This window comes from Porphyromonas sp. COT-290 OH3588 (assembly GCF_000769075.1).
GTDB lineage: Bacteria > Bacteroidota > Bacteroidia > Bacteroidales > Porphyromonadaceae > Porphyromonas.
Genome location: NZ_JRFC01000014.1, coordinates 1 through 115,343, shown reverse-complemented (window position 1 = coordinate 115,343; position 115,343 = coordinate 1). Strand labels below are relative to the sequence as shown.

78 protein-coding genes, 3 tRNA genes and 1 rRNA gene (1 of these 82 running past the window's edge) are annotated in these 115,343 nt (G+C 50.2%); 39 read left to right on the top strand and 43 right to left on the bottom strand.

Translation table 11 applies throughout. The annotated features are described in order from the left end of the window. The 9 genes from HQ48_RS02285 to HQ48_RS02245 form a co-directional block, all read left to right on the top strand. On the top strand, positions 1-77 hold the 3' portion of the coding sequence (locus HQ48_RS02285) for a hypothetical protein (RefSeq protein WP_044231504.1). The gene continues 208 nt to the left of window position 1, outside the view; only the last 77 of its 285 coding nucleotides appear in the window; its start codon lies off the left edge, out of view; the stop codon is at positions 75-77. Further along, positions 55-609, top strand: coding sequence for a gamma carbonic anhydrase family protein (locus HQ48_RS02280; RefSeq protein WP_044231503.1), 555 nt, complete (start codon positions 55-57; stop codon positions 607-609). Before HQ48_RS02285 ends, HQ48_RS02280 begins: the two co-directional genes overlap by 23 nt. Positions 610-750: 141 nt before the next feature. Further along, positions 751-1,755, top strand: coding sequence for a type I glyceraldehyde-3-phosphate dehydrogenase (gap, locus tag HQ48_RS02275; RefSeq protein ID WP_044231502.1), 1,005 nt, complete (start codon positions 751-753; stop codon positions 1,753-1,755). Between the two features lie 266 nt (positions 1,756-2,021). Then, complete coding sequence (gene murD / locus HQ48_RS02270) at positions 2,022-3,398, top strand: UDP-N-acetylmuramoyl-L-alanine--D-glutamate ligase (protein WP_044231501.1); 1,377 nt, start codon at positions 2,022-2,024, stop codon at positions 3,396-3,398. Beyond that, a complete protein-coding gene (locus tag HQ48_RS02265) occupies positions 3,389-4,654 on the top strand; it encodes an FtsW/RodA/SpoVE family cell cycle protein (protein WP_044231500.1) in 1,266 nt (421 codons plus the stop codon). Before murD ends, HQ48_RS02265 begins: the two co-directional genes overlap by 10 nt. A 7-nt stretch (positions 4,655-4,661) precedes the next feature. After that, positions 4,662-5,774: an undecaprenyldiphospho-muramoylpentapeptide beta-N-acetylglucosaminyltransferase gene (gene murG, locus HQ48_RS02260; RefSeq protein WP_044231499.1), complete on the top strand. Its 1,113-nt coding sequence runs from the start codon at positions 4,662-4,664 to the stop codon at positions 5,772-5,774. Positions 5,775-5,909: 135 nt separating this feature from the next. Continuing rightward, positions 5,910-5,987 (top strand) — tRNA-Val (locus HQ48_RS02255). Between the two features lie 168 nt (positions 5,988-6,155). After that, complete coding sequence (locus tag HQ48_RS02250) at positions 6,156-6,539, top strand: VOC family protein (protein WP_044231498.1); 384 nt, start codon at positions 6,156-6,158, stop codon at positions 6,537-6,539. A gap of 19 nt (positions 6,540-6,558) precedes the next feature. Next, positions 6,559-8,619 (top strand): S9 family peptidase, encoded by a 2,061-nt coding sequence (locus HQ48_RS02245; RefSeq protein WP_081969688.1) that lies wholly within the window; start codon positions 6,559-6,561, stop codon positions 8,617-8,619. A 78-nt stretch (positions 8,620-8,697) separates the two neighbouring features. Here the strand turns inward: HQ48_RS02245 and purL are convergent, their stop codons facing one another. The 13 genes from purL to HQ48_RS02180 all read right to left on the bottom strand — a co-directional run bounded on the left by purL (position 8,698) and on the right by HQ48_RS02180 (position 28,727). Further along, the gene (gene purL / locus HQ48_RS02240) at positions 8,698-12,402 is read right to left on the bottom strand and encodes a phosphoribosylformylglycinamidine synthase (protein ID WP_044231497.1); all 3,705 of its coding nucleotides are present in this window, start codon (positions 12,400-12,402) and stop codon (positions 8,698-8,700) included. A 152-nt stretch (positions 12,403-12,554) separates the two neighbouring features. Then, positions 12,555-13,577, bottom strand: a complete 1,023-nt coding sequence (locus HQ48_RS02235; RefSeq protein ID WP_044231496.1) for a M23 family metallopeptidase — start codon at positions 13,575-13,577, stop codon at positions 12,555-12,557. An 886-nt stretch (positions 13,578-14,463) separates the two neighbouring features. Next, entirely contained in the window at positions 14,464-17,217 is a 2,754-nt protein-coding gene (locus HQ48_RS02230) for a leucine-rich repeat protein (RefSeq protein ID WP_044231495.1), read from the bottom strand. 1,040 nt (positions 17,218-18,257) lie between these two features. Then, positions 18,258-18,974 (bottom strand): phosphatase PAP2 family protein, encoded by a 717-nt coding sequence (locus HQ48_RS02225; protein WP_044231493.1) that lies wholly within the window; start codon positions 18,972-18,974, stop codon positions 18,258-18,260. After that, the gene (locus HQ48_RS02220; protein ID WP_044231492.1) at positions 18,971-19,741 is read right to left on the bottom strand and encodes a tetratricopeptide repeat protein; all 771 of its coding nucleotides are present in this window, start codon (positions 19,739-19,741) and stop codon (positions 18,971-18,973) included. The genes HQ48_RS02225 and HQ48_RS02220 overlap by 4 nt, the downstream gene beginning before the upstream one ends. 31 nt (positions 19,742-19,772) lie before the next feature. Further along, positions 19,773-21,545, bottom strand: a complete 1,773-nt coding sequence (locus HQ48_RS02215; protein WP_044231490.1) for a BatD family protein — start codon at positions 21,543-21,545, stop codon at positions 19,773-19,775. Continuing rightward, complete coding sequence (locus HQ48_RS02210; RefSeq protein ID WP_044231488.1) at positions 21,539-22,321, bottom strand: tetratricopeptide repeat protein; 783 nt, start codon at positions 22,319-22,321, stop codon at positions 21,539-21,541. The genes HQ48_RS02215 and HQ48_RS02210 overlap by 7 nt, the downstream gene beginning before the upstream one ends. Beyond that, positions 22,314-23,345, bottom strand: a complete 1,032-nt coding sequence (locus tag HQ48_RS02205; RefSeq protein ID WP_044231487.1) for a VWA domain-containing protein — start codon at positions 23,343-23,345, stop codon at positions 22,314-22,316. The genes HQ48_RS02210 and HQ48_RS02205 overlap by 8 nt, the downstream gene beginning before the upstream one ends. After that, positions 23,345-24,334, bottom strand: coding sequence for a VWA domain-containing protein (locus HQ48_RS02200; protein ID WP_044231486.1), 990 nt, complete (start codon positions 24,332-24,334; stop codon positions 23,345-23,347). Before HQ48_RS02200 ends, HQ48_RS02205 begins: the two co-directional genes overlap by 1 nt. After that, positions 24,331-25,335 (bottom strand): hypothetical protein, encoded by a 1,005-nt coding sequence (locus tag HQ48_RS02195; RefSeq protein ID WP_044231484.1) that lies wholly within the window; start codon positions 25,333-25,335, stop codon positions 24,331-24,333. Before HQ48_RS02195 ends, HQ48_RS02200 begins: the two co-directional genes overlap by 4 nt. A gap of 22 nt (positions 25,336-25,357) precedes the next feature. Then, positions 25,358-26,248, bottom strand: a complete 891-nt coding sequence (locus HQ48_RS02190; protein WP_044186918.1) for a DUF58 domain-containing protein — start codon at positions 26,246-26,248, stop codon at positions 25,358-25,360. A gap of 19 nt (positions 26,249-26,267) precedes the next feature. Beyond that, complete coding sequence (locus HQ48_RS02185; protein WP_044231483.1) at positions 26,268-27,260, bottom strand: MoxR family ATPase; 993 nt, start codon at positions 27,258-27,260, stop codon at positions 26,268-26,270. Positions 27,261-27,299: 39 nt separating this feature from the next. After that, entirely contained in the window at positions 27,300-28,727 is a 1,428-nt protein-coding gene (locus HQ48_RS02180) for a LysM peptidoglycan-binding domain-containing protein (protein WP_044231482.1), read from the bottom strand. Positions 28,728-29,964: 1,237 nt separating this feature from the next. Between HQ48_RS02180 and HQ48_RS02175 the strand changes: the two genes are divergently transcribed. From HQ48_RS02175 to HQ48_RS02160, 4 genes are all read left to right on the top strand, one after another. Beyond that, a complete protein-coding gene (locus HQ48_RS02175; protein WP_044186910.1) occupies positions 29,965-30,348 on the top strand; it encodes a DUF1573 domain-containing protein in 384 nt (127 codons plus the stop codon). Positions 30,349-30,411: 63 nt separating this feature from the next. Next, positions 30,412-30,485, top strand: a tRNA-Arg gene (locus HQ48_RS02170). A gap of 92 nt (positions 30,486-30,577) precedes the next feature. Beyond that, a complete protein-coding gene (locus tag HQ48_RS02165; RefSeq protein WP_044231481.1) occupies positions 30,578-32,461 on the top strand; it encodes an ABC-F family ATP-binding cassette domain-containing protein in 1,884 nt (627 codons plus the stop codon). Positions 32,462-32,495: 34 nt separating this feature from the next. Next, complete coding sequence (locus HQ48_RS02160; RefSeq protein WP_044231480.1) at positions 32,496-34,784, top strand: BamA/TamA family outer membrane protein; 2,289 nt, start codon at positions 32,496-32,498, stop codon at positions 34,782-34,784. Between the two features lie 104 nt (positions 34,785-34,888). Here HQ48_RS02160 and HQ48_RS02155 read toward each other — a convergent pair whose 3' ends face one another. Genes HQ48_RS02155 through HQ48_RS02145 form a run of 3 tightly spaced genes read right to left on the bottom strand, consistent with a single transcriptional unit; the run spans position 34,889 to position 40,108 of the window. Then, entirely contained in the window at positions 34,889-35,815 is a 927-nt protein-coding gene (locus tag HQ48_RS02155) for a PorV/PorQ family protein (RefSeq protein ID WP_044231479.1), read from the bottom strand. Between the two features lie 15 nt (positions 35,816-35,830). After that, a complete protein-coding gene (locus tag HQ48_RS02150) occupies positions 35,831-38,578 on the bottom strand; it encodes a S8 family serine peptidase (RefSeq protein ID WP_044231478.1) in 2,748 nt (915 codons plus the stop codon). Positions 38,579-38,623: 45 nt separating this feature from the next. After that, the gene (locus HQ48_RS02145; protein WP_044231477.1) at positions 38,624-40,108 is read right to left on the bottom strand and encodes a BACON domain-containing protein; all 1,485 of its coding nucleotides are present in this window, start codon (positions 40,106-40,108) and stop codon (positions 38,624-38,626) included. A gap of 288 nt (positions 40,109-40,396) precedes the next feature. On the opposite strand from HQ48_RS02145, the gene HQ48_RS02140 reads away from it, so the two are divergent. The 3 genes from HQ48_RS02140 to HQ48_RS02130 all read left to right on the top strand — a co-directional run bounded on the left by HQ48_RS02140 (position 40,397) and on the right by HQ48_RS02130 (position 43,492). Next, entirely contained in the window at positions 40,397-40,642 is a 246-nt protein-coding gene (locus HQ48_RS02140; protein ID WP_044186898.1) for a DUF4492 domain-containing protein, read from the top strand. Positions 40,643-40,708: 66 nt separating this feature from the next. Then, entirely contained in the window at positions 40,709-42,289 is a 1,581-nt protein-coding gene (locus HQ48_RS02135) for a cytochrome ubiquinol oxidase subunit I (protein WP_044186896.1), read from the top strand. Positions 42,290-42,319: 30 nt separating this feature from the next. Continuing rightward, positions 42,320-43,492, top strand: coding sequence for a cytochrome d ubiquinol oxidase subunit II (locus HQ48_RS02130; RefSeq protein ID WP_044231476.1), 1,173 nt, complete (start codon positions 42,320-42,322; stop codon positions 43,490-43,492). A 99-nt stretch (positions 43,493-43,591) separates the two neighbouring features. Here HQ48_RS02130 and HQ48_RS02125 read toward each other — a convergent pair whose 3' ends face one another. Together HQ48_RS02125 and HQ48_RS02120 are read right to left on the bottom strand one after the other, a co-directional pair. Continuing rightward, on the bottom strand, positions 43,592-45,166 hold the full coding sequence (locus HQ48_RS02125) for a PAS domain-containing protein (RefSeq protein ID WP_044231949.1): 1,575 nt from the start codon (positions 45,164-45,166) through the stop codon (positions 43,592-43,594). Positions 45,167-45,184: 18 nt separating this feature from the next. Beyond that, positions 45,185-45,469, bottom strand: coding sequence for a cupin domain-containing protein (locus tag HQ48_RS02120; protein WP_044186892.1), 285 nt, complete (start codon positions 45,467-45,469; stop codon positions 45,185-45,187). 810 nt (positions 45,470-46,279) lie between these two features. On the opposite strand from HQ48_RS02120, the gene tpx reads away from it, so the two are divergent. From tpx to HQ48_RS02105, 3 genes are all read left to right on the top strand, one after another. Continuing rightward, entirely contained in the window at positions 46,280-46,786 is a 507-nt protein-coding gene (gene tpx, locus HQ48_RS02115) for a thiol peroxidase (protein WP_044231475.1), read from the top strand. A 133-nt stretch (positions 46,787-46,919) separates the two neighbouring features. Then, positions 46,920-47,543, top strand: coding sequence for a hypothetical protein (locus HQ48_RS02110; RefSeq protein WP_052408933.1), 624 nt, complete (start codon positions 46,920-46,922; stop codon positions 47,541-47,543). Positions 47,544-47,790: 247 nt separating this feature from the next. Further along, a complete protein-coding gene (locus HQ48_RS02105; RefSeq protein WP_044231473.1) occupies positions 47,791-48,354 on the top strand; it encodes a hypothetical protein in 564 nt (187 codons plus the stop codon). An 87-nt stretch (positions 48,355-48,441) separates the two neighbouring features. Here HQ48_RS02105 and HQ48_RS02100 read toward each other — a convergent pair whose 3' ends face one another. From HQ48_RS02100 to HQ48_RS02055, 10 genes are all read right to left on the bottom strand, one after another. Further along, on the bottom strand, positions 48,442-50,901 hold the full coding sequence (locus HQ48_RS02100; RefSeq protein WP_044231472.1) for a TonB-dependent receptor: 2,460 nt from the start codon (positions 50,899-50,901) through the stop codon (positions 48,442-48,444). 27 nt (positions 50,902-50,928) lie between these two features. After that, positions 50,929-53,313: a BamA/TamA family outer membrane protein gene (locus HQ48_RS02095; protein ID WP_052408932.1), complete on the bottom strand. Its 2,385-nt coding sequence runs from the start codon at positions 53,311-53,313 to the stop codon at positions 50,929-50,931. 2 nt (positions 53,314-53,315) lie between these two features. Further along, a complete protein-coding gene (locus HQ48_RS02090; RefSeq protein ID WP_044231471.1) occupies positions 53,316-58,127 on the bottom strand; it encodes a translocation/assembly module TamB domain-containing protein in 4,812 nt (1,603 codons plus the stop codon). Between the two features lie 126 nt (positions 58,128-58,253). After that, the gene (locus HQ48_RS02085) at positions 58,254-59,729 is read right to left on the bottom strand and encodes a hypothetical protein (RefSeq protein WP_152568291.1); all 1,476 of its coding nucleotides are present in this window, start codon (positions 59,727-59,729) and stop codon (positions 58,254-58,256) included. Positions 59,730-59,873: 144 nt separating this feature from the next. After that, positions 59,874-62,147, bottom strand: a complete 2,274-nt coding sequence (locus HQ48_RS02080; RefSeq protein ID WP_044231469.1) for a family 20 glycosylhydrolase — start codon at positions 62,145-62,147, stop codon at positions 59,874-59,876. 48 nt (positions 62,148-62,195) lie between these two features. Beyond that, positions 62,196-62,717, bottom strand: coding sequence for a T9SS type A sorting domain-containing protein (locus HQ48_RS02075; RefSeq protein ID WP_044231468.1), 522 nt, complete (start codon positions 62,715-62,717; stop codon positions 62,196-62,198). Positions 62,718-62,948: 231 nt separating this feature from the next. Then, complete coding sequence (gene pfkA, locus HQ48_RS02070) at positions 62,949-63,926, bottom strand: 6-phosphofructokinase (protein WP_044231467.1); 978 nt, start codon at positions 63,924-63,926, stop codon at positions 62,949-62,951. Positions 63,927-64,005: 79 nt separating this feature from the next. Beyond that, on the bottom strand, positions 64,006-65,412 hold the full coding sequence (asnS, locus tag HQ48_RS02065) for an asparagine--tRNA ligase (protein WP_200879861.1): 1,407 nt from the start codon (positions 65,410-65,412) through the stop codon (positions 64,006-64,008). 46 nt (positions 65,413-65,458) lie between these two features. Continuing rightward, a complete protein-coding gene (locus HQ48_RS09135) occupies positions 65,459-66,736 on the bottom strand; it encodes a pseudouridine synthase (RefSeq protein WP_044231465.1) in 1,278 nt (425 codons plus the stop codon). 243 nt (positions 66,737-66,979) lie between these two features. After that, positions 66,980-67,050, bottom strand: a tRNA-Gln gene (locus HQ48_RS02055). A gap of 736 nt (positions 67,051-67,786) precedes the next feature. Between HQ48_RS02055 and HQ48_RS08965 the strand changes: the two genes are divergently transcribed. The 11 genes from HQ48_RS08965 to HQ48_RS02000 all read left to right on the top strand — a co-directional run bounded on the left by HQ48_RS08965 (position 67,787) and on the right by HQ48_RS02000 (position 83,521). Beyond that, positions 67,787-68,176 (top strand): hypothetical protein, encoded by a 390-nt coding sequence (locus tag HQ48_RS08965; protein WP_152568290.1) that lies wholly within the window; start codon positions 67,787-67,789, stop codon positions 68,174-68,176. 241 nt (positions 68,177-68,417) lie between these two features. Beyond that, positions 68,418-72,167: an efflux RND transporter permease subunit gene (locus tag HQ48_RS02045; protein WP_044231464.1), complete on the top strand. Its 3,750-nt coding sequence runs from the start codon at positions 68,418-68,420 to the stop codon at positions 72,165-72,167. Next, positions 72,157-73,632 (top strand): TolC family protein, encoded by a 1,476-nt coding sequence (locus tag HQ48_RS02040; RefSeq protein WP_081969687.1) that lies wholly within the window; start codon positions 72,157-72,159, stop codon positions 73,630-73,632. The genes HQ48_RS02045 and HQ48_RS02040 overlap by 11 nt, the downstream gene beginning before the upstream one ends. A 15-nt stretch (positions 73,633-73,647) precedes the next feature. After that, the gene (locus tag HQ48_RS02035; protein WP_044231463.1) at positions 73,648-75,177 is read left to right on the top strand and encodes an efflux RND transporter periplasmic adaptor subunit; all 1,530 of its coding nucleotides are present in this window, start codon (positions 73,648-73,650) and stop codon (positions 75,175-75,177) included. Positions 75,178-75,454: 277 nt separating this feature from the next. After that, the gene (locus tag HQ48_RS02030; RefSeq protein WP_152568289.1) at positions 75,455-76,837 is read left to right on the top strand and encodes a DUF6242 domain-containing protein; all 1,383 of its coding nucleotides are present in this window, start codon (positions 75,455-75,457) and stop codon (positions 76,835-76,837) included. Positions 76,838-76,850: 13 nt separating this feature from the next. Then, the gene (locus HQ48_RS02025) at positions 76,851-77,558 is read left to right on the top strand and encodes a DUF6089 family protein (protein WP_044231461.1); all 708 of its coding nucleotides are present in this window, start codon (positions 76,851-76,853) and stop codon (positions 77,556-77,558) included. Positions 77,559-77,690: 132 nt separating this feature from the next. Continuing rightward, positions 77,691-78,455: a polyprenyl diphosphate synthase gene (uppS, locus tag HQ48_RS02020; RefSeq protein WP_044231460.1), complete on the top strand. Its 765-nt coding sequence runs from the start codon at positions 77,691-77,693 to the stop codon at positions 78,453-78,455. A gap of 39 nt (positions 78,456-78,494) precedes the next feature. Then, on the top strand, positions 78,495-81,224 hold the full coding sequence (locus HQ48_RS02015) for an outer membrane protein assembly factor (RefSeq protein WP_044231459.1): 2,730 nt from the start codon (positions 78,495-78,497) through the stop codon (positions 81,222-81,224). 84 nt (positions 81,225-81,308) lie between these two features. Beyond that, on the top strand, positions 81,309-81,824 hold the full coding sequence (locus HQ48_RS02010) for an OmpH family outer membrane protein (protein WP_044231458.1): 516 nt from the start codon (positions 81,309-81,311) through the stop codon (positions 81,822-81,824). Positions 81,825-81,889: 65 nt separating this feature from the next. Continuing rightward, positions 81,890-82,417 (top strand): OmpH family outer membrane protein, encoded by a 528-nt coding sequence (locus HQ48_RS02005; RefSeq protein ID WP_044231457.1) that lies wholly within the window; start codon positions 81,890-81,892, stop codon positions 82,415-82,417. Positions 82,418-82,507: 90 nt separating this feature from the next. After that, positions 82,508-83,521, top strand: coding sequence for a DUF4476 domain-containing protein (locus tag HQ48_RS02000; RefSeq protein WP_044231456.1), 1,014 nt, complete (start codon positions 82,508-82,510; stop codon positions 83,519-83,521). A gap of 76 nt (positions 83,522-83,597) precedes the next feature. Here the strand turns inward: HQ48_RS02000 and HQ48_RS01995 are convergent, their stop codons facing one another. From HQ48_RS01995 to HQ48_RS01980, 4 genes are all read right to left on the bottom strand, one after another. After that, a complete protein-coding gene (locus HQ48_RS01995; protein WP_044231455.1) occupies positions 83,598-84,323 on the bottom strand; it encodes a nitroreductase family protein in 726 nt (241 codons plus the stop codon). Positions 84,324-84,426: 103 nt separating this feature from the next. Then, positions 84,427-85,788 carry a histidine--tRNA ligase gene (gene hisS, locus HQ48_RS01990; RefSeq protein WP_044231454.1) on the bottom strand — a complete coding sequence of 454 codons (1,362 nt, stop codon included), beginning with the start codon at positions 85,786-85,788 and terminating at the stop codon, positions 84,427-84,429. Between the two features lie 89 nt (positions 85,789-85,877). Beyond that, complete coding sequence (locus HQ48_RS01985; protein WP_044188014.1) at positions 85,878-86,372, bottom strand: dihydrofolate reductase; 495 nt, start codon at positions 86,370-86,372, stop codon at positions 85,878-85,880. A gap of 56 nt (positions 86,373-86,428) precedes the next feature. Then, positions 86,429-87,223 (bottom strand): thymidylate synthase, encoded by a 795-nt coding sequence (locus HQ48_RS01980; protein ID WP_044188012.1) that lies wholly within the window; start codon positions 87,221-87,223, stop codon positions 86,429-86,431. Positions 87,224-88,113: 890 nt separating this feature from the next. Between HQ48_RS01980 and HQ48_RS01975 the strand changes: the two genes are divergently transcribed. The 3 genes from HQ48_RS01975 (at position 88,114) to HQ48_RS01965 (ending at position 95,376) form a co-directional block, all read left to right on the top strand. Next, complete coding sequence (locus tag HQ48_RS01975) at positions 88,114-91,368, top strand: fibronectin type III domain-containing protein (protein ID WP_152568288.1); 3,255 nt, start codon at positions 88,114-88,116, stop codon at positions 91,366-91,368. Positions 91,369-91,433: 65 nt separating this feature from the next. Continuing rightward, entirely contained in the window at positions 91,434-93,365 is a 1,932-nt protein-coding gene (locus HQ48_RS01970) for an Omp28-related outer membrane protein (RefSeq protein ID WP_044231452.1), read from the top strand. 199 nt (positions 93,366-93,564) lie between these two features. Beyond that, entirely contained in the window at positions 93,565-95,376 is a 1,812-nt protein-coding gene (locus HQ48_RS01965) for a M6 family metalloprotease domain-containing protein (protein WP_044231451.1), read from the top strand. Between the two features lie 91 nt (positions 95,377-95,467). Here HQ48_RS01965 and HQ48_RS01960 read toward each other — a convergent pair whose 3' ends face one another. The 5 genes from HQ48_RS01960 to HQ48_RS01940 are packed head-to-tail and all read right to left on the bottom strand — an operon-like array spanning position 95,468 to position 101,441. Further along, positions 95,468-96,613, bottom strand: a complete 1,146-nt coding sequence (locus tag HQ48_RS01960) for a glycosyltransferase (protein ID WP_044231450.1) — start codon at positions 96,611-96,613, stop codon at positions 95,468-95,470. After that, positions 96,610-97,752 (bottom strand): EpsG family protein, encoded by a 1,143-nt coding sequence (locus HQ48_RS01955; protein ID WP_044231449.1) that lies wholly within the window; start codon positions 97,750-97,752, stop codon positions 96,610-96,612. The genes HQ48_RS01960 and HQ48_RS01955 overlap by 4 nt, the downstream gene beginning before the upstream one ends. Positions 97,753-97,784: 32 nt before the next feature. Then, a complete protein-coding gene (locus HQ48_RS01950) occupies positions 97,785-98,531 on the bottom strand; it encodes a lysophospholipid acyltransferase family protein (protein WP_044231448.1) in 747 nt (248 codons plus the stop codon). A gap of 13 nt (positions 98,532-98,544) precedes the next feature. After that, positions 98,545-100,872, bottom strand: coding sequence for a hypothetical protein (locus HQ48_RS01945; protein WP_152568287.1), 2,328 nt, complete (start codon positions 100,870-100,872; stop codon positions 98,545-98,547). Next, positions 100,860-101,441: a non-canonical purine NTP diphosphatase gene (locus HQ48_RS01940; protein WP_044231446.1), complete on the bottom strand. Its 582-nt coding sequence runs from the start codon at positions 101,439-101,441 to the stop codon at positions 100,860-100,862. Before HQ48_RS01940 ends, HQ48_RS01945 begins: the two co-directional genes overlap by 13 nt. 101 nt (positions 101,442-101,542) lie before the next feature. On the opposite strand from HQ48_RS01940, the gene HQ48_RS01935 reads away from it, so the two are divergent. Genes HQ48_RS01935 through HQ48_RS01925 form a run of 3 tightly spaced genes read left to right on the top strand, consistent with a single transcriptional unit; the run spans position 101,543 to position 103,488 of the window. Continuing rightward, positions 101,543-101,911, top strand: a complete 369-nt coding sequence (locus HQ48_RS01935) for an MmcQ/YjbR family DNA-binding protein (RefSeq protein ID WP_044231445.1) — start codon at positions 101,543-101,545, stop codon at positions 101,909-101,911. Positions 101,912-101,942: 31 nt separating this feature from the next. Beyond that, positions 101,943-102,701 carry a biotin--[acetyl-CoA-carboxylase] ligase gene (locus HQ48_RS01930; RefSeq protein WP_044231444.1) on the top strand — a complete coding sequence of 253 codons (759 nt, stop codon included), beginning with the start codon at positions 101,943-101,945 and terminating at the stop codon, positions 102,699-102,701. Beyond that, positions 102,691-103,488, top strand: a complete 798-nt coding sequence (locus HQ48_RS01925) for an RNA methyltransferase (RefSeq protein WP_044231442.1) — start codon at positions 102,691-102,693, stop codon at positions 103,486-103,488. The genes HQ48_RS01930 and HQ48_RS01925 overlap by 11 nt, the downstream gene beginning before the upstream one ends. A 202-nt stretch (positions 103,489-103,690) precedes the next feature. On the opposite strand, the gene HQ48_RS01920 is transcribed toward HQ48_RS01925, so the two are convergent. The 6 genes from HQ48_RS01920 to htpG all read right to left on the bottom strand — a co-directional run bounded on the left by HQ48_RS01920 (position 103,691) and on the right by htpG (position 110,022). After that, positions 103,691-104,488 (bottom strand): UDP-2,3-diacylglucosamine diphosphatase, encoded by a 798-nt coding sequence (locus HQ48_RS01920; protein WP_044187988.1) that lies wholly within the window; start codon positions 104,486-104,488, stop codon positions 103,691-103,693. A gap of 4 nt (positions 104,489-104,492) precedes the next feature. After that, positions 104,493-104,810, bottom strand: coding sequence for a metal-sulfur cluster assembly factor (locus HQ48_RS01915; protein WP_044187985.1), 318 nt, complete (start codon positions 104,808-104,810; stop codon positions 104,493-104,495). A gap of 66 nt (positions 104,811-104,876) precedes the next feature. After that, the gene (menA, locus tag HQ48_RS01910) at positions 104,877-105,761 is read right to left on the bottom strand and encodes a 1,4-dihydroxy-2-naphthoate octaprenyltransferase (protein ID WP_044231441.1); all 885 of its coding nucleotides are present in this window, start codon (positions 105,759-105,761) and stop codon (positions 104,877-104,879) included. A 3-nt stretch (positions 105,762-105,764) separates the two neighbouring features. Continuing rightward, entirely contained in the window at positions 105,765-107,111 is a 1,347-nt protein-coding gene (locus HQ48_RS01905) for an aspartate kinase (protein WP_044231439.1), read from the bottom strand. 52 nt (positions 107,112-107,163) lie between these two features. Beyond that, positions 107,164-107,808 carry a cell division ATP-binding protein FtsE gene (locus HQ48_RS01900; RefSeq protein ID WP_235300184.1) on the bottom strand — a complete coding sequence of 215 codons (645 nt, stop codon included), beginning with the start codon at positions 107,806-107,808 and terminating at the stop codon, positions 107,164-107,166. A gap of 156 nt (positions 107,809-107,964) precedes the next feature. After that, positions 107,965-110,022 (bottom strand): molecular chaperone HtpG, encoded by a 2,058-nt coding sequence (gene htpG, locus HQ48_RS01895; RefSeq protein ID WP_044231437.1) that lies wholly within the window; start codon positions 110,020-110,022, stop codon positions 107,965-107,967. Positions 110,023-110,993: 971 nt separating this feature from the next. Between htpG and HQ48_RS01890 the strand changes: the two genes are divergently transcribed. From HQ48_RS01890 to HQ48_RS01880, 3 genes are all read left to right on the top strand, one after another. Then, complete coding sequence (locus HQ48_RS01890; protein ID WP_081969686.1) at positions 110,994-111,533, top strand: PH domain-containing protein; 540 nt, start codon at positions 110,994-110,996, stop codon at positions 111,531-111,533. Next, positions 111,523-113,142 carry a PH domain-containing protein gene (locus HQ48_RS01885; protein WP_044231435.1) on the top strand — a complete coding sequence of 540 codons (1,620 nt, stop codon included), beginning with the start codon at positions 111,523-111,525 and terminating at the stop codon, positions 113,140-113,142. The genes HQ48_RS01890 and HQ48_RS01885 overlap by 11 nt, the downstream gene beginning before the upstream one ends. 624 nt (positions 113,143-113,766) lie before the next feature. After that, a 16S ribosomal RNA gene (locus HQ48_RS01880) occupies positions 113,767-115,295 on the top strand. Positions 115,296-115,343 lie beyond the last annotated feature (48 nt).

Sequence of the window (115,343 nt, the reverse complement as noted above, 5' to 3'; positions counted from 1 at the left end):
GCATGCGTAGGATTAAGAGGGGCAAAGAAACGAGAAAACAATTGGAACAATACGATGGCTTATATACAGAGCGTTAAAGGTATTAGCCCCGTGATAGGGGAGAAGTGCTTCCTTGCTGTCAATGCGACGGTAGTGGGAGATGTCGTGATGGGCGACGGATGCAGTGTTTGGTTCAATACGGTACTGCGAGGGGATGTAAACTCAATCCGCATTGGCAACAACGTCAATATACAGGACGGCTCTGTGCTACATACGCTGTATCAGAAGTCTACCATAGAGATTGGTGACAATGTGTCGGTAGGGCACAACGTGACCCTACACGGCTGTAAGATTCGAGATCTAGCGCTTATAGGTATGGGGTCGATCGTGATGGACGATGCCGTAGTTGGCGAGGGTGCTATCGTGGCTGCTGGGAGTGTGGTACTGGCTAAGACCGAGATCGGTCCATACGAGCTATGGGCGGGTGTACCAGCCAAGTTTGTTAAGAAGGTTGAGCCAGAGCAGAGTCGCAATCTCAATGAGCGTATCGCTAATAACTATCAGATGTATGCCTCATGGTTTGGGCCGCAAGGGGAAGATATTAGCACGGAGTTTGAGAAAAAGGATTGATATAGTTTGAGGCTATATAAACTAAAATTCTTAAATTTGTGGCGGTTTGGGTGGCGGTTCACTTTCATATAAGTTCTGCAACCTAACCTTAAAAGGTTAAGAGATTAATAATTTTCATCAAATAAAAATCTAACAAAGACAATGATTAAAGTTGGTATCAATGGCTTTGGTCGTATCGGACGCTTCGTGTTCCGTGCGGCTATGAAGCGCAACGACATCGAAATCGTAGGTATTAACGACCTTCAGGATGCAGAATACTTGGCTTATATGCTCAAGTACGACACTATGCACGGTCGCTTCGATGGTACTGTAGAGGTTAAGGACGGTCACCTAGTAGTAAACGGTAAGACAATCCGTGTAACTGCAGAGAAGAATCCAGCTGACCTTAAGTGGGGTGAGATCGGTGCAGAGTACGTGGTAGAGTCTACAGGTCTTTTCCTAGAGAAGGCTAAGGCTCAGGGCCATATCGACGCTGGTGCTAAGTATGTAGTAATGTCTGCTCCTAGCAAGGACGACACGCCTATGTTCGTTTGCGGTGTAAATACCGACAAGTATGTTAAGGGTACTCAGTTCGTATCTAACGCATCTTGTACAACCAACTGTCTTGCTCCTATTGCTAAGGTGCTCAACGATAAGTGGGGTATCAAGGACGGTCTGATGACGACTGTACACGCTACGACTGCAACTCAGAAGACTGTAGACGGTCCTAGCGCTAAGGACTGGCGTGGTGGCCGTGCTGCTGCTGGCAACATCATTCCTTCTTCTACTGGTGCTGCTAAGGCTGTAGGTAAGGTAATTCCTGAGCTTAATGGTAAGCTAACTGGTATGGCTTTCCGTGTGCCAACTCTAGACGTATCTGTAGTTGATCTAACTGTGAACCTAGCTAAGCCCGCTACATACGCAGAGATCTGTGCTGCTATGAAGGAAGCTAGCGAAGGCGAACTCAAGGGCATCCTTGGCTACACAGAAGATGCAGTAGTATCTAGCGACTTCATCGGTGACGCTCGCACTTCTGTATTTGATGCAGAGGCTGGTATCGCTCTAACTGATACTTTCGTGAAGGTTGTATCTTGGTACGACAACGAAATCGGCTACTCAAACAAGGTTCTTGACCTAGTAGCCCACATGGCTAAGGTAAACGCTTAGTCTTAGGCTGATACATAACGAAGAAGAGTTCTCGGGCGGTTTGCCGCTCGAGAACTCTTCTTTTTAATAGTTTGGTCTGTACACTTCTCAACGCATCAGAGAGATTGTGCCTCTTGGATATCACTAGGCCTCCAGTGAGGAGAGATGCGCACCGCGACATCTTATGTCGATATCCCTAATAGATGCATTGCAAGGTGGATAAAAATTGCTAATATTGTGGGTTAAAATCACAGACTATAAAGCAAATCTCATCAACATAAGTAAATATGGACGCTTGCAACTATGATATCGTAGTCCTTGGGGCTGGAGAGAGTGGTGTAGGAGCAGCACTTCTGTGTAAGAGTCGAGGGATCTCTGTTTTTGTTTCGGACTACGGACAGATCTCCGATAAGTATAGGAAGGAGCTTGAGGAGCATAGTATCCCCTATGAAGAAAGACAGCATACTCGGGAGGTGATCTTGCAGGCTCGAGAGGTCATCAAGTCGCCGGGTATCCCACACACAGCGCCTATTATCAAGGCGATATGCGAGGCAAATATCCCCGTTGTTTCGGAGATTGAGTTCGCAGGGCGGTACACCAAGGGACGGACAATCGGGATCACAGGGAGTAATGGCAAGACCACGACTACTATGTGGCTGTATCATATCCTAGAAACCGCTGGCTATAGTGTTGGCTTGGCTGGCAATGTTGGTTTTAGCCTAGCACGCCAAGTGTGTACAGACGAGCAACCCGACTACTTCGTTATTGAACTTAGTAGCTTCCAACTCGATGATATGTACGACTTCCATGTCCATGTTGCCTTGCTGATGAACATCACCCCGGATCATTTAGACCGCTATAATAATAGTATGGAGCAGTATGCTCTAGCCAAGATGCGCATTCTCCAGAATCAGACATCGCAAGACGCTTTCATCTATTGGGGCGAGGACGAGTTCATCACTCAGTATGTGTTGGCCAATCAGCCTATGCCCATGCAGCTATTGCCTTTTGTTACTTACGAGCAGGCAGGGGCAGCAGCAGATAAGTCCGACGATCATCTGATGCGTGTTCACTTCTCTGGCCGGAGCTTTGAGTACCCGATCTCTTCTCTTGCTCTTCAAGGTCCGCATAACCTGCAGAATGCTATGGCAGCTTCTTGTGCTGCACTCTTCTTAGGCGTCCCAGAGGAAGCCTTGCGAACAGCTCTACATGACTTTGTCAATGTGCCACATCGACTAGAGAAGGTGGCGGTGGTAGAGGGCGTGCGCTACATCAACGACTCCAAGGCTACGAATATCAACTCGACTTACTACGCCTTGCGTACGATGACTACACCCTATGTGCTGATCCTCGGGGGGACGGACAAGGGTAATAACTACGAGGAAATAGCAGACCTCGTGCTCTCTGGTGCTCGTGCTCTAGTTTTCTTAACGACAGATTCGGCTAAGTTGCATCAGACCTTCGACGGGCGGATTGATCTCATTGCTGATGCTCACAGTATGGAGGAGGCGATTAAAATAAGTCATTCGTTCGCTCAAGAAGGGGATACGGTACTGCTTTCGCCAGCTTGTGCTAGCTTTGATCTATTCAACAATTACGAACATCGAGGTGACTGCTTCCGAGAGCAGGTTCTAACTCTAAAAAGGGAATTGGAATGCAAGTAGATCAGACCTATACGGCTTCACAGCCCAATCGTGCTGACTGGTTCAAGAGGATCTTTGAGGGGAGCTGGCAACTGTGGGTTGTCTACGTTATCTTCTTAATTATCTCAGCACTCTCTGTTTCTAGTGCTCTAAGCTCGGAGATATATAAGTCCTCCACTTCGGGTTTCGGTTTCGCTCCTATCTTTAAGCATCTCATCTTTCTTTTAGCTGCGTTTGGGCTTACGGTATTGACTTCTCAGCTCCCACCAGCATGGTTCCGCAACAAAGCCTTGCTATACAGTGCTATCGTTATTGCTATGATTCTTGCCTTGCCTTTCTTTGGTAAAGAAATCAATGGGGCTGTGCGTTGGATTGATGTTCTTGGCTTCAGCCTACAACCTTCCGAGTTTTTTAAGCTGTGCCTCATCTTATGGGGGGCTATTACCTATACTTTGTCTAACGAGAGTCCCGAGCGAGCGAATCTCTACTTCGGAGTTTACTGGGTGGTGTCTGGGCTTTTTATAGGCCTTTTTATGCTGGAGAACCTCTCTACGGGTGTTCTTTTCGGGGTATTCGTAGCGATATACTCCATTATTCTCAAAGCTCCTTGGCGACTGCTTTTCAAGTTTGGTGTGCCAATCTTAGTATTGGGTGCAGCTTTTGTGGCTACCCTCATTTGGGTATCTCCTCAGCAACTAGGCAAGATACACGAGAGAGCCATAACATGGCAGAATCGTTTGCACAAGATTGCGAAAGATGATGATGCCTCCAAGTTTATTCTCAACGATGCAGATCGACAGAGCCAAATGGGGCAAATAGCTTTAGCCAATAGCCGTCTGCTCCCACATGGCCCCGGCAGTAGTAAGGTTAGAGATAGCCTTCCGATGGCTTACTCCGATTTTATCTATGCGATTATTGTCGAGGAATATGGGATATTCGGCCTTATTCTCGTCCCTTTGCTCTACATCTTTTGGTTCTATTGGGCCGGCCACTTGGCTATGAGGGAGAAGAACAGGCATCGGCGTGCCCTTCTGCTGGGTATCGGGCTGATGTTCCCTTTACAGGCCTTAGTCAATATCGCTGTGGTGGCAGGGATATTTATGACGGGGCAGACCTTGCCACTCATTAGCTACGGAGGTTCTTCTCTTATGGTGTGTAGCATCGCTATGGGCATGATGCTCAGCATCTCTCGTGTCCAAAATGAGGTGGCTTCCCTCGAGAGTGAGGTGGCTTTGCTGGAGGGTGGAGCACGTGATTTGGGATTAGACTCTAAATAGAAATACTATGTCAATAGGAACAATCAAGAGAGTGATTATCAGTGGTGGTGGTACGGGTGGGCATATCTTCCCAGCTTTATCGATTGCTGACACTTTGCGCAAGCGTTATCCCAATGTCGAAATCCTCTTCATCGGAGCAGAGGGACGTATGGAGATGACGAGAGTGCCAGCTGCAGGGTATTCAATCAAAGGCTTGCCTGTGGAGGGACTCAAGCGTAAGCAAATCTGGAAAAATTTTGGCGTCCTGAAGAATTTCTTTGTCAGCCTAGTGATGGCACGAGATATAATTCGTCAGTTCCAGCCCGATGTCGTGGTTGGAGTTGGAGGCTATGCAAGTGCTCCAACGCTCAAGGCGGCGCAATCGCTTGGGGTGCCAACGCTCATACAGGAGCAGAATTCGTATGCAGGCCTCACTAATAAGTTCCTGTCAAGAAGGGCCGACCGCATCTGTGTGGCTTATCCCGCTATGGAACGTTTCTTCCCAAAAGACAAGATTGTCCTCACGGGCAATCCCATTCGCCCGCAGATTGAGTTCCCTCAGCACTTCGATCGAGCGGAGGCACTTAGGTATTTTGGCTTATCAGAGGGGGCTGAGCGTATCGTTTTGGTTGTTGGCGGTAGTTTGGGCGCACTCACGATCAATGAGAGTATCGGTCTACAGCTTGAGCAGTGGCGACTTGCAGGGATTACACTCATCTGGCAGACAGGTACAAGCTATCAGGATAAAGCTCGTGAGCTAGTTGCTGGCTACGATGCTCCTATCTATACGAATGCTTTCATCGATCGTATGGATCTTGCCTATGGCCTTGCCGATGTCGTCATCTCAAGGGCTGGTGCAGGCTCTATCTCGGAGATTTGTCTGCTTGGTAAACCAAGTGTATTGGTGCCTTCGCCCAATGTGGCGGAGGATCATCAGACGAAGAATGCTCTAGCTCTCTCTAGCAGAGGTGCAGCAATCTTGATTGCCGATAGGGATGCACGCAGAGAGCTGACGCCTCGGACCATTGAGCTGGTTAAGGACGAGACCATGTGTGCTTCACTGCATGGCGAAGCCCTTAAACTAGCGCAGGGTAGAGCCGCTGAGAAGATCGTAGATGAGCTCGAGAAGCTAATTAGATAAGCCCAAGGTGTTCAGCCTATTCCGACAGAATGTAGTTTCGTCGCTCAATAAATTTCTCGGAAAATACACTTGGGGTATTGTGGATATAGAAAAAGATTATACCTTTGCATCGTCGAAGGACAAAAGGCGATGATTGGGCCTATAGCTCAGCTGGTTTAGAGCATCTGCCTTACAAGCAGAGGGTCATAGGTTCGAATCCTATTGGGCCCACCAATCAAGAGGACGACACAGACGTGTCGTCCTCTTTTTGTCTTAAGTGTATCCCTAATCATTATGAATGTATAGGCCAGAAGATTATCCTTTTTTTGTGTAAGTTTGTGGAGGATTGCAATCAATGGCTCTAGCACGATAGTCGAGCCGACAAAACTCAAATGAAGAATTATGGATATACAAGCTAGATTCGAGCACTTCAACTTTAATGTTTTTGACCTCGAGCGTTCGCTCAAGTTTTACGAAGAAGCTCTTGGACTCAAGGAGCATCACCGTAAGGAAGCCAGTGATGGCTCTTTTATCCTTGTCTATCTATGCGATAGCCATGGACACTTCTTGCTTGAGCTGACATGGCTACGAGATAGAGCAACCCCATATAACCTTGGGGACTTGGAGTATCATCTCTGTATGCGTGTAGCTGAGAACTACGATAAGGTACGTGCCTATCACCGAGAGCTGGGCTGCATCTGCTATGAAAATCACGACATGGGGTTGTACTTCATCTCCGATCCCGATGGCTACTGGATCGAGATCCTCCCAGAGAAGTATAAGTAAATAATAGCTTCATCACATTATGACATTCAAACAAATGCTTTATTCTGCCGTAGCAGCTTCTACAATTGGAGCCTCGGCTACAGCGCAGTGCGAATTTGCTTCGTCAAACCATCTGAAGTTGACGCCCGAACGCCTGCTCGAGATGGCTCGCGTAGGCGATGCCTCGCTCTCTCCCGATGGCAAGAGCGTCGTTTATTCCGTTAGTTTCCCAAGCATTCAGGAGAACAAAAGTCAGACAGAACTTTTCCGTGTAGGCCTTGACGGGCAGGGGCGCACTCAGCTCACCAAGACGACGGCTGGAGAGTACAGCCCTCGCTGGATGAAGAGCGGACGTATCAGCTATCTTAGTACAGAGAGCGGAGCTATGCAGCTCTGGAGTATGGCTGCAGACGGAAGCGATCGCCGTCAGCTCACCAATATAGAGGGTGGAATTAGCAGCTATATCATCTCTCCAGATGAGAGCCGAGTGCTTTATGTCAAGGAAATTAAGTTTGGTAAGTCTACTGCTGATCTCTATCCCGACCTGCCCAAAGCCACAGGGCGTGTGATCAATGATCTGATGTATAAGCACTGGGACGAATGGGTGGAAACTATCCCACACATTTTCTTTGCTGATTTAGGCAATAGCCCTATTACTTCGGGTAAGGACATTCTAGAAGGCGAGCCTTACGAAGCACCAATGAAGCCTTTTAGCCCTATCGAAGATGTGGCATGGAGCCCAGACGGGAAGAACATCGCATACGCAAGTCGCAAGAAGACTGGCGTTGCCTACAGCCTCTCGACCAATAGCGATATCTACATCTACGATACAGCAACTGGCAAAACCCAAAATATAACAGAAGGTATGATGGGTTATGATACACACCCTGTCTTCTCTCCCGATGGCAAGCAGATCAGCTGGACAAGTATGGAGCGCGACGGCTATGAGGCCGACTTGAAACGCTTGTTTGTAATGGATCTCAAGACGGGGAAGAAGACTTGGCTAACCGAAGGCTTTGAGTGCGATGTTGAGCACACACAGTGGTCGGCCGATAGTAAGAGCATATACTTCCAGAGCTGTGTCAAGGCAGAAACGCACCTACATCAGATTACTCTCAAAAACCGTAAGATTCGTCAGATTACCCAAGGGCAGTACAACTATACTTCATTCCAAGTGGAGCAGGGGCAAATGTTGGCTGGTCGCCAGAGTATGCTAGAGCCTACCGACCTCTATCGGGTGAATCTCAAGACGGGTGAAGCGACAGCGATTACTTGTGAAAATAAGGCAACTATGGAGCGACTAGCACCGATGACCGTAGAGAAACGCTGGATGAAGACGACAGATGGTGGCGATATGCTCGTGTGGATTGTACTGCCTCCCGGGTTTGACAAGAACAAGAAATATCCAGCTCTGCTCTATTGTCAAGGGGGGCCACAGAGCACGGTTAGCCAATTCTTCTCGTTCCGTTGGAACCTCCGCCTAATGGCAGAGCAGGGTTATATCGTCATCGCTCCTAACCGCCATGGTGTGCCTAGCTTCGGTAAGGCTTGGAATGAACAGATTAGTGGCGATTATCCCGGACAGAATATCCGTGACTACTTGACTGCCGTAGACCAAATGAAGCAAGAGCCATACGTCGATGCCGAACGCATTGGTTGTGTTGGTGCGAGTTATGGTGGCTTCTCTACTTTCTACCTAGCTGGTAATCACGAGAAGCGTTTTGCCGCTTTCATCGCTCATGCGGGTATCTTCAACATGGAGATGCAGTACCTCACGACAGAGGAGATGTGGTTTGCAAACTGGGATATGGGTGGTGCGCCATGGGAGAGAGATAATAAGGTCGCTCAACGTACATTCGCCAACTCGCCACATAAGTTTATAGACAAGTGGGACACGCCGATCCTAGTGATCCACGGAGAGAAGGACTTCCGCATCCTAGCAGATCAAGGCATGGCTGCTTTCAATGCTGCTCAGCTGCGTGGTATTCCTAGCCAACTCCTAGTTTACCCAGACGAGAACCACTGGATCCTCCGCCCACAGAACGCTCTGCTCTGGCAGCGCACCTACTTTGGCTGGCTGGACAAGTGGCTTAAGAAGTAGCAAAGCACTTATTCAATAGTAAAGGGCTGCACCGACAATCAATCGGTGCAGCCCCTTTTTTGTGTAGGAATCTTAGGCTTATTTGCGCTCAGCTAACCAGAGGTAAGCATTGCGGAAGGCTTGCATCCAAGGGCTTACCTCGTGGAGCTCACGGGCATCCGCAGGGTAGTAGCCGCATTGCCATGGGAAGATTGCACGCTCTGGGTGCGGCATCATAGCTAGATGTCTGCCGTCCATGCTGCATAGCCCTGCGATGCCCTCTGGCGATCCGTTAGGATTGGCAGGATAAGCGTCATAGGCATAGCGAGCGATCACGTTGTAGCGGTCGGAGCTGTAGGGGAGGCTGAACTTACCTTCGCCATGAGCCACCCAGATACCCATTTTGCAGCCCGATAGATTGCCGAGCATCACGGATTTGTTCTCTGGGATCTCTAGGCTTACGAAGCTAGACTCGAAGCGGCCCGACTCGTTGTGCTGCATCTTGTGTTTGAGCTCATGGTCAGGATAGAGTAGCTCAAGCTCTGCCATGAGCTGGCAGCCATTGCAGATACCTAGGCTGAGCGTATCGGGACGAGCATAGAAGCGGTCGATCGTAGCTTTAGCTCGCTCGTTATATAGGATACCTGCCGCCCAACCCTTAGCAGAGCCTAGTACGTCACTATTGGAGAAGCCGCCACAGAAGACTAACATCTGTACATCTTCTAGTGTTTCTCTACCGCTTGTCAGGTCGGTTAGATGTACGTCTTTGACGTCGAAGCCAGCGAGGAATAGGGCGTAAGCCATTTCACGTTCGCCGTTGGTCCCCTTATCTCGTACGATGGCTGCACGCACACCGCTTGGAGTCTTGCGGTCTGGGTCTAGACCAAGATCTTTGAGCTTGCCTGTGAAGCCAGCAGGGAAAGTATAGCCCACGGGCTGATGCTTGTAGTTGGCATAGCGTGCTTGGGCTTGTGGTTCGGCCGTCTGATGTAGATCCATGAGGTAGGAAGACTCGTACCATAGTTCACGCTTGGCATCAATGTCGAGCTTGAGTGTTTGGCTAGTATGCTTGATGATTAGTTCACGGCTCTCTGTAGGGCGGGCAATACGAGCGAAGCCGATACTTGCGCTACGTAGTGCCTCCTCGACAGCCTCGGTGTCACGCACCTGAACTAATATACCCGGATTCTCGGCGAATAGGATCTTGATGAGATCTTGCTCTGCAATCTGGCTGAGATCTACCTCTAGGCCTCCTTTAGTATTGGCGAAGCACATCTCCAAAAGTGCTGTGACAAGACCACCGGCCGAGATGTCGTGCCCTGCGAGGACTAAGTCACGGCGGATTAGATCTTGTACTACCGCAAAGGCATCACGGAAGTACTCAGGCTCCTCTACGGTCGGTACCTGCTCTCCTACACGACCGAGGCTTTGGGCAAAGGCAGAGCCACCGAGGGCTAGTGGAGCAAAGCTGAAATCAATGTGGTAAACGTAGGTGTCTGGCTCGAGGCGAAGCACTGGAGAAACGATATTCTTCACTTGCTCTACCTCTGCCGCAGCACTGATAATCACAGTTCCCGGGCTGATGACGCTTGGCTGCCCATCGGGATACTTCTGCGTCATCGAGAGAGAATCCTTGCCAGTGGGGATATTGATGCCTAGACTAATGGCGAAGTCTGCTGCTGCCTCTACGGCATCATATAGACGAGCGTCCTCGCCTGCGTTGCGGCAGGGCCACATCCAGTTGGCACTGAGCGATACACCGGAGAGGCCGTGCGTCAGTGGAGCGAAGACGATGTTGGTTAGGGCCTCAGCTATTGCTACGACAGAGCCAGCAGCAGGGTCTGCAAGTGCTACTGCTGGGGCATGCCCGATAGAGGTCGCGATACCAGAGCGGCCACGGAAGTCGAGTGCCATAGCTCCACAGTCACTCAGAGGGAGCTGGAGCTCTCCTTGGCATTGCTGGCGAGCCACACGGCCAGTCACAGAGCGATCTACCTTGTTTGTTAGCCAGTCTTTGCAAGCTACAGCCTCCATGCGTAGCACATTGTCGATGTAGCTCTCAAGCTCTCGAGCTTCGTATTGAGGGGCTGCATAGTGTGCCTCGACACGACTATCCTGCATGATGGTTTTGGGCGAATTGCCGAACATATCCGATAGAGCTAGGTCGATAGGCTTCTCGCCATTGTCCTTGGCGAAGACCAGACGCATATCGTCCGTTGTTTCGCCAACCACATAGAGAGGGGCCCGCTCACGCTCGGCCACACGGCGCAGTGTGTCGATATGCTCCTCGCCTACGAGTAGCCCCATGCGCTCTTGGCTTTCGTTGCCGATGATCTCACGAGCCGATAGGGTAGGGTCGCCTACGGGCAGGCGGTCCATATCGATACGTCCACCCGTAGCCTCTACAAGCTCGGATAGGCAGTTGAGGTGTCCGCCAGCACCGTGGTCGTGGATAGATACGATGGGGTTGTCGTCACGCTCTGCCATCGCACGAATGACGTTTTGCGTACGCTTCTGCATCTCGGGGTTGGCACGCTGGATTGCATTCAGCTCAATAGCTCCCGCAAACTGCCCTGTATTAACCGAGCTAACCGCACCACCACCCATGCCGATGCGGTAGTTATCGCCGCCAAGCAGTACGACTTTTTCGCCTTGCTTGGGCTCGCCCTTGAGAGCATTTTCCTTGCGAGCGAAGCCGATACCGCCAGCTAGCATGATGACTTTGTCGAAGCCATAGCTTGGGCTGTCGGGGCTCTCCTGATGCTCATAGGTAAGTACGGATCCGCAGATTAGTGGCTGACCGAATTTGTTGCCAAAGTCGCTCGCTCCGTTGGAGGCTTTAGTTAGGATTTGTCTAGGTGTTTGATAGATCCATGGACGCTCCTTGGTGTGTGCCTCCCATGCTCGTGTTCCGTTAGTTCTAGGGTAGGAGGTCATATAGACGGCCGTTCCCGCTAGAGGGATACTGGCTCGTCCGCCTGCCATACGGTCACGGATCTCGCCGCCTGTACCAGTGGCAGCACCGTTGAAGGGCTCTACCGTCGTGGGGAAGTTGTGCGTCTCGGCCTTGAGGCTCAGGACGCTATCTATTTCTTTGGTCTGGAAGTAATCTGGTTGGTCGGCCGAAGCTGGTGCAAACTGCTCGATGCGTGGCCCCGAAACGAAAGCTACATTGTCTTTGTATGCCGAAACAAGGAAGTTGGGATTAGCTGCACTTGTTGCCTTGATCATGGCAAAAAGCGAACTCTCACGCTCCTCTCCGTCGATAACGAAGGTGCCACCGAAAATTTTGTGACGGCAGTGCTCCGAGTTCACCTGAGAGAACCCAAACAGCTCGCTGTCCGTTAGGGGGCGACCGATGCGCTGCGACACCTCTGTAAGGTAGCCGATTTCATCATCGCTCAGAGCTAGCCCCTCTGCCTCGTTGTAGCCTCTGATATCCTCGATGTAGCGAATAGGCTCTGGAGATCTGTCTATATGGAATAGTTGCTGATCTAGGCCTGAATATAGTACTTGGAGCATAGGATCATACTCGGCGTCTGCTCCAGCGACAGGATAATACTCCTCAATGCGTGTAATCCCCGAGAGGTTCATATTCTGCGTGATCTCTACTGCATTGGTACTCCATGGGGAGATCATTTCTCGACGAGGGCCTACATAGTAGCCTTCTATATGGTCTACATCGAGGTATTCTGCGCCAGAGAATAGCCAGTTGAGTGCCTCTAATGCCTCGCTTGTGAGAGGTTGCGAAGCCTGCAGAGCAAGAACTGAGCCCGAAGGGCTACGGAAGAAATTAATCTTCATGAATCAATCAGAGTTATATGAGTTAAGAAAATTATGCTTACAAAGATACGTCTATAATGTTGTCTAAAGAAAGATAGAACCACGTGTCATCTCCTGCAATGGGGGAGTACCACGTGGTTCTATACATTAATTATATCTATCTATATGGAGCATTAGCTCGGTATGCGCAGGCTCTTGCCCGGCTTGAGCAGGCTTTTGCTCGTTAGTCCATTGGTCTGTCTTAGTTTGCGCACGGTGGTGCCGTAGCGCTTGGCGATGCCGTCTAGTGTATCGCCCTTGGTGATGCGGTGGGTGCGAATGTCTTTGGCGGACGAAGCTCCCTTGGTCTTGCGGGCAGCATACCTAGCCGTGCCAGTAGGTCTGGCTTGCGACTTCTTGAATGCGTACGTATCTACTCGTGGTACACCCTCTACGAAGTCGAATAGCTCCTCTGGGTTGAGTGGAATCCCCATGAAACGAGCCTCGAAGTGTAGATGAGGCCCTGTCGAGCGGCCCGTGTTGCCCCCTAGAGCGATGGGTTCGCCAGCCTTGATGATGGCTCCCTCTTTCACGAGCGAGCGACTTAGGTGGCCGTACACCGTTTCTAAACCATTGGTGTGGCGCATCACTACATAGACGCCGTAGCCGCCTCGCTCATAGGAGCTAATACGCACTTTCCCAGAGAACGCAGCCCGTACAGTGTCGCCGATATGTACCTTGAGGTCGGTACCATAGTGCATACGACCAAATCTGCGACGATAGCCGTAGCACGAGGTTACTTGGCGCTTCTCAATTGGCATTACGAACTCTCCCAAATCTATGTTGTAGCTGTCTGGGATATTGGTATTCTGCCCAGCGAAAGGGTTCACAGTGTGCCCCCAAGACTCCTCGCCATATAGATCAACAGACGGAGCATCAAGCTCCTGCATGCTAACCCCCTCCTTAATTTCCTCCTTGAGACCTCCATCTCTGAGTTTTTTTTGCTCTCTGATCCGTTTGTGGATCTCAACCCGGTCTGCCATCAGCATACGATCGCCGGACAACATCGTAGTATCGGCTACGGGGTGCGCTTGATCTGCTTTGCGTACCTCTTTGCTAGGTGTCTGAGGGCGCCCCCTCTGGGCTTCTGCACTCTGAGGCAGACTAAAGCTCAGACACAAAGATGCGCATAACACAATCAGTGATTCCTTTGTCATACTAATCTGTTACGTTAAACAAAAAACAATAATGAGCCCACGCCTCTCTTGGCATTGGCTTCTGATCCCCAAATCCTCGTCCAAAGCTCCTATTCAAAGGGTTAGTCGGTAGGAACTATGAAAATGCGAACCCAAAGATCGGAAACAAAGATAGATAAAAACAATCAATACACCAATAATTTTTAGTAATTCATGTTAAAGAATTTTATTTCAAATGGCGACCTCACCCCAGAGGTTTGGCTTATTCTCGGCTCCCTAGAGGATTTATATTTTCGTCCACTTTTCAGAATGTTGATGGTGCGATTTTGTTTGGAAGGGCAAAAAGGATTAGACCGTGTATTTGCCCCCTAGGAGGCGCCAGACATAGCTCGACCTTGTTTGGGCAATCCACTTGCAGTCGAATGAAAACAGCTGCCTAAAACGCGATTTTTTAAGTGGCTAATAATTAAAGTTTTATCGTGTTTGTCTGGTGGGTTTTATATATTCGTGTCGCCTTGTGGGTTATTTCTTCCCATCAATCCTTGGTGATTGTAGGACATATCTTGGTAGGCTAGTCCTTCAATCTTACACAATTAGTCCTTCAATTTTCCATAAAAGCCCTATTGATCCTCTACGGCAGACTAATCGGCTAGCCTAATTGTCTGTGTGGTTCATTTACGTTTCTTAACCAAAAAGATGAAAGGGCGATACCCGAGAGGTATTCTTTCCCCTCGCTTGAGAATATCTAATTATTCAGTAGAATTATAAGTTGCTATTTAATTATTCATACAAAAGGGGCTGCCGCAAAAAGAGTTTTGCAACAGCCCCTTTCAGGTGTTTCAGAATGCTTAAAATGAAGCTCAGTCTATGAGTGTTGTTCTTTGGGAGCGGATCTACATAAGTGCTACTATTGGAAGCCTATGATGCGCTCGGCATAGGCCGCCCAAGCGGCCTTGTAGGCTGGTATAGACGCTTCTGGAACCTCGATCTGGGTAGCCTCTGGTAGGATACTTAGGAATTGAGGTGCTGGATCCAATGGCTCAGCAGATAGGAATCTTACCGATACGAGGTTGCGACATTTCTCGAAAGCATTGCCTGCAATCCCTGCGATATTGGCGGGTATAGCTACGGTCGTCAGGCTAGTACAACCCGAGAAGCCCCCTAGGTTGCTTACAGAGGCTGGAATGTCGATAGACTTGAGACTCGTGCATAGGGCAAATCCATAGAGGTCGCTTAGCTGGCTACCTGCGGCGAAGTGTACCCGATCGAGCGAAGAACAGTTGTCAAAGGCGTCCATCTCGGTCACGGAGGCTGGGATATTGACCTGTTTTAGGGCTATACACCCCTTGAAGCCAGAGATAGATGCCACTTGGCTTGTCCCCAAGAAGCGAATTTTCTTCAGAGCGACACATTCGTCGAAGCCTTCAAGCGAGGTTACGGACTCAGGGATATTGATTTCTTCTAGACCGGGACACAGTGCAAAGCCCGAGAGGTCGGTCACTGTATTGGGTATGTTGATGTCGAGTAGTGAGGTACACCCATCGAATCCAGATAAGTCAGTCAGGCGTCCTTGCTCGGCAAACTCAATCTTGGATAGGTTGGCACAGCCATCAAAGCCCGATAGACTGCGTACGGAGGCAGGGATGTCTATACTCCTAAGTCCATTACATTGGTTAAATCCTGCTAGCTCCTCTAGCCCATCGGGTAGATTGAGATGTGTTAGCCTAGGAAGGCGTGCGAAGGCACCGTTGGCTATCTTAGTCAGTTTGCCCGATGTAGCGAATGCGATCTCGGAGAGAGAGGTCGATCCAGCGAACGCACGGCTCTCGATCTCCATGAGAGAGCTTGGTAGCTCTATACGTTCAAGGCTTCGGCAGCCATAGAAGGCATCTGAGCCAATCTTACTGAGTGCACTAGAGGGAGCAAAGTCGATGCGGCTGAGCTTGCCACAGTCTGCGAACGCATATTTGCCTAGCTCGACCACACCCTTGGGGATTGTGATCTTACGCAGGCCAGAACCTCTGAAGGCTCCACCTTCAATTTCTATCAGCTGGCTTGGTGCTCTAAACTCAATGTCACTTAGACTGGCGCAGAAGGAGAAAGCATCTTTGCCAATGACCTCAACGGAGGAGGGTATGCTCACTCGGGTAAGATTGGGGCAGCGAGAGAAGCCGACCACCCGACGCACGCCCTGTGGTATACGAATCGATGTGAAATGAGTATGGCCACGGAAGACGTTTTCCTCCCAGCCGATGACGTCGTAGCCCTTGAGAGCTGGCAGTGCCTCAATGTCTAGGACTGCTGGCGGATTACCCCAACTGCTGATCCAGTAGCCTCCTTCATCTTCCATATAGACGAGCTTAATATCGCCAAGTATGATAGCGGTACCGTCTTCGGGAGCAAGGGCTGGGTTTGGGTGCTGTATGATGCTGATGTGCTCAAGCTCGTCCCCATCCTCGCTGCTTAGGGTGATCGTAGCATATCTGCTTGCTTTGCCGTCGTTGGCACTGGCCTCCACGACAATTCTCTCTTTTCTGACAGCAGAGCGTAGCCCCGAGAAACGGACCTTGAGCCATGCTTCGGCTTCTTGAGGGATTTTGATTTTGTACCCGAGATCTGTATCTAGATCAATGGAGATCTCGCCGCCCTTGTGCCCTATGGTATGTACATGCTGATGTATGCTTAGCATGCCTTGAGCGAAGACAATGGCCTGCATACGAGTATATCCCTTGCCGTCGCTTACGAAGACCAGTACACGGCTATCTACAAGGATGTGTGGCGTGGTCACCTCGATGATGCCTTGGGTGTCGGTGTTTTTGTGGAGTATGGCCTTGTAGCCATCTTGTGCCATGACCTCTACTTGTGTATTGGTGTCCCCTCCGATGATAGAGTACGAGATCTCGTACTTCTTGTTGGGCTGCATTCGGATAGGGCTAGTGCGCCCTAGGATTAGCCTGAGGCCCTCTCCTTTGGGGATCTTCAGTACTGTGCCACCTTTGATTGTCAGGTAGACGAAATCGACCTCTTCCTTCAGATCTATAAATAGTCCAGAGTTCGGGTTAGGATTAGGGCTCGGGTTGGGTGTGTCGTCTTTTGCCAAGCCTAGCTTTGTCCAGTTTTTGCCATGGTCGTACGAAACGTACCAATAGTTCTGCTCGATTTTGAATTGAGGCGTTACTCCGTCAGCTCCGGGTTTACCCGCCTCGCCTGGATTACCTTTTTCCCCTCTTACTGGGATTTTGTTGCGGTTTGAGTCGAGGAGGAATTGGCCGTCGATAGCCCAGTAGTAGGTCGATCCTTCTTGGATCACGCCAATTTTTGGGGTAGAGCCCTGATTGCCATGGAATATGTCAATGGCTTTGTTTTTGGCGAATTGGATGCGGTAGCCTGTTCTGTCCCCTTCGTTGATTGGAGTGACAGAGGTAATGTAGTCGCCGGTATTCATTGAGGCGATTAGCCTTTGGAGCTCTTTGATGTCGGCGTTGAGTACGGCTGCTATTTTCTCTAGCTCACTTAGCCTCTTCTCCACTTTGTCTACACGTTCGCCTAGGTCATTCACTCTAGAGGATATGTCTCTATCGTCGTAGCGACATCTCGATAGGGATACTAGGCAAATAAACCCTATCAGCACAATTCTTGCATAAATAGTAGCTTGTTTCATCTTCTCTAAGATTAGGTCGATACAGCAACATTGCTGTACACTCTGCAAAAGTAGGAAACAATATCCTAAAATTGATGCAATTAACTCAAAAGTGTATGTTGTCAAACCAAAGTGCACTGCTACAAATGCAGTGCACTTTGGTTTGACAACATACACCTCTACAGACGATGATATCCGTACGTATGGCGATTGGCTAATTCTATTGTGAAAAATTAACACTTCGAGGGCTATTTGAGCTCCTTTCTGCCAAGCACCCTAGATGAAGAGCCTTTATTGGTTAGATCTCATATTTGTCCCCTAGAGGGCGCTATATTGCGTTTGACCTTGTGTCCGCTCTTATCCCCTTAGCCAATCAAAAAAGTCCTCTATATCGTGTGTTTTTAACTGATTGTTATTTAGGTAGATATATTTATCTTCCTAGTTGATGTATCTCCATGAGCGATACGTTTCGGTATTTCTTCCCATCAATTGCTTGGGATTGGTGGACATAGTACGACACATGAGTCCACCAATCGGCAAAAGTCTTCCCTTCAATTTAGGCAGATGCTCTATTAATTTTGTTGGGAGCTCCCCCTGAGAGCCTCAATTTTAGAGAGGTATTTTTACGTATTTTAACGGAAGAGATGACGAATGATCTGCTTCAGAGCCTACCAGTGTCTGTACCGTTGAGCTTAATCTGATCTAGGGTAACGTGGATTAATAGAAATAGTCTATCGCTGTCCTTCGACAAAAATAAGAAAAGGGCTGTGCCAAAATTAAATTTCAGCACAGCCTCTTTTAGATGCTTCAGAATGTGTAAAATGCAGGAATTGTGTGGGCCGAGGGCAGAGCGGCGTTTACTCCAGCTACCCCAAGGCCAAGTATCGTGCGCTAGAGGGCGCTTAGGTCGAAGCTGATGAGGGATATACTAGAGTAAGTGGCCTAAAGCCGACAACGAAATCCGTACGGAACAAATGTCGCAAATAGCTTGAGCAGTTTGTATACTATGGGCACACCCTCTTCATACGACATACACATTCGTCTATAAAGTAAGAGAGCTCTTAGTAGGTACCCACCATCTTCAAGATACGAGCTACCTGCCAAGAGTAGGCAAGTAGTACGGGGAGGAAGACGACGAGTGTGAACTGCCAAGCTGCAAGCCTTGGAGCGAATACCTCACGTGAGGGGCGATGCCCTAGAGGCGAGAGGCGCTGGCGCAGCCATTGATGAAGCAGAGAGATTAGATAACCAGTACTCAACCCTACGGCAAAGCCAACCAAGATGTCGGAGAGGAAATGTACACCTAGATACATACGGCTATAAGCTACGATGAAGACCACGCCGAAAATAAGGAATGAGGTAAGTCTATCTCGTATCGTTCGGCTCATCAGCATTGCTACGGCGATGAAGTTGGAGGCGTGACCAGAGAAAAAGCCATAGGCAGCCCCTTTGTATCCGAATACGATGTGGAGCAAGTCGCCCAAGCCCTCTAGATGTGTCGGGCGTGGCCTTGCGAAGAATGGTTTGGAGAAGCCCGCACTTAGCCTGTCGCAGATCAAGATGCATAGCCCTACACAGAAGATAAATAGCACGGCTTCTTGCCATGGCTTACGATAGAAAAGATAATACAGCAGCACGGCTACTACAGGTATCCAAGCTCCGGTATTGGATATCATGTACATAAAGGCATCGGCTATGGGGCTATGCCAGCCGTTGATAGCTTTGAGAATACCGACTTCGCCCGGTATAAGAGGAGGCGTTAGATTGAGAAATATCATTGTTTGATTGGTAAGATTCGTGTAAAGCTTGTATTTGCTATCCAACCAGTCCGCCCGTCCGGCAGGCGTACTTCACTAGCCGTTTCTTTAGTTGTCAATATGCCGATTGGAGTCCCCTCGTGGAGCTCGGCTATTGCCACAGCCTCCGCCTCGGGGGTAGACATCAGCTGCTGTCCCTGCTGTACGATAGCTTGTGACTGGCTCATCTTGTGGTAGTACCACTGGTGCAGTATGCAGGCATTGGCCACGAGGCAGAGTAGTGCAAGTAGGCTAGAGGAGTAGAAGAAGATTTTTTTACGAGTCAGCACTCTAGAGATGAGGAAGGAGCCTAGAGCGAGAAGCATCAAGGCAAAGGTCGCAAGGGCGATAGTCGCCCAAGTCTGTATCGTGAACTGGTAGCATAGGCGATCGGCCCAGCGTGTCATTAGCCCTCGACCATCTCCCATTCCACCTTTGATCTGCTTGTATAGTAGCCCGAGGTTGTGTCTAGCCAGTTGATGTGTTGGCTCTAGATAGAGCGCTCGCTCGTAGGCTAGGATAGCATCGGGGAGATGCTCCATCTGTGTGTAGCATACGCCTAGATTGTAGAGCATATCGGAGGTTGGGGTGTTGCTCTCTGCTATTTGCTCTTGGTAGTAGCGTGCAGCTTCGGCATAGTCGCCTTGGGCGAAAGCCTCGCTAGCAGATGGTAGTGCTTGCTGAGCGTAGGTAGTGGTCTTGAGCATAGCCAATAGGGCTAGGCAGAGATATATGAAACGATTCGTCATCTTCGATAGGATTTATTTGCTGTCTATGGCACTATTTACCCGTTAGTTTCTTCGAGGTTTCCACCTTAGCAATGGCCTCTACAGCCCTTTGGTAGAGCTGTTTGGGGGCATCGCTAGAGGCATTGGGAGCAAAGCGAGCAAACTCGGCCTCGTCTAGGGTAGCACACCAAGCATCTATTAGCTCAGGCTCTACGCTGTGGCGCTCTAGATGTTCACGAACGTTGCTGCGACTTAGCTCGGAGGTTGGTAGGCGTAGTTTATCGCCCATATAACCCCACAGAGCACGTAGCAGCTCTTCGTAGAATTGGCTGTTTTGGTTCTTATCTAGGTATTGCTTGGCAAGACGCAGGCGTTTGTTGGCTACGGCATTGGCTCTGGAGGCACTATAGCCTAGGACATCGGCACGTAGTGCAATCCTCTTGCGGATCAGCATGAGTATAGCTACGAAAAGTACCATTAGCCCGATATAGCTGGCTGGGTATTGCCAGCTAGATACAAACGACAGCCCTTTGATTTCCGAGGCTCCTGTCTTGTTTGTCAGACCATACGGTGTGGTGTCGCCCTCTATCGTGGAGCTTCGTACCACAGGGGTATTCGACTCAATGTGTTTACCTTGAGCCACTCGAATGCTCATCTCTTCGGTTGCTACACGCTTGTAGCTCTTGCTCGTAGGATCGAAGTACGAGAAGGTCAGCTTGGGGAGTGTGTAACGACCCGTGTGTCTGGGTATGATGCTGTACTCGATGATGCGAGTAGCTCGCACCGTTGTGCCGTCGCTTGTCTGCTCGGTTTCGTCGCTTGGGTCGTAGACCTCTAGCTCACGAGCGAACTCCAGATTGGGTAGCCTGGCTATCTTAAGGTTGCCAACTCCTTGTATGCGATATCGCAGTGTAAGGGCTTCGTTGGTGCGAGCGCTCTGACTCGAGAGCTCGGCATTGACGATGAACTTACCTACAGCACCCGAGAAGTCGTCGGGCTTACCTGCTTCGGGGAGAGGTTTTACGTTAATAGCCACTGGCGAGGTGACGAGCTTGCGCTCTATCATTGATCCAAGGAATGGATCGCCTTCTAGCTCCATGGGTATCTGAATAGTGATCTCACTGGAGGGAAGTGTCAGCGAACCTGCTCTTTGCGGGAAGAGTACTTCACGTATAATCTCGGCCGTTTGGTAGCTAGTACCTTGATAGTCTTCTCGTAGAATGGGTGTGCGCCCTGTATCTTCTACTTTCTGGCTAATAAAGCCGTCGTAGGTGGGAGCTTTGGCGTCCAAAACACCGAAAGACGTAGAGGAGTAAATCTTGTAACTCACAGGGAGAGCCTCCTGCACATAGATCGAGGTTCGTGGCACGACCGTGCGGTAGAGGTATCCTCTAGACATACGACTCATATTCTTTGCCCCCGAGGTGCTGGCTAGTACCGTCAGTTTGTGTGCAGGTGCTGAGATAGGCTCTCCAGACGGGCGAGCTAGCTTGAAACCAGAGATTGTGAACGAACCTCGATTTGTCGCTAGGAATGTATAGGTAAAAGCTACATAACTAGAGGATACGACACGCCCGTTGGTAATAGATACATTGGAGCTCTCGTTGCGTGTAGGGCCATAGAGTAGCTCTAGCCCCTCGTACTTTGGTGGAATAGGTGATACATCTTCCTTGAGATCTCTGATAGCGTAGGTGACGGAGAAAGGGCGCCCCTGCTCGATCTCTTGCGGAGCCTCGACTTGGATAGTTTGTGCTCGGAGCGTTGTGCCGACGAAGGCTAGAGCACAGATGAGGATATAAATCAATCTACTTATCGATGTTACCATTTTCGTTTTACCTTATTGTTTCTTTTCTGCTCCACCTCACGCTGCATCTGTTCTACACGTTGGCGAGTCTTGTCGTCATTCTGTTTGTAGGCATCTAGGATCTGCTCGGCTTGCTGTCTACTCATTTTACCTTCGCCCTCTTGGGGATTGGCAGGGTTCTTGGCCTCAGGGTTTTCTTTCTTTTGCTGTTGGTCCTGTTCCTTCTGCTGGTTCTTTTGCTTGTCCTGCTGTTGCTTATCCTTGTTCTGATCCTGATTTTGCTTCTGATCCTTGTCTTGATTTTGCTTCTGTTGCTGATCGTTTGGGTTCTGCTGCTGCTCTGGCTTCTGTTGTTGTTCCTTCTGCAGGAGTTTCTGGGCTAGGACGAGGTTGTAGCGTGTAGCATCATCGCTCGGGTTGAGAATGAGTGATTGTTCGTAGGCCTCGATAGCTTTGGCATACTGCTTCTCTTGCATCGAGATGTTGCCTAGGTTGTGCCATATCTCCGCTTGCTTGTCTTTGGGTAGGTCCGTTTGCTTGGCGGCCTGCTCGTAGTAGCTACGTGCCTCTTGTCCTTTGCCTTGTTTGTAGAGCGTATTGCCCATGGCGAAGTTGGCGTATATCGAGAGGCTATCTTGCTGGAGAAGCCTTCGGTAGCTAGTTTCGGCTGCTATGAAATCTGACTTCTCGTAGTCCTTATTCCCTTTGCGTAGGAGTTGTCTCTGTCGTACTTGAGCCTCTACGGAACCCATGCCCATAAGCATGAGCGCTAATAATAGAATCTGTTTACTACTCATGGGAGAAAAGGTTGTATTTCACTAGGATTCTATTTCTTCTCTCGGCGATAAAGCACTCGGACACGAGGAGCACTAGTGCTAGCCAAGCCCATACCTCGAAGAGCTCTAGATAGCCCGAGTGATCGAGGCGTCCTGTATTGGCCTTGGGGAGTTTGTCTAGCTCCTGATACAGAGCCTCGACCAAATCGCTCTGATTGGTCGAGGTGACGAAAGAGCCTTGACCTGCTTCGGCGATAGAGCGGCACATATCGGAATTGAAGTGTGTCGTAACGACCTGTCCATCTTCGTCTTTGAGATACTGACCGTCTGCCACTGGTATAGGTCCGCCCTCGGCAGTCCCTATCCCTACTACTTGTACTCTGATGCCTTGCTTAGCGGCTGCCGTTGCGCTCTCGATGGCGTCCCCCTCGTGGTCTTCTCCATCTGTCATGACGATAATAGTCTTGCCGATGTCTTCACGAGAGGAGAAGGACTGTATGCCCAGAGAGATTGCCTCGCCGATTGCTGTGCCCTGAGCTGATAGCATAGAGGGGCTAATGTTGGCCAAAAACTCCTGCGCTGTTTTTAGGTCAGTGGTGATGGGGAGCTGTATGTAGGCCTTACCTGCGAAGACAATGAGCCCCACCTTGTCACTTTGCATACGCTCGAGCAGACGCTGTACCGAACGCTTGGCGAAGTTTAGGCGTGAAGGCGCCAAATCTGGGCAAAGCATCGAGTTGGAAACGTCTATACATATCATAGCTTCTATGCCTCGTCTGTCCTCGCCCTCCTGTTTATTGCCCGGCATCTGAGGGCGAGCGAGGACGATGACTAGGGCGGCGAAGGATAAGATGAGCATCAAATCTCTCATGAGTCGTTTGCGTCCTACACGCTCAGGCATCAGAGTGGTGCGCATCTCGGGATTGCTTGCATAGCGATGTAGCTTCCGCCGCCTGATGTAGAAGCTGTAGATGCTCAGCCCGACCATAGGGGCGAGCAAGAGCAGCAGGTAGAGATATTGGGGAGAATGAAATATAAACTTCATTACGGATTCGTTCTGAGGTAAGTATTGCGCAAGATGAAATCCAAAGCTAAGGCCAGCAATGCAATGATAGCAAAGATAAGGTATTCCTCACCCACCATTTGATAGTTGCGTGTGCGCAGCTTGGTTTTCTCCATTTGATCGATCTGCTTGTATATTTTCTCCAGACTGCTCATGTCCGTGGCACGGAAGTACGTGCCGCCTGTACTCTCGGCGATCTGTCGTAGCACTACCTCGTCTAGATCCACAGGCATGGGGCGCACGACCGTTCCTCCAAAAGCCGAGGAAATGGGGTACGGGGCCTGCCCTTGATCCGTCCCCATACCGATAGCGTGTACTGTGATGCCTAGGCTTGCGGCGAGTTCTGTCGCTAGTTGAGGGGATATATCACCGGCGTTGTTTACCCCATCGGTCAGTAGAATGATGACCTTGCTCTCGGCTTGGCTATCTCGTAGGCGATTGACCGCAGTGACAAGACCTAGCCCGATGGCAGTCTGATCCTCAATCATACCGGGTGTAATCTGATCCAGTCGATTGACTAGGGCGCCGTGGTCGGTAGTCAGAGGACAGACAGTGAAGCTCTCGCCAGCGAATGCCACTAGACCGATATTATCATTGGGGCGATTGGCTACGAAATCTGCAGCCACTTGTTTAGCAGCCTCGATGCGGTTGGGTTCGAAGTCCATCGCTAGCATACTGGTGGAGATATCCATCGTCAGCATGACGTCTATCCCCTCCACATCGTTTTCGCTCCAGCTCCTTGACGACTGGGGGCGAGCTAGGGCGATGATGAGCATAGCTAGAGCAAGCATGCGCAAGGCAAAAGGCAAATGTCTTAGGCGTACTCGCCAGCCAGAGGGTAATCCCTTGATGAAGCTAAGGGAAGGTGTCAGAAGTGCTGCCTGAGCATGCCGTCTATGTAAGATGTACCATAGCACAAGCGCTGGTATAGCTAGTAGCAGGTACAGCAAGTGTGGGTGTAGGAATGTCATACTTCAGCCCTCCCTTCTGCTATATCGCTATTGTCTGCCTCCTCTTGTGCGGCAAGCCATAAGGACTGCGTGCGCAGCACGAAGCTACGTGCATCGGCTAGTGAGTTGCGAGCATCGCCCTCGGTGGGGGTGCTTTTGGCAAACTTCGATAAGTCGGCCTCACGCTGTAGTCCCTCAAGTAAGGTACGCAGCTCTCGGTCTTCGCCCCTGCGGTAGAGGTAGTCGTTGAGTTCGCTCGTGGTCATCTCCAGTACATGCCAGCCTTTGACAGCATAGATATAGTGCTTGAGGCTCTCGATGACCTCGCTATAGAATTGTTTGTACGCTCCCGATCGCCAGTAGGCACGTGCCTCGATTTCTCTTAACTCTCGCTCGATGAGCTCCAGTGGCTTCTCTGTTATCTCGCGGGTAGGGGTGGAGGCAACAGGTAGTTTGACGTCCTTGGGTAGCTGTCTGTATCGATAGATGCTATAGGCAGCGATAGCTAGCAGGAGTATAATCCAGAAAGCAGGGTGCCTGAGTATGAGCTCCAAGATATCAGCTAACCCCCAAGATACTCCCCAAGGAGCCTTGATGTCCTCAAACTGCTCAGGGTGATCTAGGTCTACCTCGGGCTGAATGACATTGAGGGCTAGTGGCTCTGTCTGGGCACGACCGCTGGGTGTCTCGACGACAATAGGCGGTATGACGATGAGCGTTGAGTCGAAAGAGGTGATGAGCATCTTGGCTTGTATCTCTCGTAGCTTATCGTCTATCTGTACTGTATCGACAGCACCGAACTCAAGGATCCTAAAGCGAGATGGCTCTTGGTCGTTCTCTGCCACGAAAAAGTGAGTGCGTGCCAAGTCGTCGGTGCGGATCACCACATCGATGATAGCTTGCTCGCCCGTTTTCATCTCGGCTCTATCTAGCTGGGCTTGGATAGAAACATTCTGAGCTTGGGCTGGCCAGCTCAGAAGTGTCCCTAGCGTAAGTATGATTAACTGTAGGTACGTCCTCATCGGAATGATTAAGTCGTAGGCCTCAAGACCTACGTCTAAATAATTTGATTAGTTCAGGAGTGAAGTCCTCTCCCGTGGATAGATGCACGAGGTCTACACCAGAGCGTAGGCATAGCTCTCGGCAGGTCTGCTCATGCCTGAGATAGCTCTCGGCATAGCCTCTGGCTAGTTTCTTGGACGAGGTGTCCACCCAGCGCTTCTGCCCACTCTCGGCATCTATGAGGTAGACCAGTCCTAGATCGGGCAGGGTAGCAGCTGTGGGATCGAAGGCACGTAGAGCTACGAGGTCGTGCTTGCGGCTAGCTAGACTGAGAGAAGTTTGGTAGCTCTCACCCGTCTGTATGAAGTCTGAGATCAAGAAGGCCGTACAGCGTTTCTTGATTGTACGCATCAGGTAGCCCAGTGGTACATTGAGGTCTGTCCCTCTGCTCTGCGGCTGGAAGCCAAGTAGCTCTCGAATGATGTATAAGATATGTTTGCGACCCGAGCGAGGAGGGATAAATAACTCAATCTGATCTGTGAAAAAGATAGCCCCGATCTTGTCATTGTTTTGCATCGCTGAGAAAGCCAATGTCGCTGCAACCTCAGTCATCAGCTCACGCTTGCTCTCGGCTTTAGCCCCAAAGAGGCTACTGCCCGTTAGATCAATGAGCAACATAACCGTTAGCTCGCGCTCCTCCTCAAATACTTTGACGTAGGGGTTGGCGTAGCGAGCCGTTACGTTCCAGTCGATATCTCGTACATCATCTCCGACTTGGTAGCCACGCACCTCGCTGAAGGCCATACCCCGACCCCTAAAAGCCGAGTGGTATTGCCCCGCAAAAACTTGCTCCGATAGGCCCTTGGCCTTGATCTCGATGCGCCGTACCCTGCCGAGCAGGTCTGTACTCTGTGCCGTTCTATCCTTTTTCATCGGTTCTGTCGCCCTCGCTCTATGGCACCTCTACCTTGTTGAGGATCTCCTTGATCACATCATCGGCTACGATGTCGTTGGCTTCGGCCTCATAGCTTAGCCCAATGCGGTGGCGCAGCACATCATAGCAAACAGCACGTATATCCTCGGGGATTACATAGCCTCTGCGCTTGATGAAGGCGTGTGCTCGTGCTGCCACCGCCAGTGCGATAGAGGCACGGGGCGAAGCGCCGAAGCTAATGAAGTTTTTGTATTCGCCAAGGCCGGCAGCCTCTGGATCTCGTGTGGCGAAGACGATGTCTACGATGTAGCGCTCGATCTTCTCGTCTAGATACACTTGGCGCACGGTCTGTCGTGCCTCAAGTAGATCCTCGATCTGTAGGATAGGCTTGGCGGTATAGCTCGCTGTGCGGATATGATCTCGGATAATCTGAGCCTCTTCCTCTCGCTTGGGGTAGTCGATCTTGACCTTGAGCATGAAGCGGTCTACTTGAGCCTCGGGTAGGGGATACGTCCCTTCCTGCTCGATTGGGTTCTGCGTGGCCATTACGAGGAATGGGTTAGGGAGCTTGAAGGTTTTCTCACCGATGGTTACCTGTCGCTCCTGCATCGCTTCCAAGAGGGCACTTTGTACCTTGGCTGGGGCTCGGTTGATTTCGTCCGCTAAGATGAAGTTGGAGAAGATGGGCCCCTGCTTGACCTGAAACTCTTCGTGCTTCTGCGAGTACATCAGCGTACCGATCACGTCGGCAGGCAGTAGATCTGGGGTAAACTGGATACGCTTGTAGTCTGCGTGTACTAGCTGTGCCAGTGTCTTGATCGCGAGGGTTTTGGCTAGACCGGGCAAGCCCTCGAGCAGAATATGTCCGTCTGCGAGTAGCCCGATGAGCAGGGAGTCGATCAGATGTGTCTGACCGACGATTGCTTCTTGCATACCTCTACGTAGCTGATCGACAACGTAGCTTTTTTTCTCTATCAGCTCAGTGAGGCTTCTAATATCTATTGATTCCATGCTGTCTTTTGAGCATTTATATTGTGATGACTATTTCGTTTATTTTTTTCTATTCCTAAGTAAAGCCCGTTGTAGACTTAACGCACGATCTACCGAATTAGTATTGGACGAGTCGATGCCATACTTGCGGGCAGCTGGCAGGCTAAGCCGTGTGCCTAGAGGGATATTGTCGGGATTTTTGATCCGATCTCGATTCTCCTCGTATATGTACACCCAGAAGGCTTTGTGCCCATACTTGCGCAGGGAGATCTGCACAAGGCTATCTCCTGGCTTGATGACGATTTCCTCTGCCTCTATTCCTCTATTGGGGGCATCGGAGGCTGCGGGTGCAATCGCTGGTTTGGGGGCGGCTAAAGGGCGGGGCTGTGTGGTCTCTTCTGCTCTCATAGGGGAGGCGATATGCGCACTGTCTGTACCAGTGGTAGCAGTGTCTGCTGGGGCAGGAGTGGGGGCGACACGCTCGGAGTGCACAGGAGGTCTGTGCTGGGGCTGTACCGTGGTCATAGGTCTGCGCTCTAGGTACTGCCACAGAGCCCAAATACCGACAAGGAGGATAAGTAGCAGTATGAGTAGCCCGACCCACCGCCCTCTCTGGCCTTTTTGCGTAGATGCAACAGGTGAGCTCTTAGCTTGCGGTCTCTCGGGAGGGGTTGCTTGATGCTGTGGGTTTACCTCCTGCTGGGCTAATAAGTCTATCTGCGAGTCTGCTGGCTCAATCTGAGGAGCTTCGTTTGCTTGATCGGACTCTACTGGTTCGTTTGGGGTGTGGGCTATAGGTAGAGGCTCTACCACACACACCTCAGGCTCTGCCCTTAGTGCTGCCTCTGGTTGTAGGTCTTCGTCGCAGAGAGGTTTGAGCACCTCAATGGCTGCAGTGGCAAGGCACTGCTCTAGGCTCTCGACCTCCCGCTCCTCTAGCCCCTCGGCCGCCTCAGGAGCAACGACCGCCACTGGGCTAAACATGCCAAAAGGCCTATTGAGCACCTCGGATAGTGTTGCCTCTGGAGCGAATGAGAAGCCCCTAAGGCTCTCGGCCTCTATGATCGGGGTAAACACTCCTAAACCTGCCCATGCTGTTTGGCGCCCAGAAGATAACCCCTTGGCCAAACGTGGCTCGATAGCGGCCAGCCATCTGGCTACGGCCTCTGGGCGAACCTCTGTGGCCTGTACCAAGGCCTCGCATAAATCCCCTAGCTCCATGTATGCTCTATTGGGGGCGGGGGTGTAGGAGATCGCAAGGCGTATGATCGGGGGAATGAGGTAGCGCTCTAGATTGGGCAAGATAGCTAAGTATTCACCATCTGTGTGTGTAGACCAGTAGCCCGCCTCTCGGATATAGATCTCCATACCCATAGCCAAACGGCTCTCGAGTTGGGACCCAAAAGCCTGCCAGAGCCTAGCGCTTGTCTCAGGCTCTATGTCGGCGTCCTTAGCCAATCGATCTATCCACAACTCGTCTAGCAGCATCTTGAGTTTCTTCAGTCTAGGTGTTAAATCAAAAGAATTTAACCCCAAAGTTCGTCATTTCTTTATAATTGCACAACGGGGATACAGAGTTGAAGGTACGGTAGTAGGTGTATTTCGCTTATCAGGTCCCTCTAGGGCTGTCATAACTGGCTAAGCTCAAGGCGTTAAGGGTGTGCCTAGAGGACTGTCTGTGATGTGCACCTCAGGCACTGATGAGACCCGTGTGGGGCTATCTCTTTAAGTCGCATAGTCTCCTTGTGGCCTTCACGCCCTATCGTCCCTAGTAGAGCCTATTGGATTTGGGCTAGGTAGTTGCATACATTGAGGGGGCAAGTGTCGCAAAGGATAGCTTCGAGAGGCCGCTTAGGGTGATGTTTTACTGTAGAATTGGGCTGATGTTTGAGGGCGATAGTGATGTATTTTTGTTAATAAGTGTGAGTGCTCTGTGGGTAAATCTAGGAGGCTAGGAGGGGCGGTTGGTTTGGATCGCGGAGTACTCCGAAGAAGATTGAAGGACTGATTGCGGAGGATTGTAGGGCTCATTTGTCGAGATGTATCCATCAATTTGTATAGATTGATGGGAAGAAAATCCAAGTAGTGTGCTGCAAATGTGTGCTTCGCCTTGATTTTGGGGTTTTATCTGCTTGATTTTGGACTTGTTGTGATGCGTGCCTTTTAGGCTGCTGTTTTTGGTGCTCTGGTATGTAGCTCCAAAACGTGGTTAAGCTCGATCCTGAGCCTGCTAGGGGGCAATACGGGCCTTGCCTAATGGCGACCTCACACCAGAAATTGTCCCAGTAATATCTTAGAAACTGGTCTAAAATATAAATTTTGCCGTCTGAAGCAAAAAGGTCTATGCGATGGATATAGAGGTGTTTATTCTAGATTGTGTTTTGATTGTTTTTAACAATTTTGATGGTGGCGATTAAGGTGTGATAGAGTTTTTGTTTTAGGTTGTTTATCTTGTTGTTTTCTAAATTGTTAATGTGATATTGCTTGGGCATTGAATAATCTTAGAGTGCAGGTGTATATATATCCAAAGTAATGTAACGGAGTGTTGATAGATATGGCTATGTATAGGTATATAAAAGACCTTGCTGGCATCTCTGGTAAGATCTCGGTATAGGCTTAATCGAGGTGTGGTATTTGGATTGTGTCCTTTGTTGTTATATCTTTGTCGTGAAAAGTTGTTAAATAAGTGTTGCTCTAGGGCATCACAAAAATCAGAATTAGCGAGATGAAGAAACTCTTGTATGTATTCGGCTTCCTTCTTGTTTTTCTTGGAGTGGCTGTAGCTCAAGCTCCTAAGGGGGCTGTTATTTCGGCAGAGCAGACTGACTATGACTTCGGTGTAATCAAAGAAGCCAATGGCAAGGTATCTCATACATTCGTGATTAAGAATACTGGTACGGCTCCGCTCGTCTTGACGCGTGTCGTGGCAGCTTGCGGATGTACAACTCCAGAGTACAATACAGAGCCTATCGCTCCGGGTAAGGAGGGTAAAATAGTCGTAACGTTTAACCCAGCAGGTCGCCCCGGCCAGTTCGTTAAGACTATTGCAGTCTATAGCAATGGTCGAGATGGTTCCTTCACGCTGCGTGTCAAGGGAGTGGTCGAGTAGAGATAAACTTGCATATTGACAAAAAAGCCTTACATTTGCGCAAACAAAAGGCTTATGAGGCTTGGCTCCGTAGCTCAACTGAATAGAGCATCTGACTACGGATCAGAAGGTTACAGGTTTGAATCCTGTCGGAGTCACAGAGAGAGTTCGGGACGTAGTCTTGGACTCTTTTCTTTTTCTTAGCCCTCGAGGGCTTCATCTAGATAAGGTATAAGACTGACTAAACTATATGCTACAGGTCGAATCATTGAGCAAGAGTTTCGGAGATCGGGTTCTGTTTCAGCAACTTTCATTCTCCCTTGAGCGTGGGCAGAAGGTAGGGCTTATAGCTCCCAATGGGAGTGGTAAGACTACTCTAATGAATATATTAGTGGGCGTGGAGCCCTACGATGAGGGGCTTATCACCTACGAAGATGGTGTTCGCTGGGCATATCTGCCTCAGCTACCAGACCTGCCGACTGGGGGGACGATCCTAGAGGCATGCTTTAGCCGCTTTGATCCAGTGGCTCAGCTGACCCTACAGTGGCAGTATGCCGTGCAGACTGAGGATACCGGGCAGATGGAGCGCCTACTCCCACAGATGGAGGCTAGTGGTGCTTGGCACTATGAGCAGAGGGCCAAAGAGATCTTAGGGGCGCTCGGCATTCGAGATCAGCATAGACAGGTGGCCAACTGCTCTGGCGGTGAGGCCAAGCGTATCGCCCTAGCGGCTACCCTAATCAGTGACCCTGACCTGCTCTTCCTCGACGAGCCTACCAACCATCTCGATCTCCAGACCATCGAGTGGCTAGAGGACTACCTCTCACGTAGCACTATGAGCCTCGTACTCATCACGCACGATCGGTACTTCCTCGATAGAGTCTGCAACGAGATACTAGAGATCGATCTCGGGCAGATCTATCGCTACAAGGGTGGATACGACTATTATCTAGACAAACGAGAGGAGCGCCTACAGACGCAGGCCGCTAATGTAGACAGAGCACGCAATCTGTATAGGCGAGAGCTAGACTGGATGCGCCGCCAGCCTCAGGCGCGAGGTGGTAAGGCACGCTACCGTATAGAGGCCTTCCATGAGCTAGAGAAGAAGATAAGGCCTGCACGTCGGGGCGAGGCTATCAGCCTAGCCGGTACAGAGGCTGGCTATATCGGCAAAAAGATATTCGAGGCCCACGGTGTCTGCAAGGCTTATGGCGACAAGGTCATTCTTCGGGACTTCGAGTACATCTTCAGCCGACACGACAAAATAGGTATCGTTGGGGAGAATGGGGTGGGTAAGACCACCTTCCTGCGTATGCTACTGGGGCAGGAACCTACCGATGCCGGTCACTTCGATATAGGGCAGACTGTACGTTTTGGTTACTACAGCCAGCAGGCGCCTAGTTTCGATCCTGAGAGCAGGGTCATCGATGTAGTCAAGGACATTGCAGAGGTCTTTACTCTTGCGGGCTCAGAGGCTGGGCAGAAGCTCTCGGCAAGCCAGATCCTCACTCAGTTTCTCTTCCCGCCCGAGCGACAATACACTCAGATAAGCAAGCTCAGTGGAGGAGAGCTGCGCAGGCTCTACCTGTGTACGGTGCTTGTGACTAACCCCAACTTCCTCATTCTCGACGAGCCGACCAATGACCTAGATATTCTTACCCTACAAGTACTAGAGGAGTATCTGGTATCTTTTGCTGGTTGTGTCCTGATCGTTTCGCACGACAGATTCTTTATGGACAAGGTCGTAGAGCATCTGCTTTGCTTCGAGGGAGATGGTTGGGTACGCGATTTCCCCGGCAACTATAGCCTCTACCGAGCCTATAAGGAGAACGAAGAACGAGAGCGACAGTGCTCGGAGGCACGTGCAGAGCGCAAAGAGGCGCCAAGCCAATCGGGCCGACAAGATAGACCACGCACAGCCAAGCTAACCTATGCAGAGAAGCGAGAGCTAGAGAGTATCGAGGTGCGAATGCCAGAGCTCGAGGCCGAGAAAAAGGCCCTAGAGGAGGCGATGAGCTTAGGGACTATGACTTCGGACGAGCTGGTACAAGCAGCCAATAGAATAGGAGGGCTGATTGATGAGATGGATCTACTGGCACTGCGTCAGCTCGAGCTAGAGGAGAAAATATCTTAAAAAAACCCATAAGATGATGACTAGGAGCCAATCTATGCAATCTCACTTGGGGAGATGCCTCGGAGCTCTGCTACTTGTGTCTATGGTCTGGGGTTGTGCCTCTACACGCTATGTCGAGGACGGCTCTATGCTGCTCTCTGCTGTGCATATAGAGCAGGATAGTCTGCCTAGTGAGGTGCCGCCAGTGAGCGACCTGCTCAACTACGTTAGCCAGCGCCCCAATCATCGCCTCTTTGGGCTATTCAACTGGTCGCTTGGTATCTACAATCTCAATAATATCAAGAGCAATAGTTGGCTCAACCGTCGCCTCAGACGCTGGGGAGATCCGCCCGTTATCTTCAACCGTCAAGAAGCCGATTATGGACGCTCTAGCCTCTCGGCGGCACTCTACAATAGAGGGTTTCTACATGCGGAGGTAACTTATAGACTCGATACTATTGCCCCCAAGAAGGTGCGGCTAACCTATCAGCTCCACCCCGGGGCTCTATACCAAATAGAGCAGGCCGATATGCACGTGGCCGATAGCACACTATTGCCCTTGCTTACCCCTGTCGATACGCTTGCCCTCAAGTACCGTTTCCCTAGTGAGCGATATACACCGTGGCTCACAGTTGGCTCGCCACTTGCACCAGAGAAGATGCAGCTGGAGCGTCGGCGACTGACGCAGATCTTGCGCAACCGAGGCTATTGGAGCTTCAGAGAGGAGTATATTCACTTTGATGTAGATACACTTGCCGGACATCAATCTGCTTGGCTACGTACGAGCATTGATGGGCAGCATCAGCCCTACCGCATTGGTCGGGTGCGTCTTCTGCACGCTGGTGATGGAGCCACAGACCAGCGCATAGACTCTACACGTCTTGGCGGGATCGATTTACTCTCGGCTCGCTCTCACCATATCCGCCCCAGAGTGTTGGCTCGTCGTATTTGGATTCGTCCAGACTCGCTCTACACGCAGGAGGCCGATAGGCGTACTTATAGTGCTCTAGCAGACCTCGCAGCAGTGGGTAGCATCAATATACAATATAGGCGAGATACTCTAGCCTCTGTCCCTACGCTCGACTGCGACATTGTCACCACCGCCGAGCGCAGCAAGGAGTTTGCCGTAGACTTGGTCGGGACCCACTCCTCGGGCAATCTAGGCGCTAATGCCTCTATTGCCTTTGGACACAACAATCTCTTGGGAGGGGCAGAGGAGTTTAAGCTACTGGGTCGTGTGGGGTATGAGAACCTTAGCCATGCGGCCAGCGACCACCTCAACTATGGGCTAGAGGCCTCACTGAGCTTTCCTCGTCCATTCATCTCCTTTGGGCATAGCGCCAAGCAGCGCCCACTCAAGGCCAGCACAGACTTTAGCCTAAGCTACGATCATCAGCGTCGCCCCGAGTTTACACGAGATCTCTTGTCTGCCTCTTGGGGATACTCATGGCGTCACTTCGCTTCGCCCGGCTTTAGGTATGCGCTCAAGCTCGTCGAGGTGGACTATATGCGCTTTGGGTACATCAACAAGGAGTTTATCGGCTCTCTGCCCATGATTACTCGTTTGCTCAACTACCGAGATCAGTTTGTCGTGAGCTCCTCGATACAAATGACCTATTCTTCTGCCAATGACTACCGATATACTTCATCTCGTTGGCTGCACAATGTTCGTCTTTATGCTCAGTCCGCTGGCAATGCCCTCTATGGTATGTCTGCGCTGCTTCGTAGCCGTAAGGATAGCTATGGGGCTTACTCGCTCATGAATATCAACTTTGCACAGTTCGTCAAAGCAGAGCTAGACTATAGTGGTCTGTTTCGCCTTAGAGGGAAGAACGCACTGGCCTACCATGCTGCCCTAGCCATGGTTTACCCGTATGGCAATAGCCGTATCTTGCCAGTGGACTTGCGTTACTTCTCGGGGGGGGCTAATAGCCTTAGAGGCTGGGGAGTACGTAGTCTAGGACCGGGGGCTATGCCCAAGAGTGCTGGGACTTCGATCTTCCATCAGGTCGGCGACATTAAGCTAGATCTAAGCACAGAGCTACGTACACGCATTGCTCCAGCATGGGAGCTGGCGCTCTTCGTTGATGCGGGTAATATCTGGACGATTTATCCCTATGAGGGGCAACCTGCAGGGGAGTTCCGTCTAGATCGTTTCTACGAGCAGATTGCTCTCTCCTCTGGGCTGGGGCTACGATGGGATTTCGACTTCTTTTTACTCAGGCTGGATATGGGCTTTAAGCTCTATGACCCACAGGCCGATCGGGGGCTCAGGTGGGTTGTGGGGCGTACGCCTATCCGAGATCTGACGGCAGTACACTTTGCCATTGGTTATCCCTTCTAGATAGCTCAAGACCTAGTTGTTGGGATAGAAAATGGGGAGCATTGAGCGATCGCTCAATGCTCCCCATTTTCTATGGCTCTGCCTTGGTTATGATGCGATGTGTACTACATACGGTAGCCGATGCCCAGCTTAATCATATTGAAGAGCCTGTACTCGTGTAGGTTGTAGGCAGCATCAAGGCTAATGTTCCGAAACGAAAGGCCTATCCCTGTCGTCCATATATTGCCATAGGGAGATGCGGAGTATCCGGTACGCAGCGCGATATGCTCTATTGGTAGCCATTCGCCTCCGATGTGATACCCGAGCTTTTTCTCTCCAGCCGTGGCCAGGTAATAGACTCCACCGCCTCCAAGAGTTAGACTGCCGGACTTGAGGAGCGCAATAGAGCCCGATAGGCGGAGAAGTGTTGGCTGATTGGCACTGATCTCGGAGTCTGTATATTTGACTTTCGTGCCAAAGTTCTCAACGGACAGCCCTACCATATAGCTTGGCGTAGTATCAGTTCGGTCTAGTCGGTAGGCTACTCCAGCCGAGGCAGTGACGATATTCGCTGTGACTGAGTTGTAGGATTGTAGGTAGCCGATGCGTCCCCAACCTAGCCAGCTACTACCGAATAGATGGCTATAACCGAGGTCTAGTGACCAATCTCTCGGATAGACTTGCCCAATCTTATTGCCGTGTGCGTCTATGTAGTCCGTCTTGATGCCGCCTAGGTACCTCCAGCCTAGGGATAATGCACTACTACTGCCTAGTACGTATGCCACACTTGCTTGATGATAAGTGGCTAGGCCTGAGTCTTTGGTAGTATGTATGCCACCAACATAGGAGGCGCTAAGCTTGGTGGAGCCGTCCTGAAATGGAATGATCGTAGAGGAATAGATATTGGTATGTAGGTCCCTTACTGCCATTACTCCCGCCATACCAGCCGAACGCATGTCGCCGCCGAGCGAGAGGATAGGCAGGGGCTGCGCCGATACGCCTAGATTAAGGCCACACAGCCCAAGGGCAAGAATCATTATTTTCTTGATCATATCAATGAATGATAGTTAGCGTTTGATAAATGACTGACGGAAGGTTCTGCCCTCAGCCTCTACTTGTAGGATATAGGTGCCCGTAGTGAGTGAGCGGATATCTAGCTGAGCCACTTGCTCGCCTTGCTCTAGCGTGACAGACTTGCTTAGCATTTGCTGCCCCACTTGGGTAAAGATGCGTAGTACGGCCGCACGTAGACGATCGGCTAAGCGAACGTTGAGCGTCGTAGATGCTGGTATGGGATAGACTAGGTGTACAAGTTCGTCCTTGACCACCTCTATCTCTAGCGTTGCCCTTGTCGTTAATCCTTTGGGATCGGTAGCTGATACTTCTAGCCCACTCAGGCCAATTTGTTTGCCTATGATGGATAGTACACCTTCGGAGATACTAGCCTCCACCGTCGATGTGCCGATCACACGAACCTTGTAGGTGAGTACCTCATTATCCGTGTCTACGAAGACGTTCTTCAGATCAAACTTGAGGGCTTCTCTGCCGAGGGGCAGATAGTGCTTGACCAGAGGGCACAGCTGCTTAGGAGCTCTGTTTTGGTAGATCTCGAATGGCAAGATAACCTCTTCGCTAGCCCCCAGCTCGTCTGTTACTTTAATCGTGATCTGGTACTTGCCCACGGGGCTCTGCCCGAGCAGATGCAGGCGTATCCCATCTTTGATTGGTTCCATAGATGCTCCGTAGGTAGAGCCAACAAATTTGGCTTTCCACTGATGTCCGTCAGGATCGGAAACTGGAATAACCAAATCGTAGGACTCTTTTTCCGACAAACGTATGGGCCTTTGCTGAGGGATATCTACTACTGGGCGGCGGTTGGCTAGAGTCTTGGCTGAGGTAAAAGATAGCTCGCCCATGTTGTGCCATCTGTCGTAGGGCTGTAAGGCGAAAAAGTACTGAGTATTCGAGTCTAGTCGCTCTAGCTTGTGATAGACTTTCTCCCCGACGGCAGAGCCTACACTAGTTACTACTACCTTGGTTGCTTGGTCGAGGTTGCTCTTGTTTAGCTCACTCTTGGAGATGTAGAGATTGTAGCCGAGGGCCTTCTGATCGTCTGTATCGGCAGAAACAGACCAAGATAGCTCTAGGCCTGTGTGGGTGGCTACGATGGGCTGCCACTGGGCAAGTTGAGGCGCTGCGCCACCTCCGCCCGATCCGGAGAGAGCAATCTCTGCATCTATATAGCCTAGCCCAAGACGACCAACATACTCAGGGTTCATCTTATTGATATCTACAGATGAGATAGCTGTAAGCAAGCGCTGTTTGAGCTCCGTATTGGTAAACCCTTGCTTGCCGAACTTAGACACCATAAGAGCTGCGATGCCCGAAACGTGCGGGCAGGCCATAGAGGTTCCCTGCTGATAGCCGTAACTATTGCTAGGGAGTGTGCTAAGCACTTGCCCGTTGTGCTCATATACATCACCACCCGGTGCCATGAGATTTACCCAGTCGCCCCTATTAGAATATGGGGCAACTCCAAAGTTGGTACTCATCGCCGAAACAGAAACTACCTCGGAGTAGGCGGCTGGGTATGCTCGATAGTCTAGTCCACTATTGCCTGCTGCAAAGATCAGCACCCCGCCCTTCATAGGAGAAGCCGGTAATTGGTTCCCTTCATTGTCGCACCCTGCGTATTTGATGAAGTAGTCGATCGCATCTTTGTAGGATCTTGGTAGGGTCTGGGCATCTGGCACTCCCCATGAGTTTTGGCTGATGACAGCACCATTGTCCGCTCCATATTTGATTGCAGCCTCGAAGCCGTTCGCTATATCACGACCAGTGGCTGGGTTGATATCGAAGGCTTGGCAAGACATCAGTTTGATACCAGAGCCTACTGAGCCATTGCCGCCGGCTACTCCTGCCACGCCGACTCCATTATTGTTGCGTGCTGCCACCGTACCAGCTACGTGGGTGCCGTGCTCATGCGGATTGATTTGCGGCCTCATGAAGACGAAGTTGAAGCCATGGACATCATCTACCAGCCCATTATTGTCGTCGTCTTTGCCCCTAACGCCAGTAAGCTCTTTGTGGTTGATGTACATATTGTCCTTGAGATCCTCGTGAGTGTAGTCTATACCTCCATCAACGATTGAAACGATTACCTCCGGACGACCAACTTCTTGCTCCCAAGCTTTGAATAAGTTGATGTCGGCGCCTGCTTTAGAGCGAATTAGGCTACCGTCATTATGATAATGCCATTGCTTAGGGAGAAGCGGGTCGTCCATCGGCATTCCGCCCTCGGCTCTTAGGCCTCCCCATTGGCTTGGATCAAGGTAAGTGATTTTGGTCTGAGGGAGCTTGGCTGTGTACACGAGCTCGGCCGAGGTCACCTCTGAAGAGTGAAGAGCAATCTCCATCGCTCTCTGGCGAGCTTCTCGGATTTCTCTGGGAGATAGCGTTTCGTCTAGTGTGATGTCGTACCATAGATGTAGCCCCTCACGTCGAGTGCGCTCCTCATACTTGCCGGCGTATGGAAATACACGGCTTAGTCGAGTAGCTTTAATCTTTTTGAGTAGGGGGATTGTTTGTGGATCGACCTGTTTCGAGCCTTCGGCACTTAGAAGCTGCTCGATCTGTGCTCCGCCCTCGGCAGAGAAGCGTACTCGTATCATGTGGGGGAGTGTGCCATCTGATGTAGAGGCCTGCTGGCTGCTCAGCTGTGGAGCCTGCTGATTGGGAAGCTCCAAGTCACTTTGATGACAGCCCACTAGTATAGTTGCTCCTGCTAGAGCTAGGATAATATGTCTTTTATTCATTGTCTGATCTGTCTATTCTATTGTATGTATCATCTAGATACTGCTCTAAGGTGTGAGCGGATTGATGTTGATGCGGAGCATACGGTAGCGACCGATCTCCATAGATCTAATGGCTAGTGCCAATCGCTTCCCTTGATGTTGGTAGAGATATGCTCTAGCATGAGGGCTAAAGTGAGAGAAGACAAAGCCCTCACGCTCTAGGAGCTGCCTAAACTCGTTGGTCAGATAGTCCATGCCACCGAAGCGATAGATGCCAAGTGTGTGTCGGGTATATAAATGGACATAGCTATCGAGCAGCCTAGATCTCTTTGCCCCACTACGATAGAAGTAGCCTCTGCCGTAGAATGGCTCTGGAACGAAGAAGAAGGGGGTTCCTATGATATTGGAAAACTCCTGATCGAAAGCCCCTTTGTTTGTTTGCTCCCACTGCTCGACCTCGGCCTCCGTAGCCTCGCCATGGCGAGTTATACCTAGCTCTAAGTGCTCGAGGGTAGGCATTGGCTCTGGTTGCTCATGTAGAGGCCTACAGAAAACGACTCCTCTGACTTGCTGACTCTGTCCATCTCTAATAGCATAGATGTAGAGCTGCGTCTTGTGGGCTCGGTTTACGAACTCGAGCTGGCTGGTCTGGTTGGGTGAGCTAACACGTTCAAATCCCTCGCTGATGAGATACTCGTGGAAGGCATCGCTGCGCACAATGTCTGCATCTCCGATAAGCGTTGTGGCGTAGAGAGTACGACTACCATAGTCCACAAACTCGTATTTAACCTCGGGGAAAGCCGTACTTGTAGTGCTGAAGGTGTAGTCGGGAATGCGAGGGCTGCGGTTGGGATTTGGGGAGGCCTTGAGCCTACTATTGCGGGCTAGCTCCAGACTTCGGATGTTGGAGAAGTTTTGTCCCCACTCGTTATACGGCAAGAAGAAGTGGAGTAGACCTCTCTGCTTGACCAAAATCGTATGTTTGAGCCTTCCGCTATGCACAGTTAGGTGAGCTGTGCGGATTTCCTTAGTTCGGTTTTCCTCGACTTTGATGGATACGATACTACTCTCTGGGTCGCTGGTCACGGTAATCCAGCTAGCGGTATTGCTGATACTCCAGTTCTTTGCATTCGTTTTCAGCCTAATGCTTATGGTGCTGGCATTCTTCTCAAAAATGACCTCTGCAGGGTCCGTTTCGACCAAGAGTGTTGGGTAGCCAGCCTGCTTGACCTCTAGTGTTTGGGTGATGTCGGCGGAGAAAACCTTGATTTTAGCTTGTCTAGGCTCAAGGGTTTCGTTGCTCTCGGCATTGATGACGAGGTTATTCCCGATTTTGCGTACTGTAAGCCAAGTGGCGTAAGCCTCCGCTGTCCATTCTCTGTGGGTTGCTCTGACGGTGATAATCTTCTCGCTATCGCCAGCCTCGAGGTGCACGACTGGCTCAGTGTCTAGCTCTAGCTTTCTAGTAGTGTCTAGGCTATCTTTTTGACACGAAGATATCAGTACTAACAAGGAGGCCAAGATCCCCGAGAAAAATAAGGATGTTTTCATTCTTTTGAACGATGATTTCTGTGAAAATGAACGCTTACTATTAAGTGATGTATTCGAATCTAAGGAGCTATAGAGGGGGGAGTCGCTTTGCTAAGCCTTCTCGTACTACTTAGTCCAATTTTAGGCTCGTAAATATAAGTTTTATTTGTTGATATTGACCAATCTGCTACTCTCCCATAGCCCTGTTTGGCTGCCCGAGTAGCCTCGGGCAAAGTGGCCTAAGTAGCACGACTTGGCAGGTTTTGTTATCTTTGTCAAGTATTGCCATTAATCATTTAACCAATATATATGAATCAAAATAAAAAAGGTAATCCTATAGCTCGTGCATATCGCTTCTACGTCGATGGCTTCAAGGGGCTAAGCCGTACGAGCCGTATTCTCTGGCTGATCATAGGTATTAAGCTGTTTGTTATGTTTGCGGTACTCAAGCCCTTCTTTTTCCCCAATCACACGAAAAAAGAAGCTCAACGTCTAGAGATGACGGGAGCGGAGTTTGTGCAGAACGAGCTCATAGATCGAGGGGCTGATGAGTAGCCGGACGCTAAATCATGTAGTAACTATTCACTTAAGCAGATAAACTAATCAATACTTAATTACATTATGCACTTAGAATCACTAATGGCTTGGTCTAGGGCGCAGTTTGCGCTGACGGCCATGTATCACTGGCTCTTTGTACCGCTAACCTTGGGTCTTGGGATTATTATGTCCCTAGCCGAAACACAGTACTACCGAACGGGCGATGAGTTCTGGAAGAAGAGTGCCAAATTTTGGCAGAAGCTCTTCGGGATCAACTTCGCTATCGGGGTAGCTACAGGGATTATCCTAGAGTTTCAGTTCGGTACCAACTGGTCCAACTATAGTACGTTCGTTGGCGATATCTTCGGAGCTCCACTGGCGATTGAGGGGATTCTGGCCTTCTTTATGGAGTCTACTTTCATTGCCGTGATGTTTTTCGGTTGGGATAAAGTAAGCAAACGCTTCCACCTAGCCTCTACTTGGCTAACGATCATTGGAGCTACTATATCGGCTATTTGGATCTTGGTGGCTAATGCTTGGATGCAGAATCCAGTGGGCATCGTCTTCAATCCCGACACGGTACGTAGTGAGATGAATGACTTCTGGGCAGTAGCTCTCTCCTCTACGGCGATCATCAAGTTCTGGCATACGGTCATCTCTAGCTGGACGCTCGGTGCTCTATTTGCTGCTGGTGTGTGTGCTTTCTACGCTCTACGCAAGCAAAACAAGGAGTTTGCCCTGCGCAACTTCAAGATCATTGCCCCATTTGGTCTAGTGGCTGCCTTGCTCACAGCGCTGACTGGGCATAGCTCTGCGGTCGATGTCGCAGAGAACCAGCCAATGAAGCTCGCCGCTATGGAAGCTCTCTACGATGCAGGGGCCTGCGATGGTAAGGGCGGCTGTGCCGACGGAGAGGGGATTTCCCTATCTGCTTTCGGTATGCTCAATCCCGCCAAGGAATCTCCAGACGATGGTGTAGATCCATTCCTATTTAATATAGAGGCTCCTCGAGTACTCTCGTACTTGGTAGCTGGCAATGGCAATACCTACGTGCCCGGGATCAATAATATCATTCGCGGCGACTATCACCTCCCCGATGGTACCAAGGCCCTATCGGTAGAAGAAAAAATGGCTCGTGGACGTGAGGCGATCGCAGCCCTCAAGGACTATCGTTCGGCCAAGAAAGCAGGCGATGAGGCACAAGCACAAGCAAGCAAAGCTAAACTTGATGAGCACTTCCCCTACTTCGGCTATGGTTACTTCGATAGTAAATACGAAGTCGTGCCTCACGTGCCTACGGTGTACTATTCCTTCCGCATCATGGTGGGGCTAGGTACAGCCTTTATCTTACTATTTGCTCTGCTTACATGGTTCACATTCTGGGGCAAGAAGCCTGTGATCGGCACACGTTGGTTGATGTGGTTTGCCATCATCTGTACGCCTCTAGCATGGGTAGCTAGCCAAGCTGGTTGGGTTGTGGCAGAGCTAGGCCGTCAGCCTTGGACGATCCAGAACCTGCTTCCCGTGCGAGCAGCGGTATCTAAGTTGGAAACGTCGTCGGTGATCATCACCTTCACGCTCTTCTTCCTGCTCTTCACGCTGATGCTCATTGCCGAGCTCAATATCATGCGTAAGGCCATTAAGAAGGGACCCGATCATCACTAATCCACCAATTATCTAAATATACTGATCAAAATGAGTTACACATTTTTTCAAGAATACTGGTGGTTCCTCATCTCTGTGCTAGGAGCCCTCTTAGTTTTCCTGCTTTTCGTTCAGGGGGGGCAATCCCTCTTTTTTAGCCTAGGTAGTGACAAGACCGATCGTAAGCTATTGGTCAATTCGGTGGGGCGTAAGTGGGAGTTTACTTTCACTATGTTGGTGGTTTTCGGTGGAGCTTTCTTCGCTTCTTTCCCTATGTTCTATGCGACTAGCTTTGGAGGAGCCTATTGGGTATGGATGCTGATCCTCTTCTGCTTCATCATTCAAGCGGTGTCGTACGAGTACCAGAGCAAGCACGGCAATATCTGGGGGAGCAAAACCTATCAAGTCTGCTTATTCATCAATGGTCTGTTGGCTCCTATCTTGCTCGGCACGGCTGTGTCTACGTTCTTCACTGGGGCGAACTTCTCGATCAATCGTGAGGCGATCTTCGATCTTGATGGTACGAGCCAAGTAGTTTCTCAGTGGATGACCTATAAGGGGCTACAGCTACACGGATTGGAGGCTGTACTTAATCCTTGGAACGTAGTCTTCGGTATCGCTATCTTCTTCCTGAGTCGCACCTCGGCTCTGCTCTACTTCATCAACAATATTGAGGATGTGGACCTAGACCGCAATGCACGCCGTCGATTGGCTTGGAATGCAGCAGCATTCTTACTCTTCTTTTTGCCTTATCTGTCCTATCTATTGACTAAGGAAGGTTTTGCGCTCAACCCCGAGACGAGCGAGATCTTCATGCAGCCATACAAGTACTTCCACAACCTCATCGAGATGCCCCTAGTACTCGTGACAATGCTTGTGGGCGTGGTGCTGGTGCTTACCGGTATCCTGATGACGCTCCTCAAACCTAACTTTAAGAAGGGGATCTGGTTCGAGGGTGTTGGTGTGATCCTAACGGCTCTAGCGCTCTTCCTGATCGCTGGGTGGAACAATACGGCCTACTACCCAACCCTAGCCGATGGACATCTGCAAGAGTCGCTGACGATCTACAACAGTTCGTCTAGCTTCTTCACACTCAAGACGATGAGCTATGTTTCTCTCTTGGTGCCTTTCGTGGCAGCATATATGATCTATGCATGGCGTGCCCTAGACCTCCACAAGATCACGAAGAGGGAAATGGAAGATCCGCACGGACATAACTATTAGTCTGCGGTTATCTGCCCTGTGGCAGAGATAGAAAAAACCAGCCCCGAATAGTCCAGTGAGCTATTTGGGGCTGGTTTTTTGGGTACAATACCGAATCGTCTACTTGAGTGCTCTGATTATCTCTCTGAGCTTGACGATTAGTTCGTCTAGTGGCATACCACTACGTTCGCTCATCATGGCCACAGTAGCCTTAGGAATGATGATGCGTGCCAGAGGTGAGTTGAGCATCTTGAAGGCACCATTGATCTTTGGGAGCTCCTCCTTGAGTGAGGGATAGACCTTGAGCAGATCTTTGAGTTTGGTAGCTGGGGTAATATCCTCGATGGCCTTTGCCTCCTCGCCAGCCTCGTCTTCTCTAGGCTCCTCGGCTGGAGCTACTTGCTCGCTCGTGTCGTATGTTCCAGACGACTTGCTTGCTCCTGAGGTGTCTTGGCTCCACTTGAGCAGCGTGCGGGAGTCTTGTAGTTGGCGAATGCGTGTGCAGTCCTGCATCATCTCCAGTACTCCTCTAAATCGTCCCTCGGCATCGCGTACAGCTACGTAGTAGATGTAGATGAATAGCCCGGGCTTGTTGATCCAGAAGTCTACGCTGTCTTGCTCTCCCGATCTAAACTTCTCAATGATCTCCTCCACCAGATGCACGCTGGTACGTGGGTGGCAGTTTTTCACATCTCGACCGATGACGTTCTTGCTACGAGGGAATACTCGGTGGTCAGTATCCGAATAGAAACATACCAGTTCGTTCTCGTCTACGAAAGATATATCTATGGGCAGATGTTTGTAGATCAAGTTGATTTGCTCTAGCGTGAGCTGCCCCGTCGTCACATCAAGCAGCTGATTGCTCCCCCCCGTTTGGTAGCCATACTTGCCGAGCAGAGCCGCTAGGTCGGCTGCAAAGCCCGATGGTTCTAGCCCTGTGGGGGCTTGCTCAGCTGGCTTAGATGCCTTGTCACTATCGCCGACCTTGATCCAAGAGAAGCCAATCTCTCGGTCCCCAGACTTCATTTCTTCAAATTCGTCTGGTGTGATCATAGCCAGAGAGGTGGGGTAGAGAACGGTTTCTTCCTTCTGCATCAGATCTCGCACGTCAGCCACGAGTGTGGGCTGTAGCTCGATGAACTCCTCATCTCTGTCCTGCTCAATCAGCTGGCGTGCGTCACGGATCTCATCTCGTATAAAGTCGTCGAGCAGCCACATGGTCGTCGTAGGTCGGTCGAAGCCCTTGCGCTCCAGCACCGAGTAGAGCTGGTTCTGTTTGCGTGCTAGATGTGTGCGCCATTGAGATAGCTGGTCGTATAGCTCAAGCCACTGGTTCTTGATCACGGGATACTGCACGAGATCCTCCACAGAGAGCAGTAGGCGTCGCATCTCGTCGTTCTCTCTGTAGTAGCACATAATGGGGTGATCATCTGGTAGATCGGGACGATTTGTATCCATGATTCCCTCGAATAGATCCATCATGGCCTGAATATCCTCCTTGCGGCACTCATCTTCCTCAATGGTTTTGAGCTCCTGCTCGGCGAGGGCTATTTCGTAAGGTTTGAGCGACTGCACACGTGTCCTAAGCCTCTGCTGTGCCTCTTGCAGCGAGATTTGACCTGCGTTGTAGGCCTCCTTGACCTCAAGGACGAACTTGAGCTTCTCTAGATCCACCTCGGGGAGGTGGCTTTTCATCTTGTCGGATTGCATGGCTTACTGACGGTTGATGAGATACACGAAAAAGTCTACATCCTCCACGGCATAGACACTTACGGAGGCTTCACCAGCGAAGTGCAAGACTTCGCCCGGGGTAAGTCTGTGCTTCTCCGTTTGGTTGAGCGTAACCTCGGCTATTCCCTTGACTACGGTGAAAAATACTTCCTGACCTACGTGGTCGTGAGCTGGCACACTGCCCCCAGCCTCTAGCTGCAGATGAACGAGCATGAGCTCTTTGTTATCGATGAGGCGGCCTGTCTGTGATAATTTATTACCTAGCATAACGATTATATTTTTTGAAGTTTGACGAATTACTACTACGCAAAAGTAACTACTAGCTCTATCTTACTCTGTAACATCGGTTACAGTACCTAGATATTGAGCTCAAAGCACTAACTAAATTATCTTGTACAAACTGTCGTACCGAGGGTAGTGTAGTTCTATATGCTGCTATAAGGCTTCGGAATTAGGGCTACGATTCTATTCTTTTTGTGTTAAGATATATGAATCTATTATGCCCGAATTTAGACGAATGAAGGCTGCATTCCTAAAGGACGATGTAGCTACCTTAGAGATTGATGGGAAGATTTTGTCAGATTGATGGACTAACCTTTGGCGATGTGTCCACCAATGTTGGAGGATTGATGGGAAGAAAATCTCAAAAATGTCGCACAAGCTCCGAGAATGACCCCTGTGTATTTATTATAATATTAATTACTAGCGTGTTATATTAGGCTTGTTTTAGGCGGTTATTTTTGTGTGTTTGGAGCCGAGAGCCAAAACAAGCTTTGACGCAGTGTAGAGCCTTGTAGAGGGCAAATATGCAGTTTGGGCTTTGCGAGCTTGGGTGCACCAAAGTATTGTGATCGGCATACAAAAATCACTGCAATTGTATAAATTTGTATCTGCTGAGCCTTGTGATTGTTGCCCTAATCAAGGAGGTAATTTATTTGGCTGACGGCAAAACCTATCACAGAATAAACTTGTTTTCTATTGAGAAGATTGAAGCAAATGAACATCAATAAACTAATATTAATCGGGGTAGCCGTACTTGCCTCATGCGGTATGGCAATCTCTCAAAACGAAACTAAAATGGCTACAGTAACACTAAAGAAAGACATTACGATTAACCTAAACGGCCAGCTCCCAGCAGTAGGCTCAGTGGCTCCAGACTTCAAGGTCGTGAAGACAGACCTTAGCGAAGTATCCCTCGCAGACTTCAAGGGCAAGCGTGTGGTGCTCAATATCTTCCCTAGCGTAGATACAGGCGTTTGCGCTGCCAGCGTACGTCGCTTCAATCAGGAGCTAAGCAACCTAGAGAATACTGTGGTGCTCTGCATCTCCAAGGACCTACCTTTTGCCCTTGGTCGCTTCTGTGCTGCAGAGGGTCTAGAGCAGGTGATCCCCACATCTGCTTTCCGCAGCGATGGCTTCGAGAAGGCATACGGTGTACTACAAGCCGATGGACCTCTACGTGGCCTACTTGCACGTGCTGTGGTCGTTGTGAACGAAGAGGGCAAAGTCGTTTATACAGAGCTTGTGCCAGAGATTAGTCAGGATCCAAACTTCGACGCTGCCCTAGCTACTCTTAAGAATTAAATACTGCCTAGTATTTAATACGACATAATAGAGGGGAGTGTGCCAAAGTATTAGTTTGGACACGCTCCCTTTTTCTTATTAAGGTCTCGCCCCATTCTCCATGGGAGAGGCGTCAAGATAATCCGAAGACATCATGAATAAGTCACTCTCTTTCTTTGTTTATGCAGGGCTATGGCTTTTGCTTGTATTGGCCCAGACATTCGTTACCTCGGGTGCTGGTGATGCACCTAGCGTATTTGCTTCGCCAGAGCATTACTACTCCATTTGGGCAGTAGATCTCTATCTGATCTTGCTTTTCTATGCCAACTATTATGTGTTCGCCCCCAAAATGATTAGACGGAGGCTGTTTGCTCCATACATTGGGTTGGTAGCAGTAGCGGCATTGATCGGCTTTCTGATCCCTATAGTCCTCTACTCGGCTTGGCAGTGGACGATGCCCGGTGTCCCCTCCGGGACGATGCCTCTAAGCCTGCTTGGTGTCATTGGTGCTATTGCTGCCATAAGCTTAGGCTTGGCTGTGCGTAGTGTGCTAGAGTGGATTAAACTAGAGGATCAGCATAAGCTCGAGAAGTCTAGTCTAGCTGAGCTAGAGCAGAGCCTCTCGGAGCAGACGGCTAGAGCCGAGTTGCTCGAACAATCACTTCATGAGCGGACGGCTCAGCTCGAGCAACTAGAGCAATCGCTAGCAGAGCAGACCGCTCGGGTAGAGCAGCTCTCTGGTCTACAAGCTCCCACAGCCCCCACTATCCTCCCTTAGGAGCCTACGATTGTGTCCTAGAGGTTTGCCAAATGTTGGTAGCGCCTATGGGGTATTGTTGTACAAATGGCTGTGTTCTATGTGACAGATATTTGGTACGAGCAGTTACTGATTTAGAAAGGGGCTAGGGTAGGACTGAGTTTGACCTAGCCCCTTTCATTAGCTTTGGCATCTTTCTGTTATCTTCTCCGCATACTCTCCTTTTAATTAGTTATATTTGTGAACTTACTACTATAAAACAAACAATATGAATGCTAGAGTTATTACCTTTCTTTGGGTGCGATTGGCCTTGGTAGGTTTTTCCTTCGTCGCGCTCTTTGCTTGTAAGAATGAGAAACAAGAACCCGAGGAACCTATGCTCTGGGATATTGCCCCCATCAATTTTCAGATTGAGGTCTATGATCAAGCGGGAGCCAATTTAGTCGATCCTAAGCATCCGCAGAGCATTACCAAGACGTCTACAACCATTCAGATGGGGGAAAAAGTTTATCCGCTCAAGAGTTTGGAGCAGGCTCGTCGCAGTGGACAATCTGGGTTGAGATATTATATGCCTAGCTTTCATGGCTTCACTTATGCTCGGTCCTACGGTAAAGATGCTAAATGGATGCTCTCATTCGGTGAATTTGATGGCGCCCAGAATCATAATCAGGAGGTTACACTCCATTGGGGAAATGGTCAGAAAGATGTGTTGAGCTATACGAATCAAATCAAATGGACTGGTAAGAGAGGAGAGCCTAAAATCACACGTATTTTCTATCTTAATGGAGAGGCTCTCCCAGAAGGTGGGCGTATTTACAAGTTCCAGCGCTAGGGGAGGTGCTTCCCTAGTAGGCTCATAAAACAGTTAGGGGGAGTATCGACATTCGATACTCCCCCTAACTGTAAGGTTTGCTTTGAGCTATAGGCTGAGGCGCAGGGAAAAATTCCAAGTGCGTCGGGTCAGGTAGTTGGGTACTGCATAGCTGTGGTTGTACGCATCCGTAACCCAGTAGTAGCTACTCGTATTGACCATATCAAACAAGTTCAAGACGTCGAGGCCTAGGTCAATTGATCGTGCGTATCGCCCCGACCACCAGCGCTGATTGCTCCCGTTGCCTCTTTGGGTGATGCGGTAGGTTAGCCCGATGTCTACACGGCGGTAGGGGTTAGACGTGAAGGCTACGGTATCGTATCCACCACGAGGGTGTATCACAGGTAAGCCAGCCGAGTAAACAGCCCTTAGACTTAGGCGAATGGGTTTGAAGCCCGGGAAGTAGTCTTGGAAGAAGAGCGCTAGGTTGTAGGCAGGGGCATTGGGCAGAGGAGTCTGTGCTCCCGAAGCGACACGCTGCCGGCCTCGCAGTAGCGATAGGCTTAGCCATGAGTCCACACCCTCGACAAATTCGCCGAATAGCTTGGCATCGACCCCAAGGATATAGCCTCGTCCTGTATTTTCGCCTAGGTAACGTAGCTTGATGTTGTCTTGTATGTATGGGTTTTGATCCCATAGGTGCTTGTAATAGGCCTCTGCGCTGAGCCTAAACTTGCGATTCATCATCATGAAGTCGTACTCTGCTCCAGCAAGCAGAAGCAGAGTCGATTGGCTTTTGATTGCCTTGTTGAGTGTGATGTATCCCTCGCCTTGTTCGGTTAGTCGCTCCTGCCTGAGCTCGCGATAGAAAGGGGCTTGATGGTAAATGCCCGAGGCGAATTTGAACTCAAGTTCTTTCGACTGCTTGGGGCGTAGACGTAGACTGAGGCGAGGGCTGAGAATCAGCTCTCTATTCCAGCTCCACCAGCTGGCTCTCAGGCCTGCACTTAGGGAGAGGTCGCCTAGAGTTTTGACATCCCAACGCATACGAGCCTCCGCAAAGGTAGAGAGCCGTAGGCTCTGTACCTTACTTTGGCCGTAGAGGTTGCGATGTGCACGTAGCAAGTCGGCGGACTTGGGTGTAGTATAGCCTACCGAGTCGCGCATCGACCATTCGGCGATTTCGTCTTGTACGTCTTCGGCTCTTAGGTCTAGCCCCATCAGTAACCTTTGGTCGCTGGGCAGGGCTAGTTGACTTCGAGCCGACATAGACATGAGGCTATACTGCATTCGGTTGCGCCCATGGGTGCGATCTCGGCCGATGCCTAGAGCTTTCAGTTTGTTGTCGAGGGGATTGTCGCCCGCCTCGGGAGCTGCTCCATCGGGCAGGACGTCCGAAAGAATGTATTCGCCCGTGATGTCGTAGGTTTCGGACTCTTCGCTCAGGAAGCCTACCAGAGAGAGGCTATGGCGCATCTTGCTATTGGGGCGGTAGGCTAGAGAGAGTGCGCCGAGGTAAGTGCGGAAGCGGTCTACCTCCTGTCCGTCGAAAGATATGTTCAGCTGCTTGGCTTGCTGGAGTGTGCCGAAAGTCGTCTGGCGTGTGCGTGGAATGAAGTTGTAGTTAGTTCCGTTGATATGCCCCAAAAAGCTCATCTCGAGGGCTGGGCTATGGGAGTAGGTTAGGTAGGTTTGGGCATCGAAGTAGTGTGGGTCGTACTCCGCCTTGGTATCAAGTGTCGAGAGTAGAGCATTGCCACGCTTGTAGCGTACCCCCGTGATCTGGCTTAGCTTGCCGTGGCGACTCCCCACGTAGCCTCTATTCTCGATCAAGCCTAGCTGTAGGCTTGCCTCAAGGCTGTCGGGCTGCTTATAGCGAATGTCTAGTACGGATGAGGATTTATCTCCATAGTCTGCCGAAAATCCACCCGCCGAGAAGAGTAGGCTAGAAGTTAGGTCTGGGTTAATGGCACTCAAGCCTTCTTGCTCGGCCGAGCGTGCTAGTAGTGGGCGATAGATCTCGACGCCGTTGATGTAGATGAGATTTTCGTCGAAGTTGCCCCCTCGTACGGTGTACTGATTACTTAGCTCGTTCTTCTGTGCCACTCCCGATAGTGTGCCTACTAGCGCTTCAACTGCCCCAGCAGGCGATGTGCCTAGATTTAGCTTGCCCGGTTCTAGTCGTTGCATCCCTCGAGAGGTCTTGCTCCCTTGGCTCTGTACGATCACTGGCCCGAGCGTTTGGCTATCCTCGCCTAGCTCAACGGTGATTTGCGTGTTGGAGGTCAGTCGTGGGAGCTTGCGCCTAGTGGTGTGGTAGCCTATGCTACTATATACAATGGTGAGGCTATCGGTGATAGGCCTAAGGCGTAGGCTGTAGTAACCCTTTAGATTGGTCGAGGTGCCAAGCGTTGTTCCCTCGATGCGCACCGAGGCTAGAGGCACAGGCTGGCGATCTCTGTCTAGGACGTAGCCCCTAAGCTCAATCTGCGCAGAGGTCTGAGCCATCATGCCCTTAGGGAAAACTAGAGAGATGAGGATAGCTAGTATCAGAAGTCTTATATGCATATCTGCTCTATTTGAGTTGCCCCATAGCTAGAAGGGGTAGCCGATGGCTAGATGTATGCCTAGTGCATCGCCTAGCCGAGGGATATTGTACCAGCCTTTACGCTCTGTTTGGTAGGGCAGGTGTAGGCCAAGCCCCACATCGCAGCGGATCACTAGATAGTTTAGGTCATATCGTAGTCCCACACCTGTCCCCACGGCTATCTGGTCAAGCCATTGGCTGAAGCTCTCGATTTCTCCCAGAGAGCTACCGGGCTTATCGGGGTCTGGCCTTAGCAACCAAACGTTACCTGCATCGACGAAGACGGCACCCTCTAGGTTACCCACGAGGCGTCCTCGATACTCCATATTCATCTCAAGTTTGGTTTCTCCTACACGGTCTATGAATGTATAGATAGTTTCCTCTTTGGGCTTGTATCGCCCGGGGCCAAGGCTACGCACCGTGAAGGCTCTTAGGCTGTTGGCTCCACCGATATAGAACTGCTCTAGGTAAGGCGCCTGCTTGACATTGCCATACGCATACACAGCACCTAGGAAGAGGCGGGTGGCTAGCTTCTGATTTCTGTCTATCTTGTAGGTATAGCGTAGCTCGCTCGTTCCTTTGATAAACTGTGCGTATGGTAGGCCGAGTAACTGTTTGGTCTTGTTGTATTCGTGCCCTAGTAGCATAGACGTCGCATTGATGATATTGCCTGCTTGGCTGATACCATTGCGCACCCAAAGCTGATGATTGCGTGAGCGACCTACAGCCTGCTCCCACGTGTAGGTATAGCCCATCTGTGGTACTAGCTGATCTTGCATACTTAGTATGAGTGAGGGATTGTTGCGCAAGATCTCTGCAAAGCTATCGGTAATATCACTCAGCTGATTGTATGAGATAGAGAGAGGGGTGATGCTGTGGCTATGTCCCTCTTGGGGAGTGAAGTCATAGTTGTAGCTTAGACCGAACGAGCTTAGGCCGTAGAAATGAGCTCGATTGAGCTTCTGGCCACTGAGCTTAAAGGTTGTGTTAGCGGGGTAGCGATAGAAACGATCGAGCTGACCGGGGAAGAGTAGGGTAGGGAAAGTCAGCGCTGCCTCTGCGCCGATCTGGTAACTGTTGAGAGTAGAAGAGAAATTGCTGATGGGGCTGCGATCAGTCTGCCATTCGTAGCTGCCGTATATGGCGGTCGAGAGTACTTCTCCTCCGCCGAATAGGTTCTTTCTGTCTAGGCCAAACCTCAGGCCCGGCCCTACAAACTCTGTACTCTTGAGCTTGAATAGGGCCTCAAGAGAAACCTCCCACAGTCTGTCTTGGCGCATCATGATGCTTAGGTCTAGCTGTCGCTCGGTGTGTTCGCTTGGGTCATCTACCTCAACCGGATTGTAGAGCAACTCAATACCAGAGAAAGTCCCTAGGTTACTTAGGCTCTTGAGGGTTAGGTCGGCTTTGCTCTGCTTGAAGAGGCTATCGGGGCGCATACGTAGGCGACTGTCTAGAATCTTGAGTCGCAGGGGGAGCCTACCGTTGTAGTAGGCCAGAATGTTGGAGTTGATATGCACCGTGTCGGCTAGGAGGTTTTGGCTACGGTCATCGTTGTCTAGGAAGCGCAGATTGATGTTGCGGATACGCCAAGGTTTGAGGGCCTCGGGATTGACGCCGTCTATCAGGCGACTACGTAGATGTACTGTTGCATCACTTCGGTTCATCGTATCAGCCTCGTATTGTATGTACTCGGGACGGAAATAATAGTAGCCATACTCTCGTAGCTTGGAGCTAACCTTGATCCGATCATTGTGCAGAACGTCGTGAGTAAATAGACGCCCCGGTTTGAGCACGCTCTGCTCACGATGCATTAGCTTGAGGGAATCTTTGAGTGTAAAAGTAGGTAGGTATTCCATCGTGTCAATCCGATATAGCGAACCGAAATTGACATGATATGATATTTTAGCTTCGAGTGAATCGGACTTATTGGGGTGAATCTTATGAGTAACTTGGGCATTTAGGTAGCCAAACTCAGCTAGGATACGCTCAGTTACTCGGCTACGCAGCGCAGGATTGACGTCACGGATCCAGATAGGCTTGGAGCCAAAGGCACGATGTGCCCAACGCCCCAGCCAAGTCGAGTCGCTAGCGTAGTTGAGGTGTATCCATGGCCCTACCAGAGGTAGAGGCCAGCGGTACGAAGCGCTACCGAAGATGGAGTTGTTGGGCGCATAGTTGAAGCGCTCCTCCGCTGCTGCTTTGGCTATCTCGGTATGTTCGTTGCGTTCCCCGCCAGCGAAGGTAATATCTTTGACGCCCGTGTAGAGGATATCATCTGGCCCCTGATAGGGTCTGATGGAGCAGGATACCAGAGAGAGCACTAGGGTTAATGTTATGATGGTGCCAATCATCGAGAAGCTATGCTCCCAGATGGATGCTTGCTTGGTCATAATTACTTAGTCATTTGTAGTGTATCCACCTTTCCCTCTATGATGGGAGCCGTCCATAAGCTAGGTCTGATGCTGTCGAGAGTTCGGTCCTCGGAGGATTTCTTTTTACGACGGAATCGAAATAGATCCCACGGATGATTTAGCTTGCGCTTGAGTAGATATCCGCCACCAGTCTCGGTATATTCGCCCTCTAGGATATTGTCTGTAACTCGTTTGTGGAAGAGTCTGAGGTATTGATCTCCAGCTTGGTCAAGCTGATACTCAAGCGCTACGTTGTCGATGAGGGTCTGCTCCTTATTGCTTGGTACGTTGCCACTCTGGATCTTACCACCTACTACGATGCGAATTCTGTCGTTGTAGAATCTTCGGCTGAAACTGTAGGTGTAGTCCGTGTAGGTGTTACCTCCATTGGCTCCGTCATGCACCTCCATACCTATATCGAGGTCGGTGCCTTGCAGCAGAGTACCTGCGGCCTTGTTGATTTGACTCTGTAAGAAGCTCGTCAACGCTCCGTCGAGGTTGAAGTCGCCTCCGCTCCTGTTACCTGCTAGATAGATGCCCGTGCCGAGGAGGCCTATCGCCTGTTTGCCTCGCTCCTCTGCCGTCATAGTGTTGAGACTGTTTTGGATGCTTAGGTTCTCTGGAGCAGATAGGTCGAAGCCTAGCTGTATGTTGTCGATGTGATCCTGTGCCTTGATGCTTACGACGAAGTTTGTTTTCTGCGCATTCTTGCCCTCTCCCGTAGTAGCTCGGACCGTCTGTGTGGCGATGAAGTTGATGTACGGGTTGGCGACATCTCCGTTGAAGAGAAGGTATCCCGACGGGTCTATGTTGAAGAGCTTACCGCCGACGATAGGCATGGTGTAGTGTAGCTTACCACCTCCGCTCATCTCATATCGACCAATGAGACTCATCTCGCCGAATGGTGGGTAACTGAACTGCATATCTCCTCCGCCCTGTACCCTCATATAATCACGCCCGTCTGCCGTTAGGTCTACGCCGAAGCGTACCGAGGGGTCGAAGTGTAGCGAGAGATTGACGTCTAGACCGCTGAGGCGTGTCGTTTCTACCGGTGCTTTGACGAAGAGCGTGTCGGAGAAATCGACGAACGTTACCAGTTCGCCAATCTTATCGCCCATCTCTAGTGGCCCTTCTCGCATGATGTAGGTGCAGTTCGTCCCACCTAGCACCGACAGACGTCCTCTCACCTTGAGCGCATCGGCTAGGCCAGTGATCCGCATATCGCTCGAGGCAATTAGCCTACCATAGACAAGCTGCTCTTCGCTTTGGGGGCTACTCTGGTTGAGCAGTACCATCTCGTTAGCGCGTAGGCGTAGGTCTGTTTTGGTTGCTTCTTTACCGAAGACCACGACACTGCCGTCTATGTAGAGCGGATGCTTAGGATCGACAGCCGAGCGTAGGGAGTAGTGGTCGAAGTGCAGGACGCTACCCTCTAAGCGTAGAGGGATACTGTCTAGTTGTATCTGAGTGGCTAGCTGTTTGAGGTCTACTTGTCCGTCTTTGGTGGCGATAGATCCCTGTATCTGAGGGGACGTAATCTCGCCAGAGAGAGACAAGTTGCCACTAATAGAGCCTGCTAGAGCTGTGCTGTAGGCCGTAAGGAAAGGATTAACCATCTCTAGCGGGAAGTCCGTCATCGTCAGGCTCCCAGATAGGGGCGCACGTTCGTTGTCGGGGCGATAGATACCGTCTATAGATAGTGCAGGTGTGCCGCGATAGCTTATCTCTGCGGTGATGTAGTGAGAGGAATTGTTTCGTGGCTCGTAGAATAGCGCTGTGGCGAAGTGTCCAAGCTCCTTGTCTTCGTAGCGAAGCCCTTGAGCGGATATATCTCCCGATATGATTGGCTCTTGGTTGATGTCGCCGATGCGGGAATAGCGAACGTCGGCAAAGACTGTGCCTCCTATATTGTCTAATCCAAGCCCGCCGAAGTCCTCTAGGCGAAGATTCTCCACCATCAGGTGTATGTCTTGTACATTGGCTCCCGAGTCGCTAGCCTGCAGAGAGAGCAGTGCGCGATCTTTTCCCGTTAGGCTGAGATCACTGCGTAGGAAATACGTTTGTTTGTTTAGGGCAATGTGGTTGCGTGGGCTAACCTCAAAGTCTTGATAGCCGATGCGTAGAGGCGAAGAGAGTAGATGCGCGAAGTAGTGTGAGCCATCCCAACTAATGAGGACGTTGGCTCGATGTCGGCTATGCTTCTGTGCATCGAGCCACTCTAGGTCTAGATTAGCTCTCTGTAGTGTGGCTAGCAGTTTGGTTGTGATACCGAAGCCCTCTTGAGCTCTGTATGGTTTCTTGTCGATGCTGGCCGTGAGCTCTAGTGTCATGCTATCTAGTGGCATCGGTGGCGGCATAGCCTTTTTGCGAGAGCTGGCGATAGGGCGAGCGTCGCTAGTGCGAGGCGAGCGAAGCGTCTTGAGGCTAAGGTCAAGCGCATTGAGGCGCAGGGTATCTTGCCTTAGGTCGCTTAGACGCAGATACCCATTGAGTCCTTGCTCTCGGTCGTGGCCTATTTGGCTCGACAGGCTGCCTAGGGCGATTCGTTGCTCTGCGAGGAAGTCCTTGAGTGCATTGTCCGTACCCATATTTATCTCTATGGATAGCTGAGGCAGTAGCGGAAGAATATCCTCTAGGCGTGTCTGCATGGGGCGCATGCCTTGTACCTCTGCCATCAGTTTATCGACCTTGCTGCCTAGTTGCACGCCGAGTTTTGTTAGTCCCTCTAGTCCAGTCTCTGCAGAGGCTTGTAGGCTTAAGTCGCCAGAGGTAACGCTTGTCTCGGAGTGATTGCCCTTGATGAGCGCCTGTAGAAGTACTTCCTTGGGATTGAGCACCCTGCCAGAGAGATTGAGGCTGAGATCCTCCACAAGAGAGGTAATCTGATACTGGTCCTTGAGGTTGGTTCGTAGCTCTCCCGTCAGTCTAAACTTAGCATCTAGGGGCGACTCGGACATTTGCCATGCCTTCATATCCAGCTCCTGTGCATCGAGCATAATGCTCCCATAGATCGTTGGCCCTGTCAAGAGAGCATCGGCCTGTAGGGCGAGGTTGAGCCCCGGGTTGGAGCTATTTAGCGAGAGTACTAGAGCCCCTTCGTTTAGATTGCCGTCGAGGGTAATTTGCTCGAGTTGTAGCGAGTCTTGCTGTAGATGATGTAGGCGAAGTTTGAGTCCGCTATGGCTATGCCGGTTCATCGGGTTGAATCCTCGTCCCTCGACCGAGAGGTCGGCAGAGAGAAGTCCTAGGCTCCCCCTGGGCATAAAGCGCTTGAGATCGAGTGCTCGTACTTCTAGGTCGGCTTGGTACTGTTTGCTCTGCTCGACCAATAGTCCCGAGAGTTTGGCCGAGCCATCTCCCTGTTTGAGAACTAGGTTCAGCTGATGTCTACCTCTACCCATATCAAGATCTCCCTTGAGTGTAAGCCCCGCAGGCAGGGTGTACGTCTTGGCAATATTTGGCGATACCAAAGCCAATAGCGAGCGTGCCTTGCGCTGTAGCCCACCTTCGATCTTGAGTTTTCCTCTTCGCTCCTTATCATTGGTTAACCTAAAGATTTCGCCCTCTACGCTAAGGTCTAGCACATCAGCCCACAGCATCTGCATCTGGTCTATACGTAGATGGTTGAGTGTCCCCGAAACGTGTATGCCCAGATCGATAGGATTGGTGAGCTCGGCTTGCTTGAGGCCTCTATCATAGCTGGCGAATTCGTCGTAAGCCACGAGGCTCTGCCCCGTCAAGTTCCTTACGTCCTCTGAGCCTATCGAGCAGTCTAGATGTAGCTCGGTGTGTGCCGTACTATCGCCAGAGAGTATGCTCCACGGCATGGAGAGATTGCCAAAGAACGAAGAGTGAGAGGTACGTAGTGCCAGATCGGTCAGCTCTACCTTGACGCTATCCGTGGCGATAGAGCACAATAGATGCTCTAGGGTCAGACCGCTACGCTCACGAAGCTGACCGCCCGAGAGCCTCAACTGGAGCAGCTGTCTCTCCGACAGCAGGTCGTGTACCTCTAGGGCGATGTCTTCGGCTTGGATGTGGTTGTAGTCTAGGTAATCTGTAGAGGGAGCATTGTAGTTCTTGGCATAGCTAATCTGTCCACCCTCAATCTGTCCATGACCTAGGCTTAGGCGCATCGTTTCTAGGTTGACCTGTGTATCCTCCAGCCTAAGCCTCTGCACCTCTGTACCAACGATCATGGAGTCTAGAGGCATATCTATTTGAGCTCTCGTTTCCAAGAACTCTAGTAGATCTGCCTGTATCTGCCATTTGAGTGGCTCACTCTCCTCTTCTTTGGCTAGGGTGTCTAGGCTGTGGTAACGGACTGTAGCCCCTTCCGAGCGGAGTAGCTCGAGGTGTACGCGCTGGGCGTCTATATCGACAGAGAGACTCTGCCCCATCAGCTGGTCGAGGGTGAGCTGTGTGGTGCTAGCACTATCGACATAGTTGAGCCTAATATCCTTGGCTAGGATAGATGGGGCATAGACCTGCTTGCTCAGTAGAGGCATCAGGTCTAGGCCTAGGCTAAGCTCGTCTAGGCTAAGCAGAGTATCTGGGGGAGTCTGTACTATGTACAAGCGCTCCAGACGTAGCTTGAGTGGAAATCCTAGCCGTAGGCGTCCGATCTCAATCTGCATGCCGAGCGCTTGACTAGCCTCTTTTGAGGCATAGCGTACTGCAATGTCTTGTACGGCAGGGATGTAGAGGGCGATGCCCGCTACGAGTACCAATATGATTGGTGTAAGGATAAGGGTTAGGATACCCCTAAGGAGATATTTTCTATTAATCTTCACAGAGTCGCTGTCTATCTGTCCGTCGCATTTATTTGCGCAAGTCTAAGGTACAAAGTTACAGCTCATCTGCCAAATATAGAATAAAGATTATGACTATCAGATATCTTCTTTACCCTTGCATAGCTCTCAGCGCTTAGATTTTGGTTTTAGGGATCTACGCAGGTAGCGAACGCCGAGGATTACCCCCGTGACTGAAACGACTGTACCGACGAGTAGAAGCACCCAGCATACGATCTGCCAGAGGATAGGCTTGTCTACGAGCCAAGTGAATTTGAGGCTGTGGGGCTTGTTGTAGACCCACATCTGCCAGCGGTCGCGTCTGTCTAGGGTACGCACCATACCGCTCTGGCTGTGTACATAGATGTAGGGATTGTCCTCTGCCTCGATTTGGATGCGCCAGACGGGTAGGGGGAGGCTACCATTGCGGCTGATGTAGTAGCCGTCGTACTCCTCTAGCCGATCAATCTGCCAAGTATGGCCTGTGTAGATGCGCCCGATGAGTTGCTCTAGCTGAGGGCGCTCTAGGCTGAGCGGTGTGGGGAAGTCTGTGCGCGCATCGTAGCAGGTCGTCTGGCCCAGGCTGTCGGCGGCCTTGATTGTAGGGATATTGCCCACCGAGCTCCAGCGAAGGCTACGTACATCTCCTCGGCTGAGGATTTGGCTAATGAGATTTTTGGAGTAACTGCCAAGGGGAAGTGCCTGCTCGCCTAGGACTTCTCTGGCGTTCTGCTTGGGTGAGCCGTTGATGGACTTAGGTATATCGGCTAGAGACATGAGCCCACTGAATACCCATACCAAAATGAATATACCGCCCAATGTCCCCATGATGTGGTGCCAGCGGTAGGAGCGTCGCTTGTAGGGGGAGTGCACACCGCGCTTGCTTTTACGCGTTCTGACGAAGACATCTATACCTATGTATAGACCCGTGAGGGTCATGAGGCTACCTAAACCAGAGAAAAATATGATTAGATTTTCCCAGAGATCTCTATTCTCACGTATCCAAGTGAAGTAGACCCAGTGAGGGATAGCCCCTAGCCAAGCCCAGACGCGTTCGCTCCTAGTGTGCTCGGTGATGATGTGTCCGTCTCGTCCGCTCAGATAGACCTCGCGCCCCTGCTGGGAGAGATTGAGGCGGTAGAAGGGTAGGTCTTCCCTAAGCCTAGAGAAAGGCGTCCACTGGTCGAGGGTCGTTAGGGTGTCGATACGCTCGATCTTGTCGGACCAGAGTGCCGCTACTCTGTGGCATACCTCGACTGTTGGCGCCTCGGGGGTAATAGCTTTACCCTCGAGAGTGAACCAGTGTTCCTCTCCACCTCCACTAGTGGCGAGGTGATGCCCCACCACTGGATTATAGCTAAGTGAGAGAGACGACGGCTTGCCCTCTGGGCTATGCGTACGCATTGCTTCCATGCCGGCGAGTAGGCTGTCGCTAGGAGAGAAGTTCGGCAGGCTAGGGTGGAGGCGATGGGCTTCGTCTGAGGAGAACTTAGGGAAGCCATGATAAATCATCACGAAAGCGGACAGAAACCAAGCGACGAAGAAAATGCTCACTAGAGTACCGAGTACTCTGTGGGTTTTAATCATTAGGGTACGGAAGGTCATAGCTGATCGAGTTGGTTGTGGTTAAAAGTTGCGTTGCGGTAGGGTTGTATCCCAAGTTAATTCTGCTACAACTCCCTTTAAGGAGCTTCAGAGTAGATAAGTGTATGGAGCAGCTTATCTACTCTGACGTGTTTGGGAGAGAATCTAGTGGACGACGATCTCGTCTAGGAAGATGAAGTGCCCAGCGCTACGGCCAATCTCTGCACGCATACGGATGTATCGAGCCGAAGTATGGGGGAAGAAGTCGAATACCTCAAAGACAGGGCGTGGGTTGTGTTCGTCCGTTTGGGTAGGTAGTGTGCCTAGGCTCTCGAATTTGCTACCGTCTTGGCTGACGAGTACCTCTACCTCTCGAGGCATATATACCCACTGCTCGCGCTCCTGCATGAAGCGAGCAAAGATGTGCTTGAGCTCACGTGTCTCGCCGAGGTCTATCGTCACGTCTAGAGGTTCGGTGAAGCCAAGCCACATGCCGTCTAGGTAGGTTGGGGTGGCTCTGATGCCGTCGATGAGAGTCTTCTCGCCAGCAGCGGGGTAGCGTACGTTCCATTGGTTGGCATACTTGATTGCCTTGCCGATCGCCTTGTGGTAGTCGATGCGGTACTTGAGGCTGACCGAGTCGAGCGCCATGCCGTTTTTGAAGAGTTTAGCCACCACGAGAGCCGAGTCGGCGGTCGTGATAGGCGATTGGTAGAGTTTGCTCTCTGCTGTTGGTTGACTACCGTCTGTGGTGTAGCGGATCTCCACATCGCTCTGCTCAGCCCTTAGAGTGAGGCTCGTGAGCTGCTTGTCTAGATCTGTGGAGACCTCAGTGGCGATGCCATTGAGCGGATAGGCGTTGACGCCTCTCGCCCTAAGCGCCTCGGTTTGCTTAGTGGCGCGCCTGCGGAAGTCTTCGTAGTTCCTCTTCTCCTGTGGCGACCATGCTATCTCGGCTAGGGCTAGCGCACGGGGAAAGTACATATACTCGGCGTGCGCATCGCTCTCTACATACTCCGTCCAGAGGTTGGCCTGCACACCTAGTACGTGCTTCTTCTCCTCTGCGCTTAGGTTGCTAGACTCGGGGTTGTAGCTGTACACCTTCTCTAGAGGAACATAGCCCCCGATAGCACGGGGCTGATGCTCTGCGATAGCTTGATAGTAGTCTAGGTAGAGGAAACCATTGGGCGTCATGATCACATCGTGTCCGCTCTTGGCTGCCTCGATGCCACCAGCTTCGCCACGCCAACTCATCACCGTTGCCTCTGGGGCAAGCCCTCCCATGAGGATTTCGTCCCAGCCGATGAGCTTGCGTCCACGGCTAAGCAGGAAGCGCTCGATACGCTTGATCATGTAGCTCTGTAGCTCATGTAGATCCTTGAGCCCCTCGGCTTTCATACGAGCACGGCACTTGGTGCAGTCGCCCCAGTGGTTCATTGCTGCTTCGTCGCCACCGATGTGAATATATTCGCTTGGGAATAGCTCCATCGTCTCGTCGAGGATGCGCTCGAAGAAGGTGAATGTAGCCTCGTTGCCGATGCAGACGTCGGTTACAGACTTGTCCCAGCGCTCTAGACAGAATAGCTCGGGATAGGCTGCTGCGATCTCGTTGCTATGGCCGGGGAGCTCAATCTCGGGGATAATAGTGATGCCTAGTTTGCTCGCATGCGCTACCACACGTCTGATGTCGTCTTTGGTATAGTAGCCACCGTATGCCCCGGGTGTGCCCTCTTCGACAAACTGCCTATCCTGTCCATGCCACCATTTGTCCCAGTCACGTTCTGTGCGCCAAGCTGCTTTCTTGGTCAGTAGCGGATAGGCATCGCTCTGCATACGCCAGCCACCTCCGTCTACGATATGCCAGTGGAAGCGATTGAGCTTGTAGCGAGCCATCTCGTCGAGTAGGCGAATGATGAAGTCGGTGCTCATGAAGTGGCGCGATACATCCAGCATCAGTCCTCGGTAAGCGAAGCGAGGCTCATCCTTGATTTCAGCTTGATGTACCCGACCCTCGGCATCGGTGAGCTGTGCCAAGGTCTGCACTGCATGGCGGAAGCCAAGCCCCGTAGAGGCCTGTATCTCGATGCCGTCTGCAGATACAACGAGTGTGTATCCCTCTGGCGACTTAATCTCCAAATTATTGACGAAGCGAATCTCACCCCCCTCTTGCTTCTGCTCTACCTTGAGCGAGGTGATACGCCCAAGCTCTGTGCTTAGTAGGCTAGAGATATCCGCCCAGTGCGCTTCGCTGTCTGGGGTGCTGAAGCCAATGACCTTGGGGAGCTGATACGATGCCCCAAGCGTTAGGCTAAGCTCCTTGGGTAGTGGAATCAGAGATGGCTCCTCTAGAGGCTGCTTGCTCGCCTGATCGGAACAAGCACCCAAAAACAACGCCCCCAGAGCGAGTGAGAGCGTTGTCAGTTTTTTCGTAATAGTCATATCTATAATTGTGAATGATGTCATGAGAGAGCCCTAGAGCCTCCACCCTTATCGTAGTACTAGGCGTGTCGTAACCAGTTGCCCAGCTCTAGAGCATCTAAGCAGGTAGACTCCCGAGCGGATATCTCCTAGAGAGGTTTGGCGCGTGTTGTACTGTACCATAAGGCGACGGCCAGTGAGGTCAATGAGCTCGACTTGCTCAACCTCTTGGTTGAAGTAGATGGTTCGCCCCACGATGCGGAGCTCTATTTTCCCTCCTTGGTCGCCCATTTCGCTACTACGTGGGATAAGGCTTGTTGGGGCTTCTATTTGCACAGCTCCTTGTACCTGATTGCCTGCGATGACGATTGTCGCTCCGTTGGTAGCGGCAACTACTCCACCTAGAGGTCTAGTGTAGGTAACTTTTGGTGGGCGGCATCGCAGGGAGAGCACATCTCTGGTTGCTTGCTGATGCCAGAGAGAGTCCGTATGGATACACCAAGCTAGCTCTCCTACCCCTAGTACGAGGCAGAGAGCTAGAAGCATACGCCTAATTTCTTTGGATATGCTATGTGCTATACGATAAGTCATCAGCTACTCTTTTGGTTAGGGCGCAAAAAGCCGTACAGGGCAAAGTTACAGATATTCTGTGACAAAATCAATCAATACGAGCCGATCTGCCCCACGCCTTACGGGTAATCTTGTCGTTTCAACTTACGCACCCACAGAGGGATGGCATATGGTGTAGAGGGGCACATGGTTCAGAACATACCATTCTTGTGTTTGTACCTCCTTGCGAGGAGCTCTCGTTGTGTTGCCCCACTAGATAGAGAGCATGTGCAGGATTGATACGAGCCGCTCATCAATGGCCTTGTTCTTCTTGATCGCCTTGCTGAAGGGGACATAGATGATCTCATCGTTGTCGATGCCAATCATTACATTGCGCTGCCCCTCTAGTAGAGCATCGATCGCTGCTACACCCATTCGGCTTGCCAAGATGCGGTCCTGAGCGCTGGGTGTGCCTCCACGCTGTATGTGCCCGAGGATTACGACACGCACGTCGAAGTGTGGATACTCGTTGCGTACGCGCTCGGCGATACCCATAGCACCACCAGTTACCTCGCTCTCCGACACCAAAACGATGCTACTATTCTTCGTCTTGCGGAAACCACTAGCGATAGTTTCTGCAAGCTGATCCTTCTCTAGAGCGAACTCCGGGATAATGGCGGCCTCCGAGCCCGAGGCGATAGCACCATTGAGTGCTAGGAAGCCAGCTTCTCGACCCATGACCTCGATGAAGAATAGTCTCTCGTGTGAGGAGGCGGTGTCACGAATTTTGTCTACCGCCTCGACGATTGTGTTGAGAGCTGTGTCGTAGCCGATAGTCAGATCGGTACCGCTTAGGTCATTGTCTATTGTACCCGGTAGGCCAACGATTGGGAAATTATATTCCTCTGCGAAGAGCCTAGCGCCACTGAGTGAGCCGTCGCCACCAATGACCACTAGGGCATCTATGCCATGTGCCTGCATGGTTTGGTAGGCGATGCGCCGACCCTCTTCGGTTTTGAACTCTTCGCTGCGAGCAGTCTTGAGTACTGTACCACCTCTTTGAATGATATTGCTCACATCTTGGGTCTGGAAGTCCTTGATCTCGCCCGTTATTAGGCCTTTGTAGCCTCTATATATGCCTTTGACGGCGATGCCGTGGTAGATAGCCGCACGTGTCACGGCACGTATGGCAGCGTTCATGCCGGGTGCGTCCCCTCCAGAGGTTAGCACGCCTATACATTTGATTGTCATTGATTGTCTATGATTGATGTAAGCACTACGCCCTCCCCGAATGACTTCGAGGGAGGGCGCAGGCATATTTGTATTCTGTTTAGAACTCAGCGTTGCGTGGGGTGCGAGGGAAGGGGATAACATCTCTGATGTTGGTCATACCCGTCACGAAGAGCAGTAGGCGTTCGAAGCCAAGCCCAAAGCCCGCATGGGGCGCTGTGCCATAGCGGCGAGAGTCCATATACCACCAAATATCCTTGTCGGGGACACCCATCTCTTCGGCTCGCTGGCGTAGCTTGTCGTAGTCGGACTCACGCTCCGAACCACCGATGATCTCACCAATCTTGGGGAAGAGTACATCCATACCACGCACGGTCTTGCCGTCCTCGTTGAGCTTCATGTAGAAACTCTTGATCTCCTTGGGATAGTCCGTAACGATCACGGGCGTACAGAAGTGTTCCTCTACTAGGTATCGTTCGTGCTCGCTACTCATATCGGCACCCCAATAGATTGGGAACTCGAACTTACGGCCCTTGGCCACGGCAGCCTCCAAGATCTCGATGCACTCCGTGTAGGTTAAGCGCTTGAATGGCTTCTCTAGTACGAAGTTGAGGCGATCGATAAGCTCCTTGTCGAAGTGCTCGCTGAGGAACTTGATATCGTCTGCACAGTAATCGAGTGCCCACTGGACGCAGTGCTTGATGAAGTCCTCCGCTAGGTCCATGTTCTCCTCGATCTCGATGAAGGCAACCTCTGGCTCGATCATCCAAAACTCGGCCAAGTGACGTGGCGTGTTGGAGTTCTCGGCACGGAAGGTGGGGCCAAACGTATAGATAGCCCCTAGTGCCATAGCTGCCATCTCCCCCTCGAGCTGACCAGACACTGTGAGTGCTGTGGGGCGAGCGAAGAAGTCCTGAGCGTAGTCTAGGCCTCCGTCCTCACACAAGGGAGGCTTTTCTAGAGGTAGTGTCGTGACCTGAAACATCTGACCCGCTCCCTCGCAGTCGCTGCCTGTAATGATAGGGGCGTGAAAGTACACGAAGCCACGCTCGTGGAAGTAGGTGTGGATCGCTATAGACATCTGATGTCTGATGCGGTAGATAGCACCGAATGTATTGGTGCGAGGACGCAGGTGGGCGATCTCTCTGAGGAACTCAAGCGAGTGCCCCTTTTTTTGTAGTGGGTAACTCTCTGGGTCTGCTGTACCTAGCACCTCGATCCTCTCGGCTTGTATCTCTACACTCTGGCCTGCCCCCTGAGAGCTTACGAGCTGACCCACTACACATAGGCTAGCCCCTGTGCTGATCGTACTCATTAGCTCTGAGCTAAAACGCTCGTTGTCGGCTACGATCTGCAGGTTGTGTATGGTAGAGCCATCGTTAAGGGCTATGAAGCTCACTGCTTTGTTGCCACGACGGGTACGCACCCAGCCTTTGACGCAAATAGTCTGTCCGACTAGCTCGCCCTTGAGGACGTCGATTATTTTAGTTCGTTTCATTTGTAGTATTCCTTTTCTTGCTTGTTTATGGCCTAAGCCTAAATATCCTTAAACCCTACTCGAAGGCTCCCATACGTAGGGCATTGACCTCATCTTCGTTGAGGTAGCGCCATCTACCACGGGGTAGGTTCTTTTTGGTAAGACCAGCGAAATAAACACGGTCTAGCTTAATCACCTTGTAGCCGAGGTGCTCGAAGATGCGGCGTACGATACGGTTGCGGCCAGAGTGGATCTCGATGCCTACTTGGCTCAAGTCATCGTCCTTGACATAGCTCAGTGCATCTGCATGGATCTCTCCGTCCTCTAGCTCTATACCGTCGGCAATCTTCTGCATATCCTCCATAGCCACAGGCTTGTTGAGCCACACATGGTAGATCTTCTTCTTGAGGAAGGAGGGGTGCGTGAGCTTGGAAGCGAGATCGCCATCGTTGGTGATGAGCAGCACTCCTGTGGTGTGTCTGTCTAGACGCCCCACAGGGTAGATACGCTCGGGGCATGCGTTGCGCACGATGTCCATTACTGTTAGGCGACACTCTGGGTCATCGGAGGTCGTCACGCAGTTTTTGGGTTTATTGAGCAGCACATATACTTTGCTCTCACGCTCCACACGCTTGCCGTTGTATACCACCTCGTCTTGATAGGTGACACGTGTGCCTAGCTCGGTCACGGCTACACCATTGACGAAGACCTCTCCCTTTTGGATTAGCTCATCGGCTTCTCGACGAGAACAAACGCCTGCATTGGCCAAGAACTTGTTGAGGCGAACCTCCTTCGTTGGGTCTATCTCCTCCTTGTATTTGACTGGCTCGATGGGTTTGAAGACCTTCTTGGGCTTCTTGACCATCTTCTTCTTGTTGGGCTTGCCTGCGTAGTTGTCGCCAGCTCCTTGTTGAGGTCTGGGTCTGCGAGGGCCAGCGCCTTGCTCAGATCTGTTATAGTTGTAGTCGTAGCTACCCTCGGCTCTCTTGTTTTGGTAGCGCTGCTCGTAGTCTACTCTGTTGAAGGGGTCTATCTCGCCCTGCTGAGTCCCCTGAGAGCTGCGATGCCTTTGGTAGCCTTGAGATGAATATTCATCACGGGTATTGGGGTTGTTGTAGCCTCTATCGGGAAATCTGTTGTTGAATCTCTTCGTTCCATAGCTACCTGATGGGCGTTGCTGATCAACGACATCGCTGGTGCTAATGCGTACACGCCTGCGTCTACCAGACGCTGCGCCTGCATCCGACGATTTAGCCGCCTGAGAACCATCGGCTGTAGCGATAGGCGTGCGTCTTGGACGTGTGGGGGCTTCGGCTCTAGGTCCTACACCGAAAGCTTTTTCTTCTGTACTCATCTATTTACTTATATATGAATTTATAGGGGGAGCCTCTCGGCTACCATAACAATAACGTGAAAAATTCCTAAATTGTTGTTGATCTTCCTTCTTGTAAGTCGATGTCAATATGCTATGCGCGACAAAGGTAAATTATATTTTCTCAATTGGCAAAAGGTGTCTAGGTCCTACAACCACAGTGAAGCAGTGGGGGCCTGTCGATGCGTGTCATAAATAAAAAAGGGGAGTGACGCTCCCCTATTGTTGTCTCGCAAGGATTCGAACCTTGACAAACAGAACCAAAACCTGTTGTGCTACCATTACACCACGAGACAATCCCGAAGCATAAGGAGGAGCTATGTCCTTCAAATGCGATGCAAAGGTAGCGCTAATATCTCTATTCTCCAAATGTGCAGCGGATAATCTTGCTTATGCTTGGAGCTAACTAATGTAAGCGCTTGGATTTGAGTTGTCTTGATCTATGGGTAGCTGTCGGATACTTGGTATTCTGTGCTCGTGGCCGAGCATTGAGGTGCGTGCTCGATTCTTATCTTTTTAGTTAAATAGTGTTAATCATTTATCTGAAGAAAAATAAGAATGGTAGGGCAGTTCTTAAAAACAGATTGAGCATTGGTAATAAATTGAAGGATCAATCTTGTGAAATTGGTGGATTAATCTGCTGAGATGTCTCCACTGATTCTTATGGGTTGATGGGAAGAAAAATCCCAAACAGCCCACAAACTGTATCAAGTCGTCTGGCATTCGTTTTTATATGTCTGATTATTAGACTTTTGATTTGATCTTGTTTTTGAGGCGTATTTACGTTGGTCTAGGGTGGAGGCCCAAAACAAAGCCGAACGCAATCTAGGGGCTGCTAGGGGGTAAATAAGAGGTTTGTTTGGCTTGCTAACTTTGGCGAGGTGTTTTTGCTGAAGGTATGTTGATAGGTCGATTGTGCTATATAGATATTAAGAAACGTAAATTGACTTCTCTGGGTGGATGTTCTGTTTGGGAGCTCTGGAGATTTGGAATATTTTGGTAACTTTGGCTCTTCATTGCGACTAGATCAGTATGACGAGATTTGTATTATCCATATTAACAACCCTCTTCCTCTTTGTGTCTTCTGGCATAGCCATAAGCTCGCACTACTGCATGGGCAGACTTGTAGAGGTTGCCTTGGGAGGTGTGCAGGATACCGATGGTTGCTGTGCCGTCGCCGATGAGTCGGCCAGTTGCTGCTCTAGTCAATTCTACTTCTTGAAGCTCACGATCGACCAGAACAAGGAGTGTAGCCCCGAGGTGAACTTGACGCCTTCGGTAAACAATCTCTTCGCCTACCTATGGCGATATACAAGCTCTCTCGAGGTCAATCAATACTACAGAAGCCAAGCCCCGCCTTTTGAGGCGACTAGGCAGAGCCAGAGCCCACACTTTATCCTCTATCGCAAGCTCATCATTTAGCAGTTTGTATCCTTTTTAGACTTTCATCGCTTGCATTGCTTCGACTGGCTTAGGCTTGTCGAGGTATGTCGCTCACTCTATGCCTATCACGACTTGGAGGCAGTAGGGTTGTGATGAGCCTTGGCGTAGTGTCGTATCGCTACTCGGGGTTGGCTATTGGCTTAGCCCCTTGGGCTGAGGCGGTGCCGCCGAAGCTACCCAAGCTCTCTTGTTCATTGACCGACCAAATAAATACATAATTATGCTAGATAGATTAATTCGTTATTTCCTAGAGAATAGGCTCATAACGACATTACTGCTGATTTTGATCGTGGTCTGGGGGATCTCAACGGCTCCGTTCAATTGGCACGCAGGAGTTATCCCACGCAATCCAATCCCCGTAGACGCCATTCCTGATATTGGTGATAATCAGCAGATTGTAGCCACGGAGTGGATGGGGCGTTCGCCCAAGGATATTCAAGACCAAATCACCTATCCGCTCACGACTTCGCTTTTGGGTATCCCGGGGGTGAAGACTATTCGCAGCTCATCGATGTTTGGCATGTCGTTTATCTACATCATTTTTGACGATGATGTGGAGTTCTATTGGAGCCGCTCACGCATTTTGGAGAAGCTCAACTCCCTGCCCTCTGGTACGCTGCCCGATGGGGTTCAGCCCTCTCTCGGGCCAGATGCCACGGCTCTCGGGCAGATCTATTGGTACACGCTCGAGGGCAGAGATCCCAAGACTGGTAAGCCTACGGGAGGCTGGGACGCCGAGGAGCTACGTACTGTGCAGGACTTCTACGTCAAGTACGCACTCTCATCTGCCGAGGGAGTTGCCGAGGTGGCCTCGGCTGGTGGCTTCGTCAAGGAGTACCAGATAGATCTCAACCCCGATGCTATGTACCGCTTCAACATCTCGGTTATGGACGTTATGGGCGCCATACAGAAGAGCAACCTAGACATAGGGGCAGAAACAATGGAGATCAACAAGGTCGAGTATCTCATCCGAGGGCTTGGGTATATCAAGAGTATCTCGGATATTGAGCAGACTGTGGTGGCCGTGCGTGAGGGTGTTCCGGTGCGTATCTCGGATATTGCCTTCGTCAATATAGGCCCCAGTACTCGCCGTGGTGGGCTCGACAAAGAGGGCGTAGAGGCCGTGGGAGGCGTGGTTATAGCACGCTATGGCTCCAATCCTCTAGAGGTCATAGACCATGTCAAGAGCAAAATCAAGGAGATGGACTCTGGCTTGCCTCAGAAGACGTTAGCCGATGGCACTGTGTCCAAGGTGTCCATAGTCCCTTTCTACGACCGTACAGGTTTGATCCGAGAAACAATCGGTACGCTCGAGACGAGCCTCTCGCACGAGGTGTTGATCTGCATCATCGTCATCATTGTACTGGTGCTCAACCTCCGTGCTTCTATCGTCATCGCCAGTATGCTACCTATCGCTGTGTTGGGTACATTTATTCTGATGAGGTACACAGGTGTTGAGGCCAACATAATGGCCCTATCGGGGATCGCGATCGCCATCGGTGTGGTGGTCGATGTCGGTGTCGTTTTCGTTGAGAGTATCATACGCTATCTGGAGCTACCCGAGTATGCAGGTCGTACTAGGGGCAAGACTCTCTTACGTGTCATCTCACTAGCCGTTTCGGAGGTTTCGGGTGCTATAACCACGGCGATGATTACCACCATTGTGAGTTTCCTGCCTGTATTCGCTATGCAGGCTCAGGAGGGTAAGATGTTCGCTCCGCTGGCCTATACCAAGACTTATGTACTGGCTACGGCCTTCTTGCTGGGGTTGGTCTTGCTCCCTACTCTGGCCTATTGGGTGTTCTCGGTGCGGATCAACTCTAGGCTACTGCGCAGGGTACTCAACTATCTCCTCATCGTCCTTGGTCTAGGGCTCTTTGTTGCCTATCTGAGCTTGCCAGCCCTTGGGCTCATCGCAGTGGGGGTAAACAACCTTTTGGCACATCTCTGGAGTCACCCAAATAGAGCCAACCATATTAATATAGGTATTGCCCTGCTGGTAGCTACCTACTACCTCTCGGTCGAATGGTTACCTATGGGGGCGGATAGTGGTGGGCTCCTCAACTTCTTATTTGTGGCTGGATGTATCGCTTTCATTCTCGTGTTGCTGTGGCTGTTGGTCATCTACTATGAGCGCATCTTGCGCTGGTGCTTGGCCAATAGATGGAAGTTTATGATCATACCCATAGCCACCGTAGTGAGCGGATTGCTCATTTGGCGCAATATGGGGCAGGAGTTCATGCCTAGCCTCAACGAGGGGTCTTTCCTGCTCATGCCAACGAGTATGCCTCACACTGGGATAGAGCAGAACCTAGAGTATGTAGAGCAGCTAGATAGGCGACTAGCCTCTATCCCAGAGGTCGAGGTCGCTATCGGCAAGTGGGGGCGTGTGAACTCTGCACTTGACCCAGCTCCCGTACAGATGTTTGAGAACACCATTAACTATCGCCCCGAGTATATCTTGGACGAGAATGGCCACCGCAGGCGATTTAAGGTAGATAGTGACGGAGCCTTCGTTCTCAAGAGTGGACAGACCTACAATCCCCAAGACGGATATAGGCTGATATCATCGGATAGTCTAGTCCCTGATGCTAGAGGGGCCTACTTCCGTCAGTGGCGTCCGGAGATTAAAAATGCCAACGATATATGGCAGCAGATTATTGATGTGAGCAATCTGCCCGGGCTTACCTCTGCTCCCAAGCTACAACCCATAGAGGCTCGTCTGGTTATGCTCTCCACCGGTATGCGTGCACCCATGGGTGTGAAGGTTTATGGCCCCGATCTGGAGGCTATTGAGAAGGGAGGTAAGGCTATCGAGCAGGCTCTCAAGTCAGCACCGTCGGTTGTTGCCTCATCGGTTTTCTACGACAGAGCAGTAGGAGCACCCTACTTGGAGATCAAGCTAAACAGAGAGAGTATGGCTCGCTACGGTGTGCCAGTGGCCGACTTGCAGGAGGTACTTAGCGCCGCAGTAGGTGGTATGGCGCTCTCTCGCACGGTCGAGGGGCGTGAGCGGTTCCCTATTCGTCTGCGCTATGCACGAGAGCTTAGGGATAGCCCCGAGGCACTATCAATGCTTCTTATCCCCACGGCTACAGGAGCTCAGGTGCCACTCCGAGAGCTGGCCGATATTGAGTATTCTCGTGGGGCTCAGATGATACAGAGCGAGGACACATTCTTGGTTGGCTATGTCATCTTCGACAAAGAAGCCGATCGAGCCGAGGTCGATGTTGTAGAGCAGGCCGATGCCTTCTTGCAGGAGAAGATACGCTCAGGAGAGCTGGTATTGCCCAAGGGCGTGTCCTATAAGTTCGCTGGCAACTATGAGCAGCAGCAGCGTGCTACTGATAGGCTTATGATCGTGGTGCCTCTGGCTCTACTGATCGTGCTCCTCGTGCTCTACGCCCAGTTCAAGACGGTCACGGCCTCTCTCATTCATTTCTCAGGGGTATTCGTTGCCTTCTCGGGTGGTTTCATGCTCTTGTGGCTATATGGCCAACCTTGGTTTATGAATTTTAGTATCGCAGGCGAGAACATTCGAGATCTGTTTCAGATGGCTCCTATCAACCTCAGCGTTGCCGTTTGGGTGGGTTTCATTGCTCTTTTTGGTATCGCCACCGACGATGGGGTGCTGATGGGGACATATATTCACCAAGTCTTCCAGCAAAGACAGCCCCGCACCAAGGACGATATTCGTGAGGCTGTCGTAGAGGCAGGGCTCAAGCGTGTTCGCCCTGCAGCGATGACTACTGCCACTACGCTCATAGCTTTACTGCCAGTGCTTACCTCGACGGGTAAGGGCGCTGATGTGATGATCCCGATGGCCATACCCACTTTTGGTGGTATGCTCATTCAGTCGATGACTATGTTTGTAGTCCCAGTATTACAATGCTGGTGGAGAGAGCAGGTAGAGGGACGACTAGCCAAGCAACAAATCAAACAACAAGACGGAAATAACGATGAACAATAAATATATACGTAGGGCTATGGCACTACTCTCTGTGGCTGTGCTCTCTAGCCCGATGAGGGCTAGGACTGAAGTACAGCCCGATAGTCTCCCCCATTACTTGGAGTTGGCCGCCCGCAGCAATCCTCAGCTACAAGCGGATCTAGCGCTCTACAAGGCCTCTGTCGAGAAACTACCACAGGCTGGAGCCTATCCAGATCCAGAGCTAGAGCTCGGGATATTTCCTAAGCCGATGCACACACTCATGGGTAAGCAAGTGGCAGATCTAACTCTGATGCAGATGTTCCCTTGGTTTGGGGTGCGCCAAGCCGCCCGAGCAGAAGCGGAACAAATGGCGAAAATGGCGTATGAGCAGTTTAGGGAGCGTAGAGATAATGTATGGTATCAAGTCAAGGCTCAGTGGTATGAGCTCTGTGGCCTTGGTGAGCGGTACAAGGCTGTGCAGAGCCATATAGACCTGCTGCATCAGCTTGAACGACTCGCCTTAGGGCGCTTTTCTGCAGCTGGTGTGCAGACTGCGGGTTCATCTTCAGCTAGCCCTCCTCGCTCTGTGTGGCAGTCGGCCTCTACTTCACCTGCTAGCTCTACGGATATGGGAGGTATGCCGGGTATGTCTGGTGGCATGAGGGGAGTGTCTTCCGCACCTATGACCTCTGGAGCCAATGCCATGCCTCAGATGTCTGGCTCTGGAGCAATGAGTATGTCCTCGGGCAGTATGGCGGACGTCGTACGCATTCAGCTAGAGCGAGCCGAGCTGGAGCATGAGCTCCTAGACTTGCTCTCTAGGCGCCGGGCAGCTGAAGCCAAATTTAATACCTTACTTAACCGTTCGGTAGAGAGCTCTGTAGCTTTAGCTGACACTCTCGAGCGGCGTATCTTGCCCGATCGAGCGGCTGGCCTGCTCGATAGCCTCCTAGAAAATAATCCTATGGTGGCGATGCTCAAGTCGGAGACTCGAGGATACAGAGCCAAAGCCAGGATGGATCGATTGATGAGCTACCCGATGATTGGCCTCGGATTACAGTATAGTATGGTGGCTCCGTACGATAAGCCCATTCTAGGCAATCATGGCAATGGACATGATATGCTGATGCCTATGATCAAGGTTAGTCTGCCTATCTTTCGTGGTAAGTATAAGGCTCAGCAAAGAGAGAACAAGCTATACTATCAGGCCTCACAGCTCAAAGAGGCCGAACTACACAATCAGCTACGAGCCGAGTACCTCAATCTGCGTCTAAGGCTAGAGGAGTCGGCACGCAAGTCCGATCTCTATGCGAGGCAGTATGCCTTATCTCAGTCGCTCAGCCGTATCGTGATACAAGAGCTAGTGGCAGGGCGGCAAGGGCTTGCCGATGTGATAGCCCAAGAGCGTCAGCTCGTGGACTATCGGCTCAAGGCTATTGAGGCTGTCGTAGCCTACAATACTTACGTTGCAGCGCTCGAGAAGTTATTATCCATTTCCTTTTAATTTTTACGACAGACAATGAAGACTAGAAATAATATAATGACTAAGAAGTATCTCTACTATCTCCTATTTGCTTTGGGAGGACTTCTTCTCGGGTGGCTACTCTTTGGCTCTCCTACTGGCGGCGCTCACTCGGAGCATAGCCATGTAGCGGAGGGAGATACTGCAGAGGCTTGGATCTGTTCTATGCACCCACAGATCGTTATGGATAAGCAGGGCAAGTGCCCCATCTGTGCGATGGATCTCATTCCTCGCAAGACCAGCGGAGGGGGAGAGGAACTAGATCCGTCTGCCATACAGCTCTCCGAGGAGGCTATGGCACTTGCCAATGTACATACGACGAGAGTCAGTCTAGAGAGCCCTGCCAAGAGTATCCGTCTTTATGGCAAGATTGTCCCAGACGAGCGTGGGCTGCAGTCGCAGACCGCTCACGTGTCTGGCCGCATCGAGAAGCTGAGTATTAAGTTCACGGGAGAAGCCGTACGTTCAGGACAAACCTTAGCCACCATTTATTCGCCAGAGCTACTCACAGCACAGCAGGAGCTACTGCAGGCGGTAGCCATGCAGCAGCCCCAACTAGTTCAGGCCGCTCGAGAGAAACTCCAGCTCTGGCACATCACTTCGCAGCAGATCGATCACATACTACAGTCCAAGCAACCCTCTGCATTTGTGGAGATCAAGGCTACGACTAGTGGTGTCGTCACGGATAGACGCGTCAATCAAGGCGACTATGTTGCTCAAGGAGCGGTACTATTCGACATCGCCAACCTCTCTCGGCTGTGGGCGGTTTTTGATGCTTTCGAGGGGGATCTGTCTTTCTTGAGCGTTGGCGACTCCATCGGCTTCAAGCTTACGGCTTATCCGGGACGGAAGTATTCTGGCAAGATTTCCTTCATCGACCCTATGATTAATCCAAGTACCCGTACGGCTCGTGTCCGTGTCAATATCGCCAACTCAGGCATGGAACTCAAACCCGAGATGTATGCCATGGCAGAGGTGCAAGCAAAGCTGAGGGAAAATCCGAGTGCTATCATTATCCCTCAGACGGCAGTCCTCTGGACGGGGAAGAGATCTGTGGTGTACGTTCGTCAAAGAGATGCATCTATGCCTACGTTCTTGATGAGAGAGGTTGAGCTGGGGCCTTCTTTGGGTGGAGCGTATGTGGTACTAGATGGCTTGTCCGAGGGAGAGGAAGTGGTAACTAGTGGTGTCTTCGCTCTAGATGCTAGCGCACAGTTAGAGGGCAAGAAGTCGATGATGAATGTAGTGCCTGATTCGGAGCACTCCAAGGAAATTAAGTTCGGAGTGAGAGGCTCGTGCGGTATGTGCAAGGACTTGATAGAGAAGACAGCGCTTGATATTTATGGCGTTGAGGACGCTCGGTGGAGCAAAGATGAGCAGATGCTTTACCTGCGCCTCAATACTGCCGTAGCCTCCGAGCAGGCGGTCAGCAAGGCGATTGCCAAGATTGGCTACGATACCGAGTATCATAAGGCGGAGAGCTCTGTCTTTGACCAACTACCCGGTTGTTGTAAGTACGATAGATAGCCCACCAGCAGTATTCTTGTACTACTGGTTTAGGAGTAGTGCCGAGGGGGAGGCCTTGGTACTACCCCTATTATCTTGTTTGGCATCGGGGTAAAATGTGGGTTTACGGGACGAGGCGAGTGTAGCATAAGAGCTGATGCATACCAAAAAGGGTATCTGGAGAGTTACTTAGGTAGTAGAGATTGAGTGCAGAGCTGGAATAATATTTACTAACTTTGTGGCTCAATGTATCCGCACATTTGTCGGGCGGTTTACTCGTGTCGTAACATATAAATATATGAAGTATATATCATCACTCGGTCGGTTGGTACTTGTAGGAGGCTTTGTTTGGGCTACACTAGGAGCTGTCGGCTGTGGCTCCAAGTCCGATCCCAAAGTGCAGGAGGTGAAGTTTGTTAATGCTCAGATCCGCAGCTTCTCGATGTCTTCGGAGAAGGATGCAGAGCTATCCAAAGTCTTTTTCTCTATTGAGAACCTCGCTGATGCAGGCAAGATAGAGAATAAAAAGCCGCTTGCATACGGCAAGAAAATGGAGAAGATCAAGCTCTCGATAGGAACAGCAAGCACTGGGACTAAAATATATGTAGCTCTAGGCAACGGAGCTTATGAGGAGTGGAAGGCAGAGAAGGTTTACGACTTTCCCGAGGAGTTGCACGAGCTCAAGGTCAAGGTGAGTATTGGAGATGATCGAGATAAAATAGAATATGCTTACAATGTCAAATTAAATAAATACAAATTTGATCCCGAAACCATTGTCTGGGCAGACCCCGTGACGACCGTTGGTGACAGACCAAGGTTAGAGCAAGATGCGTATGCCTATGCTATGAAAAGGGTAGATGATGTTTGGGTAGTTGAGGCCACGGCAGGGGAGAATAGGTACTACACTTATCAAGACGGTGTTTTTGCTCGAGATATGGGCTATTCAGGGCTGCCCACAGGAGTTACTATTAGGCATATCGAGGAGTATGATAGGAAGCCTTATGCGCTAACCTCCAATGGTTATGTTTATCGACTATTAGGCAAAGTCTGGCAGCGGATCGAGGCTATCGGTTCGGTTGAGGGACTTCTTGGGGTCTTGCCTCCACGCCTCTCGGCAGAGGAGCCCGATTTGGCTCTCTTAGTGAAGGGTGATGATGGCGAACTTCGCTTCGCTGGTTATTCGCAGGGCGGGGTTAAAGTGTCTTCTCTAGCTGTTCCCAAGGACTTCCCAAGGGACAATTATCGTGCTTTCTCGGGAGTCAAGAAGTATATAGGCGGGTACCTATATCTGGTCGCTTTAGAGGATCAAGCCATTATCTCTAGAGTACAGCGCAGCGTTTGGTACACAACCAACGGCTTAGACTGGTCACGTATATATACCAACTCCGATGCTGGTACAGTTCATTCGGCTTCGATTTTTAAGACTGATGACCTTATTTATATATTCGAAGCGAGCCCCTCTGTGGGGCTGAGGATTTGGACTTCGGACAATATGGGGCGTACTTGGCGTGAGAACGGCCCCATTGCTAAGCCTAGGGACTTCGCCTCTTTTGCCAATAGACGTGTCCTTGCTTGGGAGCATGCAGTCAATCACAATATTGCTCTCTTGGGGAGTGTAGATACACCTGTCGGCTCTCCTGCTTCTCTGTGGATTGGGGCGCCCAAGAAAGATGAGTATTAAATAAAAACAAGGAGTGAAGCTCGGCTCAAGCCACTGGATACTGCCTCTTTTACTGTGTTGCAGTATCCTGTCGATCCCAACACAGCGCCTCTCTGCTCAGGAGTATGTTTACGAGCTGGGGGGGCGTTTAGGGTCTTCCTACTATATGGGAGATGCTGCACGCCGAGCCTTCGTTACCTCGTATGCTTCAGCCCTATCCTTAATTGGTAGATATAATTCTAACTTCAGATGGGCTTGGACGACAGAGCTTGGATATAGAGGGTTAAGTGGAGATACACGCTATGCCGACAATGTCTTCCCAGAGGGCCGTACAGCTCGGTTTTCTTCGTACCTGCTCAATCTGAGATTGGGAGGAGAGTTTAATTTTTATCCCCTGAGCGACAAGTTTCGTTATCTAGGTACAAGGAGCTTCTCTCCTTATATAGGGGCTGGACTAGCAGGGAGCTTAGCATGGTCGCAGAGTAGGGTAATACCTACTCCTAGCGTCTATTGTGCTCTGGGAGTTAAGTATCGGCTTAGTGCGCGGCTCAGCCTAGAGGCCGAGTGGCAGTGGCAGCACACGTGGAGCGACGGTCTTGATGCGCTGCAAGCAGGGCGTACATGGCTCTCCGATCCGTATCGACTCAATGCCTCGTGGATCAAGAATAGGGATGCTTTTGCCGTCCTTAGTTTAGGGCTTACTTATCAGCTCAAACGTAGGAAACAAGGGCAGTGTGATTAGGTAAAATGTGCTATATTTGGGCATATATACAAGCGATAGGTTCGGGGGAGCCCCCAGTGGAGGCTGCGATAGAAGTTGTCCGCTAGATCCGGAGTAGTATTCGCTTGATGATGAAAGGAACAAATGTAAATAATGACAATAGACAATAGTAGTAATCAAGATTTGAAAGAGCTCAGAATACCTCGCCATGTGGCAATTATCATGGATGGTAATGGCAGGTGGGCCAAGGAGCGAGGCCTTCCTCGTACAGAAGGCCACATCAAGGGGCAGGAGTCGCTCAAGGCCACCCTCAAGGCCGCCGCAGAGTTCGGAGTTGAGGTGCTGACGGTATATGCCTTCAGTACGGAGAACTGGAATCGCCCAGCCGAGGAGGTTGATGCGCTCATGGAGCTTCTTGTGCGGGCTATTCATGCAGAGAGCGCAGAGCTTATTCAAGAGGGTATTCGCTTAGAGGCAATTGGAGATCTCTCTCGTTTGCCTCAGACTGCTTATGAGGCCCTTATGGACTGTATGGCTCAGACTTCTGCAGGCAAGCGTGTTCGTTTGGTGTTAGCACTTAGCTATTCTTCTCGCGACGAGATAGTCCGAGCTATTCGTCGGGCTGTTGCTTTACAAGCCTCGGGCGCTCTCACGAGCCAAGACATAACAGAGAAGGCATTCTCTGCTCTGCTTGATACGGCCAATCTTCCAGAGTTGGACCTTATGATCCGCACTGGAGGTGAGGAACGTATTAGCAACTTCTTGCTTTGGCAGGCCGCCTATGCCGAGCTATACTTCAGCAGTGTTTATTGGCCTGATTTTGGCAGAGAGCCTTTGCTAGAAGCAATCCGAGCATATAGCGATCGTGAGCGACGCTTCGGTAAGACAAGCGAACAGATACAGCTTGGCGACGATTAAGCTGAGATTACTACACAATGAAATAGACCCATACCAACGATGTATAGACGCCTATCACTAAGCCTCGCCGTAGGCTTCCTCTCAATCGCTTCATTGGCAGCACAAGTGAGGTCTACCGTAGAGGTCGATACGCTCAGTCTGCAAGGCGTACGTATTGACAACCCTGAGGTAGACTACACACGTCCTGTTTCCAAAATTATTGCTGACGTTAAGATTACGGGAGCACCTAGCTACGACGAGTTTGTCCTCAAAAGCCTCTCTTCACTTGCCGTGGGCGAACGTATCGATATCCCAGGACTGGCACTCACCGATGCTGTCAAGCGGTATATGCGGTATGGCTATTTTGCCAATGCCAAGGTCCTCGTCACCAAGTATGTGGGTGACTACGCTTGGATTGAGATACAGCTTGTGGAGAATCCTCGTATTGGCAAAGTAACCTACACAGGTATCGGCAAGAGTGATCGGGAGGAACTTGAGAAGCGCATTGGTCTGCGCAAGGGAATGCAGAGCTCGCCCAATGTTTTTGATCGTACCCGTCAGCTCATTAAGAAGTATTTTGACGAGAAGGGCTACCGTGAGATGAAGCTCACGATCAATCAGCAACCTTCGACCGAGGAGAAGAACTTCATTGATTTGACCATTGATATCGACAAGAGTGGTAAGACGAAAATCAAGAATATCATCTTTGAAGGCAACGAAGCGCTGACAGATCATCAGCTACGTATGGCGATGAAGAAAACTAATGAAACCTTCTCGACCAAAAGACTCTGGACAAGTATTTTGGAAATCTTCCAGCCAAAGAAACTGGTTGATGCAGAGCTTGAGAATGACTTACAGAATCTACTCAAGCGCTACCACCAAGCAGGCTATAGAGATGCTGAGATCCTATCCGACAGCATCGTACGTCTACAAGATGGTAGTCGCAAGGTAGATCTACATATTAAGCTGCATGAGGGGAATAAGTACTATATCAAGGATATTCGCTTCGTAGGCAATACTAAATACAATGCCGAGGTGCTCAACCATTTGCTCGGCGTGAAGGCTGGAGATTTGTACGACCAGAAGCGTCTAGAGGATCGTCTGCAGGTGGACGAAGATGCGGTGAGCAATTTGTACTATAACAATGGCTATATCTTCGCAGCTATTGATCCTGTAGAAACGAGTGTCGTAGGCGATTCTGTTTCGCTAGATATTCGCATCACAGAGGGACCACAGGCAACGATCAATAAGGTAAAGATTAGTGGTAATGACATCGTCTACGAAGATGTTGTGCGCCGTGAGCTATATACCAAGCCGGGCAGACTGTTTAGTAAGGAGGATTTGATGAACTCGTATCGACTGATCAACCAGATCGGTCACTTCGATGCTGAGAAATCTCTCCCAAAGACTGTGCCTGACCCAGCCAATGGTACTGTCGATATTGAGTATGACCTTGTACCTAAGAGCAACGACCAGCTTAATCTCTCGATTGGGTGGAGCCAGTCTGGTCTGATTGGTTCGGCAGGTTTTACTTTCTCCAACTTCTCAATCAAGAACCTTTTCCGCCCAAGCATGTACAAGGGGATTATCCCACAGGGTGACGGACAGAAATTGTCTATCAATGTCCAGTCTAATGCTCGTTACTATCATCAAGCTAGCTTGTCTTTCAGCGATCCTTGGTTTGGTGGTAAGCGTCCAAACCTCTTTAGTGTAAGTGCATTTTACTCGCACTCCACGGCCATTGACCAGAGGTATTACAGCAATCAGGTCAATAGCTACATGCTTAATAATCCATATTACCTCGGTGGCTATGGCTACGGTAATGGTTATGGCTACGGAGGCTACGGAGGTTATGGTGCAGGCTATGGCTATGGAGGTTCCAGTGCAATCTATGAGAGTGCCTATGACTCGGACAAGAGCCTCACCACTCTTGGGCTAACTATTGGTAATGGGCGACGCCTCAACTGGCCGGATAACTGGTTCCAAGTGTATGGAGCGCTCAACTACACCCACTACAGACTGAATAACTGGATCTATTACACGTTTGGCAACTTCCACCATGGTAGAGCCAACGACATCAACCTTGAGCTTCGTCTAGAGCGCAACTCCATCGACAATCCTATCTATACACGCAGAGGCTCTGAGTTTAGTGTTGCGCTTAATCTGACGCCTCCTTACTCGGCGTTTGATGGCAAAGACTACAGTGACCCTGCGCTCTCGGAGGCCGATCGCTACCGCTTCATTGAGTATCACAAGTGGCGTTTCTCTGGTAAGGTGTTCTTGCCGCTACTCAATCCGCTTACCGTTAAGCGTACCCCTGTGCTCATGGCACGTATGGACGGGGGTATCATCAGTAGCTATAACAAGCACAAGCGCTCACCTTTTGGCACATACTACATGGGTGGTGATATGATGAGTGGGCAGTATGCCGGCTTTACGAATGAAACTATCAGCCTGCGTGGCTATCGTAATGGCTCGATCGCAGGTGCCGACTATGACTATGCTTACTCATACTTCCGCACGACTCTCGAATTGAGATATCCGCTCATCTTCGAGCAGTCCACTACGATTTGGGTACTTGGCTTTCTAGAGGCTGGTAATGCGTGGAGAGATAATAGTCGCTACAATCCGTTTGACCTCAAGCGTTCGGCTGGGGTAGGGGTGCGCATCATGCTACCTATGGTTGGTCTTCTCGGTATCGATTGGGCATACGGCTTCGACCGTCCTAGCCCGCTCTCGAGAGAGCGTGGTGGCAGCAATGTACACTTTGTTCTCGGCCGTGATATCTAGTAAGCAAGATATTTGCTACATTTGACATTCGGAATACAATAATTTTAACTTTTCTAGAGTTATTCACTAAAAAAGATGTCCGTTATGAAGAAGAATCTATTTGCCCTACTGGCCTTGCTTTGGGTGAGCGTAGGGTCTGCATCAGCCCAGAAGTTGGCCTTGGTTGATATGGAGTATATATTAGGTAAGATGCCGGCCTATGAAATGATGAACCGACAGCTAGAGGATTTGTCCAAGAAGTGGCAACAGGAGGTTTCGGGGCAGGAAGCAGAGGCTCAGGCTCTCTATAAGAAGTATCAGAGTGATTTGGTTTTCCTCTCGGCAGAGCAGAAGAAGATGCGTGAGGAGGAGATCGTGACGACAGAGAAGGCCGCTTATGAGCTCAAGCGCAAGTACTTCGGCCCAGAGGGAGAGTTGATGAAGCGTCGTGAGAGCTTGATGAAGCCTATCCAAGACGAAGTTTGGAAGAGCCTCAAAGACCTTGCTCTAGCGCAAGGTTATCACGTGATCATAGACAAGGCAAGCAGCAAGATCGTCTACGCAGACCCCTCAGTAGACGTCAGCGCCATTGTATTGCAGAAAATGGGATTTGGAAAATAATCCCTATCTTTGATCGCATTGTTTTTTGATAAATCCAAACAAATAAATTAAATAGGACAACAACGATGAGAAAGATTTTGATGGCTCTGCTCCTTGCACTACCACTCACAGTGCTTGCACAGCAGAAGATCGCAGTGGTAAATACTCAGGTGATCATGACCTCTCTTCCAGAGGTAAAGGCTGCCGAAGACAAGATCCAAGAGCTAGCTAAGAAGTATAATGTTGAGATCCAGAGCATGCAAGATGCGTATAAGGCCAAGGTTGAAGCTTTCGTCAAGGAACGTGAGCAGCTTCTGGAGGCTATCCGTGCGAGCCGTCAGCAAGAAATTCAGGGCCTAGAGGAGCGTATCCAAGCATCTTATCAGGCTATGCAGGAGCAACTACAGAAGGAGCAGCAGAAGCTATTGGCTCCTATCCAAACCAAGGTTGCTGCTGCAATCAAGAAAATAGCCGATGCCGATGCTTGTACGTATGTACTAGAGGCTGGGGTGATGCTACATGTAGGCAAAGACGCTGTTGATATTACTGACAAGGTGAAGGCAGACCTAGGAGTTAAGCCTACTGCAGCTGCTAAGCCTGCAGCTGGCCGCTAGTCGATAGCTCCAACAACAAAAAGTCATAGAGGGGGAAGGCAATAGCTATTTGCGTTCCCCCTTATTGTTTTCATATTTAACTATAAGATTATGCTGAAGCAGTTGCTGAGATTTGCTCTTACTTTGCTCATGGGTGTATTTCTGTGGGGGTGTGGGCTCTCTAGTAAGGCCCTCAAGCTCTCCCAAGGAATGACGATGCAGCAAGTCCTAGCTGTTATGGGTTCGCCCGATCATCGTAGGTTCAATAGTAATCAGGAGGAATGGGAGTATCGTGAAACGATTGGTGAGAAGATGAATGTATTGATTGTCACCTTCGTCGGGCAGCGTGTGGATAAGCTCGACTCGTACGATATGCCTGCTCCAGAGCACGAACCAATCCCACCGACCTACGACCCGGGGGCGCCTAGACCTCAGATAACAATCCCCTTACCAATTCCCGAAGAGGTGTATCCGCCCAGCTATCCACCTAGGGGAGGCTACCCAGATAGACCGATGATTGACGAGCGTTGGTTCGCCGACTTCTACAACCATCTCAAGCGTACGCCCTTCCCACGTGAGCGTAGAGATATGATCGCCAGTGTGACTCTAGAGAGATACTTTACCGTTGAGCAGAGCTGTAGACTGCTCTCGCTTTATGCCCACGAAGACGACAGGCTAGATATTCTCCGTTTGCTCTCTGGGCGGATTGTAGACTTGGAGTATGCCGATCGTATCTTGGAGATGTTCCGATATCGTAGTAGCAGAGAGAAAGCTCGCTCACTACTGATACCACCACGAGGCCGATATGGGACTCTAGAGGGAAGACCAGCCGACCCGAGGTTAGTGATTGATGAGCGCTGGTTCGAGGATTTCTACCAGAGAGTCAAGGCTAAGCCTTTTAGTGATGATAAGCTAGAGTACATCTCTGTGGCTGCTCATACTCGTTTCTTTACAGTACATCAGGTGTCGAGGTTGATGAAGCTCTACACCTTCGATGACGATCGCCTCAAGGTGCTGGGGCTATTGGCTCGCCGCATTGTTGATATGGAGAATGCAGATCGACTACTGGATCTATTCACTTTCAGTAGTGGCAGAGCTGAGGCTCGGAAGCATTTAGGCTTGTAGCTCAGAGTATAAATTAGGAAGGCGGTGTATCGAATGCATAGTTCGGTACACCGCCTTCTTATTTTGTTGCCTCTGTCTAGCGATGTTTGTACATCTGCTCAAAGGGGATACGCACACGATCGCCCCAGATCCCTCTAGGATCTCTGATGCCACAGCTGACGATCATACCTATCTCGGCTCCGCTGGGGAGGTTGAGCAGACGGCGAACACGCAGACTATCAAAGCCGCCTATGGGGCAAGTATCATAGCCCGCCTCTGCCATTGCGATGATGAAGGTCTGTGCGACCATGCCGCAGCTTTGATGCACCGATACACGTACATCGGCCTCCGACACCTGCCGGATCATTGGTCGAAATAGTCCGATGCATTGTGCGAATGATTTGCGTATCACTCCCCAGATCCCCAAGCAACGTGAGTTGAGCAGAGGCATCACCCGACCGTAATAGAGCTCCCAGCGCTTGAGGCGATGCTCTTGTCTGTCCTGTGGGCTATTGAGCTTTACATTCTCTCGTTCGTAGGCGAGCATCGCTTTGGCTCTCGCTCTATGTAGGTCTTGGCGTGTTACGAAGACAACCATTTGCTGAGCGGTGCTGGCTGCTCCTTGTCCGAAACAAGCCACTGCAAGCTGACCGAGTAGGGCTTTGTCTGTGACATGATACACCTCGTAGAGTTGCATATTGGAGCTTGTAGGCGAGAGCTGGGCTAGCTTGATGCACTCACGTACACGCTCGGTGTCGATGGGCTGATCGCTATATCGCCGAGTAGCACGGCGAAACTCCAGTATTTCTTTTAGGCTTTTCATTTTTTGCTTGATTATTAAGTGCAAATCTATCTATAAACAATGATCCTCTTTATCTCCCAATAGGGTGGCGAGATAAAGAGGATACGTAATTGATACCGCTTTTTTACTTCGTGAGCAGCTCAATCAAGGCCTCTTCCGTGAGGCTAGCTTGCTCGCCTGTGAGCATATTCTTGACCGTTAGTGCTCCACTGCGTAGCTCATCTTCGCCTACGAGAGCCACATAGCCTATATTCATGTTATTGGCATAGCTCATCTGCTTCTTGAGTTTGGTACTCTCAGGGAAGAGCTCGCAGCGCACACCAGCACGGCGTAGGCGAGCGACTATGGGGACTAGGCTACGGGCCTCGGAGGCTCCGAAATTGACGAAGAGGATCTGTGTGCCAGTGCTACTAGCGTCAGGGAATAGCCCAAGCTCCGCCATCACGTCATATATCCGGTCAGCTCCAAAGGAGATGCCCACACCGCTGAGCCCTTGCAGCCCGAAGATACCCGTTAGGTCATCGTAGCGCCCACCTCCCGAGATGCTACCGATCGTGGCGTCGATAGCTTTGACCTCTAGGATTGCTCCCGTATAGTACGATAGACCACGTGCTAGGCTAAGGTCTATCTGTACCTCAGTCATGAGCTCTACCGTGTCTAGGTGATCGAGTACGAAGCGCAGCTCCTCAATGCCTTTGAGCCCCTCGTCACTTGTTGCGATGAGGGAGGAGAGCTTATCGAGTTTTTCTTGATTGCTCCCCTCTAGTAGCAGTAGGGGCTCTAGGCGTCCTAGAGTTTCGTCCGAGAATCCTTTTCCTCTAAGTTCCTCCTTGACCTTGTCCAAGCCAATTTTGTCTAGCTTGTCGATCGCCACCGTGATATCAATGAGTCGATCCTCTGCACCTACGGTCTGGGCAATGCCTGCGAGTATCTTGCGGTTGTTGAGTAGTACTCGTGTGCGAATGCCTAGACGGCGAAAGACCTCATCTATGATTTGAATTAGCTCTACTTCGTTGATCAAGGAGTCAGAGCCGATTACATCGGCATCGCACTGATAGAATTCACGGTAGCGCCCCTTCTGTGGTCTATCGGCACGCCAAACGGGCTGTATCTGGTAGCGTCGGAAAGGCATCGTAAGCTCATCACGGTGCATCACTACGTAGCGAGCGAAGGGTACGGTTAGGTCGTAGCGTAGCCCTTTTTCACATAGGCGAGCTGCTAGTTTATGGGGGTTGCGCTCGAGGAGCTCTCCGTCCTCAATACCTTTGAAATAGTCGCCCGAGTTGAGCACCTTGAATAGAAGTCTATCTCCCTCCTCGCCATACTTACCCATCAGAGTAGATAGGTTCTCCATAGTGGGGGTCTCGATCTGCTGATAGCCGTAGAGGGCATAGACCGAGCGGATAGTATCGAAGATATAGTTGCGACGAGCCATTTCTACGGGGCCGAAGTCGCGCATTCCTTTAGGAATCGTTGGTTTCTGCATATTATCTTTTGGGGAGAGTGATCCTCCGTCTGTATTATTGTTTGCCGAGTACAAAGTTCGGCAATTCGGCTCATTTAGCCAATATCGCTCTATCTCTCGGCTCGAGATAGGACGTAGTATTTGCTCGCCAATGGATTTTTGTCGTCAGCAGGGTACACTTCTTCGTACAGGGACTGCCACTCCGCCCAGTCTATCTCGGGGAAGAAGGTGTCAGCATCGGGGTACTCGGCCTCTACGAGGGTTAGGTATAGCCTATCGGCTCGCTTGACTAGCTGACGATAGATCTCGCCTCCGCCTATGACGAAGACCTCTTCTTGGTTGCCTACGGCTTCTAGAGCTTCCTCCACACTGCCGAATAGCTCTGCTCCGGGGGCCTCCTTGAGGCTTCGGCTAATGACGATGTTGCGCCTATTGGGGAGGGCGCCATTGGGGAGGGATTCCCATGTGCGTCGACCCATCAAGATGCTATGCCCAGTGGTAAGTGACTTGAAGCGTTTGAGGTCTGCGGGCAAGCGCCAGAGCAAATCATTGTTGCGTCCGATAGCTCGGTCTAGAGCCATCGCGACTACTATGGATAGTGTCATAGAGCTCAATGGTTGGTTGGGGTAGGGGCGGGGAGAAGTTGCGTACGGGAGTAGATCTAGACTGATACCGTGGCTGCGATATGTGCATGAGGATCATAACCCTCTAGCCTAAAGTCCTCGAAGCTGAAACTGTCAATATCCTGTATCTCGGGGTTGATCCACATACGAGGTAGGTTACGAGGCTCTCTAGAGAGCTGCGTCTTGACCTGATCTAGGTGGTTGAGGTAGATATGCACATCGCCAAAGGTATGTACAAACTCGCCTGCCTCGAGCCCCGTGACTTGGGCAATCATCATCAGCAGTAAGGCATATGAAGCTACGTTGAAGGGGACGCCAAGGAAGACATCGGCGCTACGTTGGTAGAGCTGTAGGCTTAGGCGCCCATCTCTTACGTAGAACTGCATCAAGCAGTGGCATGGGGCCAGAGCCATGTCGTCTATCTGTGCCACATTCCAAGCCGAGATCATTAGCCTGCGGCTATCGGGGTTGTGCTTGATCTCCTCGATGACCTGCTTAATCTGATCTATGGTTCCGCCTCGATAGTCTGGCCAAGACCTCCACTGTGCCCCATAGACGGGCCCTAGATCTCCATTTGCGTCTGCCCACTCATTCCAGATACGTACCCCTCGCTCCTGCAGATAGCCTACATTGGTATCTCCTCTGAGGAACCATAGTAGCTCATAGATGATACTCTTGAGGTGCAGCTTCTTGGTGGTCAGTAGCGGAAATCCTTTGGCTAGATCAAAACGCATCTGGTAGCCGAAGGTGCTGATCGTGCCAGTGCCAGTCCGATCGCCTTTGGTCTGCCCCTGATCTAGGATATGCGCCAGCAAATCAAGATATTGCTTCATTGATTTCCGTGTCTTTTGTTTCGTTAATACTGGGAACAAAGATAGGCTAATATCACGACTATGTATGTAGGGACTAGATTAGGCAGGTAGAATTTATATTCTGGCTCAGTTTTCAGAATGTTGTTGGGGCGACCCCTCCGAGCTTGGGGCAAAAAGGATAGACCTCATATTTGCCCCCTAGGAGGCCCTAGATCGAGTGCAGCTGTATTTTGGGTATATCACTCGGGCGAGTGCGAAGAGTCGCTTAAATTGGATATTTTCTAATGATTTGGTTTTTAGATATCTATGAAGATCCTTTTGGCTGATCTGGAGCCTTTGATGCCCACTCAAAGGATTTTCTTCCCATCAATCCTAGACGATTGGTGGGTATATTGTCCGAGATTGGCCCTACAACGCTTCTAGATCTTCCCATTGATTTCGTCTAAACTTTCCCGCAACCCTTATTTGTCTATCCTAAACACAGGTTAATTGTTTATAGAATATTAACAATTCGTTTATACTATCGGGTTAGGATTATCGGTGGACTGCTGGCTATATAGTCCCTTCGATTCATTTTCTGGGAGTGAGATGGTTATTAAAATATAGACCATTTTATTTTTGCTTATCTTTGTTTCAAGCTGGCTTGTAGGGGGATTCATTTTGCAGATGCCTATTATATAGGGGGGGGTAGGAGTTTAATGTTGCCACATAGGGGAGAGTTTTTGTAACCTTGGTATAGTGCCGTAGGTAAGACCCTACGCCAGATTTAATCCATAAAATAGAAGTGATTGCTGCGCACCGAGCTTAATTGTCCGAGCGCATAGATCTAGTGCTCAAGAATAAGGAAAATGATTTGTCGTGGACTTAACCAATGAGGTTTTGTCGTATGTTTAATATTAATAAAAACAAGCATGAAAAGGAAAATTTTACTCTGTTTGTCTTTGTTAGGCTCCTTAGTGAGCTTTGGCTCTGCTCGGGCAGAGAGCACTCGCCCAGAGAAAGGCAAATCTCCACTGTTAGTAGAGAGCACTGCCTCGGAAGCCCAAGACCCCCCTCTAGGCTTTGTGTGGGACAATGGTAGCAGCTCCAAGGGGGTGACTTTCTTCGGGGCAACTTTCGAAGATAAGTCTACCGCTCCCAGCATCGTTCGCCTATCGCCCAATAAGCCTACCGATATACATCGGCTTGGACCCGTGGATCCCTTAAATGAATTTAAAATCAAAGTGATACACTGTGGTGCTTACACGGGTAAGAAGTACGTTGGGTATATGACGATTTTGTACACCTACGAGATTCGTCCAGCACGTTTCGTGGAGATAGACACCCAGACGGGGGCTGTGAAAGTGCTCCGGAGCTATGACCATACTTCGCAAGAGTATAAAGACTGGCCAGTCATCTACGACATGACTTATGACCATAAGAATAATAAGTGTTGGGGGATAGCTCGCAGTAATCGTGAGGACAAAAAAGCCTATTCTACAGTGTACTCCATCAATACTGAAACCGGAGCATATACCAAGCAACAAGACCTCGAGTTCTATGTTTGGGCTGCCGCTAGTGATTATGATGGTAACCTAAACGTAATTGTGGCTAGACCTAACTCTAAGGGGGAATACGTGGCATCTGAGTTTCTTAAGCTGGACGCTAGCAATGGTTTCAAGGAGATTGCAGGCACAAGGCATGAGATCAAAAGGAATGGCTTTGCGATTGTCCCCTACTATACACATACTGCAGAGGTAGACCACACTACTGGAGATTTTTATTGGCTTGGTGCCGATAAGTCGGGTTTCCAGTATGTCTACAAGATTAATCCTGATACCGGTGAGCACAAGAGCTATGGTTCGGTAGGGTATGGCGATGTTATTACAGGCTTATATATCCCATACGAAACGGCAAAGGATCGCAAGGCTCCCGCACGTGTACAGGGGCTACAAGCTACTTATAAGAAAGGTGATCACGGCAAGGCTGTGCTTGCTTGGAGGAACCCAGCCACCACTTGGGATAGGAAGCCTCTATCGTCGATAACGAAGATCACGATAGCACGCGATAAGAGGGATAATGTCGTTGGCGAGATTACCTCCAGTACCAAGGTTGGGGATGAAATGGAGTGGACAGACCCCAACTCAACCTCTGGGGTACATACTTACTATGTGACTGCGGAGAATGCTCAGGGTAAGGGTGTCATTGATAGCATTCGTTGCTACACTGGTGTAGACGTTCCCGGAGTTGTACAGAACTTAAGCGCACAGAAGCAAGGTGCTGATATCGAGATCTCTTGGAGTGCGCCAGCCAAGGGGGCACATGATGGCTTCATTAAGCCCGAAGAGGTGACCTACACCATCACTCGTATGCCTGACAAGAAAGTGGTGGCTACCAACCTCAAGACTACTACTTACAAGGACTCTAGGCTAGGCTTCGTGATGGCTTATTCCTATATTGTTACGCCCAAGAATACTATTGGCAATGGTGTGCCTCTAGAAACAGAGAAGATCGTGGCAGGTGAGGCCTACAAAGTGCCTTACTCAACCGACTTCAAGACATACCGAGATGGTGAGAGTTGGTCAGATCTTGATGCTAACGAGGACGGCAAACGCTTTGTCTATAGTGGCGGTGGAGCACCCGTTTTTGAGCGTATGGCGCTTGATCCCGCTGGTTACCAAAGGAAGTCCGACGACTGGCTCTTCTCTCCCAAACTCTCTCTATTGCGTGGTCGCTACGAGATCATTACCAAGATACAGCTCGAGGTCGCCAATACGATCCACGACTTCTCGATCAATATCGGCAAGGGTACCAGCCCTCAAGCTCAGAAGCAGCTCAAGAAGTTTGAGTACTATACGATGTCCTTGGCTCAAGATATCAGGACAGAGGTTGTGGTAGCTGATATCGAGGAGGACGGTGTCTATAATGTTGGTATCCACTGTACGAGCATCGGTAGTGCAGATGTGAGAGATCTCTTCTGTGTGCAGGGTGTTACAGTCAAGCGACTATACGAGAAGGATTTGGCGGTGAAGGATTTTGAGCTCTCCGAGATCATCAATGAAACCCAAAACAAGGTTGTCGTTAGGATCTTGAACGAAGGGACAGAACCACAAAGTGCATACAAGGTGCGCCTGCTCGAGATGAACGGAGATCAAACTACGGTAGTAGCGGAGCTAACGGAGGTGCCTACCGTTAAGTCCAAAGAAACGGTAGATTGCATCGTTAAGTACACGCCCAAGGGCAAGTCTGGCAAGATGCGCATCGCTGCCGAGGTAGTACTCTCTGGTGACGGTGAGAGAAGCAACAATCGCTCACAGACTCTCGACGTCAAGGTACTCAAGTCTGGCACGATGCCTTGGAGCCATCTGATCACTGACGACGTAATAGCACGTGAAACCACTATGCCTATTAGTTTCATGAGGCACTACTCTACAGGGCAGACTATTTACCCCGCCGAAGAGCTTGGATTCAATAACGATGCTACTATCTCTCGTCTAGCCTACGACTACGTCGGGGGTGTCGCAGTCAATACCCCAACCCCCGTCAAGATCTACCTAGGCAATGTTGATAACCCAGACCTTGCAGGGCTTAGCCCCCAAGAGGCTTGTGTTGATCCTGCTACGATGACACTTGTCTACGATGGCCATATTACGATCAAGAATGGTGTCGGTCGTCTAGAGTTTGATTTCCAGACCCCTTTTCAGTACAAGAAGGGTAAGCACCTCTGTGTGCAGGTATGGAAGGAAGCACGAACTTCCGACAATATTTTCCCTGCCCAGTATGCTATCTTCGGTAAGGGAAGTGGTGTCTTGCGGTCTGTGCGCTATATGGATAATAAATCTAGACTAAATCCTGCCGCTCCTACCCTCAGATCTGTACTGCTCCTTGAGTGGGTACCTCAGCTTCGATTGGCTGCCCAAGTCGAAGGAGAACCCGGCAGCGTTCAGGAAGTCTTGGTAGCATCGCCTATCTCCTACGATGCAGTACGCAGAACTCTGCTGCTAGGTGGCTTCAACGCTCGTGCAGTACGTGTCTATGACCTAGCTGGTCGCCTTGTGCTTGATAAGGCTGTTGCCACTGATAGCGATGAGGTCGATTTGGGTTCACTTGCTCAAGGTCACTATGTCGCTGTCGTACATGGTGCAGATGGTACTATTGCTAGAGTTAAGCTCCACGTCAATCAATAACGATTCATATTTCGGTCAGAGGATAGAGCACTGCTCTATCCTCTGATATTTATCTATAGAAACTCATGAGAAAGAAACTTCTACTTTTGTCGGCTCTTCTAGCCTTCTCTTCAAATCTAGGGCTTGCTCAAGATCTAGGACGCTTCGTCCTAGGCAAATCGGAAATTAATGATACGCAGCTGCGTGCAGGCAAGAGTGAGCTACGTGCCGAGGACGATAAACTGCGTGTCGGTTATGCCACGGATAGAGTGGATAGATCATTTACCCTACAGATGCATGGAGGTCCTATTGACTATGGTGCGGCTGTACTGCTCAAGGGAGATATCCTCAATAAGTATGTTGGCAATAAGCTCACCGATATCGTATTCTATCACGCCTCTAGCCCCAGCACTATGGGTTCGATGAGGGTCTTTGTGACCAAAGACCTACATGCAGATCCCGCTACCTATATGCACAGTCAGACTGTGCCAGATGTCAAGGTGGACTCGTGGAATACCATAGCCCTAAATCGAGAGATCACAATTGAGAAGGATACTCCCCTCTATATTGGCATGGTTGCCAGCTATAGCAATGCTGTCATGCCAGTCGTTAAGGCTTGCTATGAGCGAGGCTTCAGAGAGAGTAATGCAAACTTCTTTTTGGATCGATCTACGTGGTCGCCATTCGACCGATTCGGAGATGAAACCGACTACAACTTCCCCGTGTATGCCTACATCAAGGGCAGCAATTTTCCGCTCAACGACGTAGGGATCCGCCGACTAGACGCATCAGACTTCGTAAGGCAGAACACACCTTCGGAGGCGTTCTTCCTAATGCGTAACTATTCTAGAGACAATGTCAAGAAGGTTACGCTCTCTGCCAAGTCTGGTGGCGTAGAGTTCCAGAAGCTGATTGTGGATAATATAGATGTGCCTACGGGCTTGGAGATGCGGATTAATATGAAGGGTATTCGCTACCCTAAGGAGGGTAACCACAAGATCGATTTCTCTGTGCTCTCTGTTAATGGAGGAGAGGACAAGGATGTCAAGGATAATATGCTCCCCAAACATGTTTTCGTGCTCAAGGAGGGGCGTGAGTTGATGTCCAAGAAGGTACTCTTCGAGCAGTTCACCGCAGAGTCGCATCACTCGATGCCTGTCGCAGACTCGCTCTATACCATTTCGATTAATAAGACTAAAGACGCAGTTTGGATCAAGCATCACATCTATGAAGATGCCTATGCTCTACCATACGTTGATGCCTATAAACTCTTCTTTGAGGGGGGGAGAACCTTCTTGCCTGCGATCGCTGTTAATAGGGATATATACCCCTATTTCGACGTGGAGAAGGGGCCTGCCTATTTCCTCAATAGCGAGTCTTTTGTTGATAGGATTATTCGGCTAGGTCTTTCGTTCCCTGCTACTATATCGGTCAAGGGTAAGGTAAAACTCAATCAAGATACCAATGTGCTTGATGTGACGATCGAGGGTGAGTCTGCTGCCAACGAACTCCCATTTACCAAGGATCCGCACCTGACGGTTATGCTGGTCGAGGACTCAATCAAGTCTACTACCCAGACAGGTAAGGCCGAGTACATTCAGAATGGTGTGGTACGTGCGGTCCTATCGTCTTCGGCATGGGGAGATAGGCTAGATGTGAGCAACTACACTTATCGCAAGGATTTTAGTATCAAGCTCAAAGATGAGTGGAATAAGCAGCATCTGCGCATCGTTGCTTTCGTAAACAACTATGGAGGCAAGTACGATCAGCTCAGAGTACACAATGTTGATGAGTTTAAGGTAATGAGTAGCGATAGTAGCGATGTGCTCCTGCCTATGGCTGAGCCCAAGGTGTGGTATGCCTCAGATGCTGTGCAGGTACCAGAGGGCTTCGACATAGTGGCGGTCTACAATCTCTCAGGCCTGCGTTTCTCTCCCAAGCATCTAGCAGCGGGACAGTATGTTGTGCAGATCTCTAATGGACGTACTACTACTGCTCATAGACTACTTGTCAAATAAAGACCTATCAAGGTTTGCGGATGTGTTACCACACATCAAATGCTACTTGGCTTGGGGTGCTGGTCCGGTACTAGCTTAGATATTAGCTTTGGGGCAGTAGCATTCGGGTGTATGCTGGGATACTCTATGGGGGCTGTGCAGAGATTCATGTTGTGTCACAGCCCCTTTCCTATTCTTTCTTACGTTAAAGCTTAGATTTATGAAGACAAACTTCTTACGCCGAGTAGCTCGAAAAACTCTACTAGGTGCTATGTCGCTCATTGTAGCGCAGGGGATCGTATCGTCTGCTCCCGCAGATCGAGTCATCCGCCTCTTTACTCAACCCGATGGCTCTACGGTTACCATCGTTTTGCAGGGTGATGAGCACTTCAACTATCATACTACGACTGATGGGTTTATGCTTTTTGAGGACACTGATGGTTACCTCAAGTATGCGACCCTCTCCGATGGGCACAATATCTCATCTTCTGCTTTCATCGCTCGTGATCCAGAAGATAGAACCAAGGAGGAGTGCATATTCTTGAGTTCTTTGTCTGCTCTGGACTTTAGGGCAGCCGTCTATCAAAAACGAGAGGCAAGCCCTCTGCGTGAGCATGCAGCGAGAGATAAGTTCCCTACCAAGGGGAGCCCCAAGGGGTTGATCCTCCTAGTAGAGTATAGTGACCTTAAATTTAAGGTAAAAGACCCCCAGAAGCGCATCACAGCACAGATGAACGAGAAGGGCTACAAGGAGGGTGGTGCCACGGGTAGTGCTCGTGATTACTTCTCAGACCAATCTCATGGCCAGTTTACTCCCATATTCGATGTTACTGAGCCAATCACTGTATCCCGCCCTATGGCCTACTATGGGCAGAGAAGCCTCACGGGCCACGATGCCAAAGCTGCCGAGCTGATCAAAGAGGCTTGTGAGCTACTTACCAAGAGGGGGGGGATGGATTTCTCCGAGTATGATAATGACAAGGACGGCATTATTGACCTAGTTTTCGTCATATATGCTGGCTACAACGAGGCTCAGGGTGGCCCTAGTGCCGCTATTTGGGCACATGCTTGGACCATGACGGAGGCAGGCTACAAGGGCGTTAAACTCGGGGATCTTGCTGTAGAGCGCTATGCTTGCACCTCGGAGCTCAGAGGGGCTGTAGGCCGCAACCTAGATGGCATTGGGACTTTCTGCCACGAGTTTACGCATTGCTTCGGATTGCCCGACTTCTACGACACAGCTGCAGTCTTCATGGGTAACTATGGTGTGGGCACATGGAGCCTTATGGACCGTGGCTCGTACAACAACAACGCCAATACTCCAGCAGGCTATACCTCTTATGAGCGTATGTTTGTCGGTTGGCTCGAGCCCAAGCAGCTTACCAACCCAGAGCTTGTAACGCTCGACCCTATCAATACCCACAATCAGGCTTGCATCATATACTCAGACAAAAATCCTAATGAGTACTTCTTGCTGGAGAATAGACAGAAGACTGGCTGGGACGCACATATTCCCGGCCATGGTTTGATGATCACTCATGTGGACTACTCCAAGTCGCTCTGGGAGCTCAATGCCGTCAATCGAACAGGTACAGTCGAATATCCTCACTATCAGATTGTCACTGCAGATAATAGTCCCTCTTACATGACCGAGGAGGAAGACCTATTCCCTGGTCCTCTCAATAAGACTGAGTTTACCGATCAGTCTTCCCCCGCCTCTGTACTATATACGGGCGAATATCTGGGTAAGCCAATTACGGGTATCACAGAGAAGGATAAGAAGATTACTTTCAGCTTCATGGGAGGGACTGTTGGTCTAGACGCTATCAATGATCGGGCTGTATCTATTTCTTTGAGTAGAGGTATGCTTCACCTGACCATGTCGGAGGCACAGCTTGTACGTGTGTATGGTCTAGAGGGTATGGAAGTGGTTAGCCTCATGTCCGCAGAGGGCAAGAATAGCCTGCCTTTGCCTACGGGTCAGTATGTTGTACAGGTTGGCAAGAGAACCTATAAAGTGCTGATTCCCTAGGTAAGAGCCATACAGAGCTAGGCCCTACTAGCACAGAGCTCATTACTTCTAGATGCTGGTAATAGTAAAATAGCCGAAGCCCTCTATCGAACTAGTATTGTTGATAGAGGGCTTCGTATTGCTTGGCCATACGCTCTTGGCTGAGGTGTTCTCTAAGCTTCTGGTGTAGCTCTAGGGGGATCTTCATATTGCGGGAAGCCAGTAGTGCCTTGGCTAGAGCCTTGGCATCTCCTATTGGGTAGAGTAGCTCCAGTAGAGCTGGATCGTGCAGCATCAACTCTCTGTAGACGGGTAGGTCTGTTGCTACGACTGGTACCTGAGTCAGTAGTGCTTCGGCTACATTTAGCCCGAATCCTTCACTGTGTGAGGCTGTCACGAGGGCGTCAGCGGCTTTTAGGTAGTCTGCTACATTCGTCTTGAAGCCTAGTATCTGCACCTGTTGCTCAAGGCCTAGAGCAGCATTTCGGCACTCGCCCTCCAGTTCGCCTTGACCAATGAGGGCAAGCACACTATCCCTCGGTATTGCCTCTACACTCAATAGATAGACAAAGGCACGTATGATCAGTAGTGGATCTTTGAGTTTGGAGAGAGAACCACAGACAATCCATACTAGGCCCTGTGGTGTCACGCTAGGGAAGAGTTGTCGGCGCAGGATCATTCGCTCCTCATCGGGGAGAGGACAAAAGGTTGCCGTGTCTATGCCATTGAGTATCGTTACTACAGAGGTTGAGCTATTGCCCAGGCGATCAATACAGTAGCCCGCCACATGGTCGGTTATCCCGACGACCGTATCTACATGCTTTAGCCTAGACCACAGACGTGTATCCATATATCTACCTAACCATTTGCCTTTGCCAAAAGTGAAGTCTGCCCGACTGATGTTGTGCTGTGTAGAGATGCGTGCAAAACGTTTGGGTAGATGCGAAACGACGAGATCGGGGTGGTAGCCGTGTGCGTGCACAATGTTGGCTCCGTGTTGGTCTGCGAGGCGCATTACTTGTCTAGCGACGGTACTTGTCATCAGCTCTAGCTCTACGAAGCTGCGATTTAGGTAGTGGATCGAGATACCCATTTGTGCAAAAACCTCATCATATCCCTTGGGATCTTTGCCTCTGAGGCAAATGATAATAGGGGTAAATGTCCGACGGTCGATAGCTCGTATCAAACTCTCTAAGACGTGTACGGGGCCTAGCTTTGGTAGAGCGTTGATTACATAAATTATTGGGGTCTTAGTCATAGATCATATCTTCCTTGGGCTCCTTGGGACCTCGTCCATTCTTTTCGATCTTCTATTTTCTGCATGTGATTGGTAGGAGTAGTCAGGTCGTAGACTGTCTGGTAATGAGCGTATGGCTCTTCGGGATTGCTAATCTCCTTGAAGGTAAGTAGAGAGAAGCCTAAGAGAAAGGTTGCTGTGCCTATACGCCATATCCCACGATTATGTTTGAGCAAGAGAGGGAAGCAAATGAATATCATGGCGTATGGGTAGAGCATCAGTCTTAGCCCCGGCTCAAAGGTAGAGAGAATGTTGTACATACATACAGATAGTGCGATGGCTTGCACACCAAAGGTCGCTCGTTTGTCTAACTCTCCCCCCCAACCACTGCGGATGGCAAGAAAAGAGGCGAATAGATTTAAGAAAATCTTATATAACCCCGATATGGTTTGGGTAGCTGTTTCATCGCTTGATAGATAGAGGGCATACCTCTGTGGTATGAATGATCCGAAGGCATCTAGTAGCATAGGGAAGAGAGTGAGGCCTGTGACGAAGCTTACCCCTAGAGCTAGTAAGAGTAGCCATCTGGAGTACTTACGGTAGACAAGAAGATAGAGAGCTAGAGATAGAATTGCCGACGAATGGAAAAGCGAGGCTAGCAAAACGCTGCCGACAAATCGGATAGGTTTGCGATCGACCACTAGAGAAGCAGAGCCAGCGAAAACTATTGAAACCGCTAGGCATTGGCGGATTGTATTGAGGGACTCGAAGAACCCTTTATATATAAGTACGTAGGTCAGTATTCCCCACACCCAATCTATTCGCCAACGTCTGAAGCCGTATAGCATTAGAGCGTAGGTAAGTCCCGCAATCCACATCAGCCAGAAGTGCAGAGGCATACCTAGAAGATTCCGACAGATATGATTGATGAAGCCCCAAGAGAACTCAAGATACTGTGCGCTACTACTCATCGGGTCCGTGTAGGCGTTGAGATAGACAAGATAATCTCTACCGGGTCCCACACGTAAGCCCGAGAAAAGTGTAAGCAGTACCCACACCAAGATCTGGCAGATACGCTCACTCTGGCGATAGAGCTTGGCAGCCAGTAATAGCCCAATGAATAGACTATAGAAGATGATGTAGTATGTGAGCGGACTCATAGAGCGGTTGGGTGCTGGGATTGGTGTCGCTTTTAGCTAGCTTCTTGCTCCATTGGTAGGACTGAGGCAATGCGTGTACGTGCCTCTTGAGCAGATGCCATGATATTGCGTGGAGCTTCGCCGTAGTCACACGGAGAGAAAGGCGCATGTATCGTTAGGCGAATGCGATGTGGTTTGACCAGCTTATGTCCACGCTTGAGCACATCAAACGCTCCATCTATGGATACTGGTAAGATGGGTGTATTGAGCTGGCTTGCCATGACGAAAGCTCCTTTTTTGAAGCGAGTCATCTTACCAGTCATTGTTCGGCTCCCCTCGGGGAATATGAATATAGAATTGCCACTGGAGAGGACGGCTTGTGCCTGCTCCATAGTTTGAGTGATAGAGGAGGGTTTGGTATCGTCCACGAAGATGAAACCTGAGGCCTCACAAGCTTTACCTACGAAAGGCATTTTGCGCAACTCTTCCTTGAGGACCCACTTAAACGGTAGGTCAATGTATCCGTATAGGGCGAAGATATCGAAAGCACTCTGATGATTGGCTACAACAACGTAGGTCTCGTCCTGCTTGGGTAGGTATTCTTGTCCCTCAACCGCTATAGGGCACCAATGTAGAGCCAAGGAGGCTTTAGCCCATAGGCGACCGACGTATCGAGTTACCCAATGCCCATAGCCAAGCATACAGCCTAGGATAATTGTCAACGAACAGATAATCGTCGTGAGCACAAAGAGAGAGAGGCCCACAGGAAAATAATAGAGGTAAAATAATACTCTACGCATATCTTGACATGGTTTAATCAATAGAACGAATGATTGATACGCTGATTAGCTGTGCCTCGGAGCCATCAGGTGCATAGACACGTATATGATAGATACCGCTGGGTAAGCGCACGCCTTGGTTGGTATAAGTGTCCCAGCGGTAGCTTTGGTCCACCGACCTCGCTTGATGTACTAGACGACCGCTAGCATCACTGATGTGGATATTTGCTCCTGCAGGCAAGCCTTCTAGGGTAATGCCGTCAGGGTGCTCGGGACGCAGTGGGTTGGGATAGGCAATAGCGCTTGGGCGCTTAGTCTGATTTTCGGGACTCGTGGCTGTTTCCAGTACATTAAGCCCAAAACCAGTGCCGATGTATAGGAGTCCTTTGCCTTCGTCTATCGCTAGGCTAAGTATACGATTGTCTAGAAGAGGGCTGTTGTCCTTGTGGTAGTGTCGTAGCACTTGGAGCCCATCTTCCGAGATCAGATACAGACCATTGCTCTCGGTGCCTAGCCATTTACGGTTCATCGCATCAACTGCGATGGTGGTGATGGGAACGTTGTCTAGCACATAAAACAAATTTGGGGCTTCTCCTCCAATAGGTCTAGATACCGTAGGAGGACGAGAGGCTTGAGGTGTGCGTCCGGGGTTGAGTACAGAGAAATAGCCTATGTTGGAGCCAACCCATAGAATGCCTCTACGGTCTAGAGCCAATGCTGTTAGCTTAGAGAAGCTAACACTACGCCCACTTAGCTCTGTCATGGTAGAGTAGTGCGCCGAGGCGTCGTCCGAGAGATCGTCTGTACCATGATCTCGATAGACGAATACGCCCTCGCCGTGGTCGGACTTGTGACTGTCAAGCAACCACTTTGTGCCGTTTGGTAAGACAATATGCGTGTGAAAAGAGTTAGTTCCCCTTATCGCAGGATAGTCATACGCATACCACTTGCCCTCTGGGCTCATGCGAGAGATAGCGCTGATGCCCATTCCTTCGGCTCCGCCTTGGGCCATCCACAGGTTGCCTCGTCTGTCGTAGGTGAGACTTCCGACACGCACATAGTGTGGAGAGCCTAGGACGGCTGAGGCCAATGTGCTATTCTCTTCGTGGAAGCGGTTCACGAGCTTACCGTTGTAGAATTCGTACAACCCCTCGCCCCAACTAGCCACATAGTAGTGGCTAGCCTCTCCGTCTTTGTGTGGTAATATATCTATTGGGTCAAGAAAGGGAACACCGGATTGAGCTTCGACATCTGTATTTAGTAGGGCTGACCAATGTTTGCCGTCAAATAGCTGCACAACGCCTTGAGTTCGGAAACGATCTGTTCCTCGTCCGCCATTGACGGTATAGAGGTGTTTGCCTTTGTGCTTCATCGCATAGAAGACATTCGAGGCTGGCCCTTCTATTGTAGGCTTCAGCATTTGCCGATCCCAAGCATCGCCCGTACGTCTAAAATGGGCTATCTCACTGCCACCTGTTGCCTGCCAGATATGTCCTTTCTGGACGCTCCCAGTTGGCAAAAAGTCGCCAAAGGAGGCACCAATGAGGCGTACGTTAAGATCTTCGCTTACCGAAAAGATAGAGGAACTCGAGAGCACGAAGAGCTCAGTGTCACTGGGGATTAATTTCGTGATCTTGGCTTCGTGGGGTAATATCTTAGCTCTCTGTTCTTGCAGATGGTAGAGAATACCATCTGTTGCGAGCCCTATGAGTGTGGTACCAGCATAGCCAATAGCCTGCCATTTGGCCTTTTTGTTCTCGGGTTGTAGTGTTACCGATCGCCAAAGGCTAGGGTCTTGTAGGTTATCTGCGAGCAGGCCTATCTTTATGTTCGATCCCTCTACGCAGGCAATCTGCTTGCCATCGGTGCTGATTGCAATTGAGTTGATAGGACGATTGCTCCTGTACGTTGCCTCGATCTGTCCACGGGCGACATTGAGTTGTATAATGCCGAGCTCGCCTGCTAGCCAAGCTCTCTCTCCATAGATGCTAATCTGGTATAAGGCTCGGCGTGTCATTTGGTTGGAGGTCTTGAGCGCATCTATATGCTCTATTCCCTTGCTGGAGAGTAGATCTATCCCTCCAGAAGTGTAGTAAATAATTAAGCGCTTGGCCGCAGCGCACCATGCGATTTGGCTGATCCCAACATCGCTTAGCCCATTTGCTCTATCATAGAGGTCTACTTGGTCGGCATTGTCCAGTCCGATTGAGTAGAGACTACCGTCTGCGACGGCAAACAAATGCTTCTCGGCAGCGGCAATACTCGTCGTATGCTTGCGTACTACCCAAGTTTGCCAAATACTTTCCTGCCCAGAGAGCAACAGTGGGAAACTGAGCATTAGGGCAAGAATTAGTTTGCGCATAGGTACTCGGCTAATGAAGTTACAGCCTTGGCTCTGTGGCTTATTTTGTTTTTAATCGTTTCCCCGAGGCTTGCGAAGGTCTGATCGTAGCCCTCTGGGCGAAAAACAGGGTCGTACCCAAAGCCTGTAGTACCCTCTCTCTGCTCGATAATCTCTCCTCGGACGCAGCCCTCGAATAGATGCTCCCCATTATCGTCTATCAAAGCAATTACCGTGCGGAAAGCTGCAAGGCGAGGAGTCGGGGTACCCTCCAGTTCTCCTAGAAGCTTGATGATATTGTCTTCGGGGCTACAATGCTCCCCAGCATAGCGAGCAGAGTAGACGCCGGGAGCACCTCCAAGGACCTCAACCTCTAGCCCAGTATCATCGGCAAAGCAATATAGTCCGTACTTATCGTATATGTAGCGAGCCTTGATGAGGGCATTCCCCTCGAGCGTGTCGGCTGTTTCTGCTATATCATCGTTACAGCCGATGTCATTGAGGCTAATAACCTCCACTTGCCCTGCCAAGATCCCACGTATCTCATCCAACTTGTGTGCGTTATTCGTCGCAAACACTAGTTTTTTCATTACTTTTGTTTATGGAGTTTTGTATCTTAAACCAACAAATTATACTTGCCTAAGTGGAGCAAAAAACCAAAAAGTTAGGCAGACAAATATAACTATTAAAGATGGATATCGAACAAATTAGGGACTTCTACCTCAAGTTGGATTACGTATCCGAGAGCTTTCCTTTCGATGATACAGTCTTAGTTTTTAAGGTTGGGAGCAAGATGTTTGGCTATATTCCCTTAGACAGAGAAGAGCCCTATATCTGCCTCAAGTGCGATCCTGATCGAGCCATTGATCTCAGGGCGCACTATGATGCGATTGAGCCAGCCTACCATATGAATAAGGTACATTGGAATGGCCTACATCTACGTCGTGGCCTACCCAGAGAGCTCGTTCTTGATCTGGTGCAGCACTCCTACGATCTAGTTTGGCGTGGTCTGACCAAAAAAGAGCGTGAACGCCTAAAGAGTACAGCCTCTAATCCATAGAACAGTTACACAGAATACATACGGAACTATTATGACGACAGACAGATTTCTCTTCCTAGACGAAGCGGCTAGCACCAATAGTTATCTCATGGAAATGCTCCAGCAGGATCGTAATCTACCACAACTATTCGCTGTAGTTGCTCGTAACCAAACTCAGGGGCGTGGCCAGAGAGGTAATTCGTGGTACACCTCGGCAGGCAAGAACCTTACATTCTCTTTTCTAATACGCAACGGTTACATTGCTCCGCAGGACCAGTATGCCGTAAGTGAGTTAGTGGCCTACGGTCTGCTCAAAACTATCGCACGCTACCTTGACGAAGATCAAGCCTATAAGCTCAAGATCAAGTGGCCCAACGATATCTACTACGAAGATAAAAAGATCGCAGGTATCCTTATTGAGCACAGTATCACGGGCGAGCAGATAGATTACTCTGTAGCGGGCATTGGCCTCAATCTCAATGAAGAGTCTTTCCCAGCAGATATACCTAACCCTATATCACTTAAACAGATTACAGGAGAGAGCTACGACCCAGACGAAGTACTTCGCCGTCTGATGAAGCGTTACGGCTTTATGATTGAGGAGTTTCTTCTTGGGAACTATGCGGAGGTGCACCGTGAATACATGCGTCGCCTCTATCGCCGACGAGGTTTGCACCCGTTTACAGATACCCAAGGTCACTTCTTGGCTTCAATCAAAGATGTACTCCCTACCGGGCAGATTGTCTTGCAGAGAGAGGACGGTGCGGAGTCTACTTATGCCTTCAAGGAGATACAGTTCGATGCTGAGTAAGCCCGACCTTGCATTTATCCGATCGCTCAGCAAAGCCTCCGAGCGCAAGGTGCATAATCTCTTCGTCGCCGAGGGGATCAAGCTTGTTCATGATATGCTTGGCAGCTTTGCCTGCGCACTGCTTATTGTCAAGCCCAAGGAGTATAATCTATTGAGTAAGCGTATAGGCGAGCTGCCCCTAGAGCTACGCCCTGAGAGTTGCGAAGTAGTAAGCGATAGCTTCGATTTCTCCAAGATTAGCTCTCTCAAGTCACCTCAGGCTACTCTAGCTCTGTTTCATCTGCCAGAGCTCAGTGTAGAGCGCTTGTATGCTTCCCAAGAGTTAGTATTGCTTCTAGATAATGTACAAGATCCCGGCAATCTAGGTACAATCATTCGTACAGCAGACTGGTTCGGTATTGGCGATGTCGTGCTCAGCTCTGGGTGTGCTAATCCATTCTCTCCAAAGGTAGTACAAGCCACAATGGGGGCACTCTGTAGAGTGCATACTCCTAGGCTACAAGGTGACACTAGAGATTTTCTTGCACATTACCGAGGGCTAGTCTATGGAACCTTTCTAGACGGGGAACCCATCTATCAAATGGGGTTGTCTACCGACATTCCCGACGGACAACTCCTCGTCATGGGGAATGAAGGGAATGGCATTAGTCCAGAAGTTAAACCCTATATCTCAAAGCGCATCTATATCCCACCTTATTCGTCCGATGGTATGGGGAGCGAGTCTCTCAATGTAGCCATAGCTACAGCGATCTGCTTGTCAGAGTTTAGGCGAGGGGTAATGAAATGAGCAAAGGGGCTATGGCAAAATTCACTTTTGCCATAGCCCCTTTTTAGGTATTTCAGAATACGTAAGATGGAAGGCCCCAAGCCCGAGGTTTGAGGGAGCATACTGGTGTATCTGACCCCAACTGATGGCCGAGCCCATGCAGAGCAAATGTCGTAAGTAGCATTGCAGTTCCACGCACGATGCATTCCTCTATTTATGAGCCCTAGTCTATTACCTCAAATTGCTCTAGAGATAGATAGCTTCCGTCCCAGACTGCGTACGAGTTGTAGCGTAGCCAGTCGCCAAGTATTATTACTCGTTTGTCGTTGCGTAGCGCCATATCGAGCATCAGGTGTCGATGCCCAAAAAGGAAATAATCAACCTCGGGTATCTCTTGGCTATACTCCTTGGCCTTGGTGACGAGTAGCTCCTTCTCGACGTCGAAGTACTCGTTGTGGTAGGCGTGGGGGATACGCCCGATAGTTTGGAGCTGCAGTCCTCTACGCCGGCTGCGTAGAGAGAGCGACTCGGCTAGTCCTACCGTCCAGCGAGGGTGAACAGCTGCATAGAGGGCTCTGCAAATGCGCGACCTAAAGATATGGTAAATCAAACGATCCTTCCAGTTCTCTTGACTGTATTCTTCGTCGCCATGGGCAAGGCGGAAGGTCTTGCCCATAAGCTGTACGATCTCTGCTCTATGATGAATGGTGGCACCAATCTCTCGTGGTAGATAGTCGGCGAACCAAACGTCGTGATTGCCTGCGAAGAAGTGAATTTCTATACCCTCATCGCTCATCAGTCCAAGTAGTCCGAGGAAGCGAACATAACCCTGAGGAACAACCTTGCGGTACTCGAACCAATAGTCAAATATATCTCCAAGGAAATAAACTGCCCGAGCCGAGGGGCGCACAGACTCAAGCCACCGCACGAGCCGTCGCTCTACTGCCATAGGATCTGCGTGATAGCCCGAGCCGAGGTGCACATCACTGACGAAGTAGATCTTGTCCCTTGTCACAGCCAACGCCCTAGAGGAAACCTAACTCGAGGAGGGCTTCCTCGCTCATCATATCCTTATTCCACTCGGGCTCGAAGGTCAGCTCCACGGCTACGCCCGTTACTCCATCTACATATTCGGTTTTCATCTTCACGTCCTCGACGATGAAGTCTGCCGCAGGGCAGTTGGGGGCGGTGAGGGTCATTGTGATGGTGACGAACTTGTTATCGTCTACATCTACATTGTAGATTAGTCCCAAATCATAGACATTGACAGGGATTTCGGGGTCATATACAGTACGTAGCATGGCCACGATCTGCTCTTCCATTTCTAGATATTGATTGCTCATTGTTGTCGCTAATTGATTGATGAATGAGGCGCAAACTTATCCTAAATCCACAAAATAGACAAAAGCCTACACTGGTCGAAGCCAGAGTAGACCAAGGATAATAAGTGCTAGGACGAAAACGTTGCGAGCCGTAAGGGCTAGAGTTCTATTGAGCGCCTCCCCTTCGCTTCTCTGCAAGGACCTATGTGCTTGCAAGAAAGATAGTATGTAAATCTGTAGTAGTACCCAAGACCATGTAGAGAAGAGCGGGTAGAGTAGTCCCATAGCCAGCAAACCATTGGTCATGTAGAGTCTGGGGGCGAAATCTCGCCCGAAGCGTACGACTATAGTGCGCTTGCCGGTTTGGCTATCTTCGGCGTAGTCCCTATAGTTATTGACCAAGAGGATATTGGCACTGGCTAGACCAATAGCCGTAGCCAGATGCCACAGCGTAGAGTCTAGAGGATCTCCGCCGAGTATATAGTAGCTCGTGACTACTGGTACCCAGCCGAAAAAGATCAGTACGGCTACCTCGCCAAGACCATTGTACGAGAGAGGATAGGGACCGCCCGAGTAAGCAAAAATGCCAAGCACAATAGCCAAGCCTACTAGCAGTAGCCACCAAGAGGACATCGCTATGAGTGAGAGGCCGCAAGTCAATAGCACCACTAGGCTGACGGCTAGAGCAGCTCTGACCTCTCCCAGACTGATGAGCCCCTTACTCAGAGGGCGTAGTGGTCCTGTTCTGTACTCTGTATCCGCTCCACGCTTATAGTCAATCAGATCGTTAGCGATATTGCTGGCGATTTGTGCGCTGACGGCTAGCAAGATTAGGAGTACTGAGATGAGCCAGCTCGAGTGACTTTGGCTATAGGCGTAGCCGATGGCCACGAGTACCGACGATAGCCCAGAGAAGAGTGTCTTGGGGCGAAGTAGACCAAGCCAAAGCTGAGGTCTGGAGTAAGTGCTCATACCCTAGGGCTTAGACTGTCTTATTGTTGGCTCAAAGAGATGCTCATTTAGGGCAAGCAGAGCTTTGCGTTTATCCTCGGCATCTACCAGTACAGATAGATTGTAGTCGCTACCGCCGTAGGAGATCATCAAGACTGGTACTTCCCTCAGTGCGTATAGGATTTGTGCCTCGAAACCTACATTCTCCCATTCCATATCGCCTACCACACACACGATAGTCAGGTTGTGCTCTAGCTCTAGAGTGCCAAGAGCCTCGAGCTCGGCGATGAACTCAGGAGTCAGCCTGCCACGCTCCACAGCAAGCGAAACGGCTACCTCAGCGGAGGCTACCATATCAATGGGGATACGGTAGTGCTCGAAGAGACCGAAAACCTTACTCATAAAGCTCCAAGGCGTCATCTGATGGCTGGAGCGTAGACGTATCATTGTTAGCTCGTCCTTGGCTGCCACGGCCTTGATCAGATCCTTGTCTGTATCTGTGGAGATAAGTGTGCCGGGAGCCTCGGGGGCTAACGTATTAAGCAGTCGAACGGGGATAGACTTAGCTTGTGCAGGCTTGATGCAAGTTGGGTGGAGGATTTTAGCACCGAAGTAGGCCAGCTCGGCTGCCTCCTCGAAGCGGAGGCGACGGACGGGAGCCGTAGCCTCAACGAAGCGAGGGTCATTGTTGTGCATGCCGTCAATATCCGTCCAGATCTGAATCTCATCGACCTCTAAGGCTGCCCCGACGAGCGAGGCGGTGTAGTCGCTACCCCCACGTTGTAGGTTGTCGATATCGCCGAAAGCATTGCGGCAGATGTACCCCTCGGTGATGAATAGCTTAGTGTCTTTGGGGGCCTTGTCTATGATAGCACGCAGATGCTCTCTGATGTAGTCTTCGTCTGGCTCTGCATTTTTGTCTGTACGCATATACTCCAGAGCTGGTAGCCCCACGGCCTTGTAGCCACGATCGGCAAGGTGCCCAAGCATCATCGCTGTGCTCAGTAGCTCGCCTCGCGCTAGTATCTTTTTCTCGTCGAAGAGAGTAAAATTCTCCACGTAACAGATCTGCTCGAGGAAAAAGAACGTTTCATTCACTATGGTCCAGTTACGGTCATAGCTCGCAGGATCGGGGAAGAGAGCCTGCGTTTCGATCTCATACTTACGTTTGAGCTTGGTAAGCATCATCAGGGCCTCGTGCCTATGACGTGCTACAAGCTGTCTACTTATCTCCACGAGCATATTGGTAGTGCCAGCCATGGCCGATAGCACGACTAGCTTAGGCTCTGAGGTAGATGTTATCAAATCAGCGACGTGTCTGATGCGCTCTGCGGAGGCAACCGATGTGCCTCCAAATTTCATAACCTTCAACGAAGTAATTCTTTATGTTGTGAAATGATCAATGATTCCAGCGGTAATTACTCTAGCGCAGCGAGCTAATATCTAAGATGCGAGCGGGGAAGCGTTGTATGACCGATAGGTTGTGCGTGGCCATCAAGACGGCTGCGTTAGTTTCTTGTGCAAGGCGATGTAGGAGCTCCGTAATGGCGACACCACTATCTGGGTCCAAGTTACCCGTAGGCTCATCGGCCAGTAGCATACGGGGCCGACCAAGCAAGGCTCGGGCAATAGCGGTGCGTTGCTGCTCCCCCCCCGAGAGTTCTTGAGGGTACTTATAGCCCTTGGTTTCTAGGCCTACGTCTGAGAGGACCTGCTCGATGCGCTCACGGCGCTCTTGTCCTCGCTTGACCCCTAGGGCGCATAGGACGATGTCTAAGTTATCGTACACTGTTCTGTCCTGTAGTAGCTGGAAGTCTTGGAATACGATACCAAGGCTGCGTCTAAGCTCTGGGATTTGGCGCTTCTTGAGGCGTGTGAGGTCGAAGTCGAATAGCCGAGCCACCTCCCCTTGTACGGGTACATCTGCATAGATTGTCTTGAGTAGAGTGCTCTTGCCTGTCCCGACTGCTCCAGTCAGATAAACAAACTCCCCGGCCTCTACCTGCAGATCAAATTGGTCAAACAAGATATGTTCGTTACGACAGATCTGTGTTTTCTTATATTCCAAAACTACATCTCGCTCGCTCATAATTCATCTATAATTAGCTTACAAACTTACACAAAACTCTTCAGATTTGAGCAGTTTGTTCTCCCTATGGCTATCAAAAAGGGCGTGACAAAGCCTCCCTTCGCCACGCCCTTGCATACTGTATTATCCCCTGTTCTAGAGCATACGTTGGCTACGCTGTATGAAGCGAGCCAGTGCCTCGCCCGTCAGTAGTCCACTCCCCAGTAGAGCTAGATCTACCAGTTGACCGACTAGGTCGTTGCCAGCGCCATAGGCCTTGAGTTCGTTCTTGATCGCTCCCTCTAGCTCGGCTTGCTTGTAGGCTAGATCCTCAAGCGCCTGCTTGTCTGCTGCTGGTATCTCCTCGTCTTTCTTGCCTTCTTGCTCCTTGCGTGCAGCCTCTACCTCGGCCGTCTTGGCTGCTAGTTCATCTCGCTTAGCTTGCAGACCTACTTCGATAGCCTGAGCTTCGTCGTCGAGGATACGGCGTACGAGCGGGTGATCGGCGTTGAGTACTACATTGTAGCTCTCTGGCATCTCACCATAGAAGCTCATACCCGGTTGCATCTTGGCCATCTCCTGCATACGGCGCATGAACTCGGCCTGAGTGATCAGTACGGCATCAGCCTCTGCCCCCATAGACTCGATAGCTACATGGTAGAGCTTTTTCTCCTGCTCGGGTAGACGACCTGCGAAGATCTGCTCCAGACGAGCCTGCTCCTCGCTAGTTAGGGCGATAGCCTTGGCGTCCTCTTTCACGATGAGTTTAGCTACAGAGTCTGAGTCTACACGCACGAAGCGTACCTTCTCGAGCTTCTGCTCCAGTTGTCCTACGGCATGCACATCTAGAGGACCGTCCATCAGCAGCACTGAGTAGCCCTTGGCTTCGGCTCTCTGTATGTGGCTGTATAGTGCATCTTTGTTGTCGGCGTAGAGGATCACGAGCTGACCATCTTTGTCTGTCTGCTCAGCTTCGACGAGGGTGCGGTATTCCTCGATTGTGAACTTCTTGCCTGCTACGTCGGTCAGTAGTACGAACTTCTGAGCTCGGTCGTAGAACTTCTCGTCGCTCAGCATACCATACTGTACGAAGATCTTGAGGCTATCCCACTTCTCCTCGAAGAGAGGGCGATCGTTTCGGAATATTTCGTCTAGACGATCGGCCACTTTCTTGGTGATGTGATTAGAGATCTTCTTAACCTGAGCATCACTCTGCAGATAAGAGCGTGATACGTTGAGCGGAATATCTGGCGAGTCGATCACTCCATGCAGGAGCGTCAGATACTCAGGTACGATACCCTCTACCTCCTCGGTGACGAAAACTTGGTTGCAATAGAGCTGTATCTTATTGCGCTGTAGCTCCATCTGATTTTTGATCTTAGGGAAGTACAGAATCCCCGTAAGGTTGAAGGGGTAGTCTACGTTGAGATGAATCCAGAAGAGGGGCTCCTCCATATTCATTGGGTAGAGCTGACGGTAGAAGGCTTTGTAGTCCTCGTCCTTCAGTTCGCTAGGCTTCTTGGTCCATGCAGGGTGGGTATCGTTGATTTGGTTGTCCTCATCTGTGTCCTGCATCTTGCCATCCTTCCATTCTTGTTTTTTGCCAAAAACGACGGGTATAGTGAGGAACTTGCAGTACTTGTTGAGCAGAGCCTCTAGGCGTGACTTCTCTAGAAACTCCTTGCTCTCATCGTCTATGTAGAGGACAATATCCGTACCACGATCGGCTTTATCTACCTCTTCTATTGTATACTCGGGCGATCCGTCGCAGCTCCACTTGACCGCTTGAGCTCCCTCACGGTGGCTCTTGGTGATGAGGTCTACATGCTTAGCTACCATGAAGGAAGAGTAGAAACCTAGACCGAAGTGCCCGATGATGGCGAGCTTATCGTCCTTGTACTTGTCTAGAAACTCCTCTGCGCTAGAGAAAGCAATCTGATTGATATACTTGTCTACTTCCTCTGCCGTCATGCCGATACCGCGGTCGCTCACCGTGATGGTGCCAGCCTCGGCGTCTACGGAAATCGTTACCTTGAGGTCGCCTATCTCTCCCTTGAACTCGCCAGCAGAACTCAAGGCCTTGAGTTTCTGCGAGGCGTCTACTGCGTTGCTGACTAGCTCACGCAGAAAAATATCGTGTTCGCTGTAGAGAAATTTTTTGATGACGGGGAAGATGTTCTCGCTCGTTACCCCAATCTTACCTTGTTTGCTCATACTTTCGTTCTATTTTAATATTGTATTTGTTGTCTGGGCAAGGTAAGCGCAAACACGATGCCAACGGGAGGTATGTGTCAATATGTCATAGTATAGATGTCAGTAGCTGCTGTTCCGGCACGTCAAGTAGGGTAGGTGGAGAAGAGTAGACGCATCGAGTCTAGAGTAATCCCAGCAGGTGATGAATGATGTATCTAGAGTGGCAGAGGCGTAGCGGGAGATGTTGAGGGCTAGCCTTGGAGAATGGACGTAGCGGTGCGCTACTAGATCGAATTATTTTGAGCTCCCCAAAATTTAGATTTTAGGCCAAGTTTCAGAATGTTGGTGGGAAAATATCTGTGTGCTTGGGGTGTAAAAGTGTAGATCTCGTATTTGCCCCCTAGAAGGCCCTGTATTACGTTGGGCTATGTTTGGGGGCTTACCCCTCCAGCAGTTGCAAAGGGTAGTCTAAAGAGAGGTTTTTATATCTATTTGTTAATCAGTATTGTGTGTTATTTCTTTAGGCGGCTTTATGGCTCCATAGTGCACTTTCGAGGTATTTCTTCCCATCAATCTTTATGGGTTGGTGGACACATCGCAGAGGATTAGTCCATCAATCCCTCAAGATCTTCCCATCAATTCTTCTTGTTCCTTTGGAGAGCCTTAACGGAATGCTTGGTCATACGATCAAATTTGGGAGTTATTTTGTTTGTATTCTTTAACAAATAAAGTAGGAGAATGAGATGCCGGTTGGGTGCTCTATCGGGGTATAGTGCGTGCTATGTTGGGGGCTGGGCAGGGCTATTGCTTGCGATGCATGGTGCTCTACTACCAGAGAGTTCCTCTTCCCTATGGATAGATTGGGGTTGTTATGGCGCCTAATCTCCTTGTATTTCTGGAGAGAAGTGTATATCTTCGTGTGTTGAGCCATTTACCGATCAAGTCGTACGATATTTAGTGATCACATCGTTCATCTAGTTACTCTGTAAATCATGCAACAGGACTCCACTCAGGCGCACTTCTCCAATCATCAAATTCCGTTGGAGTCTGTAGATCAGCTCTCTCAGATCTCTTTTAGCCCATTACTCCCTCGTTATATTCAGGTTATCCGTATCAACTTCGTTTTGCTGTGGTTCTTGGGGGCAGTTGTGTTTGCAGTAGTATTGGCGATAGTTGAGTTGGAGCTCTCGGCTCTTCTGTGGTTACTGTTAGCTTTGGGCACTCTGTGGTGTTTAAGTTTGGGGATTAGTCTGTGGGCAATCTCTTTGAGCTTCTCACGCAGAGGCTATGCCGTTCGTGAGCATGATATTAGTCATCGCTCGGGTGTGTTTTTCGTCAAGACCGAGACAATCCCCCTTGATCGTGTGCAGCAGGTCAGTCTATCTCAGAGTCCTATAGCTCGCTTGCTCGATTTCTATACTGTGGAGGTAGATGCGGCAGGCGGTGCTTCTTGCCGTATCAGAGGCCTAGAGGCGAGTGAGGCGGAGGCACTACGTGACCATATTTTGTCCCAGATACGCCATGACTACTAGCTACGATTTTAGTCAGAGGAGTAGGCTAGGTCGCACTGCGATGCTGGCGATGTTTCTGGAGTTTTGCTATGGGTATATTTGGCTCATAGCCCTCTTCCTATTGGGGCTTGTGAGCGGAGTGTTTGATGTCGATATGGCTGGTTGGTCATATTGGCTACTCGTGCTGTTCTTACCGCTGGATCTCGTGAGGGCTATTTGGCTTGCTTGCAGTACTCAGTTTTGGGTAGAAGGCGGTATGCTACATGTTGAGCGTAATTTTTTCTTTCGTCGAGAGGCATGCACCATTCCTATAGATCGTATTCATAGCCTAAGATCTAGGGTTAATCTCCTCTATCGTGCCCTAGATCTAGAGGGCTTGGTGCTAGATAGCGTCGCTAGTATGAAGGAGGAGGTTACACTGATCTTGCCCAACAAACAAGCCGAAGCTCTGCGTCAATGGGTAAACCAGCAGGAGCATCTGCTCGACTCTGAGTTCGACTCCTCGGCCGAGATCTTAGCTGCAGACTGCCCAGTGGGCGTATCGGCCCATCTTGCGGAAGTTGCATCTGTGGCTCTGAGTTTCTCCTCGATAGACAAGTCTTCTGCACAGATGACTACTGAAGAGCAGTGCTGGAGCTATCGCTACTCGCTTCGGCAGATTATTTTGGGGGCCTTGATGCAAAATCATTTGCGAGGCCTCGTCTATATTTGGTTTATCTTCTCTTTTGTCTTCGACACAATCTCCGACTTAGACCTAGGTTTCTCCCCAGATACCTTAGCTCCAGATGCGGTAGGGTGGCTCGAGAGTCAGGTTGAGGTTGTCGAGCATGGGTCGCAGATAATATCATTTTTACTTATTCTTTTGGCTGGGTATGTAATTAGTGTGCTGCTACTGGTCGGTCGTCATATCTATCTCAATTATCATGCAGAGATTAAGGTTTGGGGCAATCGTGTTGAGTGGACTGGAGGTTTGGTTACGACGATGTATAAGAAAATTCGCTTCTCCAAGATTATCACCTTTACTATTAAAAGGAATTATCTAGAGCGGATCTTCAATACTTCTTCTGTGTGTCTTGGGGTTGCGGATTATGCCCTCGATACCGAGCAGCGAGAGGCTGGGCTAATTAACTTGAATGCCTTCGATGATTACGATCGTTTGCTTCATCATTGGGGAGGTGGTAGAGAGTGGATTATCCCTAAGCTACATGCCCGAGTGGGGCTTTTCTATACTCGATTGTCTTTTTGGTTAATCGTGTCTGTCTGTGCATCAGCCTTGCTTTGGGATTTCGGGAGTGCGCTAGCAGGAACTGTGGTTGGGATATTGCTATTGTTTGTTGGAGCTCTGCGTAGCTATGGTATATATAGGTATAGTGGTGTAGCTGCAACTGATCGACATCTTGTTGTTTCTAGTGGTGCATTAGCTGAGATTGATACTTGGATCCTCATCGAGCGGGTAGAGCGTATGCGTATCACTCAAGCTCCTTGGCAGAGGTATACTAATGCGTGTGCGCTCAAAATCGATACGATGGGGCGTGACTTTGTGCTAAGATCGCTTGACAAGACTGAGGTGGAGCACCTCATTGAGGTCTGGATTTACCTCTCCAAGTCTTCTCGTGAGAGGCCCGTGTAGCTGAACAGTAGGGGAGGGAGAGTCGATATAGGCAAAGCAATAAAGGAAATGTCTGGCGTTAGATGAGAAATTTTTCTTGGGTTCTAATTATTTGATATTTATTGTTTTGTTTGTGTTTTAGTGGAGTGTGGTAAAAATATTTTGCTGTAATATTTGGTTTGTAATAAAGTTTTGCTCTANTATTGTTTTGTTTGTGTTTTAGTGGAGTGTGGTAAAAATATTTTGCTGTAATATTTGGTTTGTAATAAAGTTTTGCTCTATCTTTGCAACCGCAAACGAGACAGATAGCGCCTCTCGAGCGAGTGGGGCGGTTTCGGGAGAAAAAACTTAAGATAGCTTGAGCGGGGTGGCCTGCGAAAAGCGACTGAAGAGATCTTTGAGATATTTGATATTGACAATTACAGAAGTGTAGTACAAGAACGTTTAGAAACAGATCTAACCGTCAATTTATTACAGGGGATTCAGTAAATTAATTAGGCAACATCCTAAGGGCGTTAAAACAGAAACAAACAAATCAAAAATATGACAGTGAAGAGTTTGATCCTGGCTCAGGATGANATTCAGTAAATTAATTAGGCAACATCCTAAGGGCGTTAAAACAGAAACAAACAAATCAAAAATATGACAGTGAAGAGTTTGATCCTGGCTCAGGATGAACGCTAGCGATAGGCTTAACACATGCAAGTCGAGGGGCAGCATGAACTTAGCTTGCTAAGTTTGATGGCGACCGGCGCACGGGTGCGTAACGCGTATGCAACTTGCCTCGTAGAGGGGGATAACCCGTTGAAAGACGGACTAATACCGCGTATGCTCACAAGGTCGCATGATCATGTGAGGAAAGAATTTTGCTACGAGATAGGCATGCGTCCCATTAGCTAGTTGGTGAGGTAACGGCTCACCAAGGCAACGATGGGTAGGGGAACTGAGAGGTTGAACCCCCACACTGGTACTGAGACACGGACCAGACTCCTACGGGAGGCAGCAGTGAGGAATATTGGTCAATGGGCGGGAGCCTGAACCAGCCAAGTCGCGTGAAGGATGAAGGTCTTATGGATTGTAAACTTCTTTTATAGGGGAATAACGGCTAGCACGTGTGCTAGATTGAATGTACCCTATGAATAAGCATCGGCTAACTCCGTGCCAGCAGCCGCGGTAATACGGAGGATGCGAGCGTTATCCGGATTTATTGGGTTTAAAGGGTGCGTAGGTGGCTTGTTAAGTCAGCGGTGAAAGGTTCGAGCTCAACTTGGACATTGCCGTTGAAACTGGCGAGCTTGAGTGTAGATGAGGTAGGCGGAATGCATGGTGTAGCGGTGAAATGCTTAGATATCATGCAGAACTCCGATTGCGAAGGCAGCTTACTAAGGTACAACTGACACTGAAGCACGAAAGCGTGGGTATCAAACAGGATTAGATACCCTGGTAGTCCACGCAGTAAACGATGATTACTGGGCGTATGCGATATACAGTATGCTCCTGAGCGAAAGCGTTAAGTAATCCACCTGGGGAGTACGCCGGCAACGGTGAAACTCAAAGGAATTGACGGGGGCCCGCACAAGCGGAGGAACATGTGGTTTAATTCGATGATACGCGAGGAACCTTACCCGGGATTGAAATGTAGATGACATATGGTGAAAGCCGTTTTCCCTTCGGGGCATCTATGTAGGTGCTGCATGGTTGTCGTCAGCTCGTGCCGTGAGGTGTCGGCTTAAGTGCCATAACGAGCGCAACCCCTGTCCTTGGTTGCCATCAGGTAATGCTGGGAACTCCGAGGAGACTGCCGTCGTAAGGCGTGAGGAAGGTGGGGATGACGTCAAATCAGCACGGCCCTTACATCCGGGGCGACACACGTGTTACAATGGGGAGGACAAAGGGCAGCTACTGGGCGACCAGATGCGAATCTCTAAACCTCTTCACAGTTCGGATTGGAGTCTGCAACTCGACTCCATGAAGCTGGATTCGCTAGTAATCGCGCATCAGCCATGGCGCGGTGAATACGTTCCCGGGCCTTGTACACACCGCCCGTCAAGCCATGGGAGTCTGGAGTACCTAAAGTCCGTAACCGCGAGGGTCGGCCTAGGGTAATACAGGTGACTGGGGCTAAGTCGTAACAAGGTAGCCGTACCGGAAGGTGCGGCTGGAACACCTCCTTTCTGGAGACCTTTAGGTTAGACTGGTTAAGGGATTCTTTGTAGATGGTT

Coding starts and splice junctions, on each gene's coding strand:
- HQ48_RS02150 (WP_044231478.1), bottom strand. CDS start 38,578: ATGAATAAAAGACATATTATCCTAGCTCTAGCAGGAGCAACTATACTA.
- HQ48_RS02100 (WP_044231472.1), bottom strand. CDS start 50,901: ATGCATATAAGACTTCTGATACTAGCTATCCTCATCTCTCTAGTTTTC.
- HQ48_RS02250 (WP_044231498.1), top strand. CDS start 6,156: ATGGATATACAAGCTAGATTCGAGCACTTCAACTTTAATGTTTTTGAC.
- HQ48_RS02120 (WP_044186892.1), bottom strand. CDS start 45,469: ATGCTAGGTAATAAATTATCACAGACAGGCCGCCTCATCGATAACAAA.
- HQ48_RS02140 (WP_044186898.1), top strand. CDS start 40,397: ATGAATCAAAATAAAAAAGGTAATCCTATAGCTCGTGCATATCGCTTC.
- HQ48_RS08965 (WP_152568290.1), top strand. CDS start 67,787: ATGACGAGATTTGTATTATCCATATTAACAACCCTCTTCCTCTTTGTG.
- HQ48_RS02095 (WP_052408932.1), bottom strand. CDS start 53,313: ATGACCAAGCAAGCATCCATCTGGGAGCATAGCTTCTCGATGATTGGC.
- HQ48_RS01925 (WP_044231442.1), top strand. CDS start 102,691: ATGCTGAGTAAGCCCGACCTTGCATTTATCCGATCGCTCAGCAAAGCC.
- HQ48_RS02000 (WP_044231456.1), top strand. CDS start 82,508: ATGCTGAAGCAGTTGCTGAGATTTGCTCTTACTTTGCTCATGGGTGTA.
- HQ48_RS02045 (WP_044231464.1), top strand. CDS start 68,418: ATGCTAGATAGATTAATTCGTTATTTCCTAGAGAATAGGCTCATAACG.
- HQ48_RS02190 (WP_044186918.1), bottom strand. CDS start 26,248: ATGAAAAAGGATAGAACGGCACAGAGTACAGACCTGCTCGGCAGGGTA.
- HQ48_RS02280 (WP_044231503.1), top strand. CDS start 55: ATGGCTTATATACAGAGCGTTAAAGGTATTAGCCCCGTGATAGGGGAG.
- HQ48_RS02005 (WP_044231457.1), top strand. CDS start 81,890: ATGAGAAAGATTTTGATGGCTCTGCTCCTTGCACTACCACTCACAGTG.
- HQ48_RS02205 (WP_044231487.1), bottom strand. CDS start 23,345: ATGAAGTTTATATTTCATTCTCCCCAATATCTCTACCTGCTGCTCTTG.
- HQ48_RS02040 (WP_081969687.1), top strand. CDS start 72,157: ATGAACAATAAATATATACGTAGGGCTATGGCACTACTCTCTGTGGCT.
- HQ48_RS02030 (WP_152568289.1), top strand. CDS start 75,455: ATGAAGTATATATCATCACTCGGTCGGTTGGTACTTGTAGGAGGCTTT.
- HQ48_RS01960 (WP_044231450.1), bottom strand. CDS start 96,613: ATGACTAAGACCCCAATAATTTATGTAATCAACGCTCTACCAAAGCTA.
- HQ48_RS02105 (WP_044231473.1), top strand. CDS start 47,791: ATGAATGCTAGAGTTATTACCTTTCTTTGGGTGCGATTGGCCTTGGTA.
- HQ48_RS01915 (WP_044187985.1), bottom strand. CDS start 104,810: ATGAGCAATCAATATCTAGAAATGGAAGAGCAGATCGTGGCCATGCTA.
- HQ48_RS02195 (WP_044231484.1), bottom strand. CDS start 25,335: ATGAGGACGTACCTACAGTTAATCATACTTACGCTAGGGACACTTCTG.
- HQ48_RS01945 (WP_152568287.1), bottom strand. CDS start 100,872: ATGCGCAAACTAATTCTTGCCCTAATGCTCAGTTTCCCACTGTTGCTC.
- HQ48_RS02220 (WP_044231492.1), bottom strand. CDS start 19,741: ATGACGAATCGTTTCATATATCTCTGCCTAGCCCTATTGGCTATGCTC.
- HQ48_RS02080 (WP_044231469.1), bottom strand. CDS start 62,147: ATGACTATTACGAAAAAACTGACAACGCTCTCACTCGCTCTGGGGGCG.
- HQ48_RS02265 (WP_044231500.1), top strand. CDS start 3,389: ATGCAAGTAGATCAGACCTATACGGCTTCACAGCCCAATCGTGCTGAC.
- HQ48_RS01975 (WP_152568288.1), top strand. CDS start 88,114: ATGAAAAGGAAAATTTTACTCTGTTTGTCTTTGTTAGGCTCCTTAGTG.
- uppS (WP_044231460.1), top strand. CDS start 77,691: ATGACAATAGACAATAGTAGTAATCAAGATTTGAAAGAGCTCAGAATA.
- HQ48_RS02235 (WP_044231496.1), bottom strand. CDS start 13,577: ATGACAAAGGAATCACTGATTGTGTTATGCGCATCTTTGTGTCTGAGC.
- HQ48_RS02160 (WP_044231480.1), top strand. CDS start 32,496: ATGCAATCTCACTTGGGGAGATGCCTCGGAGCTCTGCTACTTGTGTCT.
- tpx (WP_044231475.1), top strand. CDS start 46,280: ATGGCTACAGTAACACTAAAGAAAGACATTACGATTAACCTAAACGGC.
- htpG (WP_044231437.1), bottom strand. CDS start 110,022: ATGAGCAAACAAGGTAAGATTGGGGTAACGAGCGAGAACATCTTCCCC.
- HQ48_RS01950 (WP_044231448.1), bottom strand. CDS start 98,531: ATGCGTAGAGTATTATTTTACCTCTATTATTTTCCTGTGGGCCTCTCT.
- HQ48_RS02175 (WP_044186910.1), top strand. CDS start 29,965: ATGAAGAAACTCTTGTATGTATTCGGCTTCCTTCTTGTTTTTCTTGGA.
- HQ48_RS02125 (WP_044231949.1), bottom strand. CDS start 45,166: ATGAAAAGCCACCTCCCCGAGGTGGATCTAGAGAAGCTCAAGTTCGTC.
- HQ48_RS01985 (WP_044188014.1), bottom strand. CDS start 86,372: ATGACACTATCCATAGTAGTCGCGATGGCTCTAGACCGAGCTATCGGA.
- HQ48_RS02135 (WP_044186896.1), top strand. CDS start 40,709: ATGCACTTAGAATCACTAATGGCTTGGTCTAGGGCGCAGTTTGCGCTG.
- HQ48_RS02130 (WP_044231476.1), top strand. CDS start 42,320: ATGAGTTACACATTTTTTCAAGAATACTGGTGGTTCCTCATCTCTGTG.
- HQ48_RS01965 (WP_044231451.1), top strand. CDS start 93,565: ATGAAGACAAACTTCTTACGCCGAGTAGCTCGAAAAACTCTACTAGGT.
- HQ48_RS01970 (WP_044231452.1), top strand. CDS start 91,434: ATGAGAAAGAAACTTCTACTTTTGTCGGCTCTTCTAGCCTTCTCTTCA.
- HQ48_RS02110 (WP_052408933.1), top strand. CDS start 46,920: ATGAATAAGTCACTCTCTTTCTTTGTTTATGCAGGGCTATGGCTTTTG.
- murD (WP_044231501.1), top strand. CDS start 2,022: ATGGACGCTTGCAACTATGATATCGTAGTCCTTGGGGCTGGAGAGAGT.
- HQ48_RS02180 (WP_044231482.1), bottom strand. CDS start 28,727: ATGCTGCTAGACGAGTTGTGGATAGATCGATTGGCTAAGGACGCCGAC.
- HQ48_RS01935 (WP_044231445.1), top strand. CDS start 101,543: ATGGATATCGAACAAATTAGGGACTTCTACCTCAAGTTGGATTACGTA.
- HQ48_RS01940 (WP_044231446.1), bottom strand. CDS start 101,441: ATGAAAAAACTAGTGTTTGCGACGAATAACGCACACAAGTTGGATGAG.
- pfkA (WP_044231467.1), bottom strand. CDS start 63,926: ATGACAATCAAATGTATAGGCGTGCTAACCTCTGGAGGGGACGCACCC.
- hisS (WP_044231454.1), bottom strand. CDS start 85,788: ATGCAGAAACCAACGATTCCTAAAGGAATGCGCGACTTCGGCCCCGTA.
- HQ48_RS02185 (WP_044231483.1), bottom strand. CDS start 27,260: ATGGAATCAATAGATATTAGAAGCCTCACTGAGCTGATAGAGAAAAAA.
- gap (WP_044231502.1), top strand. CDS start 751: ATGATTAAAGTTGGTATCAATGGCTTTGGTCGTATCGGACGCTTCGTG.
- HQ48_RS02085 (WP_152568291.1), bottom strand. CDS start 59,729: ATGACCTTCCGTACCCTAATGATTAAAACCCACAGAGTACTCGGTACT.
- HQ48_RS02155 (WP_044231479.1), bottom strand. CDS start 35,815: ATGATCAAGAAAATAATGATTCTTGCCCTTGGGCTGTGTGGCCTTAAT.
- HQ48_RS02200 (WP_044231486.1), bottom strand. CDS start 24,334: ATGACATTCCTACACCCACACTTGCTGTACCTGCTACTAGCTATACCA.
- HQ48_RS02230 (WP_044231495.1), bottom strand. CDS start 17,217: ATGAAACAAGCTACTATTTATGCAAGAATTGTGCTGATAGGGTTTATT.
- menA (WP_044231441.1), bottom strand. CDS start 105,761: ATGAGCACTTACTCCAGACCTCAGCTTTGGCTTGGTCTACTTCGCCCC.
- HQ48_RS09135 (WP_044231465.1), bottom strand. CDS start 66,736: ATGAGTACAGAAGAAAAAGCTTTCGGTGTAGGACCTAGAGCCGAAGCC.
- HQ48_RS01890 (WP_081969686.1), top strand. CDS start 110,994: ATGCAACAGGACTCCACTCAGGCGCACTTCTCCAATCATCAAATTCCG.
- purL (WP_044231497.1), bottom strand. CDS start 12,402: ATGAAGATTAATTTCTTCCGTAGCCCTTCGGGCTCAGTTCTTGCTCTG.
- HQ48_RS02210 (WP_044231488.1), bottom strand. CDS start 22,321: ATGAGTAGTAAACAGATTCTATTATTAGCGCTCATGCTTATGGGCATG.
- HQ48_RS01980 (WP_044188012.1), bottom strand. CDS start 87,223: ATGAAGCAATATCTTGATTTGCTGGCGCATATCCTAGATCAGGGGCAG.
- murG (WP_044231499.1), top strand. CDS start 4,662: ATGTCAATAGGAACAATCAAGAGAGTGATTATCAGTGGTGGTGGTACG.
- HQ48_RS01995 (WP_044231455.1), bottom strand. CDS start 84,323: ATGAAAAGCCTAAAAGAAATACTGGAGTTTCGCCGTGCTACTCGGCGA.
- HQ48_RS02075 (WP_044231468.1), bottom strand. CDS start 62,717: ATGACTTATCGTATAGCACATAGCATATCCAAAGAAATTAGGCGTATG.
- HQ48_RS02010 (WP_044231458.1), top strand. CDS start 81,309: ATGAAGAAGAATCTATTTGCCCTACTGGCCTTGCTTTGGGTGAGCGTA.
- HQ48_RS02145 (WP_044231477.1), bottom strand. CDS start 40,108: ATGAAAACATCCTTATTTTTCTCGGGGATCTTGGCCTCCTTGTTAGTA.
- HQ48_RS02245 (WP_081969688.1), top strand. CDS start 6,559: ATGACATTCAAACAAATGCTTTATTCTGCCGTAGCAGCTTCTACAATT.
- HQ48_RS01885 (WP_044231435.1), top strand. CDS start 111,523: ATGACTACTAGCTACGATTTTAGTCAGAGGAGTAGGCTAGGTCGCACT.
- HQ48_RS02035 (WP_044231463.1), top strand. CDS start 73,648: ATGAAGACTAGAAATAATATAATGACTAAGAAGTATCTCTACTATCTC.
- HQ48_RS02215 (WP_044231490.1), bottom strand. CDS start 21,545: ATGGTAACATCGATAAGTAGATTGATTTATATCCTCATCTGTGCTCTA.
- HQ48_RS02225 (WP_044231493.1), bottom strand. CDS start 18,974: ATGATATTTCTCAATCTAACGCCTCCTCTTATACCGGGCGAAGTCGGT.
- HQ48_RS01955 (WP_044231449.1), bottom strand. CDS start 97,752: ATGAGTCCGCTCACATACTACATCATCTTCTATAGTCTATTCATTGGG.
- HQ48_RS02015 (WP_044231459.1), top strand. CDS start 78,495: ATGTATAGACGCCTATCACTAAGCCTCGCCGTAGGCTTCCTCTCAATC.
- HQ48_RS01930 (WP_044231444.1), top strand. CDS start 101,943: ATGACGACAGACAGATTTCTCTTCCTAGACGAAGCGGCTAGCACCAAT.
- HQ48_RS02165 (WP_044231481.1), top strand. CDS start 30,578: ATGCTACAGGTCGAATCATTGAGCAAGAGTTTCGGAGATCGGGTTCTG.